The 115,343-nt window shown below is 66.9% G+C and carries 70 protein-coding genes, 1 tRNA gene and 3 pseudogenes (2 of these 74 cut by a window edge); 48 read left to right on the forward strand and 26 right to left on the reverse strand.

Going from position 1 to position 115,343, the window contains the following annotated elements; genetic code table 11:
* The 4 genes from OHQ90_RS09140 to OHQ90_RS09155 all read left to right on the forward strand — a co-directional run.
* Positions 1-26, forward strand: the end of a protein-coding gene (locus tag OHQ90_RS09140; RefSeq protein ID WP_328409077.1) for a hypothetical protein. Its footprint begins 154 nt before the window's first position; 26 of the gene's 180 nt are visible here — the last part of the coding sequence; the start codon falls outside the window, past its left edge; it ends in the stop codon at positions 24-26.
* A 613-nt stretch (positions 27-639) separates the two neighbouring features.
* Positions 640-1,830, forward strand: a complete 1,191-nt coding sequence (locus OHQ90_RS09145) for an NAD(P)/FAD-dependent oxidoreductase (protein ID WP_328409079.1) — start codon at positions 640-642, stop codon at positions 1,828-1,830.
* 10 nt (positions 1,831-1,840) lie between these two features.
* Positions 1,841-2,782, forward strand: coding sequence for a sigma-70 family RNA polymerase sigma factor (locus OHQ90_RS09150; RefSeq protein ID WP_328409081.1), 942 nt, complete (start codon positions 1,841-1,843; stop codon positions 2,780-2,782).
* 189 nt (positions 2,783-2,971) lie between these two features.
* A complete protein-coding gene (locus tag OHQ90_RS09155; RefSeq protein ID WP_328409082.1) occupies positions 2,972-3,121 on the forward strand; it encodes a hypothetical protein in 150 nt (49 codons plus the stop codon).
* Between the two features lie 37 nt (positions 3,122-3,158).
* Here the strand turns inward: OHQ90_RS09155 and OHQ90_RS09160 are convergent.
* The 4 genes from OHQ90_RS09160 to OHQ90_RS09175 form a co-directional block, all read right to left on the reverse strand.
* Positions 3,159-3,231: transfer RNA gene (locus tag OHQ90_RS09160), tRNA-Arg, on the reverse strand.
* 268 nt (positions 3,232-3,499) lie between these two features.
* Positions 3,500-4,321: a DUF1542 domain-containing protein gene (locus OHQ90_RS09165; RefSeq protein WP_328409084.1), complete on the reverse strand. Its 822-nt coding sequence runs from the start codon at positions 4,319-4,321 to the stop codon at positions 3,500-3,502.
* A gap of 105 nt (positions 4,322-4,426) precedes the next feature.
* Positions 4,427-5,908 (reverse strand): flavin-containing monooxygenase, encoded by a 1,482-nt coding sequence (locus OHQ90_RS09170; protein ID WP_328409086.1) that lies wholly within the window; start codon positions 5,906-5,908, stop codon positions 4,427-4,429.
* 82 nt (positions 5,909-5,990) lie between these two features.
* Entirely contained in the window at positions 5,991-7,133 is a 1,143-nt protein-coding gene (locus OHQ90_RS09175; protein ID WP_328409088.1) for an acyl-CoA dehydrogenase family protein, read from the reverse strand.
* Positions 7,134-7,326: 193 nt separating this feature from the next.
* Between OHQ90_RS09175 and OHQ90_RS09180 the strand changes: the two genes are divergently transcribed.
* On the forward strand, positions 7,327-8,199 hold the full coding sequence (locus tag OHQ90_RS09180) for a glycosyltransferase family 2 protein (RefSeq protein WP_328409090.1): 873 nt from the start codon (positions 7,327-7,329) through the stop codon (positions 8,197-8,199).
* Here OHQ90_RS09180 and OHQ90_RS09185 read toward each other — a convergent pair.
* Positions 8,196-8,453 (reverse strand): hypothetical protein, encoded by a 258-nt coding sequence (locus OHQ90_RS09185; protein WP_328409092.1) that lies wholly within the window; start codon positions 8,451-8,453, stop codon positions 8,196-8,198. The genes OHQ90_RS09180 and OHQ90_RS09185 overlap by 4 nt on opposite strands.
* Before the next feature lie 215 nt (positions 8,454-8,668).
* Here OHQ90_RS09185 and OHQ90_RS09190 point away from each other — a divergent pair, with 215 nt between their 5' ends.
* A complete protein-coding gene (locus OHQ90_RS09190) occupies positions 8,669-9,064 on the forward strand; it encodes an ArsR/SmtB family transcription factor (RefSeq protein ID WP_328409094.1) in 396 nt (131 codons plus the stop codon).
* Here OHQ90_RS09190 and OHQ90_RS09195 read toward each other — a convergent pair.
* Positions 9,004-9,393, reverse strand: coding sequence for a hypothetical protein (locus OHQ90_RS09195; protein ID WP_328409096.1), 390 nt, complete (start codon positions 9,391-9,393; stop codon positions 9,004-9,006). The two genes, OHQ90_RS09190 and OHQ90_RS09195, sit on opposite strands and share 61 nt — an antisense overlap.
* Here OHQ90_RS09195 and OHQ90_RS09200 point away from each other — a divergent pair, their 5' ends adjacent.
* Both OHQ90_RS09200 and OHQ90_RS09205 read left to right on the forward strand, forming a co-directional pair.
* Entirely contained in the window at positions 9,394-10,368 is a 975-nt protein-coding gene (locus OHQ90_RS09200) for a cation diffusion facilitator family transporter (RefSeq protein WP_328409098.1), read from the forward strand.
* Positions 10,369-10,521: 153 nt separating this feature from the next.
* Positions 10,522-12,159 carry a long-chain fatty acid--CoA ligase gene (locus OHQ90_RS09205; protein WP_328409100.1) on the forward strand — a complete coding sequence of 546 codons (1,638 nt, stop codon included), beginning with the start codon at positions 10,522-10,524 and terminating at the stop codon, positions 12,157-12,159.
* Between the two features lie 66 nt (positions 12,160-12,225).
* Here OHQ90_RS09205 and OHQ90_RS09210 read toward each other — a convergent pair whose 3' ends face one another.
* Positions 12,226-12,618, reverse strand: a complete 393-nt coding sequence (locus tag OHQ90_RS09210) for an SCO5389 family protein (RefSeq protein WP_328409101.1) — start codon at positions 12,616-12,618, stop codon at positions 12,226-12,228.
* A 69-nt stretch (positions 12,619-12,687) separates the two neighbouring features.
* Positions 12,688-13,734, reverse strand: coding sequence for a nitronate monooxygenase (locus OHQ90_RS09215; RefSeq protein WP_328409103.1), 1,047 nt, complete (start codon positions 13,732-13,734; stop codon positions 12,688-12,690).
* Between the two features lie 249 nt (positions 13,735-13,983).
* Between OHQ90_RS09215 and OHQ90_RS09220 the strand changes: the two genes are divergently transcribed.
* The 10 genes and pseudogenes from OHQ90_RS09220 to OHQ90_RS09265 all read left to right on the forward strand — a co-directional run bounded on the left by OHQ90_RS09220 (position 13,984) and on the right by OHQ90_RS09265 (position 62,623).
* The gene (locus OHQ90_RS09220) at positions 13,984-14,802 is read left to right on the forward strand and encodes a M23 family metallopeptidase (RefSeq protein ID WP_328409105.1); all 819 of its coding nucleotides are present in this window, start codon (positions 13,984-13,986) and stop codon (positions 14,800-14,802) included.
* A 74-nt stretch (positions 14,803-14,876) separates the two neighbouring features.
* Entirely contained in the window at positions 14,877-15,860 is a 984-nt protein-coding gene (locus OHQ90_RS09225; RefSeq protein ID WP_328409107.1) for a DNA-binding response regulator, read from the forward strand.
* 251 nt (positions 15,861-16,111) lie between these two features.
* On the forward strand, positions 16,112-23,464 hold the full coding sequence (locus OHQ90_RS09230; protein ID WP_442941355.1) for an amino acid adenylation domain-containing protein: 7,353 nt from the start codon (positions 16,112-16,114) through the stop codon (positions 23,462-23,464).
* Positions 23,465-23,667: 203 nt separating this feature from the next.
* Positions 23,668-29,424: pseudogene (locus OHQ90_RS09235) on the forward strand (amino acid adenylation domain-containing protein); the annotation flags it as partial.
* A gap of 27 nt (positions 29,425-29,451) precedes the next feature.
* A complete protein-coding gene (locus tag OHQ90_RS09240; protein WP_328409112.1) occupies positions 29,452-29,619 on the forward strand; it encodes an AMP-binding enzyme in 168 nt (55 codons plus the stop codon).
* A 504-nt stretch (positions 29,620-30,123) separates the two neighbouring features.
* A pseudogene (locus OHQ90_RS09245) lies at positions 30,124-41,346 on the forward strand (amino acid adenylation domain-containing protein); the annotation flags it as partial.
* Between the two features lie 371 nt (positions 41,347-41,717).
* Entirely contained in the window at positions 41,718-49,142 is a 7,425-nt protein-coding gene (locus tag OHQ90_RS09250) for a non-ribosomal peptide synthetase (protein WP_328409116.1), read from the forward strand.
* Between the two features lie 285 nt (positions 49,143-49,427).
* Positions 49,428-60,329: pseudogene (locus tag OHQ90_RS09255) on the forward strand (amino acid adenylation domain-containing protein); the annotation flags it as partial.
* 237 nt (positions 60,330-60,566) lie between these two features.
* The gene (locus OHQ90_RS09260; RefSeq protein ID WP_442941451.1) at positions 60,567-61,589 is read left to right on the forward strand and encodes an alpha/beta hydrolase; all 1,023 of its coding nucleotides are present in this window, start codon (positions 60,567-60,569) and stop codon (positions 61,587-61,589) included.
* Positions 61,590-62,467: 878 nt separating this feature from the next.
* On the forward strand, positions 62,468-62,623 hold the full coding sequence (locus OHQ90_RS09265) for a hypothetical protein (protein WP_328409121.1): 156 nt from the start codon (positions 62,468-62,470) through the stop codon (positions 62,621-62,623).
* An 86-nt stretch (positions 62,624-62,709) separates the two neighbouring features.
* On the opposite strand, the gene OHQ90_RS09270 is transcribed toward OHQ90_RS09265, so the two are convergent.
* From OHQ90_RS09270 to OHQ90_RS09290, 5 genes are read right to left on the reverse strand one after another with little or no spacing between them, the layout of a single operon-like run.
* Positions 62,710-63,081 (reverse strand): hypothetical protein, encoded by a 372-nt coding sequence (locus OHQ90_RS09270; protein ID WP_328409123.1) that lies wholly within the window; start codon positions 63,079-63,081, stop codon positions 62,710-62,712.
* 29 nt (positions 63,082-63,110) lie between these two features.
* Positions 63,111-63,560 carry a roadblock/LC7 domain-containing protein gene (locus tag OHQ90_RS09275; RefSeq protein WP_328409125.1) on the reverse strand — a complete coding sequence of 150 codons (450 nt, stop codon included), beginning with the start codon at positions 63,558-63,560 and terminating at the stop codon, positions 63,111-63,113.
* A complete protein-coding gene (locus tag OHQ90_RS09280) occupies positions 63,557-64,357 on the reverse strand; it encodes a hypothetical protein (RefSeq protein ID WP_328409127.1) in 801 nt (266 codons plus the stop codon). The genes OHQ90_RS09275 and OHQ90_RS09280 overlap by 4 nt, the downstream gene beginning before the upstream one ends.
* The gene (locus tag OHQ90_RS09285) at positions 64,347-64,739 is read right to left on the reverse strand and encodes a hypothetical protein (protein WP_328409129.1); all 393 of its coding nucleotides are present in this window, start codon (positions 64,737-64,739) and stop codon (positions 64,347-64,349) included. The genes OHQ90_RS09280 and OHQ90_RS09285 overlap by 11 nt, the downstream gene beginning before the upstream one ends.
* Before the next feature lie 7 nt (positions 64,740-64,746).
* Positions 64,747-65,025 (reverse strand): hypothetical protein, encoded by a 279-nt coding sequence (locus tag OHQ90_RS09290; RefSeq protein ID WP_328409130.1) that lies wholly within the window; start codon positions 65,023-65,025, stop codon positions 64,747-64,749.
* Positions 65,026-65,285: 260 nt separating this feature from the next.
* Here OHQ90_RS09290 and OHQ90_RS09295 point away from each other — a divergent pair, with 260 nt between their 5' ends.
* Positions 65,286-66,524, forward strand: coding sequence for an Nramp family divalent metal transporter (locus tag OHQ90_RS09295; RefSeq protein ID WP_328412733.1), 1,239 nt, complete (start codon positions 65,286-65,288; stop codon positions 66,522-66,524).
* 5 nt (positions 66,525-66,529) lie between these two features.
* On the opposite strand, the gene OHQ90_RS09300 is transcribed toward OHQ90_RS09295, so the two are convergent.
* Both OHQ90_RS09300 and OHQ90_RS09305 read right to left on the reverse strand, forming a co-directional pair.
* Positions 66,530-67,555 carry an SDR family oxidoreductase gene (locus OHQ90_RS09300; RefSeq protein ID WP_328409132.1) on the reverse strand — a complete coding sequence of 342 codons (1,026 nt, stop codon included), beginning with the start codon at positions 67,553-67,555 and terminating at the stop codon, positions 66,530-66,532.
* 729 nt (positions 67,556-68,284) lie between these two features.
* The gene (locus OHQ90_RS09305) at positions 68,285-69,088 is read right to left on the reverse strand and encodes an enoyl-CoA hydratase-related protein (protein ID WP_328409134.1); all 804 of its coding nucleotides are present in this window, start codon (positions 69,086-69,088) and stop codon (positions 68,285-68,287) included.
* 165 nt (positions 69,089-69,253) lie between these two features.
* Here OHQ90_RS09305 and OHQ90_RS09310 point away from each other — a divergent pair, with 165 nt between their 5' ends.
* Positions 69,254-70,474: a TetR/AcrR family transcriptional regulator gene (locus OHQ90_RS09310; protein WP_328409136.1), complete on the forward strand. Its 1,221-nt coding sequence runs from the start codon at positions 69,254-69,256 to the stop codon at positions 70,472-70,474.
* A gap of 1 nt (position 70,475) precedes the next feature.
* On the opposite strand, the gene OHQ90_RS09315 is transcribed toward OHQ90_RS09310, so the two are convergent.
* Positions 70,476-71,978: an aldehyde dehydrogenase family protein gene (locus OHQ90_RS09315; protein ID WP_328412735.1), complete on the reverse strand. Its 1,503-nt coding sequence runs from the start codon at positions 71,976-71,978 to the stop codon at positions 70,476-70,478.
* Between the two features lie 369 nt (positions 71,979-72,347).
* On the opposite strand from OHQ90_RS09315, the gene OHQ90_RS09320 reads away from it, so the two are divergent.
* Genes OHQ90_RS09320 through OHQ90_RS09330 form a run of 3 tightly spaced genes read left to right on the forward strand, consistent with a single transcriptional unit; the run spans position 72,348 to position 75,063 of the window.
* Positions 72,348-73,367, forward strand: a complete 1,020-nt coding sequence (locus OHQ90_RS09320) for an ATP-binding cassette domain-containing protein (RefSeq protein WP_328409138.1) — start codon at positions 72,348-72,350, stop codon at positions 73,365-73,367.
* 29 nt (positions 73,368-73,396) lie between these two features.
* On the forward strand, positions 73,397-74,194 hold the full coding sequence (locus tag OHQ90_RS09325) for an ABC transporter permease (protein ID WP_328412736.1): 798 nt from the start codon (positions 73,397-73,399) through the stop codon (positions 74,192-74,194).
* Positions 74,191-75,063 (forward strand): ABC transporter permease, encoded by an 873-nt coding sequence (locus OHQ90_RS09330; protein WP_328409140.1) that lies wholly within the window; start codon positions 74,191-74,193, stop codon positions 75,061-75,063. The genes OHQ90_RS09325 and OHQ90_RS09330 overlap by 4 nt, the downstream gene beginning before the upstream one ends.
* A gap of 36 nt (positions 75,064-75,099) precedes the next feature.
* On the opposite strand, the gene OHQ90_RS09335 is transcribed toward OHQ90_RS09330, so the two are convergent.
* Entirely contained in the window at positions 75,100-76,296 is a 1,197-nt protein-coding gene (locus OHQ90_RS09335) for a lycopene cyclase family protein (protein WP_328409142.1), read from the reverse strand.
* A 116-nt stretch (positions 76,297-76,412) separates the two neighbouring features.
* Positions 76,413-76,889 (reverse strand): hotdog fold domain-containing protein, encoded by a 477-nt coding sequence (locus tag OHQ90_RS09340; RefSeq protein ID WP_328409144.1) that lies wholly within the window; start codon positions 76,887-76,889, stop codon positions 76,413-76,415.
* Positions 76,890-77,411: 522 nt separating this feature from the next.
* On the opposite strand from OHQ90_RS09340, the gene rpsJ reads away from it, so the two are divergent.
* The 14 genes from rpsJ to OHQ90_RS09410 all read left to right on the forward strand — a co-directional run bounded on the left by rpsJ (position 77,412) and on the right by OHQ90_RS09410 (position 87,117).
* Positions 77,412-77,717, forward strand: a complete 306-nt coding sequence (gene rpsJ, locus OHQ90_RS09345) for a 30S ribosomal protein S10 (RefSeq protein ID WP_003938093.1) — start codon at positions 77,412-77,414, stop codon at positions 77,715-77,717.
* A gap of 14 nt (positions 77,718-77,731) precedes the next feature.
* Positions 77,732-78,397, forward strand: a complete 666-nt coding sequence (gene rplC / locus OHQ90_RS09350) for a 50S ribosomal protein L3 (protein WP_328409146.1) — start codon at positions 77,732-77,734, stop codon at positions 78,395-78,397.
* Complete coding sequence (gene rplD, locus OHQ90_RS09355; protein WP_328409148.1) at positions 78,394-79,068, forward strand: 50S ribosomal protein L4; 675 nt, start codon at positions 78,394-78,396, stop codon at positions 79,066-79,068. The genes rplC and rplD overlap by 4 nt, the downstream gene beginning before the upstream one ends.
* On the forward strand, positions 79,065-79,370 hold the full coding sequence (gene rplW / locus OHQ90_RS09360; protein WP_040686547.1) for a 50S ribosomal protein L23: 306 nt from the start codon (positions 79,065-79,067) through the stop codon (positions 79,368-79,370). Before rplD ends, rplW begins: the two co-directional genes overlap by 4 nt.
* Before the next feature lie 33 nt (positions 79,371-79,403).
* Complete coding sequence (gene rplB, locus OHQ90_RS09365) at positions 79,404-80,243, forward strand: 50S ribosomal protein L2 (RefSeq protein ID WP_328409150.1); 840 nt, start codon at positions 79,404-79,406, stop codon at positions 80,241-80,243.
* 18 nt (positions 80,244-80,261) lie between these two features.
* Positions 80,262-80,543 carry a 30S ribosomal protein S19 gene (rpsS, locus tag OHQ90_RS09370; protein ID WP_019045020.1) on the forward strand — a complete coding sequence of 94 codons (282 nt, stop codon included), beginning with the start codon at positions 80,262-80,264 and terminating at the stop codon, positions 80,541-80,543.
* Positions 80,540-80,941, forward strand: coding sequence for a 50S ribosomal protein L22 (gene rplV, locus OHQ90_RS09375; RefSeq protein WP_328409152.1), 402 nt, complete (start codon positions 80,540-80,542; stop codon positions 80,939-80,941). Before rpsS ends, rplV begins: the two co-directional genes overlap by 4 nt.
* Positions 80,942-81,751, forward strand: coding sequence for a 30S ribosomal protein S3 (rpsC, locus tag OHQ90_RS09380; RefSeq protein ID WP_328409153.1), 810 nt, complete (start codon positions 80,942-80,944; stop codon positions 81,749-81,751).
* 3 nt (positions 81,752-81,754) lie between these two features.
* Positions 81,755-82,171: a 50S ribosomal protein L16 gene (gene rplP / locus OHQ90_RS09385; RefSeq protein WP_067519522.1), complete on the forward strand. Its 417-nt coding sequence runs from the start codon at positions 81,755-81,757 to the stop codon at positions 82,169-82,171.
* Entirely contained in the window at positions 82,171-82,410 is a 240-nt protein-coding gene (gene rpmC, locus OHQ90_RS09390; protein ID WP_328409156.1) for a 50S ribosomal protein L29, read from the forward strand. The genes rplP and rpmC overlap by 1 nt, the downstream gene beginning before the upstream one ends.
* The gene (rpsQ, locus tag OHQ90_RS09395) at positions 82,407-82,676 is read left to right on the forward strand and encodes a 30S ribosomal protein S17 (protein WP_328409158.1); all 270 of its coding nucleotides are present in this window, start codon (positions 82,407-82,409) and stop codon (positions 82,674-82,676) included. The genes rpmC and rpsQ overlap by 4 nt, the downstream gene beginning before the upstream one ends.
* A gap of 179 nt (positions 82,677-82,855) precedes the next feature.
* The gene (locus OHQ90_RS09400) at positions 82,856-84,067 is read left to right on the forward strand and encodes an MFS transporter (protein ID WP_328409160.1); all 1,212 of its coding nucleotides are present in this window, start codon (positions 82,856-82,858) and stop codon (positions 84,065-84,067) included.
* Between the two features lie 309 nt (positions 84,068-84,376).
* A complete protein-coding gene (locus OHQ90_RS09405) occupies positions 84,377-84,871 on the forward strand; it encodes an EXLDI protein (RefSeq protein ID WP_328409161.1) in 495 nt (164 codons plus the stop codon).
* 23 nt (positions 84,872-84,894) lie between these two features.
* A complete protein-coding gene (locus OHQ90_RS09410) occupies positions 84,895-87,117 on the forward strand; it encodes an MMPL family transporter (protein WP_328409163.1) in 2,223 nt (740 codons plus the stop codon).
* Positions 87,118-87,422: 305 nt separating this feature from the next.
* Here OHQ90_RS09410 and OHQ90_RS09415 read toward each other — a convergent pair whose 3' ends face one another.
* The 8 genes from OHQ90_RS09415 to OHQ90_RS09455 all read right to left on the reverse strand — a co-directional run bounded on the left by OHQ90_RS09415 (position 87,423) and on the right by OHQ90_RS09455 (position 94,404).
* On the reverse strand, positions 87,423-89,138 hold the full coding sequence (locus OHQ90_RS09415) for a hypothetical protein (RefSeq protein WP_328409165.1): 1,716 nt from the start codon (positions 89,136-89,138) through the stop codon (positions 87,423-87,425).
* A gap of 172 nt (positions 89,139-89,310) precedes the next feature.
* A complete protein-coding gene (locus OHQ90_RS09420; protein WP_328409167.1) occupies positions 89,311-89,706 on the reverse strand; it encodes a VOC family protein in 396 nt (131 codons plus the stop codon).
* Positions 89,707-89,724: 18 nt separating this feature from the next.
* On the reverse strand, positions 89,725-90,468 hold the full coding sequence (locus OHQ90_RS09425; protein ID WP_328409169.1) for a CPBP family intramembrane glutamic endopeptidase: 744 nt from the start codon (positions 90,466-90,468) through the stop codon (positions 89,725-89,727).
* 65 nt (positions 90,469-90,533) lie between these two features.
* Entirely contained in the window at positions 90,534-91,463 is a 930-nt protein-coding gene (locus OHQ90_RS09430) for an RluA family pseudouridine synthase (RefSeq protein ID WP_328409171.1), read from the reverse strand.
* Between the two features lie 57 nt (positions 91,464-91,520).
* Entirely contained in the window at positions 91,521-91,970 is a 450-nt protein-coding gene (locus tag OHQ90_RS09435; RefSeq protein ID WP_328409173.1) for a TIGR03667 family PPOX class F420-dependent oxidoreductase, read from the reverse strand.
* A 49-nt stretch (positions 91,971-92,019) separates the two neighbouring features.
* The gene (locus OHQ90_RS09440; RefSeq protein ID WP_328409175.1) at positions 92,020-92,289 is read right to left on the reverse strand and encodes a hypothetical protein; all 270 of its coding nucleotides are present in this window, start codon (positions 92,287-92,289) and stop codon (positions 92,020-92,022) included.
* A gap of 805 nt (positions 92,290-93,094) precedes the next feature.
* On the reverse strand, positions 93,095-93,802 hold the full coding sequence (locus OHQ90_RS09450) for a siderophore-interacting protein (protein WP_328409177.1): 708 nt from the start codon (positions 93,800-93,802) through the stop codon (positions 93,095-93,097).
* Between the two features lie 131 nt (positions 93,803-93,933).
* Positions 93,934-94,404, reverse strand: coding sequence for a hypothetical protein (locus OHQ90_RS09455; RefSeq protein WP_328409179.1), 471 nt, complete (start codon positions 94,402-94,404; stop codon positions 93,934-93,936).
* Positions 94,405-94,566: 162 nt separating this feature from the next.
* On the opposite strand from OHQ90_RS09455, the gene OHQ90_RS09460 reads away from it, so the two are divergent.
* The 11 genes from OHQ90_RS09460 to OHQ90_RS09505 form a co-directional block, all read left to right on the forward strand.
* The gene (locus OHQ90_RS09460) at positions 94,567-95,865 is read left to right on the forward strand and encodes a SidA/IucD/PvdA family monooxygenase (protein WP_328409181.1); all 1,299 of its coding nucleotides are present in this window, start codon (positions 94,567-94,569) and stop codon (positions 95,863-95,865) included.
* 60 nt (positions 95,866-95,925) lie between these two features.
* On the forward strand, positions 95,926-96,861 hold the full coding sequence (locus OHQ90_RS09465) for a methionyl-tRNA formyltransferase (protein ID WP_328409183.1): 936 nt from the start codon (positions 95,926-95,928) through the stop codon (positions 96,859-96,861).
* A gap of 188 nt (positions 96,862-97,049) precedes the next feature.
* A complete protein-coding gene (locus OHQ90_RS09470) occupies positions 97,050-97,802 on the forward strand; it encodes a thioesterase II family protein (protein ID WP_328409185.1) in 753 nt (250 codons plus the stop codon).
* A 19-nt stretch (positions 97,803-97,821) separates the two neighbouring features.
* Positions 97,822-99,132 (forward strand): beta-ketoacyl [acyl carrier protein] synthase domain-containing protein, encoded by a 1,311-nt coding sequence (locus OHQ90_RS09475; RefSeq protein WP_328412738.1) that lies wholly within the window; start codon positions 97,822-97,824, stop codon positions 99,130-99,132.
* Positions 99,125-102,238 (forward strand): nocobactin polyketide synthase NbtC, encoded by a 3,114-nt coding sequence (nbtC, locus tag OHQ90_RS09480; RefSeq protein ID WP_328409186.1) that lies wholly within the window; start codon positions 99,125-99,127, stop codon positions 102,236-102,238. The genes OHQ90_RS09475 and nbtC overlap by 8 nt, the downstream gene beginning before the upstream one ends.
* 16 nt (positions 102,239-102,254) lie before the next feature.
* Positions 102,255-107,339, forward strand: coding sequence for a non-ribosomal peptide synthetase (locus OHQ90_RS09485; protein WP_328409188.1), 5,085 nt, complete (start codon positions 102,255-102,257; stop codon positions 107,337-107,339).
* Positions 107,336-111,868, forward strand: a complete 4,533-nt coding sequence (locus OHQ90_RS09490; RefSeq protein ID WP_328409190.1) for a non-ribosomal peptide synthetase — start codon at positions 107,336-107,338, stop codon at positions 111,866-111,868. Before OHQ90_RS09485 ends, OHQ90_RS09490 begins: the two co-directional genes overlap by 4 nt.
* A 120-nt stretch (positions 111,869-111,988) precedes the next feature.
* Positions 111,989-113,086, forward strand: a complete 1,098-nt coding sequence (locus tag OHQ90_RS09495; protein ID WP_328409192.1) for an MAB_1171c family putative transporter — start codon at positions 111,989-111,991, stop codon at positions 113,084-113,086.
* Complete coding sequence (locus tag OHQ90_RS09500) at positions 113,083-113,310, forward strand: hypothetical protein (protein ID WP_328409194.1); 228 nt, start codon at positions 113,083-113,085, stop codon at positions 113,308-113,310. The genes OHQ90_RS09495 and OHQ90_RS09500 overlap by 4 nt, the downstream gene beginning before the upstream one ends.
* Positions 113,274-113,576 carry a DUF6545 domain-containing protein gene (locus OHQ90_RS39350; RefSeq protein ID WP_442941357.1) on the forward strand — a complete coding sequence of 101 codons (303 nt, stop codon included), beginning with the start codon at positions 113,274-113,276 and terminating at the stop codon, positions 113,574-113,576. The genes OHQ90_RS09500 and OHQ90_RS39350 overlap by 37 nt, the downstream gene beginning before the upstream one ends.
* An 88-nt stretch (positions 113,577-113,664) precedes the next feature.
* On the forward strand, positions 113,665-115,343 hold the beginning of the coding sequence (locus OHQ90_RS09505; protein ID WP_328409196.1) for a non-ribosomal peptide synthetase. The gene runs 1,837 nt beyond the window's last position; only the first 1,679 of its 3,516 coding nucleotides appear in the window; the start codon lies at positions 113,665-113,667; its stop codon lies off the right edge, out of view.

The following is a 115,343-nucleotide window of genomic DNA, read 5'->3' on the forward strand; positions in this document are numbered from 1 at the left end:
CTGAGAGCGGGTCCGACCGCCGATAACGGCCTGGCTCAGTCGAGGTCGGTTACGAAGAAAACCGCATTCGGTCTGCGGAATTCGAACGGCAGGTCGGCGTCCGGCCAGTCCTGCTCGACGCCACCATCGAGATGTCCGATCCCGTCGCCCACGATCACACGCCATGTCTGCGGCTGAAGTTTTGCGATCACCCGACAGGGAAGGCTTCTGGGTACCCGGGTCGGGTGGACTGCGTACCGCACAGCTATCAGGTTACTCGCGGCTTGGCGTGGTCATGAGAGCCGTCCTTGCGCGGCGGCGATGTCCTGACTCGAAGTATCTGGCATTCGGCCTGTCGCTGACCTGCGAGATGCCAGATCTATCGAGTCCGCGTGATTGGTTTCGGCTCAATAGATCTGGCATTCGTGGATTCGCGTTGGGGTTTCCCGTGCTGCTAGGGGCGGTGTGCGGTCAAACCCCTTGCGCGGTTCGTGAGTGCAACTCGTCGATGAGGTCGAGAACCTGCTCGGGCCGGCGTGGTTCGGAATGGAGTTCGTCCGCCGATCGAGCCTCGAGGGTGATCCACGTCACTGGTTGATGCTGTCAGGAATTCGGGGGCTGTCTCGTTCAGGGAGCACGCGAACCAGACAGGAGCGAACCATGAAGCACCGCATCGTCGTCCTCGGGGCCGGATACGCCGGAGCCTTCTCCGCCGGATACCTGGCCCGCCAACTCCACTCCGACGACTTCGAGATCACCGTCGTCAACGCCGAACCCGATTTCGTCGAGCGGCTGCGCCTGCATCAGCTCGCCGCCGGGCAGGATCTCCGCCATCGGCCGCTGGCGGAGGTGTTCGCGGGCACCGGCATCCGGCTACGACTGGCGCGGGTAACCAACGTCGACGTCGAGCACCGGACTGTCACAGTCGCCGACGGCGAGGGCATCGACCGGCTCGAATACGACACCCTCCTCTACGCGCTCGGCAGCACCGCCGCCGACCACGGCGTTGCGGGCGTTGCCGAGCACGCCTTCCACGTGACAGCGCGGCCGGCCGCGCTGCGGCTGCGCGCACGCCTGGATGAGCTGGGCGAGGACGGGAATGTGCTGGTAGTCGGCGGCAATCTGACCGCGATCGAGGCTGCCACCGAGATCGCCGAATCCCGCCCAGGACTTCGGGTCAGCCTCGCCACCAGCGGCGAACTGGGCGGCTGGCTGGGCGCGAAGGCCCGCCGTCACCTGCTGCATGCCTTCGACCGGTTCGGTATCACTGTCCACGAGCACACCACCATCGAGCGCGTCGAGGCGGCGGCGGCGGTCGCCGCCGACGGCACCACTTTCGCCTCCGACGCGACCGTGTGGGCCGCCGGCTTCGCCGTCCACCCGATTGCCGCCGCCAGCGGCCTCGAGGTGGTAACCAACGGCCAGATCACGGTCGACCGTCAGATGCGGTCGGTCTCGCACCCGGATGTCTACGTTGCCGGCGACAGCGCCTTCGTCATCGGCGAGAACGGTCGGCCGTTGCCGATGTCCTGCGCTTCCGCGGGATGCACCAGCATGCAGGCGACGGCCGCGATCATCGGGGACCGGACCGGGCGCAAGATCTCGACGACCTCGCTGTCGTATGTCGGCAACCACATCAGCCTCGGCCGGAAGGACGGGATCTTCCAGCTGGTCGACGGTGACGCGCGATCGAAGTCGTGGGCGCTACGTGGCCGAACGGCCGCGCGCGTCAAGTCGAAAATCCTCGACACTGCCGCCTGGAGCCTGAGCCACCCGACCTTCGGAAAGCCGAGTCACAAGTACCGTTCGGCCACTACCCGAGAGCACTCGCCCGCCGTGGTCGCCGCATAGAGTCGTGCTCATGGACACTGCCACGGTGGCGCGTTTCGAGGCCAGCCGGAATCGGCTGGCCTCGCTCGCCTACCGTCTGCTCGGCTCGGCCGCCGACGCCGAGGACACGGTGCAGGACGCGTTCCTGCGGTGGCAGGATGCCGACCGGGAGTACGTCGAGGTGCCCGAGGCATGGCTGACCAAGATCGTCACCAACCTGGCGCTCGACCGGCTCCGTTCGGCGAAGGTGCGGCGCGAACGCGCGGTCGGCGCCTGGATGCCCGAACCGCTCCTCGACGGCGACCCGATGCTGGGCCCGGCCGACACCGTCGAGCAGCGCGAATCGGTGACCCTGGCGGTGCTGACGCTCATGGAGCGTCTGTCGCCGGTCGAGCGGGCCGTTTACGTGCTGCGCGAGGCCTTTGCGTACAGCCACGCCGAGATAGCCGAGATTCTGGGCATCACCGAGTCCGGCAGTCAGCAACACATCCACCGAGCCCGGCGTCGAATCGCCGCCGCTGGCAACGGCACTGACATCGACCATGCCTCCGCGCGCCGAATCGTCGAGGCGTTCGTCGATGCCGCCTCCTCGGGCCGGACCGAACGGCTGGTGGCGCTGCTGACCGACGACGCGACCGGTATCTCCGACGGCGCCGGGCTGGGGCTGGCCGAGAAGTTGACCCGGTACTCGACCCCGGAGCGGATCGCCGGCGCGGTGCGGGCCGGCTTCAAACCGTCCCCGGCCAAGCGGAGACTCGCCGGTGGCTCGCCCTCGATCCATGCCGTCGTGGTCAACGGCTGCCCGGCCATGCTCGCCACGCTCGACGACCGGGTCGTGGGCGTCGTGATCCTGGAGATCCGTGACGGCAAGATCGCCGGCGTGCGCGGCATCGCCGCCCCGGACCGACTCGGTCGCCTCACCGAGGAATGGCAGCGGCAGGAGCATGATGTCCCGCTGATCGAGTCCTGGTAACCGGCCGTCCGACATTCGATCTCACGTTCGTCCGTCAATTCCCGTCGAACCATTCGGCGACCGGCGGGATTGGTGGAACCGCGCGGTGCAGGAGTCCGGCGTGCCCTCCGGTCCGACTCCGCACGAACTCCGTCACACCGCAGCCCCATTGGCCAATCGCGCGGGAGCGTCCTCGAGTCCGTGCAACGGATGCTCAGGCGCTCCTCGGCATCGCTGACCTTGGACCGCTACGGGCACCTTTTCGAGGACGAACTCGATGGTGTGGCAGACCGTCTCGATGCGCACTACGTCGCCGAGTGTGGGCAAAATGTGGGCGAGACCCTCCGCGTGGCCCGCTGAGCCCGAAGTAATGGCGCTCTGACCAGCGCCGATGCTGTGCCCTCGGCAGGATTCGAACCTGCGACACCCGCTTTAGGAGAGCGGTGCTCTATCCCCTGAGCTACGAGGGCGTATCAGTGGACGTCGGGGAGTCTACCGGGTTGGGGGACGAGGTTCAGAATCGCTGGCGCGTCGGGGGCGCGGTGGGCCGGTCGTCGGTGGCAGTCGGGTGGCCCCGACCAATCCGGGCCAGCTGTCCGAACACTGCTGGCGGGGGATCGAAATCGCTGGTGCGTCGGGGTGTGACGGGCTGTCGTGGGGTGGAAGTCCGGCGGCGCGACCAGATGCCAGCTGTCCGAGCTCCGTTGTCAGGACTCACGGTTGTGTGATGCCAGGTTGTCAGAAGCCGTCGAACCCGCCGCCGTCGAACCCGCCATCCCCGCCCCAGCCCGCATCGTTTCCACCCGCGTCGTAGCCGCCTTGGTCTCCACCGCCGGTGTCGTAGCCGCTCACATCGTTGCCGGAGTCGTACCCGGCGGCATCGCTACCGCCTGCGTCGAGCCCGTCCTGATAGCCCTCGCCGTAACCACTTTCGAAGCCTTGCGCGCCGTAGCCGACCCCGGACATCCCGGAGAACAGCGACGAGAACAGCAGTGCCGAGCCGAGTCCCCAAGCGCCGCCGATCAATGCGGGCTTCCACCACGGCTCGGAATACCAGCCTGCGGGCACCGGACGTCCGGCGACTCGGCCGCCGGGATAGTAGTTCGGAGTATCCGAGGACGGGTTCGGCGATGCCGCGACCGCTCTGCCTTCGTATTCGACCGTTCGCTTTTCGGTGACCTGACCGGCCACATCCTGTCCATCGAGCGCAGGCACCGCCGGGCCGGGATCCATGCCCATGGCCGATCGGGCGGCGCGGATGTAGTACATACCCTCGAGCGCGGTCTGCTTCGCCAATCGCGCCTGCGCGGGTGTGCGCGCCTGGTCGATCTGCGAGCCTGCGGCGATCTGACGTTCGGACGCGTCCGCTAGCGCCTGCTTCGCCGCGTCGTTGCTGCCGGTCAGGATGTACACCTGGCCGCCGAGCCGTTCGATCAGCTGCCTGGCGTCGGCGGACGCGTCCGCGAGTTCGGTCGCCGCGCGCTGCTTGGTCTGCTGTGCACGTATGACGACAAATACGACGGTCAGCATGACGATCACGACGATCAGTAGCCACTCCACCGCTCGTGCCCCTTTCGCCCTCAGGGTCCAGTCAGGCCCAGTTTACTGGTGGCTTGCTGAGACCGAGCTGAGCTTTGCGGCGGGCGAGATGAGCGCGGATCAGGGTCAGTTCGACGCCGGCTCCAGGCCGGTGGCCTGGGCTTCGTCGTAATTCGCGAGGTCGAAACTCTTTGTCTTCCACCGATAGAGCGCGGTGGCGCCCGGCCAGTTGTTGGTGATGCGGCCCGCGGCGTTGCGATACCAGCTGGAGCAGAAGTTCCACGGGGTGTCCTTCAGCCGCCGTTGCAGCCATCCGTCCCAGTTCTGCTCGACGTTCGCTCGGGCCGCGAGATAGCGGCCGGGCCGGTCGCTGAGGTACTCGACGACCTGACGGATATAGCGGGCCTGGGATTCGAGCATGTAGATGATGGAACCCGAGCCGACGTTGGTGTTCGGGCCGTACATCATGAACATGTTCGGGAAGTGCGGGACCGAAAGGCCGAGGAAGGCGCGGGCGCCCTCGTCACCCCAGACGTCGGCGAGCTTGCGTCCGCCGATGCCGTAGATATTCATCGGTGCGAGGAACTCGGTTCCCTTGAATCCGGTGCCGTAGATGATCACGTCGATGGGGTGCTCCACGCCGTCCGCGGTGCGGATACCGGTCGGGGTGATCGCTTCGATCGCTGTCGTCTCCACGGCGACGTTCGACTGTGTCAGCGCGGGGAAGTACTCGTTGGAGAACAGGCCGCGCTTGCAGCCCGCCGCATAGTCGGGTGTCAGCTTCGCGCGCAGTTCGGCGTCCGATACCTGCTTGGCGCGGTGCCGGTCGGCAAGCGCGACCACGGGCGCCCTCATGGCCGGGATATCCGTCAGTGCCAGCGCGAGCACCTCGAAGATCGACCAGATGGCGAATCGTTCGGCCAGCCGGGTCGGCGGCAGATATTTGAACACGGCCTTGTGCGCCGCGCTGTACTCGACGTCGAATTTCGGCAGCACCCACGCCGCCGAGCGCTGGAACAGCGTGAGGTGGGAGACCTGCGGCTGGATGCGCGGAATGTATTGGATCGCACTGGCTCCGGTGCCGATGCAGGCCACGCGCTTGCCGGTGAGGTCGACGCTGTGGTCCCACTCGGCGGAGTGGAAGGCGGCTCCGGTGAAGGTATCGGCGCCGTGGATATTCGGCATGGCGGGACGCGAGAGCTGGCCGACAGCGGGGATGAGGATTTCCGCGGTGTGGCGTGCGCCGTCGGCGGTGCTGACGGTCCAGCTGCCGGTCTGCTCGTCGAACTCGGCATCGGTCACCTCGGTGCCGAATTCGATATGGCGCTGCAGGTCGTGCTTCCCGGCGACGCCGCGCATGTAGTCGTGGATATCGCGCTGCTCCGAAAACCGGCGCGGCCAATCGGATTTGGGCTCGAACGACCAGGAGTACAGCGGTGAAGGCACGTCGCAGGCGGCGCCGGGATAGGTGTTCTCCCGCCACACGCCGCCGAGATCGGCGGCGCGCTCCAGGATGATGAAGTCATCCACCCCGGCCCGGCGCAGCTCGAGTGCCATACCGAGCCCGGCGAACCCGGCTCCGATAATGATGATGGACGGCGTCTTCATGGCTAGAGCCTAAGTGGGCGATCAGCGGGTACGAAGGCATTCCGGGACGTCGAATCGACATTTTCGGCCACTTCGGCGGCGCTCAGCTGCCCGCGAGTTGGCGGGCGATGACGAGGCGCTGGATTTGATTGGTGCCCTCGAAGATCTGCATGACCTTGGCCTCGCGCATGTAGCGCTCCACCGGGAAGTCCTGGGTGTAGCCGTAGCCGCCGAAGACCTGGACGGCATCGGTGGTGACCTTCATGGCGGCGTCGGTGGCGATCAGCTTGGCGACGCTGGCCTGGCGTGAGTAGGGGAGTCCGGCGTCGCGGCGGCGGGCCGCGTCGAGGTAGGTGGCGCGGGCCGAATCGACCGCGGCGGCCATGTCGGCGAGCACGAAACCGAGGCCCTGGTGGTCGATGATGCGGCGGCCGAACGTAGCCCGCTCCTTGGCGTAGGCGACCGCATCGTCGAGTGCGCGCTGAGCCAGGCCGACGGCGACGGCGGAGATGCCGAGGCGGCCCGAGTCCAATGCGCTGAAGGCGATCGAAAGTCCCTGTCCCGCATCGCCGATCAGCCGGTCGGTGGGCAGCAGGGCGTCGTCGTAGGCGGCGGTGGTCGTCGGAATCCCGCGCAGCCCCATCTTCTCTTCGGGCTTGCCGAAGCTCAGCCCCTCGGTGTCGCGCGGAACCAGGAAGCAGGAGATGCCGCGCGAGCCCTCGCCGGTCCTGGCGAACAGCGAGTAGAAGTCGGCGCGGCCGCCATTGGTGATCCAGGCCTTTGTGCCGTTGATCCGGTATCCGCCGTCCACCGCGGTGGCCCGGCACCGCAACGCGGCCGCATCCGATCCGGCGTGCGCTTCGGAAAGGCTGTAAGCGCCGACGGTTTCGCCCGACAGCATCTCGGGCAGCCACCGTTGTTTCTGTGCGTCGGTACCGAAGACGAACAGCGGATGGCACGACAGGCTGTGCACGCTGACCGCGACCGCGACCGCGGCCCATCGACTCGCCAACTCCTCGAGCACCTGCAGGTACACCTCGTACGGCTGCCCACCACCGCCGAATTCCTCCGGATACGGCAGGCTCAGCAGCCCCGCCGCGCCGAGCGCGGGGAAGACCCCGTCGGGAAACGTTCCGGTCTTCTCACACTCGACCACCCGGGGCTCGAGCACCTTGTCGGCGATATCGCGAGTCAACTCGAGCAGATCCCGCGCCTCCGGCGTCGGCAGCATCCGTTCAACAGCCATGCCACCTGTTCTACCGTCCGCCCCATGGGCCTGCTCCGGGCAGCCCCGTTCCGCCGGCCCGGTCACGCGGCGGGCCGATGACGGCGGTTGCTGTCCGATTCGGGTTCGGCACGTCGCGTACGGGCGTTTGACCTGCTGATGCCCGACACGCTCGTAGGTGTGGCGATCCAGCCGAGGTGATAGGTTGCCCGGCATGTCTCGCCGCGATGAGAAGACCGTCGGCCTTGTCTTGGTTACCTACCAGAGCGCAGAGGATCTGCCGCCGTTCTTGGCGTCGCTGACGGCGGCAGTCGAGCCGCTGACGGTCGATGTCGTCGGTGTCGACAACACATCCACCGACGGGAGCGCCGGCCTTGTCGAGCAGTTCGGCGGGACAGTTATCCGCAATCGCGAGAACGTCGGCCTGTCCACCGCAATCAACCAGGGTGCAGCCGCGACGAATGCCGAATGGATCCTGGTCGCCAACCCCGATACACACCTCGCACCGGGCTCGATAGCCGCGCTTGTCGAAACCGCTCGCACTGACGACAAGATCGGCATGATCGGACCGCAGGTGACCCGGCTCGACGGGACGCACTACCCGACCGGGCGCCGGTTCCCGTCGCTCGCGGTGGGCGTCGCGCATGCGCTGCTGGGCGGTGTGTGGCCAGGCAATCCCGCCACTCGGCGGTACTTCGGTGAGCCGGTGACCGCGGTGCGCGATGTCGACTGGATCTCCGGGTGCTGCATGCTATTCCGGCGTGCGGCGTTCGACGCCGTCGGTGGGTTCGACACCCGCTATTTCCTCTACTTCGAGGAAACCAAGATGGCACTCGACATGCACCGCGCCGGGTGGCGGGTCGTGCTGGACCCCACCGTCGAGATTCGCCACCGCGAAGGCGGCAGTATGCGGTCGGCCCCGTTCCGGAAGATCCGCAGCCACCACCGCAGCGCCTTGCGGTTCTACTGCGACTACCACCAGGGCTCGCCGTGGCTGCTGTTTGCCCCGCTGGTCGCGGCGGGCCTGCTGGTGCGTGGTGCGGTGTCGGTCCTGCGGACCGCAATCACGCAACGCCTGCGTCGCTAGGTGAACGACTGCTCGGAGTGGTGAGCGGACGCCGGGTTACTGCCAGATTCCGGTTCGGCACGTAGCGTGTGGGTGTGAATTCCGTTGCGTTGCACGGGGTCTTGTTCGCGCATGGCAAGGCGTCGGCAGCACTGTTGGCGATACCGGCCTTGCTCGGGTGCGCGATGCTCGTCGGTGCGCCACACGCGCACGCGGCGGATGTGCTCGATCGCGGCTCCGCCGATGCGGCGGGCGGCCGTCGGTACTACCTGCACGTGCCGCCGCGGGATCCGGCGGGAAACCGCTGCTGGTCTATCTGCACGGGTGCTGCTGATGCAGTCCGACCATGGCCTCGATGTGCAGCGCGGCATGATGAATTTTCTGCTGGCCCACCGTCTCGGCGGCCCGGGCCGGGCGTGCGGCTGACCCGATCCGGGGTCGGGATACGCGGGGGGTATCGGAGCCCGCGTTCCTGGCTTATTATCTGCGTATGAATGCAGATAACGAGCCATTAGCTCCGCCCTTGGCGGAGGATCAGGTGGGGCTGGTTGTCGAGGTGTTCCGGATGCTGGCCGATGCGACCCGGGTGCAGGTGCTGTGGGCACTGGTCGATCGCGAGCTATCGGTCAACGACCTGGCCGGGCACATCGGGAAGCCCGCGCCGTCGGTGTCCCAGCACCTGTCCAAGCTGCGGATGGCGCGATTGGTCCGAACTCGACGGGCCGGGACGACGATCTTCTACAGCCTGGAGAACGAACACGTCCGGCAACTGGTCATGGACGCGGTCTATAACGCCGAGCACGCGGGTCCTGGTATCCCGCCGCATCACCGCAGCGTCACGGCGGTGCGCGAGTTGCCCGCAGGGGATCGGGCGGTGTCGGAATGAGCCACGAGCGCAATGGTTTCCGCTGGCGCGGACTCGACCTGCTGCACCGATACGGCCACGCCCAGAGCCCACTCGCCGGCCGAGACGGCAACGGGCACATGCACAGTGCTGCGGACGGCCACGATCACCCGCACGGCTCCGAACCTGCTCACGGCCACGCCCACGACCATGTAGAGGGCCGCGGGCACGACCACGATGTGCACGACCACGGCCATGCCCATGAGAACGGCCACGGTCACGGGCATGGCAAGGCCGTTGCGCATGACCATGACCAGGCCGGTGCGCGTGACCACGACCGTGCACAACACGGTGGCCATGGACACGAGCATGTGCACGACCATGGACACGAGCACGATCACCCGGACGGCTTACGGGGCATCCTGCGGGAGATCTTCGCCCCGCACAGCCATGACGCCGCCGACAGCGTCGATGATGCGTTGGAGGCCAGTGCGGTCGGCATTCGAGCGGTGAAGATCAGTCTCGGCGTGCTCGGGGCGACGGCGCTGGTGCAGGTGCTGATCGTTGCGATGTCCGGGTCGGTGGCGTTGGCGGCGGACACCGTTCACAACTTTTCCGACGCGTTGACCGCGGTGCCGCTGTGGATCGCGTTCGCGCTGGGGCGGCGGGCGGCCACCAGCCGCTATACCTATGGGTTCGGGCGCGCAGAGGATCTCGCGGGCCTGTTCGTGGTCGCCATGATCGCGTTGTCGGCGTTGATCGCCGGGTACGAGGCGGTGCGGCGACTGCTGGATCCGGTGCCGATCGAGCATCTCGGGTGGGTTGCCGCGGCCGGGGTGATCGGATTCCTCGGAAACGAGACGGTGGCGCTGTATCGGATCAGGGTGGGGCGGCGGATCGGTTCGGCCGCGCTTGTCGCCGACGGCCTGCATGCGCGAACCGATGGATTCACCTCGCTGGCAGTGCTTTTCGGGGTTGCCGGGATGGCGCTCGGGTTCCCGTTGGCCGATCCTGTCGTCGGACTGCTGATCACCGTCGCCATCCTCGCGGTGCTACGCACCGCCGCCCGGGATGTGTTCCGCCGCTTGATGGACGGCGTGGAACCGAATTTGGTGGCCACCGCGGAGCAGGCGCTTGTTGCCGAGCCGGGTGTGCTCGGTGTGCGCAGCCTTCGGATGCGCTGGATCGGTCATCGCCTGCACGCCGATGTGGAGTTGGACGTCGCTGCATCCACCTCTCTCGCCGATGCGCACCGGGTGGCGCACGGCGCCGAGCACACCCTCACCCACGCGGTCCCCAAGTTGGACACCGCCCTGGTCCACGCCTATCCCGCGCATTCGGGCTGACCTCGGGAAACTGATGGCAGTCGCCTATAGGTGGCGGCACAAAGTTTTCCAGCGCCACCTCGGGTGCGGCCTACCGTTGGGTAGCATCGCCGATGTGATGTGGCTCATGGTCGATATGCCGGTAGGCCAGCCACCGAAGGAAGAGGAGTTCCGATGTTGAGCACCATGCAGGACGAGCCGTTGTCGCTGGCGACGTTGCTGCGCTATGCATCGACGTTCATGGGTGATTCCACCGTGTCCACCTGGACCGGGTCCGATGTGCGCACCATGACCTATCGCGAGCTGGGGGCCGAGTCGGCCCGGCTGGCGAATGCGCTGCGCGGGTTCGGGATCGGCATCGGTGATCGTGTCGGCACGTTCATGTGGAACAACAACGAGCACATGGTCGCCTACATCGCGGTGCCCGCGATGGGGGCGGTACTGCACGCGCTCAATATCCGGCTCTTCCCCGAGCAGGTGGTCTACGTGGCCAATCACGCCGAGGACCAGGTGGTCATCGTCGATGGCACGCTGCTGCCGATGTTCGCCCAGTACCTGCCGAACCTGAAGACGGTTCGCCACGTGATCGTGGCCAACGGTGACGCCGCCGCGTTGGAGGCGCCCGCCGGGGTGCAGGTGCACTCTTACACCGAGTTGCTCGCCGCGCAGTCGGACTCCTACGACTTCCCGGTGATCGACGAACGATCCGCCGCCGCAATGTGTTACACCTCCGGCACCACCGGCGACCCGAAGGGCGTTGTGTATTCGCACCGCTCCAACTGGCTGCACGCCATGCAGGTGTGCTCGCCGAACAGCATGGGTTTCACCGAGGCCGACGATGTGCTCGCCATCGTCCCGCTGTTCCACGCCAACGCGTGGGGCCTGCCCTACGCGGCACTGATGTCCGGGGCGAATGTGCTGATGCCCGACCGTTTCCTGCAGCCGGGGCCGCTGCTGGAGCTGATGGCATCGCAAAAGCCCACCTTCGGCGCCGCCGTGCCGACCATCTGGGGTGGCGTGCTTGCCGGCCTGGCCGCGAAGCCGCAGGACATCTCGCATCTGCGAACGGTGGTGGTCGGTGGCTCGGCGGTGCCGCCGTCGATGATGCGGGCGTTCCAGGAAAAGCACGGCGTGAAGATTCTGCACGCCTGGGGCATGACCGAAACCTCGCCGCTCGGCAGCGTCGCGCATCCGCCCGCCGGCGCCACCGGTGAGCAGGAGTGGGCCTATCGCTTCACCCAGGGCCGATTCCCGGCGAACGTGCAGGCGCGGCTGGTCGCCGATGACGGCAGCGTGGTGCCCAATGATGGAGAAGCGTTGGGTGAGCTGGAGGTTCGCGGGCCCTGGATCACCGCGTCCTATTATTCGCCGGACGGGTCATCGGTCGATCCGGACAAGTTCGATGACGGTTGGCTGCGCACCGGCGATGTCGGCAAGATCAGCCCGAACGGCTACCTCACGCTGGTCGATCGGTCCAAGGACGTGATCAAGTCCGGCGGCGAGTGGATCTCCTCGGTGGACCTGGAGAACGCGGTCGTGGGTCATCCGGCCGTTGCCGAGGCCGTGGTCATCGGCGTCCCGGACGAGAAGTGGGACGAACGCCCGCTGGTCGCCATCGTGTTGCGGGAAGATGCCGAGGCCAAGCCGGAGGAGCTGCGCGAATTCCTGGCCGACAAGTTCGCCAAATGGCAACTGCCGGAACACTGGACCTTCATTGCGGAGGTGCCGAAGACCAGTGTCGGCAAGTTCGACAAGAAGCGCCTGCGTGCCCAGTACGCCGACGGCGAGCTGACGATCACCACCCTGTCCTGAGCTCACCGCAGCAGGCCCGGCGCGGGCGAAATATATTGCCGCGCCGGGCCTGTGTGATGCTGCCGATCAGCAGTTACGAAGTTCCGGGCTCTGATTGAGCAGTTGAGCGCGGGTGCCGATGAACGTGCTGTAGGTCTCGCCGCCGACCGCGGACAGCGGGAAGGCCGCGACTCGGTGACAGTTCTGGAAGGCGAGTTTCACGCCGAAGTGCCGTTCCAAGCCGCCGCGGATCGCGTCGGAGGCCATGGCACGCAGCAGTTGACCGCGCGCCACTTCGTCCGGCGGCGGAACCACGTTGTCGGCGTATTCCTCGGTGCCGGAGTGCAGTTCACCGGCCACCCGGCTGACTACCTCCCAGGCGTAGGGCAATGAATTGCGAACACATTCGACGAATTCCGCGTCGTCGACCTCGCCACGTTCGGCGCGTTCGAGTAGTGCGGTGGGAACATCGAGGGACATAGCGCTCTCCTCCGGGGATGAGGTGGATGGCGGATGCGATGCCCTAAGCATTCTAATCGAAAGTGGTTGTCAACAATCCAGGATTCGTCGTGAAAGTGCCCGTTTCAGAGCGGTTTTCGTATCGGAGGCCAGGGTGTGGACCAGTTCGCGGGCCGGTAGCTCAGAGGTGAGAGCGTGCGTCTGACCGGCCCACAGATTCACTTCCTCCGGATTGCCCGCTGCCCTCGCGGCGGCCCGCAGCGGCGCGGTGGCGAAGTGGATTTCCGGATAGGCAACCGGCGCCGTCGCGGTGTGTTCGTCCAGGAACCGGTTGCGCAGGCCGCGAGCCCGGCGACCGGTGAACGCGCGGGTCAGCATGGTCGCAGTGGTGGAGTCGACGGCGGCGCGGTGCATCGGGCTGGTGCCCGCTTCGGGGCAGCGCAGAAATGCGGTGCCGAGCTGGGCGGCGGCCGCGCCCGCGGCCAGTGTCGCCGCGATCCCCGCGCCGGTGCCGATGCCGCCGGCGGCGACCATCGGGAGTTCGACGCTGGTGGTGAGGATCTGAAGCAGCGCGAGTAGCCCCAGCGGGTCGACGTTGTCGTCGGCGACCCGGTCGACGAAGGTGGCGCGATGTCCGCCTGCCTCGGCGCCCTGAGCGATGAGCACGTCGGCCCCTGCCTCGGCCGCGATGTGCGCCTCGGCGGCGGAGGTGACCGTCACCCATGCTTCCGACCCGGCCGCGTGCAGTCGGGCGATCTCGGCGGCGGTCGGACAGCCGAAGGTGAAGGTGACCACCGCGACGGGAGCCGCGACGAGCAGTTCCAGCTTCGCGTCCCAGTCGTCGGTGTCGTACTTCGGCGTGCCGAGCTCGTGCGTCGCGCCGAGCTCGGCCAGATAGCCGGCGAAGGCGGTGGGCGGCGTCGGCGGTCCGGGAGTGAACAAGTTGACGCCGAACGGCGCGGTGGTCAGCTCGCGGGTCGCGGCGAGGCGCGCCGCGGTGTCGTCCGCGCTCAGGTAGCCGGCGGCCAGCAGGCCGAGTCCGCCCGCCGCGGATACGGCCGCGGTCAGCTCGGGAGTGGAGGGTCCGCCTGCCATCGGGGCCAGCACGATCGGGACGCGCATTTCGTCGATGATCACGGTCCCAGTGTCGCTCATCTGGACGGTTGACCCCGGCCTACCTGCGATTTCTCGAGAGAAGGTTGCGGAATGGTCACGACGGGGTAGAGTTCCCGTCACAACGGATGCCGAAACGTTACATAGTCCGGAGTTGCCAGATCGTTACAAACGGTGTGGTTCCGGCCCGGGATTCGTTGACCACCAATGTAGGTCGGAAGCTAGGACGCAGCTGTGTCGCACCATCGTGTAGGCCCCAGTTCCATAACCGTGATGAGCCTCATCGGCGACGGTGTTTCGGGTCGGCCGACGCGGCATCGCGCCGAGTCGACCACGACCGAGCGGGTGAAGGTCGCCGCAGGCGTTGCGGTCGCGGCGAGCGCGCTGCTCGGCACCGCGACCCAGGTTGCCCCGGCGATCGCAGCACCGCTGCTGCCCGGCTCCCATGACGCCGACGAAGCTTCCACTCCCATCAGTTTCAAGGGCACCGGCTCGCAACCGGTCTCGGAGGCCAGGGCCGCCGCGACTCTCGTCGCCGAGTCGCTCCCCGTGCCGCAGGTCGCGAAGCCGATTGCCGCGCCGGTCGCCGCCCCGTTCGGCATCGGCAACCTGCCGCCGGAGATCGCGGGCCCGCTGGCCCAGGTCGAGCAGATCCTGAAGGGCGCGCAGCAGCAGCTCGCGCCCGCCCCCGCGGTTCGCCCGGTCGCCGGTGCGATCAGCTCCGGATACGGCAGCCGGTGGGGCGAGTTCCACTACGGCCTCGACTTCGCCGATCAGCTCGGCGCTCCGATTCACTCGGTGAGCAACGGCACCGTCATCGAGGCCGGCCCGGCGTCGGGCTTCGGCCTGTGGGTCCGCGTGCAGCAGGACGACGGCACCGTCGCGGTCTACGGGCACGTGAACGAGATGCTGGTGCGCGAGGGGCAGCGGGTCAACGCGGGCGATGTCATCGCCACCGTCGGCAACCGCGGCAACTCGACCGGTCCGCACCTGCACCTGGAGATCTGGGACCAAGCGGGAAGCAAGATCGACCCGATGCCCTACCTGGCCTCCAAAGGTGTTCCCCTGCAGTGGGGCCCGTCGGCGCACTGATTATTGTTGCCCGGCTTGATGTTCGGCGGATCGCAAGCCTCACGCGAACACCAATCGGTCGTTAGGCTCTGGCGGTGACCGAGCTTGGCGACATCTTCGAGCCTGGATCACCGCACGGCCGCACCTACGCCGTGCTGGTGCATCATCCGCGATCGAGCCTGTCCGATATCGCCGGATATTTAGGTCTGCCAGTCGATGTGGCCGAGGCACTACTGAAAGTACTGCTCGACCTCGACGCCGCGGAATGCCTTGTCGGTCCCGACGGCCAGCTGCTGTGGGATGCGCACGCCCCGGAGTCGCTGTCGGAGGCCGAGGCTCGACGCAGGCAGCGGGACATCAACCACATGCACGCCGCCGCATCGCGACTCAGCGAGACCTTCCGATCGGTGCGCCGCTCGCCGCGCGCCAACGGCTCCGTAGTGCCGGTATTCGAGCGGCTCGAGATGCTGGCCGACTTCGAGGAGATGCAGACCGCGGCGCGCAGCAGCGTCAAGGTGATCGAGCGCGGCCCCTATCTCAGCGATATCGAACGCGAGCAGCGGCTCTTCCAGCTGAAGCGGGCCAGGATCGGTGCGGGCATCCGCTACCAAACCCTGTACCAGGACACCATTTATCAGGACCCGGAACGGCTGCGGCACGCGCTGTCCACCAATGCCAGTGGGGCACAGGCGCGCACGCTGCCCGAACCACCGTTCAAGCTGATCATCAGCGATGACGAGCGGGCCAGCCTGGTGCTGCATGCCGATGAACGGCGACCGGACCCGATGGGCCTGCGCATCAACGGTTCCGCGGCGTTGCGCCTGGCGATCAAGACCTTCGATGTGCTGTGGTCACTGGCCGCGCCGATCTCGGTGAATCCGTCGGCCGATGAACTCGACGAAAAGGACAAGGCGATCCTGACCCTGATGGGCCTCGGCGCCACCGACGACACCATTGCGCGAAGACTCGGAATGTCGCGGCGCACTGTGGTGCGCAGGACCGCCCGATTACTGGAGCGACTCGGTGCCAGCACGCGTTTTCAGGCCGGAGTGCAAGCGACGCGTCGCGGTTGGCTGTGAATTCGCTCACGGAGCTGTGAAGTCGCTCACGGATTGGGTATCGGTAGCAACACAGGACGAATTCCGGCCGATAGTCCAACGATCGGCGCGCATGATGCGCTGCCGGTCCGGTAGCTGCCCGAGCCGGGCTCGGTGATGTGCGTTGCTTATATGATTGTCGGGCCGCGCGCCAAGGACCTCGAGTCCTTGGTCTCTTGGTGGCCTGGTGCGGTCGTGCGGCTGTGCTCTATGTGAAGGGTGAAAGTACTCGAATGGATGGTCCTCGTCGTTCTGTGCGCGGAAACCGTCGACGACGGTCGGGCGCCCCATTATTCGGACAGTTGCTCACCGCGTCGGTCGAGTCCGCTGCCGAGGCGGTGGCGATCCGATTCAACCCGACCGGTGACCCGGCCGATCAGCGCGAACTCAGCTACCGCGAGTTGGACGAGACCTCGTCCCGGCTCGCACGTGAGCTGATCGACCGCGGTGTCGGCCCTGGAAACTTCGTTGCCGTCGGCATCACCCGCTCGGTCGATTCGATTGTGTCGATGTGGGCAATCGCGAAGACGGGCGCGGCATTCGTGCCGGTCGATTCTTCCTATCCGCCGGATCGCATCGAATACATCCTGTCGGACTCCGGCGCGAGCCTTGGTTTGACCACCACGGCGCACCAGGATGCGCTGGGGACGTCGATCGAATGGATCGCACTGGACGATGACGTGCAGGCCGACCGCATCGCGGGCCGACAAGCGCATCCCATCTCCTACGCCGACCGCATCGGCACACTCACCGAACAGCACCTCGCCTACATCATCTATACCTCTGGCTCCACCGGTCGGCCGAAGGGCGTCGCGGTCACCCACACCGGGCTGTCCGCCGTCGCGGGCGTCCGCGAGAAGCTCGAGGTCACCGCCGACGCCCGTGTGCTGCATGTGAGCTCGCCGAGCTTCGACTTCTCCATCATGGAGTTCTTCATGGCGTTCACCAGCGGAGCGACGCTGGTGGTCGCGCCACCGGGCGTGTTCGGTGGGGCCGAGCTCGCCGAGCTGTTGCGCCGCGAACGGGTCACGCACGTGATGATCACACCGGGCGCGTTGGATTCGGTCGATCCCACCGGGTTGGACGATCTGCGGTCCCTGGTGATCGGTGGCGAGCGCTTGCTGCCCGAGCTGATCGGGCGCTGGGTTCGCGACGGCCGCAAGGTGTACAACTTCTACGGCCCGACCGAGACCACCGTCATCATGACCGCCTCCGACCCACTGAGCGTCGGTGATCCGATCACGATCGGTAAGACCCTGGCCACCAGCATCGGCGCCTTCATTCTGGATGGGCGGATGCGTCCGGTCCCGGTCGGTGTGACCGGCGAATTGTATGTGGCAGGTCCTGGCCTCACCCAGGGCTATCTCGGGCGGCCCGGGTTGACCGCGGAGCGGTTCGTGGCCAGCCCGTTCGGTATCGAGGCGGGCGATCCGGGGGCGCGGTTGTATCGCACCGGCGATGTAGTGCGCCGCACCGAGTCCGGTGATATCGAGCATTTGGGCCGCTCCGACTTCCAGGTGAAGATCCGTGGTCTTCGCATCGAGCTCGGTGAGATCGACAGCGCGCTGAGCAATCACCCGGATGTCGACTTCGCGGCGACGTTGGGGCGCACGCTGCCGTCCGGTGTGACCGCGCTGGTGTCCTACGTGCTGCCGCGGGCGGATGCGAGCGGGAACCGGGTCGGGGTGGATACCGCGGCACTCGCCGCGCATGTCGGGGAAACGCTGCCCGCCTACATGGTTCCCCAGGCGATCATGGTGCTCGACTCGATTCCGCTGAACCCGGTCGGCAAACTCGATCGTGCGGCACTGCCGGAGCCGGTGTTCGCCGCGCGCGAGTTCCGAGCGCCGACCACCAGGACCGAACAGGTTGTCGCCGAGGTGTTCGCCGCGCTGCTGACACCCGACGCGCCGGACGCCCGGGTCGGTGCCGACGACAACTTCTTCGAGCTCGGCGGTAACTCGCTGCTGGCCACCCAGGCCGCGGCGCGCATCGGTAGCGCGCTCGACGTGCGGGTGCCGGTGCGGTTGATGTTCGAGGCGTCCACCGTCGAGGCGCTCGCCGCACGGGTGGAGGAAGAGGCCGGAGCAGGTACCGGACCAGCGTTGCAGGCCCGAGTGCGTCCGGAGCGGATTCCGCTGTCGTATGCGCAGCAACGGATGTGGTTCCTCAACCGGTTCGATACGGCCAGCGGTGTCAACAACATTCCGCTCGCGGTGCGGTTGTCGGGTGCGCTCGATATCGACGCACTGCGGGCCGCCGCGCGTGACCTGGTCGCCCGCCACGAGGTGCTGCGGACGGTGTATCCGGAGATCGATGGCGAGGGCACGCAGGTCGTGCTGCCGATCGACGATGCTCGCGCCGTGCCGGAACTCGACGTCGTGCCGACCACTACGGCGGAGCTGGCCGAACTCGTCATCGGTGTGGCGGTCTCCGGATTCGATGTTGCCCTCGCGCCGCCGATCCGGCTCCGGGTGTTCCGGCTGAGCGAATCCGAGCACGTGCTGGTCTGCATCGTGCACCACATCGCCGCCGACGGCTTCTCGATGGGACCGCTCACCCGCGACCTGATCGCCGCCTATTCCGATCATGCGCGCGGCGCGCAACCGCAGCTGCCGCAGCTCGCGGTGCAGTACGCGGACTTCGCGATCTGGCAGCGCGAGGTGCTCGGCGCCGAAGACGATCCGGAGTCACTGCTCGCCAAGCAGATCGCCTTCTGGCGCGATGAATTGGCCGGGCTGCCCGAGCAATTGGAACTGCCCGCCGATCGGCTCCGGCCCGCGGTGATGTCCAACCGGGGCGATTTCTTCGACTTCGACATCGATGCCGAAACCCATGCTGCGCTGAACCGGCTTGCTCAGAAACATAATTCGACGCTGTTCATGGTCGTGCACGCCGCCCTGGCCGTGCTGCTCGCACGACTTTCCGGTACCAGGGATATCGCGATCGGCACCCCCGTCGCTGGTCGCGGCGAGGCCGCGCTCGACGACCTGATCGGCATGTTCGTCAATACCGTTGTGTTGCGCAGCGATGTCGACCCGGAGCTGTCCCTCGACGAGCTGCTGCAGAAGTTCCGCCAGATCGATATCGCGGCATTCGGACACGTGGACGTGCCGTTCGAGCGGCTGGTGGAACTGCTCGACCCGGCGCGTTCGATGGCAAGGCATCCGCTGTTCCAGGTGATGCTGCTCTTCCAGAACATGACGCCGACCGCGCTGGAACTGCCCGGGCTCGCGGTGTCGGGTGTCGACCTCGGTGTCGCGATGGCCAAGGTCGATCTCGAACTGACCATCGTGCCGCGTGAAGACGGCGGTGCGCCGAGCGGTATGTCGGCCTCGTTCACCTACGCCGCCGACCTGTTCGACCAGGCCACGGTGGCCGGGTTCGCGCAGCGCTTGAGCAAGGTGCTCGCCGCGATGGTCGATAACCCGGGGCAGGGCGTCGGTGCGGTCGAGTTGCTCGAGCCTGCCGAGCGGCAGCGAATCCTGGTGGACTGGAACGACACTCGTCACCCGGTTGCCCAGGAGCTGCTGCTGGACGGGTATCGGCGCGCGGCTGCGACCCACCCCGATGCGGTGGCCGTGGTGTACGAGGGCGCGGAGCTCACGTATCGCGAGTTCGACGAGCGGGTCAACAAGCTGGCCAGGTTGCTGATCAGCGAGGGTGTCGGCGCGGAATCGCTGGTCGGTCTCGCGGTTCGGCGTTCGCTCGATCTGGTGGTCGGCATGTATGCGATCGTCGCCGCCGGTGGTGCGTATGTGCCGCTGGATCCGGATCATCCCGGCGAGCGGATCGCGCACATCCTCGATACCGCCGCGCCGGTCTGCGTGCTGACGACAACCGCCGATGCGGTCGACGCCGTCGCGCCCGTGCTGTATCTGGACACGATCGACCTGGAACGGTTCTCGGGTGCTCCGATCGCGCCGGGAGAGCTGCTGCGCCCGGTCTCGGGGCACAACCCGGCCTACGTGATCTTCACCTCGGGCTCTACCGGTCGACCGAAGGGCGTGGCGATCTCGCACACGGCCATCAACAACCAGATCGAATGGATGCTCGCGCAGTACCCGCTCGGTCCCGACGACGTCTACCTGCAGAAGACCGCAACCACCTTCGATGTATCGCTGTGGGGCTACTTCATGCCGCTGCGCGCGGGGGCCAGGCTGGTCGTCGCCACCCACGACGGTCATCGCGACCCTGCCTACATCGCGGAAACGATTGCCGCGCAACGTGTCACAGTCACCGACTTCGTGCCGTCGATGCTGACGGTGTTCGCGACGCACACCGCGCCCGGCGCCTGCCCGACGCTGCGTGAGGTGTTCGCCATCGGTGAGGCGCTGCCGCCGGAGACGGTGGGGGCGTTGGCCGCGGTTTCGGGCGCGACGGTGCACAACCTGTACGGGCCGACCGAGGCCGCGGTGTCGGTGACCTACTGGCCTGCTCGCGTCGGTGAGCTCGCCACCGTCCCGATCGGCCTGCCGCAGTGGAACACTCGGGTATTCGTGCTGGATTCGCGGTTGCGGCCGACGGCGGCGGGTGTGGTCGGCGAACTCTACCTGGCCGGTGACCAGCTGGCGCGCGGTTATGTGGCCCGGCCGGATCTGACAGCGGATCGGTTCGTTGCCAACCCGTTCGAGCAGGGCGCCAGGATGTATCGCACCGGCGACCTGGTCGTATGGCGGGAAAACCCGCTGCGGCTCGAATATCTGGGTCGTACCGACTTCCAGGTGAAGTTCCGTGGTCAGCGCATCGAGCTCGGTGAAATCGAGACGGCGCTGCTCGCTCAGCCCGCCGTGAGCCAGGCGGCGGCACTGGTGGTGCCGTCGGTGACCGGCGATCAGTTGGTCGGCTATGTGGTGCCGCGGCCGGGTCAGCAGATCGAGCAGCAACAGTTGCTCGCCGCGATCTCGGAAGTCCTTCCCGCCTATATGGTTCCGGCCGCACTCGTGGCGCTCGATGCCTTCCCGCTCAACACCAGCGGCAAGCTCGATCGCAAGGCGCTGCCCGCACCGACCTTCACCGCTCGCGAATTCCGGGCTCCGGTCACCCAGTCGGAGGAGATCGTCGCCGCCGTTTTCGCCGAGGTGCTCGGCGTCGAACGCGTCGGCGCCGATGACGACTACTTCGCCATGGGCGGTAACTCGCTGCTGGCCACCCGCGCAGTCGCCAGGATCAACGACGCGTTGGAAACCAATGTCACGGTGCGCGATCTGTTCGAAGCCTCGACCGTCGCCGCGCTCGCGGCCAGGATCGTGCCCGGCGTCGGACGTGATTCGGCGACCCGCCCCGCGCTGGCCAAGGCCGAACGGCCGGAGCTGATTCCACTGTCGCTCGCTCAGCAGCGGATGTGGGTGCTCAACCAGCTCGATACCGAATCCGCCTCCTACAACCTGCCTTTCGTGATTCGGCTGACCGGAGCACTCGATGTGACGGCGCTGCGTCTCGCTGTGGAGGATGTGCTGGTCCGGCACGAAGCATTGCGCACGCGGTTCCCGACGACGGGTGTCGGTGGCCAGGCCCGTCAGGAGATCTTGTCCGCGGCCGAAGTGTTGCCGGAGGGACTGCAGGTCGAGACCCCTTCGGATGTGCTCGCTCGTGTCACTGAGCTGGTGTCCGCCGGGTTCGACGTCACCGAGCAGGCACCCGTTCGGGTCTGCCTGCTGGCCAACGGCACCGCCGACGACCACCTGCTCGTCCTTGTGGTGCACCACATTTCGGCCGACGGCGCGTCCTTTGCGCCACTGGCCCGTGACATGATGGCCTCGTACATCGCTCGGATCGGCGGCGAAGCCCCCGGCTGGGCACCACTGCCGGTGCAGTACGCCGATTTCGCGCTCTGGCAACACGCTGTCATCGGCACCGACGACGACGAGAACTCGGTGGCGGCACGGCAATTGTCGTACTGGCGCGAGCAGCTGTCGGGATTGTCGGGGACGCTGGAATTGCCGCTGGATCGCCCGCGTCCGACGGTGCCGTCGAACCGCGGTGCGTCGGTGGGCTTCACCATTCCGGCCGAAGTGCACGAGGGTCTGATTCGCATCGCGCGTGAGCACCGGTCCTCGCTGTTCATGGTGGTGCACGCGGCGCTGGCCGTGCTGCTCGCCCGGCTCTCCGGCAGTTCGGATGTCACGATCGGCACGCCGATCGCCGGTCGCGGCGAGCGGGCGCTGGACGAGCTGGTCGGCATGTTCGTCAACACGCTGACGTTGCGCACCTCGGTCGAGCGGACCGCGAGCTTCGAGGAATTGCTCCTGCAGGCGCGCGAGGCGGATCTATCCGCCTTCGCCAACGCGGACATCCCCTTCGAGCGGGTGGTCGAGGCCGTTGTGCCCGGTCGCTCGGCCGCGCAGAACCCGCTGTTTCAGGTGATGCTGTCCTTCCAGAACCTGGAGCAGCCCACGCTGGAGCTGCCGGGCCTTACCGTCGGTGCGCTGGATTCCGGCGAGATCGCGGCCAAGTTCGATCTGCAGCTCGTCGTCGAGCCCCTCCTGCTCGCGGACGGGAAGCCCGGCGAGATCGCCGCGGTATTCAACTATGCCACCGACCTTTTCGAGGAGTCGACGGCGCAGGCATTCGGTCGCAGGCTGACGCGCATCATGGCGGCCGCGGCCGCCGATCAACAGGTGCTCATCGGCGACATCGATATCCTCGACGCCGAGGAGCGTGACCGGGTGCGTATCGGACCGGCCGCGGCCCCCGAACCGAGTGTCGTAGGACCGGCCTCCGGTGGGACCAGGCTGACCCAGGCACTGGCCGCGGCGGTGGACGACGATCCCGACGCACCTGCGCTGGTGTGGGGCGAGGACGAAATGTCCTACCAGCAGCTCGATGCCCAGTCCTCGCGCCTGGCCAGGGTACTGATCGGGCATGGTTGCGGTCCCGGTGTCGGGGTGGGGGTCCGGCTGGATCGCGGCACCGACTCGGTGGTCGCGGTGTGGGCGGTGCTCAAGGCGGGTGCCGCGCTGGTACTGCTGGCTACGGCCGATATGCCGTTGCCCGCCGCACCGGTCGTCAAGATCGGGCTGACCGCCGGAGGGCAGCCGGTCGATATGGGTGGTGTCGACTGGCTGCGACTGGACGATGCGGCGGTGATCGCCGAGATCGCCGAGCAATCGGCGCGCCCGGTGACCTACGCGGCTCGCAACGGCGTGCTGCGCGGCGAAGATCCGGCACTGGTGGTCGCGGCGAGCGGCGTGACGATGACCTACGACGAGTTGGCCGTAGCCACCGATCGGCTGCGCACCCGTACCGGCCTGACCGTCGAGTCCCGCACCTTCCAGTGCGGACGGCCGGATTCGCCTGCCGCCTTGCTGGAAGTGGTGGCCGCGGGAGCGACCGGTGCCGCCTTGGTCGTGGTTCCCGGCACCGAGCTTGCGGTGGCCGATCTGGCGACTTCGCTGGCCGATGAGTGGGTTACCCATCTGCTCGCCGATCGGTCGACCCTCGACGCCATCGATACCGCGTTGCTGGAAGACCTTCAGGCCGTCGTGCTCGATGACGGGTCTACGGTCGAATCGGTGTCGGTGTCGGTGTCGGGGTCGGCCGAGGTGGTCCTACTCGAGGAGCTGCTGATGGTCAGGTGCTGGTAACGAACCAAGGCTCGCGAGATCGGTATCTGCTTCTGTGGCGTACGCACAGTTACTTGTAAAACAAGCGACAGGAAGAGTTCTGCAATGCTCGGTGTGTTCGGGAATGGGCAAACGGCCCCGCGGTACTGCGGTCGAACGGTGACGGTGGCATGAGCTGCCCCACTCGCGCACGTCCCACCCGAACCCGCAAAGCCCGCGTCACAACGCTGCCGCAGCTGATGGCGACCGCCGTGGAGTCGAACCCCGGCGGTGTCGCGCTCGTCTTCGCCGATGCCACGACGACCCACGCGCAGCTGAGCTATGCCGAACTCGACGACCGGTCGACCCGACTGGCCCGACTGCTGATCGACCATGGGATCGGACCCGAAGATCTTGTCGCGGTGGGCATTCCGCGGTCGGTGGAGTCGGTGGTCGCGGTGTGGGCGATCGCCAAGAGCGGTGCGGGCTTCGTTCCCGTCGACCCGAACTATCCGGCCGATCGTGTCGCGCACATGGTCTCCGATTCCGGAGCTGTGCTCGGACTGACCGTGGCGTCGGTGCGCTCCGACCTGCCCGGCCAGGTCGAGTGGCTGGAAATCGATACCCCGGAGCTCGGGCGGCTGCTGCGGCAATTTCCGGCGGATCCGGTCACCAACGCGGATCGGGCGCGCCAGTTGCGCGCCGAGCATCCCGCCTATGCGATCTACACATCGGGATCGACGGGCCTTCCGAAGGGCGTGGTCGTCACCCAGGCCGGTCTGTCGAGTTTCTGTGACGAGCAGCGCGAGCGGTATCGGGTGACGTCCGCGTCGCGGACGCTGCATTTCGCATCGCCGTCGTTCGACGCGTCGGTGCTGGAGTTGCTGCTTGCACTCGGTGGCGCCGCGACGATGGTGGTGGTTTCGCCAACCGTCTATGGCGGTGACGAGCTGGCCGAGTTGCTGCGCAGGGAGCGGGTGACGCACGGGTTCATCACCCCGGCCGCGCTTGCCTCGCTCCCGCCCGAGGGGCTCGACGAGCTGCGTGTCGTGGTGGCGGGCGGTGAAGCGTGCCCGCCGGAATTGGTGCGGCGCTGGGTCTTACCGATTTCCGGTGGAACTCGCGAGTTCTTCAATGGTTACGGTCCCACTGAGACCACCATCATGACCAACATCTCCGCACCGATGACGCCCGGCGAGCCGGTGACGATCGGTGGGCCGATCCGCGCGATCACGGAGTTCGTGCTGGATGATCGGCTGGCTCCGGTCCCGGACCGGGTGCCGGGCGAGCTCTACATCTCCGGGGCACAGCTGGCTCGCGGATATCATGACCGGCCGGGGTTGACCGCTGTCCGGTTCGTCGCGGATCCCTTCGGCCCGCCCGGCTCTCGGCTCTACCGCACCGGTGACCTGGCCCGTTGGACCGTGGACCAGGAGTTGGAATACCTGGGGCGTAACGATTTCCAGGTAAAGATCCGTGGCTTCCGTATCGAACTCGGTGAGATCGACGCGATCTTGGCCGCCCATGAGACCACCGATTTCGCTGTCACCATCGGGCACGAACTCGACAGCGGCAGCACAATTCTCGTGTCGTATGTGCATGGCGCGAACGGCATGTCCGCGGATCCGGAGCAGTTGACGGCGTTGGCCGAGCAGAGCCTGCCCGCCCATATGGTGCCGACCGTCATCATGGTGCTCGACGAGATTCCGCTGACGCCGGTCGGCAAGTTGGATCGCCGGGCGCTGCCCGCACCACAGTTGCGCACCAAGGTTTTCCGTGCCCCTTCGGATCCGTTCGAGACCGTGGTGGCGAGTATGTTCGCCGAGGTACTCGGTACCGACGAGCAGGTCGGCGCCGACGATGACTTCTTCGCGCTCGGCGGAAACTCGCTGATCGCCACCCAGCTGATGGCCCGTTTGGGTGCGGCGCTGGATACCCGCGTTCAGGCGCGCTGGCTGTTCGAGACGCCGACTGTCGCAGGACTGGCCGCTGTGCTGGCGGAGCATTCGGGCTCCGGCGGACGTACCGCGCTGGTCGCCGGTCCACGGCCGGAGCGGATTCCCTTGTCGCTCGCGCAGCAGCGGATGTGGTTCCTGAACCGGTTCGATCCGGAGTCGACGGCCTACAACATTCCGATCGCGGTCCGCTTGCGTGGTGCGCTGGATACCCGAGCTCTCGCCGCGGCTGTCGCGGATCTCGTTGCCAGGCACGAGGTGTTGCGGACCATTTACCCGGAGACCGAGGACGGTCCGGTGCAGGCGATCCTGCCCGCGGAGCAGGCCGCGCCGCAGCTGGACGTCCAGGTGGTCGGCGCGCAGGAGATCGAGTCCGTGGTGGCGCAGTTCCTGTCGACGGTCTTCGATGTGACCGCCGAGGTGCCGTTGCGAGCCGGGTTGTTCCGGCTCGACGAGTCCGATAGCGAATACGTCCTTGCGCTGGTTGTGCACCATATCGCGGGCGACGGGTCCTCGATCGGTCCGTTGACACGTGATCTGATGACGGCGTACGCGGCGCGATCGGTGGACCTGGCGCCGGAGTGGGCGCCGCTCGCCGTGCAGTACGCGGACTTCAGCATCTGGCAGCGTGAACTGCTGGGTAGCGAGGACGACGCGGAGTCGTTGGCGGCCAAGCAGATCGCGTACTGGCGTGGTGCGCTCGCGGAGCTGCCGGATCAGTTGGATCTGCCGACGGATCGGCCGCGGCCCGCGGTGCAGTCGTTCGCCGGAGGCAAGGTCGAGGTGCGAATCGACGCCGAAACGCACCGGGGCTTGGTGCAATTGGCGCGGGGCGAAGGCGCAACGCTGTTCATGGTCGTGCACACCGCACTCGCGTTGCTGCTGGCCCGTTTGTCGGGAACCGACGATATCGCCATCGGCACACCGATGGCGGGTCGTGGTGAGCGTGAACTCGACGACCTGATCGGCATGTTCGTCAACACCCTGGTGTTCCGGACCCGGATCGACGCGGGCGAGTCGTTCATGGATTTGCTCGCGCGTCAACGGGAATCGGATATCCAGGCGATGGCGCATGCGGATGTGCCGTTCGAGCGACTTGTCGAGGTGCTCAACCCGGTGCGCTCGACCGCGCGCCATCCGCTGTTCCAGGTGGGTCTGTCGTTCCAGAACCTGGCCAAGTCCGAACTGGCGTTGGCGGACCTGACGGTATCGGGTGTGGATTTCGATGCCGCGGTGTCGCAGTTCGATTTGCACTGGATCGTGGGCGACAGCTACGACGCGGAGGGAAATCCGGCCGGGATAGGTGGAGCCCTCACCTACGCCATCGGCTTGTTCGACGAATCGACGGCGCGTGACTTCGTCGAGCGATTCCAGCGGTTGCTCAGTGCGATTATCGCCGCGCCGCGCGCCGCGGTCGGTGACATCGACATGCTCGATGCGGCCGAGCGGGTCGCGTTGGTGGTCGGCCGAAACGCCACCGAACATCCGGTGGATTCGGCGGCGACCTTGGTGTCGCTGCTGGACGCGACGACGACCGCCGCACCGGATGCGGTGGCATTGGTCGGTGCCGACGGCAACTCGATGACCTACCGTGAGTTGGACGCGCGAGTGAATCGCCTCGCCAGGTACCTGATTTCGCAGGGCGTCGGCCCGGATGCCAGGGTTGCTCTTGCCTTGCGCCGCTCGGTGGACCTTGTGGTCGCTATGTATGCGGTGGCACGGGCCGGTGGTGCTTATGTTCCGGTGGATCCGGATCAGCCTGCCGAGCGAACCGGCTACATCCTCGAAACTGCCCGGCCCGTGTGCGTGCTGACCAGCGCTGCTGAGGACTTCGCCGATACGGTGGCACCCGTGGTGCGGATGGAAGCGCTCGAGCAGGCAGGTATTTCGGACGCGCCGATCGCCGATGCGGAGCGCGTTGCGCCGGTGGATCCGAGGCACGCCGCGTATGTGATTTTCACGTCCGGTTCGACGGGGCGTCCCAAGGGCGTCGCGGTCTCACACGGTGCCATTGCCAACCAGTTGCTCTGGAAGGCAGCAGAATTCGGGCTCGGTCCGGGTGACGCTGTGCTGTTGAAGACGGCCGCGACGTTCGATCTTTCGGTGTGGGAGTTCTGGTCGGCGACCGTGTGTGGCGGCAGGCTGGTTATCGCCGCGCCGGACGGGCATCGCGACCCGGCCTACTTGAATGACCTGATGGCGCGCGAATCGGTCACGACACTGCATGTGGTGCCGTCGATGCTCGACGCGCTGTTGGAGGGCCGCCTGCCCTTCACGCTGCGCCGGGTGCTGGCCATCGGGGAGGCGCTGCCCCGCGCGCTTGCGCAACGCTTCCTGCGCACCTATCCGGTGAAGGACCTGTTCAACCTCTATGGTCCGACCGAGGCCGCGGTGTCCATCACCAGCCATCGGGTGACCGCCGCAGATACGGTGTCGGTGCCGATCGGTCTGCCCGAGTGGAACAGCCAGGTCTATGTGCTCGATGCGCGGCTGCGGCCCGTCCCGCCCGGCATCGCCGGGGAGTTGTACCTCGCGGGCGCGCAACTGGCCCGCGGCTACTTCGGCCGACCGGATCTGACCGTGGATCGGTTCGTGGCCAACCCCTTCGGGTCGGGCAGCCGCATGTATCGTACCGGCGACCTGGTGGTCTGGAATACCGCCGGCGTGTTGGAGTACCGGGGCCGCACCGACTTCCAGGTGAAGGTCCGTGGTTTCCGTATCGAGCTGGGTGAGATCGAGGCCGCGCTCGAGGTGCTGCCGTCACTCGCTCAGACCGCCGTGCTCGCGAAGTCCGACACCAAGACCGGTGATCGCCTGGTGGCCTATCTGGTGCCTGCCGATCTTGCCGCGGGTGTCGATGTGGCCGAGGTGAGGTCCGCGCTCAGTGCTGTCCTGCCCTCCTACATGGTCCCCGACGCTTTCGTGGTGCTGGATGCATTGCCGCTGAATATGAACGGCAAGCTGGATCGAAAGGCGTTGCCGGAGCCGGAGTCCACCGTGCGTGCCTATCGGGCACCGGTCACCGAGTGGGAGACACTCGCCTGTCATGCGTTCGCCGAGGTGCTCGGTGTCGAGCGAATCGGCTTGGATGACAACTTCTTCGAGCTCGGTGGCAATTCGCTGGTAGCCACCAAGTTGGCCGCACGGCTGGGTGCGGCACTGGCCCAACAGGTTCCGGTGATGCTGTTGTTCACCGGACCCACTCCGGCGGAACTGGTTGCCCAGTTGCAAGCACGCGGAGTCGGCCGGCTCGATATCGGCGCCGCGTTCGATGTGATGCTGCCGCTGCGTCGATCCGGCACGGCCGCGCCGCTGTTCTGTATCCATCCGATCGGTGGCATCGCCTGGTCGTTCGCGGGCTTGGCGGCTCATCTCGATCGGGACCGGCCGATCTACGGTTTACAGTCGCCGGTGCTCGGTTCGGATGAGGCGCTACCGGATTCGATCGACGACTGGGCGCGCCGCTACGTCAAGGAAGTCCGCGCGGTACAGCCCGAAGGGCCGTACCACCTGCTCGGCTGGTCACTGGGCGGTGTGCTCGCGCACGCCATGGCGGTGCAGTTGCAGAGCGAAGGCCAGCAGGTCGCGCTGCTCGCGATGATGGACAGCCATCTGGTTGCGACGCATGCGACGGCGGCCGTGCCGATTGCCGAACTGCTCGGCGGACTGCTCGGCGGCCAGGCAACCGATCTGAGCCTCGGCGCGGACGTGGACGTGACCGAGCTCGCGCGGCGACTCGCCGACCTGCCCGAGCCGTTCGCGTCGTTCGGCGCCGAGCGGATCGCCCGGGTGTTGGAGGCCGGTATTCGCTCGGCGACCTTCATCGGTGCGTACCGTGCGCGACCGTTCGTCGGTGATGTCGTGTACTTCACCGCCGCCCACGATGATGCGACCGGCAGCGCGGGTGCCGGGACGTGGGTCGACGCGGTATCGGGCGCTGTACACAACTATCCGGTGCAGTCCACGCATTGGCGCATGACGACCGATTCCGCGCTGACCGAGATCGGCACGGTCTTGGGTGCGGTCTTGCCGCGCTCGGCGGTCTAGACGAGCGCTTGGGCGAGAATCTGAACCGTGCGCACATGCGACGGAGGTGAAATCGAGACGGCGCTGCTCGCTCAGCCTGCCGTGAGCCAGGCGGCGGCACTGGTGGTGCCGTCGGTCAGCGGCGATCAGTTGGTCGGCTATGTGGTGCCGCGGCCGGGTCGGCAGATCGAGCAGCAGCAACCCGTATCGGCCTGACCGTCGAGTCCAGCACCTTCCAGTGCGGACGGCCGGACTCGCCTGTCGTGCTGCTCGAGGTGGTCGCGGCGGGAGCCTCGCTGGTCATTGTTCCCGACGCCGCCGATCCGGCGACGTCGCCGGCCGATGAATGGGTCACCCACCTGCTTGCCGATCGCACGACCCTCGACGCGATGGATATGACCTTGCTGAGACAGTCGTGCTCGATGCGGGGTCGACGGTCGCGGCGGTAGCTGTGCCGGGGTCGGTCGCGCCCGTCTTGCTCGACCAGCTACTCGACGTCGGGGAGCCAGTAACGAACCCACGTCCGCAATCGGTATCTGCTGTGGTGGGGCACGCCCCTGCCATGTGTTCTTGCGTTGACAAGCGGTTGGGATGTTCTGCGATGTTCGATGTGTTCGGGAATTGGCTGGTGTCCCAGCGTTGCTGTGATCGATTGGTAGCGCAAGCATGAGCCGCCCCACTCGCGTCCGTCCCACCCGAACCCGCGGAGCCCGAGTCACCACGTTGCCGCAGCTCATGGCGACTGCGGTGGAGTCGAACCCCGGTGGCGTCGCGCTCGTTCACGCCGACGCCACCACGACGCTCGCACAGCTGAGCTATGCGGAACTCGACGATCGATCCAACCGGCTGGCCAGACTCCTGATCGACCACGGCGTCGGGCCGGAGGACTTGGTCGCCGTGGGTATTCCGCGGTCGGTGGAGTCGGTGGTCGCGGTCTGGGCGATCGCCAAGTGTGGCGCCGGATTTGTTCCCGTCGACCCGAACTATCCTGCCGATCGTGTCGCGCATATGGTCTCGGATTCCGGTGCCGTCCTGGGTTTGACCGTTGCTTCGGTGAGTGCCGACCTACCCGACCGGATCGAGTGGCTGGAAATCGACACCGCCGAGCTGGTACAGCTGCTGGGGGAGTACCCGGCCGATCCGGTCACCAATGCCGACCGGGCACGGCCACTGCGTGCTGCGCACCCCGCCTACGTGATTTATACGTCCGGATCGACGGGCGCGCCGAAGGGCGTGGTCGTCACGCAGGCGGGGCTGTCGAGTTTCTGCGATGAGCAGCGTGAGCGCTATCGGGTGACTACCGCATCGCGGACCCTGCACTTCGCGTCGCCTTCCTTCGATGCGTCGGTGCTGGAATTGTTGCTGGCGCTCGGTGGGGCCGCGACGATGGTCGTGGTGTCGCCGACCGTCTACGGCGGTGACGAGCTGGCCGAGCTTTTGCGTCGGGAGCGAGTGACGCACGGGTTCATCACCCCGTCCGTCCTTGCTTCGCTGCCACCCGAGGGACTCGATGAGCTGCGGGTTGTGGTTGCCGGTGGTGAGGCCTGCCCACCAGAGCTGGTGCGGCGCTGGGTATTACCGATATCCGCGGGAACCCGCGAGTTCTGCAATGGTTACGGGCCCACCGAGACCACCATCATGGTCAATATCAGCGCCCCGATGACGCCGGGCGTGCCGGTGACGATCGGCGGCCCGATTCGTGCGATCACCGAATACGCGTTGGATGCGCAGCTGACGCCGGTACCGGACCGAGTGGTCGGCGAACTCTATGTCTCCGGGGCGCAGCTGGCCCGTGGATATCACGATCGGCCGGGGCTGACGGCAAGCCGGTTTGTGGCCGATCCGTTCGGCCCGCCCGGCTCTCGGCTCTATCGCACCGGTGACCTGGTCCGCTGGACCGCGGATCAGGAGCTGGAGTATCTCGGGCGCAACGATTTCCAGGTGAAGATCCGCGGCTTCCGGATCGAGCTCGGCGAGATCGACGCGGTCCTCGCCGAACACGAGACCGTCGATTTCGCCGTGACCGTCGGGCACCAACTGGAGAACGCCGGCACGATCCTCGTGTCGTATGTGCACGCCGCCAACGGTTTGCCGGTGGATCCGGCGGAGCTGACGGCGCTGGCCGAGCGCAGCCTGCCCGCGCATATGGTGCCGACCACCATCATGGTGCTCGACGAGATTCCGCTGACGCCCGTCGGCAAGCTGGATCGGGGGGCACTGCCGACACCGCAGTTGCGCACCAGGGCTTTCCGCGCCCCGTCGGGGGTGATCGAGACATTGGTTGCCGACACTTTCGCCGAACTCCTCGGTACCGATGCAGCGGTCGGCGCCGATGACGATTTCTTCGCACTCGGCGGTAACTCACTGATCGCCACGCAGCTGACGGCCCGCTTGGGCGCGGCCCTGGATACTCGCGTTCGAGCGCGCTGGCTGTTCGAGACGCCGACCGTCGCAGGGGTGGCCGCCACGCTGGCGGAGCATGCGGGTTCCGGCGGCCGCGTCGCACTGGTAGCCGGTCCGCGGCCGGAGCGAATTCCACTGTCGCTCGCGCAGCAGCGGATGTGGTTCCTGAACCAATTCGATACCGCGTCCGCGGCATACAACATCCCGGTTGCCGTGCGACTGTCCGGTGATCTGGACCTCGCCTCGCTGCAGCTGGCCGTCGCGGATGTCGTGGCCCGTCACGAGGTGCTGCGCACGGTCTACCCGGCACACGATGGCATCGCGTACCAATCGGTGCTGCCGCCCGGGCAGGCGGTGCCGGACGTCTCCCCGGAACTGGTCGATGCCGCCGCGTTGCGGGAACAGATCGGCGGTCTGGTGGCCGCGGGCTTCGATGTGACCACCGAGGTCCCGTTGCGCGCCAAGCTGTTTCGGGTCGATGGTGTCGACACCGCCGCCGAATATGTGCTGGTCCTCGTCGCGCATCACATCAGTGCCGACGGCTGGTCGATAGGACCGTTGACCCGTGACTTGATGCTGGCGTATGCGGCACGCAGTGGCGGCGATGCACCAGCATGGGCTCCCCTGCCGGTGCAGTACGCGGATTTCGCACTGTGGCAGCGGGCTGTGCTCGGTTCCGAATCCGATCCGGAATCACTTGCCGGACAGCAGTTGTCGTACTGGACGCAGGCGTTGGCCGGGTTGGCGGACGAACTGAACCTGCCGTCGGACCGGCCGCGTCCCGCGGTGCAGTCCTTTGCCGGTGGCCGCATCGATTTCGTGATCGATGCCGAGCGGCACGCGGCGTTGGTCCGGCTGGCGAAAGAACACAACGTCACCCTGTTCATGGTGGTGCACGCCGCGCTTGCGGTGCTGCTCGCGCGATTGTCGGGTGCGGACGATATCGCCATCGGTACTCCGGTGGCCGGTCGTGGTGAGGCCGAGCTCGACGACGTGATCGGCATGTTCGTCAACACCCTTGTGCTGCGCACCGAGGTGGCGGGGCAGCTGAGTTTCCTCGAGTTGCTTGCTCGGACGAGGGAAGCCGACCTACAGGCCTTCGCGCATGCCGATCTGCCGTTCGAGCGGCTGGTCGATGTGCTGAGCCCGGAGCGCTCCTCGGCGCGGCAGCCGCTGTTCCAGGTGATGCTGTCGTTCCAGAACCTGCCCGATGCCGATTTCGAGCTCCCCGGGTTGCGGATCGGTGCGGTGGACTTCGAGGTCGAGACCGCGAAATTCGATCTGTCGCTGACCATTCAGGCAACGACGGGCAGGGATGGCGGCATGGCGGCCTCGCTGTCGTTCGCCGAGGATCTGTTCGACGCCGCCACCGTCGCCGGTTTCGTCGAGCGATTCACCAGGGTGCTCGCGGCGGTCACCGGTAATCCCGACGCGCCGGTGGGCGATCTGCCGGTGCTGGCCCAAGACGAGTACGAGATGCTCACCCGGGTGCATCCGGTCGATGTCACGGGTGCGGACCTGTTGCCGGATATCTTGACCCGCGGTGTGCGATCGGGCGCCGACCGCATTGCGGTGCGGTATCGAGGACGGTCGATCAGTTACGGCGAATTGGACGAACACACTTCGCGATTGGCGCGGGTGCTGATCGATCGTGGTGTCGGTCCGGACCAGCTGGTTGTGCTGTGCTGCCCCCGCTCCTACGAGACAGTCGCGGCCATGATGGCGGTGGCGAAAGCCGGTGGCGCGTGGGTGCCGGTCGACCCGACGAACCCGCGGGATCGGGTGCGATACATGGTCACCGATTCCAAGGCGGTGCTCGGCGTCACCTTCGCCGAATATGTCGACGAACTGCCCGACGACGTGGAGTGGCTGGTTCTCGACGATCCGGAGGTCGAGCAGTTGTGCGCGGCGCAGTCCGCGGCTGCGGTCACCGATGCCGATCGGTTGGCGCCGTTGCACATTCGGCATCCCGCCTACGTGATCTACACGTCCGGCTCGACGGGGCGCCCCAAGGGTGTCGTGGTCACCCATACCGGCCTGAGCAGCTTGCTCGACTACGCGATCGAACTGCACCAGTTCGGGCCGCAGCATCGAATGTTGCACGTGCGCACCACCATTGCCGACCCTTCGGTGCTGGAATGGATGTGTGCCTTCGCCACCGGCGCGACCTTGGTGATCGTACCGTCGACCATTATCGGCGGACCCGACCTGAGTGAACTGATCCGTGTCGAGCGCGCGACACACACGATCATCACCCCGGCGGTGCTCGGCACCTTGGATCCGACCGGGATGGACGACCTGGTTGTCGTCGATGTCGGTGGAGATGTCACGACAACGGAGCTGGTCGACAAGTGGCAGCCGGGCCGCAGGTATCTCAACGCCTATGGTCCGACCGAATCCACCATCACCTGCTCCTATGGTGATCTGGTCGCCGGGCGGCCGGTGACCATCGGGCCGCCGGTGCCGGGGACCTCGGCGCTGGTGCTGGACGGCAGGCTCAATCCGGTCCCGCCGGGTGTGGTCGGCGAGTTGTATCTGGCCGGCGCCGGATTGGCCCGCGGCTACAACAATCGCGCGGAGCTGACTTCGGAGCGTTTCATCGCCAATCCGTGGGGCGAGCCGGGTGCCAGGATGTACCGGACCGGTGATCTGGTGCGCCGGGTGCCCGAGCCGAACGGTCCGGTCGGTTGGACACTGGAGTATCTGGGGCGCACCGACTTCCAGGTGAAGATCCGCGGTTTTCGCATCGAGCTCGGTGAGATCGATGCGGTGCTCGGCAGCCATGACGATGTCGAATACGTGGTCACAATCGGCCGCGAGACCGCAGCGGGCGCACAGATTTTGGTGTCGTATGTGCTGGCGGCGCCAGGTCACGTGGTCGATCCGGCACGCCTCACCGAGTTCGCCGCGCGCAGTCTCGCGCCGTACATGGTGCCCGCGGCGATCGTGGTGCTCGACGAAGTTCCGTTGACTCCGATCGGCAAGTTGGATCGTAAGGCGTTGCCGGAGCCGCAGTTCAAGGTGACGGTGTCGCGTGAACCCGTCGGTGTGGTGGAGTCGCAGCTTGCCGGGTTGTTCGCCCAGGTGCTGGGTGTGGATCGGGTCGGTGTCGACGATTCGTTCTTCGCGGTCGGTGGCGACAGCATTATGTCGATCCAATTGGTGTCGCGGGCCAAGGCGGCCGGGATCGTGTTCACCCCAAGGGATGTGTTCGAGCAGAAGACGGTGGCCCGGCTGGCCCGGGTCGCGGTGGACGTGGGGGATATCGCCCTGGTGGAGTTGGCCGAGCTGCCGGGTGGTGGTGTCGGTGAGGTCCCGTTGACGCCGGTGGTGGCCGCTTCGCTCGCTGCCGGTTCGTTCGGCCGGTTCGCCCAGGCCATGGTGCTCGGGCTGCCGGAGGATATCGACCACGCGGGTTTGGTCGCGACCGTCGGCGCGGTGCTCGATCATCACGACGTGCTGCGCTCGCGCGTATCGCAGGTCGATGGACGCTGGCGCTTCGAGGTGCAGGCCCACGGCGCTGTCGACGCGGCCGCGCTGGTGCGCGAGGTCGAGGTACCCGCCGGCGTCGACGACACGGAGCTGAACCGAATCGGCAGCGCCGCTATGGATTCCGTGCTCGATGCGCTGGATCCCGCCGCGGGCGTGATGCTGGCTTTGGGGTGGGTGCGCAGGCCGGACGCACGTGACGCGCTGATCGTCGCGGCTCATCACGATGTGATCGACGGTGTGTCGTGGCGCATTCTGATCCCGGATCTGGTGCTGGCCTGGATTCAGCGCGCGTCCGGGCAGGCTGTCGCGCTGCCCGCCACCGGCACGTCGTTCCGGCGCTGGGCGCACGGTCTGGTCGAGGAGGCCGCCGGTGCCGCTCGGATCGGTGAGCTCGACTACTGGCGCGGGTTGCTGGCGGCATCGGATCCGCTGCTCGGCATCCGTGCCCTCGATCCCGCGGTGGACACCCATGCGACGGTGCGCCAGTTCGCGGTCCAGGTGCCGGTCGAGGTCACCGATGCGGTGTTGACCAAGGTGCCCGCGCTGTATCGGGGTGGTGTCAATGACGGTTTGCTCGCGGCGCTCGCTCTCGCGGTGCGTTCGTGGCGGGCCAGGCGCGGCATCGACGCCCCGGTTACTCGGGTGCGGTTGGAAGGACACGGCCGCGAGGAGGATGCGGTCCCCGGTGCGGATCTGACGCGCACCATTGGCTGGTTCACCAGTCTCTATCCGGTGGCGGTCGACCTGTCCGGTGTCGACATCGATGCGGCCAACGCCGGCGGGGCGGCCACGGCGGCCATGCTGAAGTCGGTGAAGGAGCAGCTGCTCACGGTGCCGGACAAGGGCATCGGATTCGGCATGCTGCGCCACCTCAATCCTGATACCGCCGCTGCGCTGGCCGGCGATCTCGGGCAGATCGGGTTCAACTACCTGGGGCGGGTCTCCACGGGCGGGCTGCCCGAAGGGTTGGCCGACGCGGGCTGGCTGCCGACCGGCGATCTGGGTGATCTAGGCGTGGAACTGGATCCCGCCATGCCCGCCGCCGCGGTGGTGGACATCAACGCGATTGTGGCCGATACGGACGCGGGCCCGCTGATGAATGTCATGTTCCAGTACGCCGGTGAGATCATCGACGAGGCCGCGGTGCGCGAGCTGGCCGATGATTGGCTTGCCGCGCTGACCGCGGTGGCTCGGCATGTGGCGGATCCGGCGGCCGGTGGTCTGACGCCGTCGGATGTGCCGCTGGTGCGAGTTTCCCAGGCGGAGTTGGACATCTGGCAGCGGGAGCATCCCGGTCTGGTTGATGTGTTGCCGCTGTCACCGCTGCAGTCCGGGTTGCTTTTCCTGATGGATCTGCTGGCCGGATCGGTGGATGCCTACGTCACCCAGTTGGCGGTCGAGCTGTCCGGCGATCTCGATCTGGATCGGATACGTCGTGCGGCGCAGGCGATGCTGGACCGGCACGCGAACCTGCGGGCCGCCTTCGTACCCGCCGCGGACGGCACCCAGGTGCAACTGATCGCCGATGGCGTACAGGTGCCGTGGCGGATTGTCGACGCGGTGCCGGATGCTGATCTGGTGTCGCTGATGGCGGCCGATCGACGGCTCGGATTCGAGCCGACGACAGCACCGCTGTTGCGATTCACGGTGTACCGCACTGAAACCGGGCGTACCCACCTGGTGCTGACTTCGCATCACATTCTGCTGGATGGCTGGTCGACGCCGCTGCTGATGAAAGACCTCATGGTCTTCTACGCGACGCACGGTGATGCGTCGCTGCTGCCGCGGGTGCGGCCCTATCGTGATTACCTGGCCTGGCTGTCAGCGCAGGATCGGGAACTCACCGTGCGGGCCTGGGGCGCGGCGATGGACGGGGTGGAGCCGACCCTGCTGGCCCCGGCGCTGCCCGCGCCGCCGGCATCGGCAGCCGGCTTCGGTACCAATACCTTCGAGCTGTCCTCGGCAGAGCTGACCGCGTTCGCCGCCGCGGCCGAGGTTACCGCCAACACGGTGGTACAGGCCGCATGGGCGCTGGTGATCGCTGGTATCACCGACCGCGAGGATGTGGTGTTCGGCGCCGCGGTTTCCGGGCGCCCGCCGCAATTGGACGGTGTCGACGACATGGTCGGACTGTTCGTGAACACCATCCCGGTCCGGGTTCGCTTCGATCCGCAGATGACGGTGCACGAGCTGTTGGGCAGGCTGCAGGGTGAGCAGGTTGCGCTGCTGGATCATCACTACCTCGGATTGGCCGATGTCCAGCGCACCGTCGGTGTCGGCGAATTGTTCGACACACTGGTGGCTTTCCAGTCCTACCCTGTCGATGCCGACGGTTTGCAGCAGGCGGGCAGCAGTATCGACGGCCTCGCGGTCGCGGGGTTGCAGTCGGCCGAGTTCACGCACTACCCGTTCTCCGTGCAGGTCGAGATGGGCGCCCAGATTCATGTGAAGGTGATGCACCGGCGCGACACGGTGACCGACGCGGTGGCGCGCGACATCGTGGCACGATTGCGGATCCTGATCACCGAATTGATCACGGCACCGCAACGCAGCATCGCGGCGACGAACTCGGTGCTCGACGCCGCGCAAACCGACTTGATCACGCAGGCCAAGTACTGGCGCGCCGCGCTGGCCGAGCTGCCGGATGAGCTGAATCTGCCCGCGGATCGGCGCCGTCCCGCAGTCCGATCGGCCATGGTCGGGCAGGTGCTGTTCGCCGTCCAGGACTCGGTGTACCAGGGACTTCAGGCGATGGCCCGCGAGCGGAACACGACGATCTTCACCGTTGTGCACACCGCGCTCGCGGTGTTCCTTGCGCGGATGTCGAGCACCGACGATATCGCCGTCGGTGCGCCGGTCGCGAGTCGATACGTGACCGAATCAGATAGTGCCACAGGCGCATTCGTCAATTCGGTGGTGCTGCGCACCCTGGTGCGTGGCAAGATGACGTTCGCCGAACTGCTCGCGCAGGTGCACGCCACGGAACTGGATGCGTTCGCGCACGCCGACATTCCGTTCGATCAGCTGGTCGATCTGCTGACCCCGGAGCGCTCGGCGGCTCGGCACCCGCTGTTCCAAGTGGCGCTCTCGGTCGACACCGACACCGACACCGACACCGATGCCGGGGTCGATACCGAACAGCTCGATCTGGCACTGAACATCCGCCGGTCGGACGACGGCGTGCACGCGGCGTTCGCCTATGCGCGCGATTTGTTCGACGAGGACACGGTGCGGGTGTTCGCGGAGCGATTCGTCCGATTGCTGGACACGATGCTCGCCCGGCCGGATGCGCCGGTCGGTGATGTGTCCCTGCTCGCTGAATCCGAATACGAATACCTGACTCGGGTGCGGCCGAACCAGTCGATGGCCGGTGTGAGTCCGGTGGGGACCGAGCGAACACGGCCGGCCACCCTGCCGGAGCTGATGGCGGCTGCGGTGCAAGCGAACCCCCTCGGTACCGCCGTCGGCTTCGCCGATGCGACGACGACATCGGCGCAGCTGACCTACGCCGAACTCGACAAACGGTCGACCCGGCTCGCATGGTCGCTGATCGACCGCGGGATCGGTCCCGAAGATCTTGTGGTGGTAGGAATTCCGAGGTCGGTGGAGTCCGTGCTCGCGGTGTGGGCGGTGGCCAAGACGGGCGCGGGATTCGTGCCGGTCGACCCGAATTATCCGGCCGAGCGGATCGCGCACACGGTGTCGGACTGCGGTGCGGTGCTCGGGCTCAGCGTCGCTTCGGTCCGCGACGACCTGCCGGACCAGGTCGAATGGCTGGATATCGACGCGCAGGGATTCGGTGCTGCGGGGGCGGGGCATCCGGACGCACCGATTACCGATGACGACCGCGTGCGGCCGCTGCGCGCCGAGCATCCGGCCTACGTGATCTACACATCAGGGTCGACAGGCACGCCGAAGGGCGTAACGGTTACCCAGGCCGGGCTGGCAGGCTTCTGCGAGGAGCAGCGCGTTCGGTACCGGGTGACGAGTGCCGCGCGCACCCTGCATTTCGCGTCCCCCGCTTTCGATGCGTCGGTGCTGGAGCTGCTCCTCGCACTCGGCGCCGCGGCAACGATGGTGGTGGTCTCGCCCGCGGTCTACGGCGGTGGCGAACTAGCGGCGCTGTTGCGCCGCGAGCAGGTCACGCATGCGTTCATCACCCCGGCAGCCCTTGCATCGGTGGATCCGAGCGGCCTCGACAACCTGCGTGTCGTGGTTGCCGGGGGTGAAGCATGTCCGCCGGATCTGGTCCGGCGTTGGGTCTTGCCGATCGGGCAGCAGGGCACCCGCGAGTTCTTCAATGGCTACGGGCCGACCGAGACCACGATCATGACCAACATCAGCGCCCCGATGGTGCCGGGTGCGCTGGTGACGATCGGCGGCCCGATCCGCGAGATCGGCGAGTATGTCCTCGACGAGCGGCTACGGCCGGTGCCCGATGGCGTGATCGGCGAGCTCTACATTGCCGGGGCACAGTTGGCGCGCGGCTATCACGCCCGCCCTGGGCTGAGCGCGGGACGGTTCATTCCCAATCCGTTCGACACCAGTGGTTCTCGCATGTACCGCACCGGCGACCTGGTGCGGTGGACTGCGGACGGTGAGCTGGAATACATGGGGCGCAACGACTTCCAGGTGAAGATTCGCGGTTTCCGTATCGAGCTCGGCGAGATCGATGCGGTGCTCGGCGCGCACGAGAATGTCGACTTCGCGGCCACCATCGGCCACGAACTCGACAACGGCACAACTATTCTGGCCGCCTATGTGCATGTGGTCGGTGCGGCCGAAGTCGATGCCGAGGAGTTGACCGCATTCGCACAGCAGCGGCTGCCCGCGCACATGGTCCCGACCACCATTACCGTGCTCGACGATATTCCGCTGACGCCGGTCGGCAAGCTGGACCGTCGTGCGCTGCCGGAACCGGTATTCGCGGCGCGGCCGTTCCGTGCGCCGTCGACGCCGGTCGAGAAGATTGTCGCGCGGACGTTCGCCGAGGTGCTCGGTCTTACCGAGGGCACCGACGGTAGTGCGGCGGATCATCGAATCGGGTTGGACGACAACTTCTTCGAACGTGGCGGAAACTCTTTGGTCGCCACGAAACTGGTGCGCCTGCTGAGCACGGAGCTCGGCGAACGTATCCCGGTTATGTGGGTGTTCAACGCGCCTACTCCGGCGCAGCTGGCCACCGAGGTGGAACGGCGCCGCGGCGGCCAGGTCGCCGATGATTCCGCGTTCGACGTGTTGCTGCCGTTGCGGCAGTCGGGATCGCTGGAGCCGCTGTTCTGCATTCATCCGGTCGGCGGTCTGTCCTGGTCGTTCGCTGGTCTGGCCGCGCACGTCGATCGGGAGCGGCCGATCTACGGTTTGCAGTCACCCTCGCTCGGCTCCGACGAAGCACTGCCGAATTCGATCGAAGATTGGGCGCGGCGCTATATCAAGGAGATCCGTTCGGTGCAGCCGCAGGGGCCGTACCACTTGTTGGGCTGGTCGCTCGGTGGTGTCATCGCGCACGCCATCGCTGTGCAGTTGCAGGACGAGGGCGAGCAGGTCGGTCTGCTGGCGATGATGGACAGCTTCTTGGCCACCGCCATTGATGTCGAGGCCGTCGAAGCCGACACCACACCCGAGCCGATACCGATTGCCGAGTTGGTCGGTGGATTGTTCGGTGACGTCGACCTGGGCCTCGATGCGGACATCGACGTGGCAAGGCTGGCCGACCAGTTGGCAGGACTGCCGGAACCGTTCGCCTCGTTCGGCCCCGAGCGGATTACCCGAGTGGTCGATGCGGGTATTCGATCGGCAGCCCTCATGTACGAGTATCGCGCCCGCCCCTTCCATGGTGACCTCGTCTACTTCACCGCGGCCCACGATGCGCCCGCCGGTAGCGCAGGCGCCGCGACATGGGTCGAAGCGGTCGATGGCACCGTGCGCGACTTCGACGTGGCGCAAACGCATTGGCGGATGACGGCTGGCTCGGCGCTGGCCCGCATCGGCTCGGTACTGGCCCAGGTGTGGGCGGGTTCGCCCGATAGTGCTGCCGCTGTCGAATAACACCTGGTAGCAGGTAATATTCGACGCCGGCCGGGATCGAGTCGGGAGTGTCCGACGCGATCCCGACCGGCACCGCGCTCGACCGGATCGCCGAGGTGCTGACCGCGAGCTCGAGGTGCACGGCATTATGAACCATTGACCAGTCAGAACATTCGCCGAACGACTCGCGTCAGCCCGGCTCGCCGGGTAACTTACCGGGGCGTAACACCGTGGGCCCCCGATGCACCTGGCACTCGAGGCGGTCACCGGCGCACGCCTACACTTCTTTCGTTGCGCGGTCGCAGTCGCCCAGTACAACGACCTCGAAGTGGGGCTTTGGAGATAGTGTCGGCCGCGCGGCCCGGCTTGACGCGAGAGGTGAATGAACTCGAATGGATATTGCTCGACGTTCTGTTCGTGTCAACCGCCGTCGGCGGTCGGGGGCGCCGCTTCTCGGGCAGCTGCTGACCGCAGCGGTCGAGTCGGCGGCGGATTCGGCGGCGATCCGGTTCAACCCGACCGGTGATCCGGCCGATCAGCGTGAGCTCACCTACCGCGAGCTGGATGAGGCGTCCTCACGCCTTGCGCGTGAGCTGATCGATCGCGGTGCAGGCCCGGGGGACCTGGTGGCGATCGCGATCACCCGCTCGGTGGAATCGGTGCTCGCGGTCTGGGCCGTCGCGAAGACCGGGGCTGCCTATGTGCCGGTCGATCCGGCCTATCCCGCGGACCGGATCGCGCACATCCTGTCCGACTCGCAGGTCGTTTTCGGACTCACCACGCAGGCGCATCGCGCGGGCCTCGGGCGATCGGTGTACTGGATCGAACTCGACGATCCGGTGGTCGCCGAACGCTTCGCCGCCCGGCCCGAGCATCCGATCTCCTACACCGATCGGGTCCGGCCGCTCATCGACAAGCATCCGGCCTACGTCATCTACACGTCGGGATCGACCGGACAGCCCAAGGGCGTCGTCGTCACTCACACCGGGCTTTCCGGACTGGTCACCGCGCAATGCGAGCGCTATGCGGTCACCGACCGATCCCGGGTCACGCAGCTGAGCTCACCGAGCTTCGACTTCTCGCTGATGGAGATGCTGTTCACCTTCGCCTCGGGCGCCACACTCGTCATCGTGCCGCCGAAGGTGTTCGGCGGCGCCGACCTTGCCGATCTCCTCCGCCGCGAGCGGATCACCCATCTGCTGATCACACCGGGCGCACTGGAGTCGGTCGAGCCGACCGGCCTCGACGAGCTGCGCGTCGTCGTGGTGGGTGGCGATCGGGTCCATCCCGAACTCGTCGGCCGCTGGGCGACCGGCGACCGCACGATGTTCAACGCCTACGGTCCGACCGAGGCCACGGTCATGGTCACCACCACCGCGCCGATGCGGCCGCATGCGGAAGTCACCATCGGCGCAGCCATCCCGGGAGTCGGCGCGTTCGTGCTGGATTCGCGATTGCGCCCGGTGCCTGCGGGCGTGATCGGCGAGCTGTACCTCTCCGGGGCCGCACTCGCGCAGGGCTATCTCGGGCAGCCCGCGCCGACCGCGGACCGGTTCGTCGCCAGCCCTTTCGACGCCGAGACCGGCGCCGAGGACAGCAGGCTCTACCGCACCGGCGACCTGGTCCGGCGGCGCGAATCCGATGGCGCCTTCGAATATCTCGGCCGCTGCGACTTCCAGGTGAAGATCCGCGGCATCCGTGTCGAACTGGGTGAGATCGACAGTGTGCTGACCAGCTATCCCGGCATCGATTTCGCCGCGACCGTCGGCACCACGCTCCCGTCGGCGATGGCGCTTGTCGCCTACGTGCTCGCGCATCCCGGCGTCGTTGTCGATACCGCCGAGCTCGCGGCGTTCGCCGGAAAATCGTTGCCCGACTATATGGTTCCCAGCGCCATCGTGGTGCTCGACGAAATTCCGCTCACCCCGGCGGGGAAGCTGGACCGGGCCGCGCTGCCCGAACCGGTGTTCGCGACCGAACAATTCCGCGCACCGGTCACCCGGACCGAACAGATCGTCGCCGACGTCTTCGCGGCGCTGCTGGTCGCGGGCGCCACCGATACCGGTGGCCAGGTCGGCGTGGATGACGACTTCTTCGCGCTCGGCGGAAACTCGTTGCTCGCGGCGCAGGCAGTGGCGCGCATCGGCAACGCACTGGACGCGCGAGTGCCGATGCAGCTGCTCTTCGAGGCGTCTTCCGTTGCCGGGCTTGCCGAGCGGGTGGAGCGGCTGGCCGGTACTGCCGCCGGTCCGGCACTCGGTTCGCTGCCGCGGCCCGATCGGATTCCGCTGTCGTTCGCGCAGCAGCGGATGTGGTTCCTGAACCGCTTCGACCCGGCGAGCGCGGTCGACAACATTCCCGTTGCAGTGCGGTTGTCGGGTCGGCTCGATGTCGACGCGCTGCGCGCTGCGGTGCGCGATGTGGTCGAGCGGCACGAGTCGCTGCGCACGATCTATCCCGATATCGACGGCGAAGGCTTCCAGGTCGTGCTGCCGGTCGAGGATGTGCGGGCGGTTCCCGAGCTCGAGCCGCAGCAGGTCGCCGAGATCGATCTGCCCCGCTTCGTCACCGCGGCCACCATCGATGGCTTCGATGTGACGACCGAACCTCCGGTGCGGCTGCGGCTGTTGCAGACCAGCGATGCCGAACACGTGCTGGTGTGCGTTGTCCACCACATCGCGGGCGACGGTTTCTCGATGGCCCCGCTGACCAGGGACCTGATGGCCGCGTATGTGACCCGGACGCGGGCCGGCCGGCCGGACTGGCAGCCGCTGGCCGTGCAGTACCCCGACTACGCGATCTGGCAGCGGGCGATTCTGGGCAGCGAGGATGACGCGAATTCGCTTTCGGCCCGGCAGATCGCCTACTGGCAGCACGAATTGGCTGATCTTCCCGGCCAATTGGAATTGCCGGTGGACCGGCCGCGTCCCGTGGTCGCGACCAACAATGGCGCGGTCTTCGCCTTCGATATCGATGCCGAGGTGCATCAGCTGCTGCGCAACGTTGCGCAGCAGCACAATTCGACGCTGTTCATGGTGGTGCACGCTGCGCTCGCGGTGCTGCTCGCGCGGTTGTCGGGCACCAGGGACATCGCGATCGGAACGCCGGTCGCCGGTCGTGGCGCGGCGGCGCTCGACGATCTGATCGGCATGTTCGTCAATACCCTTGTGCTGCGCACCGATATCGACCCCGACAGCACCTTCGACCAGCTGCTGCGCGCGGTGCGACAGACCGATGTGCAAGCCTTCGGTCACGCCGACGTGCCGTTCGAGCGGCTGGTCGAATTGCTCGATCCGGTCCGTTCCACAGCGCGGCATCCGCTCTTCCAGGTGCTGCTGACCTTCCAGAACCTGGCGCAGCCGGAGCTGGAACTTCCCGGTCTGGCTGTGTCACCCGTGGAGATGGCGCTGCCGGTGGCAAAGTTCGACCTACAGCTGGAAGTCGTCGAGAACATCGATGCCGACGGTGCCGCACAAGGTATTTCGGCGCTGTTCAGCTATGCGACGGACCTGTTCGACGCGGCCACCGTGCACGACTTCGCCGACCGCTTCCGCAAGATCCTCGGCGCGGTGGCCGCCGATTCCGCCGCCGTCGTCGGCGATATAGACGTGTACGCACCCGGTGAGCGTGCACTGGTGCTGCACGAATGGAACACCCCCGGCGTGCGGGTGCCCGAGGTGACCCTGGTCGACCTCATCGCCGCCCAGGTGCGAGCGCGACCCGATGCCACCGCCGTGCGTTGCGGGGACACCACACTGACCTTCGGCGAGTTACAGCGTCGCGCCAACCGGGTGGCACGGGCCTTGATAGCTCGCGGCGCAGGACCGGAAACGCTCGTCGCCGTGGCAGTTTCACGGACCGAGGAGCTGCCGGTCGCCCTGCTCGCGGTGCTCACGACCGGGGCGGCGTACCTGCCCGTCGATACCGCCTACCCGGTGCAGCGGCTGGAATACATGCTCGCCGACGCCGCACCGGTGTGCGTGCTCAGCACCGCGAGCGAACGGGACGCCGTGCCCCCCGGCGATATTCCGGTCGTGCTGCTGGAGGAAGCGTCCGAATTCGCCGACGGCAGGATCATCGATGCCCACCGCATCGCGCCGCTGCGCCCGGACAATCTGGCCTATGTCATTTACACCTCCGGCTCGACGGGCGAGCCGAAGGGCGTCGGCGTCGCGCACCGCAATGTCCTGGAGTTGTTCGCCAACACCCAGCTGCTTCTCGAATTCGACGAAACCGATGTGTGGACGTTGTTCCACTCCTTCGCCTTCGACTTCTCGGTGTGGGAGTTGTGGTGTGCGCTGGCCAACGGCGGCAGCGTGGTGATGGTCGACCACTTCACCGCACGCACTCCGGAACAGTTGCGCGAGTTGCTGATTCGCGAGCGCGTCACGGTGCTGAATCAGACGCCCTCGGCGTTCTATCAGCTGGCCGAGGCCGACCGCGCGGCGCAGTCCGCCGCCGCGGGCGGGCTGGCGCTGCGCTACGTGATATTCGGCGGCGAGGCACTGGATCTGCGTCAGCTGCAGCCCTGGTACGAGCGGCACGCGATGAACGAGCCGTGGCTGGTGAACATGTACGGCATCACCGAAACCACGGTGCACGTGTCGTTCCTGTCGCTGGACGAGCGACTCGTCCACAACGCCGCGAGTGTGATCGGCCGTGCCCTTCCCGGCCTGGACGCCTTCGTGCTGGACACTCGGTTGCATCCCGCCCCGGTCGGGGTGGCCGGGGAGATCTATGTCGCGGGCGGTCAGCTGTCGCGGGGGTATCTCGGCAGGCCGGGACTGGCGGCGACGCGTTTCGTCGCAAATCCGTTCGGCGCGCCTGGATCTCGGATGTACCGCAGCGGCGACGTCGGCCGCTGGGTCGGTTTCGGCGGCGAGGCGAGCCTGGAGTACGCGGGGCGCAGCGATCAGCAGGTGCAGTTGCGCGGATTCCGCATCGAGCTCGGCGAGATCGAGTCCGCGCTGCTGCGCTGTCCCGGCGTGAGCCGGGCCGCGGTGCTCGTCCATTCGGACGAACACGCGGGCGATCGGCTCATCGGCTATGTCGTCCCCGCAGCCGCCGAGGACGGGCGGCTCTACCGGCTCGATCCGATCGAACTGCGTAGTCAGGTGGCCGAATTCCTGACCGGCTACATGGTGCCCGATGCGTTCGAGATCATCGAGACGCTGCCGCTCACGCCCAATGGCAAGCTCGATCGAAGGGCGCTGCCCGCGCCGGCATTCATCAGTGCCACCACCTTCCGTGCGCCGGGCTCACCGATCGAGCAGGCCGTCGCCGAGGTGTTCGCCGGGCTGCTCGGCGTCGCCGAGGTGGGGCTGGACGACGACTTCTTCCTGCTCGGCGGCAATTCGCTGCTGGCGACCAGAGCCGTCGCCAGGATCAACGAGGCGCTGCACGCGAACATCGTGGTGCGAGAGTTGTTCGAGGCGAGCACCGTCGGCACGCTCGCGGCCCGCATCGTGCCCGGCGCCGCGGCAGCCGCCGAAGCCAGGTCGCCGCTGGTGCGTATGGCTCGGCCGGATCGGATTCCGCTGTCGCTGGCCCAGCAGCGGATGTGGGTGCTGAACCGGGTCGATCCGAACTCGCTCGCCTACAACATCCCGATGGCGATCCGGCTGACCGGCGCACTGGATGTCGACGCGCTGCGCTATGCCATCGCCGATGTGCTCGAACGACACGAGTCGCTGCGCACCTGCTACCCGACCGACGGGCCGGGCGGGGCGGCGTACCAGGAGGTCCTGCCGGTCGACCAGGTGCTTCCCGGTGGTCTCGCGGTGGAGGTCACCACCGATCCGGTCGCCAGACTCACCGCGATGATGTCCACCGGATTCGATGTGACAGAACAGGTTCCGGTGCGGGCGCTGCTGCTGAACGTCACCGCGGCGGTGCGCCGCGCGGGGTCGGCGGAGGTGCATCTGCTGGTTCTCGTCGTGCACCACATCACCGCCGACGGCACGTCGATGGTGCCATTGGCGCGGGATCTGATGACCGCCTATCTCGCACGCATCCACGGCAATTCGCCCGATTGGCAGCCGCTCGAGGTGCAGTACGCGGACTTCGCGATCTGGCAGCGCGAGGTCATCGGGGCCGATGACGATGAGAACTCCGTTGCTGCACGGCAATTGGCGTACTGGCGCGAGCAGCTCGACGGATTGTCCGGCGCATTGGATCTTCCGGTGGACCGGCCGCGGCCCGCTACGCCGTCCATGCGTGGCGCATCGACCGCGATCCGGGTGCCCGCCGCCGTGCACGAAGGACTCGTGCGTATTGCGCGGGAACAGCATTCGACGCTGTTCATGGTCGTGCACGCGGCGCTGGCCGTGCTCCTGGCCCGGCTGTCGGGCAGCTCCGATATCGCGGTCGGCACCCCGTTCGCCGGGCGCGCCGAGCGCGCACTCGACGATCTGGTCGGCATGTTCGTCAATTCGCTGACGCTGCGCACCGCGGTGCCGTCCGGGATCGACTTCGCCGCTCTGGTCGATCAGGTCAGGGAGACCGATCTTTCGGCATTCGCCAACGCGGACATTCCGTTCGAGCGGGTGGTCGAGGAGACCGTGCTTGCGCGCCCGGCAGGGCGCCATCCGCTGTTCCAGGTGGCGCTGTCGTTCGAGGACACCGAGCCGCCGTCGCTGGAACTGCCGGGACTGACGGTGACGGGGCTGGACGCGGGCACAGTGACCGCGAAGTTCGATCTCCAGCTGATCGTCGAGCCACGCCATCGTGGCGACGGATCGCCCGACGAGATGCTCGCGGTATTCGCCTATGCGACGGATATTTTCGATCACGCCACGGTGCAGGCCTTCGGGCGGCGCTTCGAGCGGATACTTGCCGCCGTCGTCGCCGACCCGCAAGTGTGCGTCGGTGACATCGACATTCTCGATGCGCAGGAGCGCAGTCGAGTGCCGACCGCACCGGTCGCGGACGCGGACGCGGGTACCGAGAACTCCGCGTCCACCGCGCGGATCGCGCCGACCCAATTGCTGGCCGTCGCGGTGGAATCCGATCCGTTCGGGCCCGCGGTGGTGTCCGGCGAAGCCGAACTGTCCTACCAGGACCTCGACGCCGGATCTTCGCGACTGGCCCGGGTATTGATCGGTCACGGCTGTGGACCAGGCACCGGCGTCGCGGTGCGACTCGACCGCAGCCCCGACGTGGCGACCACCATCTGGGCCGTGCTGAAGGCGGGTGCCGCCCTGGTTCCGATGCGAGCGGCGGACTCGGCGCTGCCGAGCGAGCCCGCGCTGAAGGTCGGCATCAGCTCGGCGAGCGATATCACGCGTCGTGGGGTGGCGCCGACCGGCGGTATCGACTGGCTCATCCTCGACGATCCCGCGGTGATTGCCGAAATCGACCTCCAATCGTCCAAGCCCGTGACCTACGCGAATCGAGCAAGGACGCTGCGGGGTGACGATCCGGCGATCGTGCTCCCCGACACCGGCGCGACGTTGACCTACGACGAATTGGCGACTGCGGCGCAACGGCTGGTCGCCGGCGCCGGGCTCACTTTCGAATCCCGTACTTTCCGGCACGGTCGTCCTGAGACAATGGCCGCGCTGCTGGAAGTGATCGCTACGGGCGCGGTGGGCGCCTCGGTGGTCGCACCGGGAACAGCGGAGCTCCATTTGCCCGAAGTGCTTGCCGACGAATGGGTCACTCACCTTTTCACCGACGCCACCGGTCTGGCCGCCGTCGAGGTCGGTGAACCCGCGGATCTGCGGGTTGTGGTGCTCGACGACGGTGCTGCCCGACCGATGCTCATCGCGGGCGATAGCGTCGAGGTGCTCGCGCTGCCGGATCTGCTCCGGCAGTAGGGCACCAATCTTCGTCCTCGCCCCCATAATGTAGCGGTCCCCTACGACAGCGGTTACCGTGTCCGTCGCGAGCTCAGGCACGGTAGTTCCGATAACGATTGCCGTTGACCTCGGCGATGCTTTCGGTAGCGCTGTGGAGGGGAGCGTGTTCGTGTGAATAGGTAAGGTGAGCTGCTTCATGTTTCGCGTGGTCGGACAATATCGGCACGAGACATGGAAAGCGGTGCACGCATGACGCGCACGGCCCGGGTCCGGCCTACCCGGATCAGTAGAGCGCGCGCCACCACCTTGCCGCAGTTGATCGCGGCCGCCGTGGACGCGAACCCGGCAGGCACCGCCATCGTCTGCGCCGATGCGACCAGCAGATCCGTCGCGCTGAGCTACGCCGAGCTGGACGAGCGCTCGACCCGGCTTGCGCGGTTGCTCATCGAGCGGGGCATCGGCCCTGAAGACCTGGTCGCGGTGGCTATGCCGCGATCACTGCATTCGGTGCTCGCCGTGTGGGCGGTCGCCAAGACCGGCGCCGGGTTTGTTCCCGTTGACCCGAACTATCCGGCCGAATGGGTCGCGCACATGGTCGGCGATTCCGGGGCGCGCTTCGGGCTGACTGTCGCCGCAGTCCGTGACGATCTGCCCGACCTGGCCGAATGGCTGGTCATCGATACTCCGGATGCGGCACAGCTGCTGGAGGAGTATCCGGCGGATCTGATCACCTATCGGGATCGGGTGCGGCCGCTGTATGTCGAACATCCCGCGTACGTCATCTACACGTCGGGTTCCACCGGCAAGCCGAAAGGCGTGGTCGTCACGCACGCCGGGCTGGCCCGCTTCTGCGATGAGCAGCGGGCCGGCTATCGGGTCACGCGCACCGCGCGCACCCTGCATTTCGCGTCCCCGTCCTTCGATGCCTCGGTGCTCGAGCTGCTGCTCGCACTCGGCGGCGCCGCCACCATGGTGGTGGTCGCGCCGACGGTGTACGGCGGTGCGGAACTCGCCACCGTCCTGCGCAGGGAAGCGGTGACCCATGCGTTCGTCACGCCGGCGGTATTGGCCTCGGTGGATCCGGCCGGTCTCGACGAGCTGGCTGTGGTGATCGTCGGCGGCGACGTCTGCCCGCCGGAGTTGGTGCGGCGCTGGGCATTGCCGATCGGGTCGGCGCGCACGCGCGAGTTCTGCAATGGTTACGGGCCGACCGAGACCACCATCATGACCAATATCAGCGCGCCGCTGGTTCCTGGTGCGCCGGTGACCATTGGTGCGGAGATCCGTGGCGTCACCGCCCATGTGCTCAACGATCGGCTGCGCCCGGTGCCCGATCGGGTGATCGGCGAGCTATATCTCGCAGGAGCACCACTGGCTCGCGGCTACCACGGCCGGCCCGCGCTCACTGCCGCCCGCTTTGTGGCCGATCCATTCGATCCGGCCGGCGGCAGGCTCTACCGTACCGGCGATCTGGTGCGCCGTACTCCCAGCGGTGAGCTGGAATACCTGGGTCGCAACGACTCGCAGGTGAAGATCCGTGGGTTCCGCATCGAGCTCGGTGAGATCGATGCGGTGCTGGCATCGCATCCGCACGTCGACTTCGCCGTCACGGTCGGTCACCGGCTCGACAGCGGGGCCACGGTTCTCGCGTCGTATGTGCACGCCGTGCACGGGATGCCGATCGATACCGGGGTTTTGGCGGCACTGGCCGAGCAGGCCATGCCCGCCCACATGGTGCCCGCCGCGATCACGGTCCTCGACGCGGTTCCGCTGACGTCGAATGGCAAGCTGGATCGGACGGCGTTGCCCGCGCCGGTGTTCGAAGTGAAGGCGTTCCGCGCACCGTCGACACCGATCGAGGAGATCGTCGCGGGCACAGTCGGTGACGTGCTCGGGGTCGCGCGGGTCGGTCTGGACGACAACTTCTTCGATCTCGGCGGTAATTCCCTGCTGGCCACCCAGGTGACCGCGCGCCTGGATGCCGCGCTGAACACTCGGCTCGCGGTGCGCGACCTGTTCGACGCGTCGACGGTCGGTGCACTGGCGGTGCTCGTCGAACACAACGCAGGCTCGGGGCGGAGTAGGCCACGGCTGGTCGCTGGTGAGCGTCCGGAGCGGATGCCGCTGTCGCTGGCGCAGCAGCGGTATTGGTTCCTCAACCAGTTCGACACGGCCACCTCCGCAGTGGACAACATTCCGCTCGCGGTGCGGCTGTCCGGCGCGCTGGACGTGGTTGCGCTCGGCGCGGCGATCGGCGATGTGCTGATCCGCCACGAAGTGCTGCGGACCACCTATCCGAGTTCTGGCGACCGTCCGCATCAGGTGATCCATCCGGTGCCCGCGACGCCGTTCGCGTTGGTTCCTTTCGACACCGACGAAGCCGATCTGGTGCCCGCGCTCATCGAATTCGCGTTGACCACCTTCGATGTCACGGTCGAGGTACCGCTGGCGATGGCGCTGTTCCGGTTGTCCCCGGACGAACACGTGGTGGCGTTCGTGGTGCATCATGTGGCGGCAGACGGTGCGTCGATGGGGCCGCTCGCGCGTGATCTGATGCTGGCATACGCGGCGCGCGTGGCCGGGAATGCGCCGCAATGGCTTCCGCTGTCGGTGCAGTACGCCGACTATGCGCTGTGGGAGCGAGCGGTTCTCGGCTCCGAGGATGATCCGGAATCGCTTGCCGCGCAACAGATCGCGTACTGGCAGACGACGTTGGCCGGACTGGCGGACCAACTCGAGTTGCCCACCGATCGCCCGCGTCCGCCCGCGCAGTCGTTGCGCGGCAAGTCGGTTCGCTTCGAGATTTCGCCGGACCGGCACGCCCGGTTGCATGAGCTGGCGCGGGCACACCATGCTTCGCTGTTCATGGTGGCGCACGCTGCGTTGGCGGTGCTGCTCGCGCGGCTGTCGGGCAGCGCTGACATCGCGGTCGGCACGCCGATCGCGGGTCGCGGCGAACGCGAACTCGATGATCTGATCGGAATGTTCGTCAATACGCTGATTTTCCGTGCGAGTGTGGGTGCAGACGAACGGTTCTCGGACCTGCTCGTCGATGTGCGAGAGCGGGATCTGGAGGCGTTCGCCAACGCGGAGGTGCCGTACGAGCGCATTGTCGAAGCGCTGAACCCGGCGCGTTCGACGGCGCGCAATCCGCTGTTCCAGGTGGGTCTGTCGTTCCAGAACCTAGCCGAGACCGCCTTGGAACTGCCAGGGCTGTCGGTCGGTGGTGTGGAATTCGACCTGCAGCTCGCCAAGACCGACCTGCATATCTCCTTGCGCGACCGGTATGCCGCGGACGGTACGCCCGCTGAGATCGTTGCCGAATTCGGTTACGCGACAGACCTTTTCGATGAGTCGACGGTGCGTGGGTTCGCGGATCGGTTTGTCCGGGTCATCGATGCCGTGATCGCCGACCCCGAGGTCGTCGTCGGTGCGATCGATCTGCTGGCGCCGGAGGAGTCGACGCGGATTCTCGCGGGCTGGAACGACACCGCGCGTGCGGTCGATCCGGCCGCGACGTTGGTGTCGTTGTTGGATGCGACGGTGACCACGTCGCCGGGTGCGGTGGCGTTGGTTGCCGATGAGCCGGATGGCCGGCGTGAGCTGACTTATGCCGAGCTCGATGCTCGGGTGAATCGATTGGCGCGGTATCTGATCGGGCGTGGTGTTGGTCCGGAGGATCGGGTGGCGTTGGCGATTCGCCGGTCGGCGGATCTCGTGGTCGCGATGTATGCGGTGGCGAAGTCGGGTGCGGTGTATGTGCCGGTGGATCCGGATCAGCCTGCTGACCGCGTCGATTACATCCTCGATACGGCTGGGCCGGTATGTGTGCTGACGACGGCGAACGATGGGTTCGTCGCTGCGGCGGTGGATTCCATGGCGATCGACGAGGTCGATCTGTCGGCGTATGCCGATGCGCCCGTCTCGGCGGATGAGCGTCGTAGTGTCCTGACGGCCGCGAACACGGCGTATGTCATCTTTACCTCGGGTTCGACTGGTCGGCCCAAGGGTGTCGCTGTCTCGCACGGTGCGATCGTCAACCAGCTGCTGTGGAAGGCGGACGAATTCGGCCTCGGTGCCGAGGACGCTGTGCTGTTGAAGACGGCGGCGACGTTCGACTTGTCGGTGTGGGAATTCTGGTCGGCGGCGGTGTGCGGTGGACGGGTGGTGATCGCCGCACCCGATGGCCACCACGACCAGGCATACCTGAACGAGTTGATGACGCACGAGTCGGTGACAACGCTGCATGTGGTGCCGTCGATGCTGGATATGTTGCTGGTCGGGCGGCTGCCGGGGTCGTTGCGTCGGGTGCTGGCGATCGGTGAGGCGTTGCCCGCGGCGACCGCGCAGCGGTTCCGGCGTCGTAGTTCCGCTGAGTTGTTCAACTTGTATGGTCCGACCGAGGCTGCGGTGTCGATCACCAATCACCGTGTCACGGATACCGATTCGGTGTCGGTGTCGATCGGTGCGCCGGAGTGGAACAGTCGGGTCTTTGTGCTGGACGCGCGGTTGCGTCCGGTTCCGGTGGGTGTGTCCGGTGAGTTGTATCTTGCCGGTGCACAGTTGGCGCGCGGCTACTTCGGGCGCGCGGATTCGACTGCGGAGCGGTTCGTGGCGAATCCGTTCGGGTCCTCGGAGCGTATGTACCGGACCGGTGATCTGGTGGCGTGGAATGCTGCTGGTGAGTTGGAGTATCGGGGTCGTACCGATTTCCAGCTGAAGATCCGTGGTTTCCGTATCGAGCCGGGAGAGATCGAGGCAGCGCTGCTGGCCTTGCCGCAGATCGCGCAGGCCGCCGTCATCGCGCTATCCGATCCGAGAATCGGTGACCGATTGGTCGCGTACCTGGTCGCGGCGGATCCCGGCTCGGGTGCGGACGTCGTTGTGGTGCGGGCGGCGTTGTCGGCGGTCTTGCCGTCGTACCTGATGCCGAGTGCCTATGTGACACTCGACGCGCTACCGCTGACCGCCAACGGCAAGCTCGACCGCACGGCATTGCCAGAACCGGAATTCGAGACGCGGGTCTTCCGTGCCGCCTCGACTCCGATCGAGGAGATCGTGGCGGGCGTGTTCGCCGAGGTACTCGGCGTCGAGCGAGTCGGCGCCGACGACGACTTCTTCGCGCTGGGCGGCAACTCACTGCTTGCCACTCAGGCCGCGGCCCGGGTCGGCGCGGCACTGGATACCCGAGTGCTGGTGCGTCAGCTGTTCGAAGCGCCGACTGTTGCGGGGTTGGCTGCCAAGGTCGAGCAGCACGTCGGCACGGGCGGGCGACTCGCATTGGTCGCCGGAACGCGACCGGAGCGAATCCCGTTGTCGCTCGCCCAGCTTCGAATGTGGTTCCTCAACCAATTCGACACCGACTCGGCGGCCTACAACATCCCGGTGGCGCTGCGGCTGTCCGGCGAGCTGGACATCGCCGCGCTGCACCTGGCCGTGCGCGACATGGTCGCCAGACACGAAGTGCTGCGCACGCTCTACCCGCAGACCCCCGACGGCCCGATTCAGCAGGTGCTCGCACCGCACGAGGTGCCTGTCGATCTCGCGCCAGTGCACATCGCGGAAAGCGAGGTCGGCCGACAGGTGCAGCACCTCGCGGCCGCGGGCTTCGACGTCAGCGTCGAGGTCGCATTCCGCGCCACCCTGTTCCAGGTCGACGACGGCGAATACATACTGGTTTTCGTTGCCCACCACATCGGAGCCGACGGCTGGTCGATGGGGCCGCTGGTGCGCGACGTCATGCTCGCCTACTCCGCCCGCAGTGCTGGTGCGGCCCCGGCATGGATGCCGCTGCCTGTGCAGTACGCGGATTACAGCATCTGGCAGCGGGCACTGCTCGGCACGGAATCCGATGCGGACAGCGTGATTTCGGTGCAGGCCGGTTACTGGCGCACCGCGCTGGCCGGTTTGCCCGGCGAGCTGAACCTGCCCACCGACCGCACCCGTCCCGCGGTGCGGTCTTTTGCGGGCGGTACCGCGGATTTCGTGGTCGACGCGCCGGTGTACGCCGGCCTGCGCCGACTGGCTCGCGAGCACAACGCGACCATGTTCATGGTGGTGCACGCCGCGCTCGCGGTGTTCCTCGCTCGGCTGTCCGGCAGCGACGACATCGCCATCGGCACCGCGGTGGCCGGGCGCGGCGAGGCCGAACTCGACGACATGATCGGCATGTTCGTCAACACCCTGGTGCTGCGTACGCAGGTGCCGGGTGAGCTCACCTTCGGTGCGCTGCTCGCCCGGACCAAAGACGCCGACCTGCAGGCCTTCGCACACGCCGACCTGCCGTTCGAGCGTCTGGTCGAGCTGCTCAATCCGCCGCGCTCGACCGCGCGGCATCCGCTGTTCCAGGTGGCGCTGTCGTTCCTCGATCTCCCCGACAGCAGCTTCGAGCTACCCGGGCTCAGCATTCAGACCGTCGATTTCGATATCACCGTCGCGCCGTACGATCTGGTCCTTGCCATCCGAGCGGCAGGTGACTCCGGCGACGGCGTCGGCCTGTACGGCGAATTCACCTACGCGCGAGACCTTTTCGACGATGTCACCGTCCGAGTATTCGCCGATCGGTTCACCCGGCTGCTCGCGGCGATCGCCACCGGGCCGCAGATCCCCGTCGGTGACCTGCCGCTGCTCGACGCCGCCGAAAGCGCGCTGCTGACCGGCCCGCACCGGGATCGGCCGATGGCCACCGGGCTGTTGCCCGACCTGCTGACGCGTGCCGTCCACGCCGACCCCGAGGCCATCGCCGTGCGCCACCAGGGCCGCTCGGTGCGCTATCGCGAACTCGACAAATACTCCTCGCGGTTGGCGCGCGTACTGATCGACCGCGGCGTCGGCCCGGAGAGCCTGGTGGCCCTTGCCTTCCCGCGTTCCTACGACATGGTCGCCATGGTGTGGGCCGTAGCGAAGGCCGGTGGTGCATACCTGCCGATCGACCCGACCTATCCCGAGGAACTGATTCGGCATATGGTGACCGACTCCGGTGCGATCGTCGGGGTCACCGCCGCCGCGTACGCCGAGGAGTTGCCTGGTCGCGGGTGGCTGGTGCTCGATGATCCCGGCACCCAAGCGGTGGTAACGGCGTACGCGGCCGATCCGGTCACCGATCGCCACCGGCTGATGCCATTGCGGCCGCAGCATCCGGCGTATGTCATCTATACCTCCGGATCGACCGGAATCCCCAAGGGCGTCACTGTCACCCACGCCGGGCTCGGCGGCCTGATCGACTACGCGACAGAGGTGTTCGCGGTCGCGCCGCGGCACCGGTTCCTGCACCTGTGCTCGCCGAGCTTCGACCCGTCGGTCCTGGAATGGCTGTGCGCCTTCCACACCGGGGCGACCCTGGTAATCGCGCCGCCGACCGTGGTCGCGGGTCAGGAGCTGGCCGAATTACTGCGGACGGAACGGGTCACCCACGCGATCTGCACGCCCGCGGTGCTCGGCACGGTCGATCCGACGGGACTGCCGGAGCTCGAATTCCTCTGTGTCGGCGGTGATGTGACCACGCCGGAGCTGGTGGAGAAGTGGCAGCCGGGTCGCCGGTATGTCAACGGCTATGGGCCGACCGAGGCGACTGTCGCGGCCTCCTTCGGTGACCTGCACCCGGGGCGGCGCGTCACGATCGGCAAGCCCGTGCACGGAATGTCGTTGCTGGTGCTGGATTCGCGGTTGCGTCCGGTGCCACCCGGAGTTGCCGGTGAGCTCTATCTGGCGGGTGCGGCGCTGGCCCGCGGCTATCGCAACCGTGCCGGACTGACGGCGCAACGCTTCGTCGCCGATCCGTGGGGCGGTCCCGGTGCGCGGATGTATCGCACCGGGGATGTGGTGCGCTGGTACGCCGAACCAGGGGAGCGGGCGGGCAATGTCGCTGTGCCCTCGGTGGATTGGGAGCTCGACTGGGTCGGACGCTCGGACTTCCAGGTGAAGATTCGTGGTTTCCGCATCGAGCTCGGCGAGATCGACGTGGTGTTGGCGAGTCACGACGATGTGGAATTCGCGGTCACCCTCGGCCGTGATACCCGCAGCGGTGAGAAGATGCTCGTCGCCTATACGCTTGCCGCGCCGGGCCGGACCATCGATACGGCCGAGCTCGCCGAATATGCCGCGAGCATTCTGCCCGCGCACATGGTGCCCGCGGCGGTCGTCGTGCTCGACGAGCTTCCGCTGACCCCGGTCGGCAAACTCGACCGCGCTGCGCTGCCCGAGCCCGACCGCGCGCCGCGGCAGTACCTGGCGCCGTCGACCCCGCTGGAGCGGGTCGTTGCGGAGGTGTTCGCCGAGGTGCTCGGCGTCGAGCGCATCGGTGCGGACGACGATTTCTTCGCACTGGGCGGCAGTTCGCTGGTGGCGACGCGCGCGGCGAGCCGACTGCGCGCCGAGACCGGTGCCGAGGTGCGGGTGCAGTGGTTCTTCACCGACGCCACCGTCGCGGCGCTGGCTCGCCGGATCGGAGTCTCGGACACCTCCGCCGAGGGTGATGCCGCGTCGAATGTGAACGCCGCGCTGGAAGTGTTGCTGCCGATTCGCGCGGCAGGCGCGGCCGCGCCACTGTTCTGCATTCATCCGATGGCCGGATTGGCTTGGTGCTATGCAGGTCTCGGGTCGCACGTGCCGAGGGATCGGCCGATCTTCGGGCTGCAGTCGCCCGCCCTGTCCGAGCCGGGTTACCTGCCGGATGCACTGGACTCGATGGTGCGCCGCTACGTGACGGAGATCCGCGCGGTGCAACCGGAGGGGCCCTATCACCTGCTCGGCTGGTCCCTCGGCGGCACGCTTGCACATGCCGTTGCGGTCGAACTACAGGCCGAAGGCGCGCAGGTGGCGCTGCTCGCACTACTCGACGGCCGCACCGGCGGCAATATCGCCGACTTCCGCGCCGAGATCCGGGCCGCCTTCGCCGAACTCGGCATCGACGCCTTCCCCGGCACCGATGACCTGCAGGCGCTCGACGACGCCGCACTGGCCGCCCTGCACGCCGCCATCTCGCCCGAGCTGGCCGTCCTCACCACAGAACGGCTCGGCCGGATCTACCGAGCCGCGGTGCGCTCTGTCGAGCTCGCCGTCGACCACCGGCACCGGGTCTTCCGCGGCCGAATGGACTACTTCACCGCCGCAGGTCACGAGACCGAGCACGCGGCCTGGCAGCCCTACGTCGCCGGCGCCATTGTCGCGCATCCGGTTCCCGCCCGCCACGAGCAGCTGACCTCCCCGGAGGCACTCGACATCATCGGTCCACAGCTCGCCGCCCTGCTCGACCGGCAAACTGTCCCGAGCATCGCGATGCCGGAAGTTGGTGTCGCGCCGGTGTTTACGACGGCGACCGGCATCGAACGGGCCGCCGAGGCCACCGCCGCCCCGGCGGCCGAGGTACCGGACGTTGCCTTCGTGCCGGTAGCTGCGGCAGCGCCGGGTGCCGACGAAACACCGGTAGCTCCCACACCCGAGGTCGACGTGCCTCGAGTTGTCGTCGCGCCGAGGGGTACGACAGCGTCGAGTGTCGAAGGTATGCGGGAGGCGGCTGCCGCAGCCGAGGCCGGGGTGCCGGGCGTTGCGGTTGGGCCGATGGTTTCGACAGCGTCGAGTATCGAAGGAAAGCAGCAGGCGGCTGCCGCGCCCGAGGTCGGGGTGCGGGGCGTTGCGGTTGGGCCGATGGTTTCGACAGCGTCGAGTATCGAAGGAAAGCAGCAGGCGGCTGCCGCGCCCGAGGTCGGGGTGCGGGGCGTTGCGGTTGGGCCGATGGCTTCGACAGCGTCGAGTATTGAAGGTATGCGGGAGGCGGCTGCCGCAGCCGAGGCCGGGGTCTCCGCTTTCACTGTGGTGCCGAGGGTTACCGCAATGCCGAACGTCGAACCACTCGCCGACGCCACGCCCCACGGTGTGGCTCCGGAAGCCGTGCGGCAGTCACCACGACTGGGGGAACCCCATGACGATGCAGCGGGTCCGCTGCCGTTGACGCCGAATGCTGTGCGTTTGCTGGAGGCCGGTGTCGAGGTGCGGGCGATCGTGATCGAGGTGCCGTCGAATTGTTCGGCCGAAGCTGTGCAGTCGGCTGTCGATACCGTGCTCGAACAGCATCCGATGCTGTGGGTCCGGTTGCGTCGTGACGAGCGCTCCGGTGCACCGGTGTTCGAGATCCCGGCCGCGGACCGGCGGCTCGACGAGGCCTTCCTGCAATTGGATGCGACGAGCACGGAGACCGCGCCACCGCTGGATGATGTGGTGCGCGAGGTGGCCACCGAACTGGATCCCGCGCACGGCCGCAATATCCGCTTCGTCCTGATTCGTGGGCAGCACGACGCGACACTGGTGGTGGTGGCCAACGGTTTGGTGGTCGACGACGCCTCGTGGCGCACGATCATCGACAAGCTCTCCACCGCATGGTGGCGTGGCAGACACGCCACCCCCGCAGTGCCGGAATCGGGTCTGCGCGAGCTGCTGCGGGAGTTGTCGCGGCGGTCGGAAGGCCCGGACGTCATCGATGAAATGTCTTGGTGGCAGGACACTTTGGGGGCGGTGCCCGCGACCCTCAATCCCGTGGGCGACTCACATCCACGATCACGCCGCCGGGTGTCGCTGACCATCACTGCCGAGGGCACCGCGGCCGTCGCCGTCGCGGCCGCGGCGTATCAGGCCGAGGTCGAGGAGGTCCTGCTGACCGCGGTGGCCCTCGCGCTGGTCACCGCCGCTGGTGAGACCGTCACCCGCACCATCGGCCCGGTGATCCGACTGGCCGCCGACGCCCGCTCGGTGACTGAGACCGACACCATTGTCGGCGGGTTCACCACGGACTACCCGCTCCCGCTGTGGCTGGACGGTGTGGATGTGGCGGACGCGCTCATCGGTGGCCCCGCGGCAGGCGTCGCGATCGGCCAGGTCAGGGAGCTGCGCCGGTCGGCGCCGGGACGTGGCGTCGGTTATGGCGTGTTGCGTTATCTCAACTCCGATACCGGCGCGCGGCTGCGGGCGCTGCCGCGGGGGCGCTTCGCGCTCAGGTATCGTGATCTGCGTCCGGCCCGGGTGCACAGCGAGGCGCCGAGCGGTGACCTGTTGCTCGACCTCACCGCCGATGCAACCGCCGAGGGCATGCTGATCCGCTTCGACTACGCCGCCGACGTGTTCGGCGGTGACGAGGTGAAGACCTTCGCCGAGCATTGGATCCGGGCATTGGGCGGGCTGGCCGAGCACGGCCAGCAGCTGATGGGCAGGTGACGCCCGTCTCGGTCGGCGAGGCAGAGGTGGTCGTGATTGGCCAGGTCAGGCATGATGGGGCAACATCGCAGTAACGATGGCCCCTGTTATCACGACGACATAGGCCGTATGGTCGGCGTGGTGCCGAGTGCGGATGCCCAGCGGCCAGGGGAAAGCCCAACCATAATCTCGATACGAAGTGAAGGTGTGAAATTGATCCGTCGACAGACTCGGCGCCGTGGCACGCGTGCCGCCGCGATGATCGCGGCCACCGCAGTTCTCGCGGGCGTCATGTCCGGATTCGGCACATCCACCGCGACGGCTGACCCGATCATCGAGCAGAAGGCTCTGCTCGCCAACCCGATCGCGGCCGACGGCTCGAAGATCGCGAAGGCCGAGTACAAGGACGCGCGCAGCATCCGCCTGACCGTGTTCTCGGCGGCGATGGACAAGAACGTCACCATCGACGTGCAGCGCCCTGCCGATGCGTCGGTGCCGCGGCCGACCCTGTACCTGCTCAATGGCGCGGGCGGCGGTGAGGACGACGCATCGTGGGTGGCCAAGACCGACGCGCTGAACTTCCTCGCCGACAAGAACGTCAATGTCGTGCAGCCCATCGGTGGCAAGTGGAGCTACTACACCGACTGGATCAAGGACGACCCGACGCTGGGCCGCAACAAGTGGAAGACCTTCTTCACCGAGGAGCTGCCGCCGCTGATCGACGGCGCGCTGGGCACCAACGGTGTGAATGCCATCGCCGGCCTGTCGACTTCGGGCACCACCGTGCTCGCCCTGCCGATCGCGAAGCCGGGTCTGTACAAGGCCGTCGCCGCCTACAGTGGCTGCGCCCAGACCAGTGACCCGGTCGGCTCGGAGTTCGTGAAGCTGACCGTGGAGACCTGGGGCGGCGGCAGCACCGACAACATGTGGGGCCCGGAGGGTTCGCCCGATTGGAAGGCCAACGACCCGTATGTGAATGCAGAGGGTCTGCGTGGTCTCGACCTCTACATCTCGACCGGCAACGGCCTGCCCGGCCAGTACGACCAGCTGAACAACCCCTACGCGCTGCCCGGCTCCTTCGGTCTGGCCAACCAGATCCTCATCGGCGGCGTGATCGAGGCGGGCACCAACTTCTGCACCCACAACCTCCAGGGCAAGCTGAACCAGCTGGGCATCCCGGCGACCTTCAACTTCCGCAACGGTGGCACCCACTCGTGGGGCTACTGGAATGACGAACTGCACGCCTCCTGGCCGGTCCTGGCCAAGGGCCTCGGCATCTGATTCCACCGCGCCGGCGGACCTGATCGAACCCGACCGCCTTGATTGTGTGAACCAACACAATCAAGGCGGTCGTTCCATATTCCACAGGTTGCGCAATGGCTGATTTCGCAGGTACCTGGGTAACTCCATGTACTCACATCGAATCAGCGTGCGATGGGTGTCGTTGTCAAGAGTTGGCAGCGTTGGGTGTTGCTGGTTCAGAGAGCCTCTGAGCTGCGGATACATTGAAATTCTGCCCAGTTCTGGCTGTGATATCGATTACTGGCGTTGGCGTGCGCGGGTGTCGTTGGTTGACGTCGGCCATTAAATGGCGGGTTTGATGACGAACCTCGACGGCCGGCCATCAGCCGTACCGGCACGAGCGATCGGACACATGCGACCGCCAGCCATGGATGGCGGTTCCCAGTTACTGTTGGCGGCTTGCCTTCGGCCGAGACTGCGTCGATCGTCTGATCTCTGGTGCGTGGTGGAGGCTCGTCCGGCCCGGTTGCCGCAGGGTGCACTACATGGACTGGTGGAGGACTTCCTGGCCGGGCATCCCGGAGAATCGTTCGACCCCAGCGCAATTGGGAAAGGTTTGAACCGTTCCAGCGGTGCTGTGGCGAATGCGTTTGTGCGGTCGACCGAGCGTGGGGTGGCGGTGCAGACCTGCGATGCCCCGCGCCGATACCGGGCAGTCGAGCAGGACTGACAGCATCTGCGGTGCCGGGGCGTAGATGCTCCGGCACCGTTGCTGTGTCGGCGTCGTGGTCATGTTCACTGCGGGCGCATCGGGTGACCGCTTCGGCCATCGGACCATGCTCGCAACGGGGCCCGGTTCCCGGACGCGGTCGGTGGCCTTCGCCATTTCCGCGGGCCCAGCTTCGGGGAGATGATGGATGCCCCTGATCGCCGGTGAACGGAACCCGAAAGTACTGGCGCAGATGGCGCGGTCGCGGATGCGCACCGAGATCGGCCAACTCGAGGAGGCGTTCAACGGGCAAGACAAGAGCCATGGTGGCCGTTCCATCGGGTGGGCTGCGCTACTACCGTGAGCGCGGAATCCGTGGCGAGGCTGCTGACCGTCGGGACACGCCGGGCGGCGAGTCGCCCGACAGTCAGCGCTCCGCGAGCGAGCGGATCACACCTCCAGGTCCCCCTCGATGCCCCTGAGGCGGTGCCGGGCCAGCGCGAGGTTCGCCCGGCCCCGGTCCAGGGCGAGGTAGAGGAACAGGCCTTGGGACTTACGGCCGGTCATCGGTCGGATGATGTGGTATTGGCCCGACAACGTGATGAGGATGTCCTCGATGGCCTCGTTGAGCCCCAGCTGCTCCATGGTGCGCAGCTTGGCGCGCACCACCTCGGTGTTGCCCGCGGCGGCGACCTGAAGGTCCAGGTCCTTGGAGCTGCCGAGCATCCCGAGCGCCATGCCGCTGTCGTAGTCGACGACGGCGGCTCCGATCGCGCCGTCGATCACCATCATCTCTTTCAGCGCCAGATCCATATCGGACATATCTGTACCTTTCGATCGGTGTTCGTTGCCTAGTCTTTTCCAGGGGCCGTCAGCTGGTCGGCGATCCTGCGCGCCACCGGGCGCGACTCCAGATGGAGCCGGCCGACGTTCACCTCAGGGCCCGCGAGCACGGTCAGCGAGGCCCAGCTCGCCGCGTAGACCACCACGTACCCGCCGGTGCCGCGCACCACGACGTCATAGAACCCGCCATCGTGCGCGGTGGCGGCCAGCCGGTGCGACAGCGCCAGCTGCGAAGCGGCCAGCGCGGCCATCCCGGAGGGCTCGATGTGCGAGGGCAAATCGTGGGCGATGAGCAGCCCGTCACTGGACGCCACCAGCGTGCCGATCAGCTGCGGGATGCGATCGTGCAGTGTCTTCAGCTCCGCCAGTACCACCGCGTTCGGTTCGGGTCCGGACATCGCCACCTTGGTCAACCTTCCCATCAGTGCGTGACCGAGCAGTTTCCTCCGCGCGGTCACGCGAGCTCCTCCAAAGCTGCCCGCAGACGGAAGAGCAGGGCCTTGTCAACTGGCTCCCATGCCGGTTCGGCAGCCGGCTCGGCCCGCCGCGTCCGGCGTCGGGGTAGCGGCTCGGACTCGGCGACTTCGCGAGCGGCCGCCACCGGCTCGGCTGTCTCGACCGGAGCGGGTGCCGCGACGGCCGGCTCGATCAGCCCCGCCACGGTCAGGTCCCGCACCGCTTTCAGGCAGCCATAAGTGGTGCGGCCGAGGTCGCGTGCGATCCCGGTGACGCTGCGCCGGGTGTCAGCGGCGGACAGCACCTCAGCCTGGCCACCGGTGAGCACCACGCGCTGTCGCCGCACGCGGCGGACAGGCACGACGGGGGCGCGGTCGACCAACGTCGCAGGCCACGGCCCAGACTCCGGATCGCCACGCCGCGCGCACTCGTGAACGAGCGCGCGCGGCGTGATCTGGCAGACCGGGGCGAGCCAGTGGGGCGGCGCGGGCTGGAATTCAGGGACGGCGGGCGAGGCCAGCAGAAAGTAGGCGGCATCGAACACCGACAGCAACACCAGAGTTTCCAGCCGTGGCCGTCCCAGCACATGGCCGGGATCCCCGTCTGCGGCCCGCCGCCAGTCCTCCGTGGTTGCCACACCGGCCTCCACGACAAGCCGGTCCAGCCCAGTCGTACGGCGGCAGTCGACGGATGCGATCGTGCCCTCGGCCAGATGAAACGCGCCGTCGCCCGCGCGCAACATGCCGGTACGCCTTTCCTTTTCGAGCCGTTGCAGTTCGACCGCGAGCTCAACGCTCATGACCGTCCTCGGTCAATTCGCGCAGAATTCCCCGGAGCTGGAACCGCGCCATCGCAAGATTCCCGGTGTCGTCGTCGAGCACGACGTGCATGAAAAGCCGGCCGTCGAAGTCGCCGTTCACCAGATTCAACAGGTGATACGCGCGGGTTCCGCAGACGATGATCTCGGTGACGTCGTCACCGTCGCGGTCGGTCGCCAACGCTGTGCAGCCGAGCACCGCGCGGACCACGTCGGTGGTGGTGGCGGCGGCCTCATGCTCGTCCACCAGATCGTGCCGACCTGCCGCGGCGATCGCCAGACCACTCGCTCCGTCCACCAACGTCACGCTGCGCGCACCGGGAATGTCCATGACACGTTGCAGACAGCCGTCGATACCGGTCACCGTGCTTCTAGCCTGCCTGTCGTGTGAAAATTTCAGCAAACCAGACGCTACATACTGTGCCGACTGATGTACAGAAAAAACCGGAAAACCATACTAAAAAATATATCTCCCCTGGGAACAGGCGGCGACTGGCGCCGGAGCCGCCGGACAAGAACTGCTGGACGTTGTCGGAACACGCCTGTGATACGACGCCGGGTGCGATGCGGCGGCTGATGGCGCGGGCATGGGCAGCGCCTTCACGCAGATCACCCCGTTGCTCTGCGAGCGAATCCAGCAACTCGTCCACACGCGCCAGACCAACGCACCGCGTCATTCAGCATCGCCCTACGCACATGTCAGTCGAATTCTTGACGAGTGGATAGCAATTGGCCACAGAACGCACGGTCCTGTCGGCGCCATGACCAGCGGCTATACGTTTAGAGAGCACACTGGTAACTCATCGGGCACGGGCCGACCCGACCGGTAGCCGCCGACGACATCGGATGGGCGGACCAGACTAACCAAAAAGTTTGGTAACCCGTAAAATTCTCTTCTGTGAGTACAACCCTGGCCGAGTCGGCGCGCACCGCGTCGCAGCGGGCGAGATCCGTCAGTGTCTTGCTCGGTCCGGCATTCGTAGCTGCCATCGCTTATGTCGATCCAGGAAATGTGGCGTCGAATATCAGCGCGGGCGCGCAGTTCGGATACCTGCTCGTGTGGGTCATCGTGATGGCCAACGTGATGGCCGGGCTGGTGCAGTTCCTATCCGCGAAGCTGGGGTTGGTCACCGGCATGTCGCTGCCGGAGGCGGTGCGGGACAAGGCGAGTCGCCCGGTCCGGCTCGCGTATTGGGGTCAGGCGGAGACCGTCGCGATGGCGACCGATCTCGCCGAAGTGGTCGGCGGCGCGATCGCGCTGAAGCTGCTGTTCGGGCTGCCGCTCGTGGTCGGTGGCGTGATCACCGGTGTGGTCTCGATGGGACTGCTGGTGGTGCAGGACCGGCGCGGACAGCGGCCGTTCGAGCGGGTCATCACCGGCTTGCTCGCCATCATCGCCATCGGCTTCCTCGCCAGCGTGGTGATCTCGCCGCCCTCGGCGTCCGGCACGATCGGTGGCCTGCTGCCACAATTCCAGGGCGCCGAGAGTGTGCTGCTCGCGGCGGCCATGATCGGTGCGACCGTGATGCCGCACGCGGTGTACCTGCACTCCGGGCTGGCCAGGGACCGGCACGGCCACCCAGAGCCCGGCCCGCTGCGGGTCCGGCTGCTGCGGGTCACCAAATACGATGTCGGACTCGCCATGGTGCTGGCGGGGACGGTCAATCTGGCGATGCTGCTGATGGCCGCGAACACCCTGCGCGGCCGCGAGAATGTCGACACCCTCGAGGGTGCCCACGCCGCGGTCGGCGAGGTCCTCGGTCCCGTCGCCGCGCTGCTGCTGGCGATCGGCCTGCTGGCCTCGGGCCTGGCCTCCACGTCGGTCGGTGCCTATGCCGGCGCGATGATCATGGAAGGCCTACTGCGCCGCAAGATTCCACTGCTCATGCGTCGCCTGGTGACCCTGATCCCCGCGATCACCATCCTCGCTATAGGCATCGACCCCACTCGCGCCCTGATCATCTCGCAGGTCGTGCTGTCCTTCGGTATTCCGTTCGCGCTGATCCCGCTCGTCCGCTTCACCAGCGACCGCGTCCTGATGGGCGCCGACGTCAACCATCGCGTGACGACAGCGCTCGCCTGGCTGGTCGCGATCGTCATCAGCCTGCTCAATGTGGCGCTGATCTACCTGACGGTCACCGGCAACTGAGCCGCTCAGGCCCAGTTCTCGATCCAGTATTTCCAGATCAGCGGGGCATAGGCGGCCAGCGGCGGCACCTTGATATCGGTGCCGCTGAGCGCGGCGGTGGTGTGGCGGCAGTCGAACCAGCAGGTGAATTCGCTGTGCTCCAACACATCCAGTGGGACGCCGACGCGGGGGAGCAGCCATCTGGTGCCCGGCACCCGCAGCATCATGTTCAGGGTGCGTTTGGGCATCACCTCCACCAGGTGCGGCGCCCCGGCCTCGTCGGCGAACAGGTTCAGCGCCTCGACCGCACTCTGCCTGCGCGGATCGACGAGGTGGTAGGTCATCGGCGTCGAACCCGGCTGGTGGGCAAGGTGATCCAGGGCGCGGGCGACGAAGTCGACCGGCACCATATTGGTTTCGCCGAGCTTCGGCACCAGCACCGGCAGGATTCTCGGCAGCTGCGCCGCCATCCGCAGTAGCCGGAAGAAGTAGTAGGGCCCGTCGATCCGGTCGATCTCGCCGGTGCGGGAGTGGCCGACCACGATCGGCGGCCGATAGATACGCCAGTTCAGCGCGGACTCGCGCACGATCCGCTCGGCCTCGAACTTGGCCCGCTGCATCGGCGTTGTCAGCACCTGACCCTCGTCGAACATGTCCTCGGTGAAAAGGCCCGCGCACGAGCCTGCCACCTCCACTGTCGAGACATGATGCAGCAGACCGGCTTTCAGGTCCTCCGCGACATCGACCACGTGCCTGGTGCCGCCGCCGCGCGCGGTCAGGTCGTAGCTGGATGCCAGATGGAAGACCTGATCGATCGATCCGCGGTGCTCGGCGAGCCACGTCGGATCGATGCCGAGTCCGTCGGCGCCGAGGTCGCCGCGGACCGGCCGCACCCGGTCGCCGCCGTCCCACTGGCGGGCGCAGCAGGCATACCGCGCGGCCGAGTCGGCGCCGGGCCGGACAAGCACATGGATATCACCCTCGCGTTCGAGCAGCGCGGGGATGAGGAACCGACCGATGAACCCAGTTGCTCCGGTAACCAGGTAAGTCATAGCCGATGAACATAGTCGCCCCGCTTGTTCGGTTCACCGCCGGGACGGTCACACGGCATCCAAATAAATCGCACGCTCAGCTACCGACGCCGCATTCGGCACGATGACACCGTCTTAGCGCAGCGAGACCCAGCCCCAGAGCGTACGGCCCGTCTCGTACCGGCAGCGCCCGAGGCGCGTCCACCAAACTCGCAAGATCCCCACAGACGCGCCTACTCGGCACGATGACGCTTTTCGAGCGCAGTGAGACCCAGCACTTAGAGTTCGCGGCCAGGCCCACCTCCGCAGCCGCCGAAGTGCGTCCACCAAGGTCGCAAGATCCCACAGACGTGCTCATTCGGCGCGATGACGCATTTCGAGGGCAGCGAGACCCAGCCCCAGACCTAGCAGCCGTTCCCCACCCTCACAACAGCCGAAGCGCAACCACCAAAGTCGCAAGCTCAACCCCCACTCGGCACGATGACACCTTCCGAGCGAAGCGAGACCGAGCACCAGAGTTCGGGGCGTATCCCACCTCTGCAGCCGCCTAATCGCCTAAACCAAAGCTCAGCTACCGACGCCCCCACTCGGCACGATGATGTCTTCCGAGCGAAGCGAGACCGAGCACTAGAGTTCGCGGCCCGTCTCGCTTCCGAGCCGTCGAAGCGCATGCGACGAAGTCGCGAGTCTCGACGGCTCGGAAGCGAGACCAAGGGGGCCGCGAACACGCAGCGCCGCAGGCGCTGCAAATTAGATACCGAAGACCGGCTTGCGCTTGGTGAGCATCGCGGTCGCACCTTCGAAGAAGTCGGGGGACTGCAGGAGCTCGGTCTGGCCGGCCTTCTCGGCCGCGAGCGACGCGTCGAGTCGGGTCAGGGTCGCCGCGTTGAGCGCCTTCTTGGTGAGCTCGAGGGCGCGCCTCGGGCCCGCAGCGATCTTCGCCGCGGCAGCCTCCACTGTCGCGTCCAGTTCGTCGGCAGCGAGCACCGCGGTGAACAGGCCGGCTGCTTTGGCCTGTGGTGCGGGCAGCCGCTCGCCGAGCAGCGCCATCTCGGCCGCGAGCGGGCGTCCCGCGGCCGCGGCGACCAGCGCGGCGGCGCCGCCGTCGGGCATCAGGCCGATATTGATGAAGGCGAGCAGCAGGTAGGACTCCTCGCTGGCGTAGACGAGGTCGGCGGCAAGTGCGATGCCGACACCGACGCCCGCTGCCGCGCCCTTGACTCGCGCGATAACCGGAATAGGTGCATCCACAATGGCTTTCACGAGTCGGTTGGCCGCATCCATCACCTGGTCGGAGGTGATGCCACGCTGCGCCTCCGACGCGGTCGCCGCCAGATCGGCGCCGGTGCAGAAGTCGGCGCCCGCACCGGTCAGTACGATTACCCGGACCGAGGCGTCCTCGGCGGCGGCAAGGAAGGTATCCCCGAGCGCGACCATCGTGTCGTAGTCGATGGCGTTCTTTCGCTTGGGCTTGGTGATGGTCACTCGGAGCACCTTGCCGTCGTGGACGGCCGAGAAACCTGCAGGAGTAGTTGCGGAATCGGCGTTGCTCATGTGGTGCTCCTGGTCTGGAATTCGGTGGACCGGTTCTTGCGAGCCATCTGCAAGCAATCGCTTCGGATAGCCATGAATACTGGTTAACTTTGCGAATTGTGGTTAACTTAGGTTGATTTGTCCGGCGCTGTCAACCAGCGGCGCCGTCGGAGAACGGAGAGGTACATGGTCGCGGATCGCAGCGAGGTACATCTCGCTTCCGTGCGGCCTGATGCCGGCCAGTCGGTGCGGCGGCGTCCGAAGGATCGCAAGGTGCAGATCATCAGGGCGGCCGCGCGCGCGTTCAGCGAACGCGGGTACTACCCGGTCGGCGTCGACGAGATCGCGGCCGAGGTCGGGATCTCCGGGCCCGCGCTGTATCGACACTTCCGCAATAAGTACGCGCTGCTCGTCGCGGCCGCGGAGGAGGGCGCCCGGCATCTGCTGAAGGTCGCCGAGGCCGCGGACGATCCGCAACAGGAGCCTGCCCGGCGGCTGGACGCCCTGATCAGGGCGATGAGCGAACACACCATCGACATTCGGCGCGAGGCGGGGCTGTACCGCTGGGAGCGGCGCTACCTCGAGCAGGCCGACCGGATTCGGATCCGGAAGATCTACGACGATCTCAACGCGACGGTGGCGGCGCCGATCGCGCTACTGCGGCCGACCGCACCACCCGAGGATGTGGCGATGCTCGCTGCCGCGGTGCTCAGCGCGATCGCCAGCGTCTCCGCGCACCGCACCGCGTTGTCCACCACCCGGCTGCTGCCGTTGCTGCACGACATGTGCTGGTCGATTCTGCGTGCCGAACTGCCGCCCGCACCGCAGCAGCGCAATCCCGGCCCCGCCACCCGTGGCCTTCCAGTCACTTCGAAACGCGAACAGTTGCTCACCGAGGCGATCCGGATCTTCGGCAGGCAGGGCTATCACGAAGCCAGTATCGAGGAGATCGGCGCGGCTGTCGGCATCAACGCCTCCAGTGTGTACCGGTACTTCACCAGCAAGTCCGACCTGCTCGCCGCGGCTTTCCACCGCACCGGAGACCGGGTCGCCATTGCGATCACCGAGGCGCTGGCCGAGGCGACAAGCCGTCCGGACGCGGTCCGGCGCATCGCCTTCGGCTACGCCAGGCTCACCTTCTCGATGCCCGAGATCATGCCGGTCTACTACGCCGAGTTCAGCAATCTGCCGCAGGCCGAGCAGCACAAACTGCGCGCTATTCAGCGTCAGAACGTCCTGGAATGGGCCAACCTGCTGGACGGAGACCCCGTCGAGGCGCGCTTCCGGGTGCACGCCGCGATCGGCCAAGTGATCGATGTCGGCAGGCTGACCAAGTTCGACTCGCGCCCCGAACAACTGGCCCGCGTCTGTGCGCTGATGGAAGCGGTGCTCCTCAGCGCGAGCTGAGTCAGCCCATGCGCCGGTGACGGACCCGGAAGATGGCCTTGGCCACGCGGAGATCGCGGCGATGGCGGTCGAAGGTCGAAAGATTAACCGGCGCCTGGTAGCGCTTGCGCGCGATGGCCAGCGTCCGGCTGAACTCGCGCAGACCCTGGTCGCCGTGGTGGTGGCCCTGGCCGTATTCCCCGACCCCGCCGATCGGCAGCGCCGGAATCCCGGCGTAGGCGGTCGAGGAATTGACAGTCACAACGCCGACTCTGAGCTGCTCGGCGAACGCTTCGGCGCCGTGCACGTCGCGAGTGAATACCGAGACCGCGACACCGTTGCCGACTGCGTTGATGCGTTGCACTGCCTCGTCCACATTCGCCACTTTGTTGACGATCAGCACCGGCCCGATGCCCTCGCCGGTGATCGCGACGCTCTCCTCCGGCACGTCGGCGAGCACGATGGGCTCGATGTAGGGCTCGCGGATCGACTCCAGCCCGCCGACCACCGCCCTGCCGCCGCGGGCCAGCGCGTCGCGGACCTGTTTGCGCACCACATCGACCTGCGACTCCAGAATCATCGGGCCGTAGGACGCCCGCTTATCCGCGCCGGGTCGCAGCCGCCGTGCCTGATCGGCCACCAGTTCGAGGAAATGTTCGTAGACCGAGCTCGCAACGTAGGCGCGCTGGATGCCGTTGGCATTCTGGCCCGCATTGGCCATGGCGCCGAACACCGCGGCCTCCGCGGCGTCGTCGAGCTTCGCGTCGACATGGACGATCATGGCGCCCTTGCCGTTGCGCTCGACGACGACCGGCGTCATCGTCTGCCCGCACAGCGAGATCACCTCACGCGCACCCGCGTCGGAGCCCGCGTACGCGATCTTGTCCACCTTGGTCCGACACAGGGCGGCGTCGGTTCCGTGGTCGCCGGTAACCACCTGCAGCACAGGTTGATTCGGGGCGAGTCGGCTCCAGCTCTCGGCCAGCCACACGCCGACGCCGGTGGTGAGCTCGTTCGGTTTGAACACCACCGTATTGCCCGCTGCCATCGCATAGGCGATCGAACCCATCGGGGTGAACACCGGGTTGTTCCACGGCCCGAGCACCCCGACAACGCCGAGCGGCAGATAGCCAACGGAGGCCCGCTGATTGCGGGTCAGCCAGGTGGACCCCAGGCGGCGCCGGTCCAGTACGCGGGCGGCATTACGTGCCGCCCAGTCCAGGTTCTCGACGGCGAGCATCACCTCGATTGCCGCGTCCGCCTCCGGTTTTCCGGTCTCCTCGCACAGGATTTCCACCAATTCGCCTGCCCGCCTGGCAATGCTGCGTTTCCAGTCGAGCAGCCAGCGTTTGCGTCCGCTGAATCCCAGTTCGGCCCACCACTTTTCGGCCGATCGGGCCGCACGCACCGTGCGGTTCAACTCGCCGGTGCCCATGACGGCGTAATTCCCGACGACTTCGCCGGTGCGCGGGTCGAAGGACGTCAGCACGTTCGATCGGCCCGATCGCTGCGCGGTCTCGGCCATGGTCACCTCCCGCAGAGTCGATCCGGCACAGACGCTTCGGGGAGAAGCAGCGCCGCCGCCGACGAATGAGTGCGTGTGTCCCCCGAGTAGCAGACTATGGTCGCCGCGGCGGCCCGACAAGGCGCTGTCGCCACCCCTGTGCTGTCCCGGACGGCCGAGACCTGCATCAACCCAGCGCCGAGCCGATCGTCCACCGTTAATGTGAGCAAGCACACAGTTGGATGCGCGGTCCTGTGGGTATCGCGCCGGCGACCGATCGCGGATCGACGTGCCGGTAACATCGCGCCAGGCGCTACGGATCACCAACCCGGACGTACTTGTGCGTGCGTGCCGACGACCTGGCCGCCCCCGGCCGATAGTGGAGAGTTGATGCCGAGCTTGAACAAAGCAGATTCACACCCCGACGATGCCGTGTCTGTCACCAGCGAGGTCCGGGATACCGAGTATGCGGTCGTCGTGGACGATGTCCGGAAATCGTTCGGTGACGTGCACGCGCTGCAAGGTGTCAGCTTCCGCGCCGAGCGGGGGAGCGTGCTCGGCATTCTCGGTCCGAACGGCGCGGGCAAGACCACCGCGGTGAAGATCCTGTCCACGCTGCTGCGCCCGGACTCGGGTACCGCGACCATCGCCGGGCACGACATCCGTAAGGACCCGGCCGCGGTGCGCCGATCGATCATGATGACCGGTCAGTACGCCGCGCTCGACGAACACCTGTCCGGCCGCGAGAACCTGGAACTGTTCGGCCGCCTGATGGGGCTGGGCAAATCCGCCGCCCGCAAGCGTGCCGATGTACTGCTGGAGGAATTCGACCTCGTCGGTGCGGGCCGCAGGCCGGTGCACGGCTACTCCGGTGGCATGCGCCGCCGCGTCGACATCGCCTGCGGTCTGGTGGTGCGGCCCGAGGTCGTGTTCCTCGACGAGCCCACCACCGGCCTCGACCCACGTAGTCGCCAGGGTGTCTGGGATCTGGTGACCGCGTTGCAGAACCAGGGCATCACGGTGCTGCTGACCACGCAGTACCTCGAAGAAGCCGATGTGCTCAGCGACAACATCATCGTCATCGACAAGGGCCTGGTGATCGCCGAGGGCACGGCCGACGAGCTCAAGGCCAAGACCGGCGGCAGCTATTGCGAGGTCGTTCCGCTGGATCCGAAGAAACTGAACAACGCCGCGGCCGCGCTCGGTGATCTGGTACCCGCCGCGGTGCTCGCCGAAATCAATGGCGGCGACCGGATCTCCATACCGGCCCCCGAAGGCGCCGCCACGCTCACCGAAGCGCTGCGCAGGCTCGACGCCGCGGGTATCGACCTGGCCGATATCGCACTACGGCGGCCCTCCCTCGATGATGTCTTCCTGTCCATCACCGGTCATTCGGGTGGCACGGCGTGACGGCTTCCACCGCGGAACGAGATGTCGACATCGAGGCGTCGGCGCTGTTCGCCGAGCTACCCACCGGCAGGCTGTCGTCTTTCGCGCAGTGGCGTGCCCTGACCGGCCGCATCGTCAGGACGATGGTGATGAAAGGCGAGCTGGCCGTCGCCATCGTCACCCCGCTGGTGTTCACCGTCGGTTTCTATCTGCCGCTGCGCTATGTGATGAAGGTGTTCCAGGGCATCGATTACGCACAGTTCGTGATGCCGATCATCGTGTTGCAGACCATGGCCTTCACCATGATGTCGAACGCGCAGCTGGCCGCACTCGAGTCGATGACCGGGTTCACCACTCGACTGCAGACCATGCCGATCGGCAAGTTTGTTCCGTTGACGGCGCGGATCAGCGCCGGCATGGTCCGTTCGGTCACCTCGTTGACCGCGGCGCTGGTCTTCGGTCACATGATCGGCTTCCGTTTCGTCGCAGGACTCGGTCAGGCCGTGCTCTTCTGCGTGTTCTCGTTTGCGATCGGGACCGTGCTCGCGATCGGCGCCGACACGCTCGGCAGCTTCAGCAAGAACCCGGAATCGCTGAGCCAGGCACTGACACTGCCCACCCTGATCTTCGGCATGCTCTCCTGCGGGTTCGTTCCGGAAAAGAGCTTCCCCGAATGGATCCAGCCGTTCGTGCGCAATCAGCCGATCTCGCAGTTCTCCTTCGCGTTGGCCGACATGGCCCACGGCGGGGTGACGTGGCAGGTGCTGTGGGTTCCATTGGTGTGGCTGAGCGGGCTCGCGATCGCGTTCGTCCCGTTGGCGGTCTGGGCAAGCGTGAGGCGGGCATGAGTTCAGCAGAGGCAACCATGACCCATCCGGTCATCGACGATATCGAGTCGGCAAGCAATTCCCCGCTTCCCGTGGTGACTGCCAGATCCGAACGCGCGCTGAGCACCTGGGCGGTGCACAGTCTGATCCAGTGCAAGCGATTGCTGCTGACCTGGGCGCGTGACCCGTCGACCACCATCCAGACCCTGATCTATCCGGCGCTCTCGCTGCTGATGTTCCGAATTGTGCTCGGTAAACCGATCACCACGGCCACCGGTATCCCGAGCATCTACGGCCAGGTCGCGATGATGACACTCATCGCGGCGATGACCGGCGCCGTGGTCAGCGCAATCGGATTCAAGACCGAAAAGGCCACCGGTCTGCTCGGCCGTTTCTGGACGATGCCGGTGCACCGGGCCGCGGGCCTGACCGGGCGGATACTTGCCGAGGCCGTTCGCGTCTTCCTCACCACCCTGTTCGTCGTCGCAGTCGGTGTGGTCATCGGCTTCCGCTTCGGGCAGGGGCCGCTGGCCGGCATCGCATTGATCGGAATTCCGGTGCTGTTCGGAATCGGCTTCGCTGTACTGATCACCACGCTGGCGACAATCACCGAAGGCGTCCTGCTCATCGGCCTCATCGGCACCGTGAATACCCTGCTGATGTTCTTCAACTCGGGCTTCGTCCCGGTCTTCGCCTACCCGGTCTGGCTGCAGAGCACGGTCGAGAATCAACCCATGAGCTGTGCCGTCGATGCTATGCGCGGCCTGTCGTATGGCGGGCCGGTGGCCGAACCCCTCATGAAGAGCCTCGCCTGGAGCATCGGCCTGATCGTGGTCTTCGCCTATCCCGCGATTCGCGGATACCGCCGCGCGGCCGAAACCGGTCGCTGACCACTGTCATCGAAGGGCGCGTCCGGTGGCTCGCAGCTACCGGACGCGCCCTTCTGTGCGTTCCGACGACTCGGTGAACGGGTAGTCGACCCAGCGATTCCGATTGGTCCAGCCGACGAGGTCATAGCGCCAACGGAAGGGCCAGGTATGCGCGACGGTGTTGAACAGGATCGCGCCGAGCGCGGTGTAGTCGGCGTGGGCCGAGAGCAGGGCGCGTTGGCCGCGCAGTGACGCGGTGAAGAAGGCGTCGAACATCGAGATGGACTGTTCGGTGGTCAGGCGGCCGAGGCTGAATAGGCCGCGCATACGCATCCAATAGGTCAGCCGGGCCTGCCACGGCCATAGTTCGGCGATGGGGTCGCGGCCCTGCTGGAGTGCGCTGACCGCGGTGTCGACGAGGGCAAGGGAATCGGCGACGCTGTATCCGGTGCACGGGTGCATCATGCCGCCGCGCGATCCGAACGGAATCGCTTGCGCCGTCCCCTTTTTCGGTGGCGGCTGGTCGAGCGGATAGTGCGCGGCCTCGCTCGGCTCCGCGCCGGTGAGGGTGATCCCGTGTAGGGCCAGCCTGTTCAGGGTGCGCTTGCGCAATTCGTGCTGTGGCATGCCGCCGCGCAGGCCGAGGCTGGTTTCCTCGAAGATCACGGTGTCGTTGCCGAGCGGGACGGCATAGAGGAACGAGGGCGGCTCGTCCGGTCCCGCGCCGTTTTCCGGCCGCCAATCCAGCAGCAGTCCTTCGCCGTCGGCGACCATCGGTGCCGCGGTCTCGGCGTCGACGAAGATGCCGTGCGCGCTCGCGGCGCGGCGCCGTCCGAGCGCGGGCAGCCCGCGAGTATCGAAAACCATTGCAGCCCTGAGGATTGTGCCGTCGGCGAGCTCGGCCTCGTTGGCATCGACCCTGGTGGCCCGGCCTGCGATCACGGTGGCGTCGTCGAGTGGCAGCGCAGCGCGCAGGCCGGTCTTCGACAGCACGCAATAGGGGCGTTCGATGCGATGCTCGGTGCTGGTCCAGACGGTCGGTGCGGCGATCCTCGTGGCAATCGCGCTGGGCGGCAACCACTCCGGCAACTCGTCGATCCAGCAGGAGAAGGTGGGCGGCCACAGCCGGTCGGGTCGCGGGTCGACCGCGGTGACCCGCAGCCCGGCCCGCATCGCGCGGTGTGCCAGCGCCCGGCCGGTCGGGCCGAGCCCGACCACACAGAGATCGACATCCCGGCCGGCGCTGACACTCATACCGGCATTCAAACCGCGCGGCCACGCCGATGCAACTGTCTGCGACACCGATCACCGTGTTTCCCGAGGCGGCCGTCGCCATCCTCGGGAAACGCGGTGCCGAATGCGATCGCCTGCTACTTCGGGGTGACCCAGGTGGTGATGTCGGCGTGCACGACCTCGAGCCCGTTCTTGTCGTAGATCGAGACGGGCACGATCAGATCCTGGCCCTCGGTGATCCGAGTGAAGTCCGGAATCTCCGGCAGCTTCGCGACTGCACGCAGCCCGGTCTCCGCCTTGGCCAGGTACTGGACGTTCATGGCCTTCGGGATCCAGCGGTGCGTGCCCGGCACCGTCGCCTCGCTGAGCATTCCCATCGCCACCTCGGCCAGGTTGCACGCCGCGATGGCGTGATAGGTGCCCAGATGGTTGTGGATGCCGAACCACTTCGGCGAGGTCACCTCGCACAGTCCGGGCTCCAGCCGCACCACGCTCGGCAGCACCGTGCCGAAGTACGGCACCCGCGCGACCATGCCGAGGGAGAACAGCGCGTGCCCGAGCCGGTTGTCCGGCAGCTTCTTCCAGCCGCGGTAGGTGGCGGTCTCTTTTGTCATGCCCGTATCTTACTCATAAGTAAGTTCTCGGACGGTAGGGTCCGGACACCTGGATTTCGCGGCACGATCGACTCGGGGGCGCGCCCGGGATTCGCGGTCTGACCTGCGCTGTGGGCGGCCGGTGGTGTTGTGCGGGGGGTGGATTTGAAGTCATCGGCGGCGTCGGGCATACTGTTCGGGTTGCCTTGCACCGGGCCATGCCTGTTCCTCGGGTTGTGGTGGGTGGCGAGGCGAGCAGTACCCAATCGTGTACCTCGCTGGATTCCAGCGTGGGTACGTCCGGGACAGTGTTCCGAAGCCTGAGGTGAATTTCGATTCCGGGGCAGAGGAATGAGCGGATGGGCGACACGCCCGACCGCGTGGACCGGAGAACCATGACAGATGAACAGCGGCGAGGATCGGGCGTGCCCGGTCGCGATCTCTTAGCGAGACGTCTTCGTGTGTTCGGGCTGTGCAAATTGAGGGTGGTACGGAAGCCAGCTTCCGGATCACGAAGGAAAAGCGGAGAAAAGGACACTTAGCGTGGCGGGACAGAAGATCCGCATCAGGCTCAAGGCCTACGACCACGAAGCGATCGACGCCTCAGCGCGCAAGATCGTGGAGACGGTGACCCGCACCGGGGCCCGTGTCGTCGGGCCGGTGCCGTTGCCGACCGAGAAGAACGTGTACTGCGTCATCCGTTCGCCGCACAAGTACAAGGACTCGCGCGAGCACTTCGAGATGCGTACGCACAAGCGGCTGATCGACATCCTCGACCCGACGCCGAAGACGGTTGACGCGCTCATGCGCATCGACCTGCCGGCCAGCGTCGACGTCAACATTCAGTGACGGGGACTCGAGACATGACTGATAACAAGAACAGGCCAGCGGCCGGCATCCTGGGCACCAAGCTCGGCATGACCCAGGTGTTCGACGACAAGAACCGCGTCGTTCCCGTGACCGTCATCAAGGCCGGACCGAACGTCGTTACCCAGATTCGCACCGTGGAGCGCGACGGCTACAGCGCCGTCCAGGTCGCTTTCGGCGCCATCGACCCGCGCAAGGTGAACAAGCCGGTCTCCGGTCAGTTCGCCAAGGCCGGTGTCACCCCGCGTCGCCACGTCGCCGAAATCCGCGTTGCGGATGCTTCCACCTTCGAGGTCGGCCAGGAGCTGACTGCCGAGGTGTTCGAAGAGGGCGCGTACGTGGACGTGACCGGCACCAGCAAGGGCAAGGGCTTCGCAGGCACCATGAAGCGCCACGGCTTCGCCGGTCAGGGCGCCTCGCACGGTGCGCAGGCCGTGCACCGCCGCCCGGGTTCCATCGGTGGTTGCGCCACCCCCGGCCGCGTGTTCAAGGGCATGCGGATGTCGGGCCGGATGGGCAACGATCGCGTCACCACGCAGAACCTGTCGGTTCACAAGGTGGACGTCGAGAACGGCTTGCTGCTGATCAAGGGAGCGATCCCGGGTCGTCGCGGCAACGTCGTCGTCGTCAAGAGCGCCGTGAAGGGTGGTGCACACGCATGACAAGCCTGGAGAAGAAGACCAATCTGACGCTTCCGGTCAAGGAACTGGGCGGCAAGACCAATGGCACCGTCGAACTCCCCGCGGAGATCTTCGACGCGACCGCCAACATCTCGCTGATGCATCAGGTTGTCGTCGCGCAGCTTGCCGCGGCCCGTCAGGGTACGCACGCCACCAAGACCCGCGGTGAAGTCCGCGGTGGTGGCAAGAAGCCGTACCGGCAGAAGGGCACCGGCCGCGCCCGTCAGGGCTCGACCCGCGCGCCGCAGTTCGTCGGTGGTGGCACGGTCCACGGCCCGCAGCCGCGTGACTACAGCCAGCGCACCCCCAAGAAGATGATCCGCGCTGCACTGCGTGGAGCACTTTCGGACCGTGCGCGCAACGAGCGCATCCACGTGATCACCGAACTGGTTGCCGGGCAGGACCCGTCGACCAAGACGGCCAAGAGCTTCCTCGCGGAGCTTTCGGACCGCAAGAAGTTCCTCGTCGTCCTCGGACGCGAAGATCTGGCGGCCTGGAAGAGCGTGCAGAACCTCGAGTTCGTGCACCCGATCGCGCCGGATCAGCTCAACACCTACGACGTGCTGGAAAGCGACGAAGTGGTGTTCAGCGTCGAGGCCTTGAACGCCTTTGTGCACGGCCCCGCCGAAGCTGCACAGGAGGAGAGCAAGTGACCACCATCGCCGACCCCCGCGACATCCTGCTGGCGCCGGTCATCTCGGAGAAGTCCTACGGACTGATCGAGGAAGGCACCTACACCTTCATCGTGCACCCGGACTCCAACAAGACGCAGATCAAGATCGCCGTCGAGAAGGTTTTCGGCGTGAAGGTGACCAGCGTCAACACCGCCAACCGTCAGGGCAAGCGCAAGCGGACCCGCTTCGGTTACGGCAAGCGCAAGGACACCAAGCGCGCGCTCGTGACCATCTCGGCCGACAGCAAGCCCATCGAGATCTTCGGAGGCCCGGTCGCGTAAGCGCCTGGGAATCCAGAAAGTAGAGAAGAACTCATGGCAATCCGTAAGTACAAGCCGACAACCCCCGGTCGCCGTGGCTCGTCCGTCTCGGACTTCGCCGAGATCACTCGGTCGACCCCCGAGAAGTCGCTGATTCGCCCGCTGCACAGCAAGGGTGGTCGTAATGCGCATGGTCGCATCACCACTCGGCACCGCGGTGGCGGCCACAAGCGTGCCTACCGTCTGATCGACTTCCGTCGACTGGACAAGGACGGCATCCCGGCCAAGGTCGCTCACATCGAGTACGACCCGAACCGGACCGCCAACATCGCGCTGCTGCACTACGTGGACGGCGAGAAGCGATACATCATCGCGCCCAAGGGCATCCAGCAGGGCACCCCGATCGAGTCCGGCCCCACGGCCGACATCAAGCCGGGTAACAACCTGCCGCTGCGCAACATCCCGACCGGTACCACGATTCACAACGTGGAGCTGCGTCCGGGCGGTGGCGCGAAGATGGCCCGCTCCGCAGGCTCCAGCATCCAGCTGCTCGGTAAGGAAGGCCCGTACGCCACGCTGCGTATGCCCTCCGGTGAAATCCGTCGCGTCGACGTGCGCTGCCGCGCCACCGTCGGCGAGGTCGGCAACGCCGAGCAGTCGAACATCAACTGGGGCAAGGCCGGCCGTATGCGCTGGAAGGGTCGCCGCCCAACCGTCCGTGGTGTCGTCATGAACCCGGTCGACCACCCGCATGGTGGTGGTGAGGGCAAGACCTCCGGTGGTCGTCACCCGGTCAGCCCGTGGGGTCAGCCGGAAGGCCGCACCCGCAAGCCCAACCGCCCGAGCGACAAGCTCATCGTTCGCCGCCGCCGCACCGGCAAGAACAAGCGATAACAAGGAGGGAGTTAGAGAATGCCACGCAGTCTTAAGAAAGGCCCGTTCGTCGACGACCACCTCCTTGCGAAGGTGGACGTGCAGAACGAGAAGGGCACGAAGCAGGTCATCAAGACCTGGTCGCGTCGTTCCACGATCATCCCCGACTTCATCGGTCACACCTTCGCCGTCCATGACGGTCGCAAGCACGTGCCGGTGTTCGTCTCGGACAACATGGTCGGGCACAAGCTCGGCGAGTTCGCGCCGACCAGGACGTTCAAGAGCCACGTCAAGGACGACCGGAAGAGCAAGCGGCGATGACGACTGAAACTCAGAACCCGACGGCTCGCGCGACGGCCAAGCACGTTCGCGTGACCCCGATGAAGGCTCGCCGTGTCGTGGACCTGGTCCGCGGCAAGCGAGTCGAGGACGCACTGGCGATCCTGAAGTTCGCGCCGCAGGCCGCGAGCGAGCCGGTTGCCAAGGTCGTGGCGAGCGCCGCGGCGAACGCCGAGAACAACCTCGGCCTCAACCCGGCCACGCTCGTTATCTCGACGGCTTTCGTCGACGAGGGCGCGACCATGAAGCGGTTCCAGCCGCGTGCACAGGGTCGGGCGTTCCGGATCCGGAAGCGCACCAGCCACATCACCATCGAGGTCGAGAGCGTGCCCACCGCCGGTGGATCCACTCGTAACCGCCGGAAGGGAGGGGCAAAGTAAATGGGACAGAAAATCAACCCCCATGGCTTCCGCCTCGGTATCACCACCGACTGGAAGTCGCGTTGGTACGCGGACAAGCAGTACGCGGAATACGTGAAGGAAGACGTCCAGATCCGCAAGCTCCTCGCCACCGGCATGGAGCGGGCAGGAATCTCGAAGGTCGAGATCGAGCGCACCCGTGACCGGGTTCGCGTCGACATCCACACCGCGCGTCCCGGCATCGTCATCGGTCGCCGTGGCGCCGAGGCCGACCGCATCCGTGCGGAGCTGGAGAAGCTCACCAAGAAGCAGGTGCAGCTGAACATCCTCGAGGTGAAGAACGCCGAGTCGGATGCGCAGCTCGTTGCCCAGGGTGTGGCCGAGCAGCTGTCCAACCGTGTGGCGTTCCGTCGTGCGATGCGTAAGGCCATCCAGTCGGCCATGCGTTCGCCGAACGTCAAGGGCATCCGCGTGCAGTGCTCGGGCCGCCTCGGTGGCGCCGAAATGTCGCGCTCGGAGTTCTACCGTGAGGGTCGGGTTCCGCTGCACACGCTGCGTGCGGACATCGACTACGGCCTGTACGAGGCCAAGACCACCTTCGGTCGTATCGGTGTGAAGGTCTGGATCTACAAGGGCGACATCGTCGGTGGCAAGCGTGAGGTCACGGCTTCGGCCGCGCCCGCGGCCGGCGACCGCCGCGAGCGTCGTGAGCGGCCGAGCCGCCCGCGTCGGTCCGGTTCAGCCGGTACCACCGCGACCAGCACTGAGGCCGGGCGTGCAGCCACCGCCACTGCGGTTGCCGACGCTCCGGCAGAAAAGCAGGAGGGCTGACGCATGTTGATGCCACGGAAGGTCAAGCACCGGAAGCAGCATCACCCGGGTCGTTCCGGAATGGCAAAGGGCGGCACGTCGGTCGCGTTCGGTGAATACGGCATCCAGGCTCTCGAGCCCGCCTACGTCACCAACCGGCAGATCGAGTCGGCTCGTATCGCGATGACCCGCCACATCAAGCGTGGCGGCAAGATCTGGATCAACATCTACCCGGATCGCCCGCTCACCAAGAAGCCTGCCGAGACCCGCATGGGTTCCGGTAAGGGTTCGCCGGAGTGGTGGATCGCGAACGTCAAGCCCGGTCGCGTGATGTTCGAAATGAGTTACCCCAATGAGGAGACCGCTCGCGAGGCCCTGCGCCGCGCGATGCACAAGCTCCCGATGAAGTGCAGGATCGTGACAAGGGAGGAGCAGTTCTGATGGCTACCGGAACACCGGCCGCAGAGCTCCGCGAGCTCACCGAAGAGGAGCTCGTCGCCCGCCTGCGTGAGTCGAAGGAAGAGCTGTTCAACCTGCGCTTCCAAATGGCGACGGGTCAGCTGGACAACAACCGTCGGCTGCGCGTCGTTCGTCACGAGATCGCGCGGATCTACACGGTCATGCGTGAGCGCGAGCTCGGTCTGGCCACGGCACCCGCTGGCAAGGGAGATGCGGCATGAGCGAGAAGCAGGAAGAGCGCAACAGCCGCAAGGTACGTGTCGGCTACGTTGTCTCGGACAAGATGAACAAGACGATTGTCGTCGAGCTGGAAGACCGTAACCGGCACAAGCTCTACGGCAAGATCATTCGCACCACCTCCAAGGTGAAGGCGCATGACGAGAACGAGATCGCCGGTGTCGGTGACCGCGTTCAGCTGATGGAGACCCGTCCGCTGTCGGCCACCAAGCGCTGGCGTCTGGTCGAGGTCCTCGAGAAGGCCAAGTAAGCCCTATCTCGAGAAACTGAGTTCCACCGGTCGAAGGCCCGCTTCCCGTTCGGGAGGCGGGCCTTCGTCGTTGTTACGGCAGTCGCTCGGGCGCGTTGCCGCACAATCTTTTCCGGAAACCCGATGGTGATGGAAAAATTGCTGGCGCGCTGACCGGCGGGCGTGCAAGGCTCGATGGGGTGCGGTCCTATCGGGAGGTCCTTTCCAGCTCCGCGGTGCGCAATGTGCTACTGCTGGGTGCGCTGGTTCGAATCCCGTTCTTCGCCGGGTCCGTGCTGCTCGCGTTGCATGTCGTGCAGACGCTGCACGGCTCCTACGTTCAGGCGGGCCTGCTGAGTGCGATCGTCACCGTCTGCGTCGCGGTGAGTGGACCCTGGCGCGGCAGGTTTCTCGATCGGCTGGGGCTGCGGCGCACGATCCTGCCTTCGATCCTGGTCGGTGCCGTGTGCTGGTCCTTCGCGCCGTTCGTCGACTACGTTCCGCTGCTGGTGCTCGCCGCGGTCGCGGGACTGTTCGACATTCCGGTCTTCACGGTGGTGCGCCAGGCCGTCATCGCGGCCACGACCGAGCAGAACCGGCAGCCCGCGCTCGCATTGGAATCGGTGTCGGTGGAGGCCGCGTTCATGGTCGGGCCGGTGCTCGGTGTCGGCGCCACTGCGGTCTGGTCCACCACCGTCGTGTTGTTCTGTGTGCAGATGTGCCTGGTGCTCGCGGGCTTTCTGGTGTGGCTGCTGAATCCGCCGTTGCGGTCTGCCGACGAGGATTGCTCGGACGCGAGTCCGGTTGCGCGACGCGCCTGGTTCCGTATCGAATTCGTGGCGCTGTGTGTCGGCGCGTGCGCCGCCGTAGCAGTGCTCGCGGGCTCCGAGCTGACTTTCGTCTCCGCCATCCGAGAGTTCGGTGCGCAGCGCTGGCTCGGCGTGATCCTGGCGATCTGGGGCTTCGGCTCATTGGTCGGCGGCCTCGTCTACGGGCTACTGCGCCGGCGTATTTCGACGTTTCTGCTACTCGCGGGCCTCGGCGCGACAACCATCCCGATGGCTTTCGCCGGTGGCCCGGTGTTCCTCGGTGCGGCGGGCTTGTTCGCCGGCCTGCTGTGCGCACCGACCCTCACCGCATCCGTCGACCAGTTGAGCCGGATCGTGCCCGAATCCGGTCGCGGTGAGGCCATCGGCTGGCACGGCGCGGCAATGACTCTCGGCAACGGCGTCGGTAGTTCGGTCGCGGGCATCGCTATCGACGCGGGCGGCTACGCCGCAGGCTTCGGCGCGTCCGCGGCCCTCGGGCTCATCCCCGGGGTGGGACTGGCGCTGCTGGTCCGTGTCGCGTTGCGGCACAGCGCAATACGGCAGCAGGAGTCTGCGCGCCGAGCCTTCGAGAAGACCACCTGAACCCCAGCGCTCCTGCGTCCCGGTTCCGAACCAGCAGCGTGAGTGGCACATGGCTGCGGCAAAAACCGTGAGAGCCCACCATGGTGTGCCACTCGTGGGTCGAGGACGCGTGGCTCGGGGCGGCTGGTTGCGTGGCAGGGTTGCTTTATACGTATACATCTACTTATAGTAGGTCCAGGCGGAATGCTGGGTGATTCGAAGGTTGGCCTTCCGGAAAACAGCAGATCAATGAGCCGCGACGGGGTCGATGGGTGCCGCCGTTGGTACTTCGATGCACATTTGCGCATTGATTCATGAAATGAGGGGAATATGTCCACTGATACGCAGAAGCTGTCCAGTGCCGCATCCGAGGAGCAGTCGGTGGCCGAGGGGATCGACCTGCACAAGGGTGCTGCGGAGGAGTTCGTCGAGGTGGTGCTGAAGGTCGGGCCCGGTGGTGCCAGGCGGCAGCGCTTCTTCGGTCGGCTCGTCGGGGAATCGCGGCAGTACAGCAAGTCCGGGATCGAGACGGTTCGGGTCTATCTGAGCCGTAAGGGCAAGTATGTGGTGCATGTTCAGCGGTCGGAATGGTCGGACCTCGCCGAGTCGACCGACTGGTTCAAAGACTGGAAGAACTGGAAGAACTGGCGCGGGATGCTCGGCGCCGACGGGTCGGGTCGTGGTGACTTCACCGTCGAGGTGGTGGACTCGCTCGCACAGTTGCGCGACCGGGTGCCGGAGAAGATCTACCGCATGCTCGCCGACGTGACCGAGCACCCGTATTCCCAAGATCTCGCGTCTGAACTGCCAGGGTCTGACCGTTAAAGTCTCGAAAGGACTTCTCCGACATGTTCGCTCGACTGGGACGCGTGGTCGTCCACAACCCGTGGAAGGTGATCGGCGCGTGGCTGCTCATCGTGATCGCGGTGGTGGCCTCGGCGCCGAAACTCACCTCGACCACCGACCAATCCGAATTCCTGCCCTCGCATTACGAGTCGATTCAAGCGATGCAGTTGCAGCAGCAGGCCTTTCCGCAGAGTGCGGCGCCTGCGGCGATCATCGTGTTCAAGCGGGCCGACAATGCACCGCTGAACGATGAGAACGCGGCGCAGGTCGCGGCGATCGCGACAAAGCTCGGTGACGAAAAGATCAAGGACGTCACCGGAATTCAGCCCGCGCCGCCTGCCGACAATCGGCTCGTGCAGATTGCCGCGGTGCAGATGACGAAGGTCACCACCGCAGGTGACACGACGCAGAGCGATGCGGTCGAATCACTGCGTGACGCACTCCAGGCGCAGCTGAAGGATACGGATCTGAAGGCGGGCCTCACCGGTCAGGCGGCACAGACGCTGGATCAGACGGAATCCAGCGCGAAGGGCATGGCCATCATCGGGATCGCCACCATCGTGCTGATCCTGGTGCTGTTGCTGATCATCTTCCGCAGTCCGGTGATCGCACTGTTGCCGATCATCGTGATCGGCGGGGTTTCCAGCACCGTCGGCGGCCTGATTGCCATGGTGAGCAAGGCTTTCGACCTCAAGGTGGACAGTTCGGTCAACGCCATCCTGCTGGTCGTGCTGTTCGGCGTCGGCACCGACTACATCCTGTTCCTGATGTTCCGCTACCGCGAACGGCTGCGGGCCGGCGAGGATCCGAAGACCGCCATGGTCAGTGCCGTCACCCGGGTCGGTGAGGCGATCACCTCGGCAGCGGGTGCGGTGATCATCGCGTTCATGGCGCTGACGCTGTCCACCCTCGGCATGTTCCGTGCGCTCGGTCCGGCACTGGCGATCGCGGTCGCGGTGGCGCTGCTGGCTGGACTCACCCTCGTTCCCGCGATTGTTTCGTTGCTCGGCACCAAGGTGTTCTGGCCGTCGAAGGCGTGGCAGGTGGAGCCGAAGGGAGCGCGTTTCGCCGCGGTCGGCGCGGCGCTCGGGCGTCGTCCCGGTGCGTTCGCCGTGGTATCCGGTGGCCTGCTCCTCGCACTCGGCGTGTTTGTCTTCGGTTTCAACCCCACCTTCGACCTCAGCTCGGGTTCGACCTCGGACACCTCCGAATCCGCCGTCTACAGCAAGGAATTGCTCAAGGGCATGCCGGCGGGAGCCACTCAGCCCTCGGATGTGCTGCTGCGCTCGGAGGGCGGTGCACTGACCGCCGCTCAGCTCACGAATTACCGTGCCGCGCTGGCCGGTGTGTCGGGCGTCGGCCAGGTATCGGAGCCGCATCCGTCGAGTGACGGAGCGGTCGCCGAATTCCAGGTGACGCTGAGCTCCGCGCCGGAATCGGATGCCGCGCTGGACACGGTTCGTGGTCCGCTGCGCGACACTGCACACGCCGCGGCGCCCGCAGGCACGACCGCCGTCGTGGGTGGCATCACCTCGGTCTTCGTCGATTTCCAGGATGCGATGAACCATGACTACACCGTCGTGTTCCCGGTGGCGGCCATTCTGATCATGATCGTGCTCGCGCTGCTGCTGCGCAGCATGGTCGCACCGTGGTACCTGATGGCTTCGGTATTCCTCGGATTCGTCGCGACGCTGGGCGCCGCGGTGCTGGTTTTCCAGCATTTCCAAGGCAATTCGGGCCTGATCTTCACCCTTCCGGTGATCATGTATCTGTTCGTGGTCGCACTCGGCACCGACTACAACATCCTGATGGTCGCCCGGTTGCGGGAAGAGGCCCGCGAGGGCCGCGACCCGCGCCAGGCCGCCGCGCTCGGCGTGCACCACACCGGCCCGACCATCGCCGCGGCGGGCGTCATCCTGGCGGGGACCTTCGCCTCGATGATGTTGGCGGGCAACAATGTGTTGTCTCAGATGGGCTTCGCCATCTCGGTCGGCATTGCCATCGCCGCCTTCGTCATGGCGATGTTCTTCACCCCGGCGGTCACCGCGCTGCTCGGCCACCGGGCCTGGTGGCCGGGTCACGGTGATCGGGGTGCGAAGCAGAGTAGCGCGAGCTCGCCATCCGACGACTATTACGCCCCGCGCCGAGACGATGCCCAGCAGGTTCCCGCTGGTAGCGGCGGATCGAACCGGGGTTGGTCGAACACCGGGGAGTGGCGCAGGTAATCACGAACGAAAAGGGCCGTCCGCTCGGAACATCCGAGCCGGGCGGCCCTTCCTTCGTCTGTGCGTTCGGCTGACGGTGCAATCGGCTGGTGGCGCAGGGGCGTTGGACCTTGCGGGCGCAGTCGAGGACTCAGCGACCGTGACGGGAAGGATGTCGACAGCGTCGTCGATGTGCCACAGGCTCTGGTCGGCAGCGAGGGGCGAACTCGAGGTTGGTCGACCACCGGGAGCGGCGCGGATAGCCACCGCGAAAGGGTTGTTTGTTCGGATGTTCCGAATGGGCGGCCTTTTTGGCGTCTCAGCGATCAGCTGACTGCGTAGGGGCGGCGGACCTTGCGGGCGGAGTCGAGGACTCGGGAGACAACGGCGCGGGGGAGGCCGACCTCGTTGCCGATGCCCACCGGCGTCCAGGATTGGTCGGCGAGGGTCAGGATCTCGGCGAGTTGTTCCACCGGGAGGGTGGATAGGCCGCGGTCGGCGATTTCCCGTGCTACTGCCCATACTTCGACGTCATCGAGTTCGGCGACGATCTCGTCTGTTTCGGATACGAGGGAGTCGGCGGAGAGCGCTTGGACGGTTTCGTTGATCACGTCCACAGAATTACGGCGCAAGAGGTCGCCCGTGATGGACGGTGCAGCGTCTGTGGTGCTCTCGGCGCGGAGTTGCGGGCTGCTGCGATCGGCCTCGGCGGTGCCCGCGTCGTCGGCGGGGCGCTCCGTGCTGGTGTTGCGCTCGGAGTGGTTGTTGCGCTGTGGTTTGCGCTCGGATCGAGTCGGCGGCTTCTGGTCGGCAGTAGGTTCGATGCGCTCTGTGTGGTTGCGGGACTGCGCTTTCCGGCTGTCGGCTGCTACTGGACTATCGGCAGTGGCAGGTTGTTCAGTATGTCCGTGACGCTCGACCCCATTGCGGGACGGTGGTTTACGGAGTTCAGCCGAATCGGTCGCAGCCTTGTCGATAGCGGCGGAGCCCTGCGCCGCGGCCTGATGGCCATTGCGTCGGGGGCGCGGGACCGCGTGCAGCGGGTAGCCGATGGTCGGATCGAGCTCGGCCGGTGCCGAACCATTGTTGCTGCCGGATTCCGTGGTCTCGGCGTGGGGTTCGATCGTCGGCTCGATCAGCGCTTCGAGATCGCGTGCCGCGAGTAATTCCAGCAGGTCGGCCGGCTCGTCCCGGGGGATCGCCGCGACCGGGACGGCGGTGTCGGCGGTGACACGGTGACTCGGCTGCACTCCGGGCAGGTCGTTCGACTCGACCACCGGTGCGCTGTCGATCAGCACCGCATAGCGCCCGGACACCCACGCGTGCAGCCAGATCACGACGCCGACCATGACCGGCGCGATCGCGTACTCGGCGGCGCGACCGAGCGCGCCCGCGGCCAGATGCGGGCCGGCGTTCAAGGCGATGGTGGTGCCGAGCAATGCGCTCTCGAAGAAGATGACTTTGCCGCGGGCGAGTTCACGACCCCATCGCGCGGCCGTCGTCGCGGCGACCATGATGGTGATGATCGGGATCGAGATCATCGCCTCGATGCCGTAGCTCAACCAGTACAACGGGTCGGTCATATCGCCGCTGGGGACCAGGTTGTGCTGCACGTTGACCCCGGCCCACACCATGCCGAGCACCACGACCGCGATCAGCGCCCGCGACGACCATTCCGCGCGCCGGTACAGCTGGGCAAGCCGCGCATCCTGATTCGACACCCGTCGACGCGCCGCGAGCGCCCGCCGATGCCATCGCGCGTCGGCATCGTCGGACTTCCTGATGGCGGCCGCGGTGCGTCGGTCGCGCTCCTCGGCCGCGAGCTCGTCCTCGACTGCCCGCCGCCGCTGCCCACGCCGCTGGGCCCGAACCCATTCCGCGAGTTCGCGTTCCGCCGCGATCTCCGCATCGGACAACACCGCCAACAGCGCCGCATCGTGTTGCAACGGCAACTTGCCACGTGCGGCGGCAACGCGTTGCGCCAATGCGTCGATCTCGGAACTGACGATCTCGGAATTATTGGTCGACGGTCCGTCGCGCATCGCGAGCCTTCCCGGGAGCAGGTGTCATACCGTGAGACCTACTTGCTCGAACATATGTGTGATCGCAGTGAGACTAAACCGACATCTCCCCGAGGTCAATGCCGACGCTCGAACACCTGCTCGAATCGAGAGCGACCACCCATTCGAATCATGCGAGCGATCGGCGCCCCCATCACGCGTTCTTGTGGCAGACCGCCTCGAGCATGATGCCGTCGGGGTCGGTCCAGAATGTGGCGTAGTAGGGCGGCGGATACTGCGGGAATTCTTGTGGAGTATGGACGACTTCATCGCCGCGGGCGGCGGCCCATGTGTGCACGCGGTCGACAGCCGCGCGGGTCGGGACCATGAAGGCGAGGTGCTGGAGTCCGGGGTGTGCCCGCGAATAACCGGACGATTCGGCGGGATAGAAGAAGAGGAAGGTGCCTACCTTGCCATTGCTCGGCCGGTAGGCGAATTGTGTGTCATCGTGCACCAGCGGCTCGTAGTCGAGCAGCGGCATGAGTTCGTCGTAATAAGTATGGGCGGCAACGAGATCGCCGACGTTGATGCCGAGGTGTCCTAGGGGCATCTTCGCAATGTAGCTCGATCAGCTGAGTGTGGTGTGCCAGACGATGGCGGCCGCGAGCGCGCCCGCACCGTTGACCGACCAGTGCAAGGCGATCGGGGCGAGCAGGCTGCCGCTGCGCCTGCGAAGCCAGGTGAACACCACGCCCGCGGCGGCGGTCGCCACGACGGCGAGCATGATGCCGATGACCTGGCCGGCGACGCCGCCGCCGATTAATCCGCTCAGTCCCCGATTGCCCGAGGTCAGGCCGAACGACGAGGCGACATGCCACAGGCCGAACAGCAGTGAGCCCGCGGCGAACACGCCACGGGCGCCGTAGACCCGATCGAGGGTGCCGTGCAGCACGCCGCGGAATGCGAGTTCCTCGGGGATCACCGTTTGCAGTGGGATCACGATCATCGATGCGATCAGCGCGCCGGAGATGGTGGCGTAGCGGTCGGCGAGGAAGAACGGACGGGTCATCGGCAGCATCGCGCCGACCGCGACGACGGCGAGCACCAGGCCGACAGCGGCCAGCGCGTATATCGAGCCGCGGCGCCAGTGTCGTGGCGAGAGTCCCAGCTCGGACCAGCCGAGTCCGCGACGCCGAACCAGCGCCAGCAGCACGAGGGCGGCGACCGGGACGGTCACGATGCTGGCCCACGCCGTGGTGAAGTGGGCGATCAGATTGGTGCCTGCCAGGACGGCCACAACGACGGCCACGTCGATGTACGCGTGCAGTGTGTGGCCGGGCGGGGCCGCTTCCTCGGAGTCCTGTTGAAGCATCCGGCTCAGTCTACTTATCCGCGTCGGCCTGGGAAGATCTGTGATCGATCTGACTGAAACGTGTTTCAGTCAGCCCATGCTTTCGGGTCGGCCCAGGCCTGTAGCGTGCGCGTAGTTTCGAAGCGGCGCCGCGCGCCGGTAATCGGGTCGGTGAACTCGAGCGACGAGGCGAGCAATTGCAGTGGCTTGGTGAAATCGTCCACCGGCTTGTCGGTGAGCACCGGATAGAAATCGTCGCCGAGGATCTGGATGCCGAGACCGTTCATATGCAGCCGCAGCTGGTGGGTGCGACCGGTGAGCGGGCGCAGCCGATAGCGGCCGAGCCCGTCGCGGTGCTCCAGCAGTTCGATCCGCGTTTCGGCGTTGGGCTCACCGGCCACTTCCTGCGCGACGAGCACGTGCTTTTCCTTGATGATGCGGCTGCGCACCGTGCGCGGCAGCTCGAGCGCGGGATCGTAGGGCGCGATCGCCTCGTACTCCTTGCGGACGGTCCGCTTGTGGAACATCGTCTGATACGCGCCGCGTCGCGCCGGATTGGCGATGAACAGAATCAGGCCCGCGGTGACGCGATCCAGCCGATGGGCCGGGATCAGATCGGGCAGCTCGAGCTCGCGGCGCAGCCGAACCAGCGCGGTTTGCAGAATGTGCTGACCGCGCGGAATGGTGGCAAGAAAGTGCGGCTTGTCCACCACGAGCAGGTCGTCGTCGCGGTGCACGACGGTGATATCGAAGGGAACGGTGGTCTCGTCGGGCAGGTCGCGATGGAACCACACCGCACCACCGGGGACATAGGGTGCGTCGGGCGCGAGCGGCCCGGCAAGATCGACGATGCCGCCTTCGCGCAGCAATTGGTCGATTCGCGCCGCGGGGACCCGGGGCAGCCGCTCGACCAGATGGTCGCGAACCGTCGCCCAGTCACCCTCCTCCGGCAGGCGGAGGCGGGCTGGATCCAGGCCGTACCGCTTGGGTAACGGCGGCTGCTGCCTCCTTCTCATCGGGACCAACAGTAGTCGGGTCGATCTCAGGACCTGGACGCGCTGTCCGGAGCCGCCTCAGAATCCGCGCAGTCGGTCGGGCAGGATGCGAACGGCGACGGAATACTCGGCGAAAAATTCCTCGGCGGTCATCGAGATATCGACAAGGCCATCGGCGTATTTCTCGGCAAAGACGGCCTTCTCCTCGGCGGTGGCGCCCGTTTCGTCGATGCGCGCGGCGCCGGTGAGGACGACGACGTCGCCGCCGGTTTCGGTGGCGTTGAGGTTCAGCGAAACCCGAGGATTACCGACGATATTGCGCAGCTTGGGCTTGTCTGCCTGGCTGAACAAGAGAAATTCCGTGCCGTCCCAGCGGAACCAGACCGGATTCGGTTGCGGGGTTCCGCTGGCCCCGACGGTAGTCAGCCAGATGGGTTGTTCGCTGTTCAGGCGTGCGGCGACCTTGGCGCCGAACTGGGTGCCGGTGTCGACGACAGGTGTGGAGCGATCGGATTCCGTGGTGGTCATGACGGTAGGTAACGCAGCGCCGGTGCTGTCGATTCCACCGACGCTCCGGCTAGGTTTCCGCGCGTTCGTCGAGCACCATCAGTCGGGCTTCCACCAGGGTTCGGCGCGCCCGGCGGCGCACCTTGCACACGTCGACGCCACAGGAAAGGTGCACCTGCATGGCGCGATGGGCCTGGTCAGCGGTGAGCTCGCCAGGATCGGTACGACAATCGGAAATAGTCGAAATAATTTGCGTAACGCACATTTTCGCAACTCCATCCATTGAATCGTGCCCCTTATTCGTGCATCGATCGGCGTTGATCGAATCCCGTTGGGTCACATTGCCTAGGGTGGAAAAGATAGCGAGATCTGGTGGCTTCCATCGTGTGATGGTCCGCCGTTCACGCAAGCTTCCGCCTTGCGTCGAATATCGGAAATCGTGAAGTCCGTAGCAGTTTTCGTGCATCGACGAAACGAGTACCTCGGTGCAACAGCTCATTTCCGTATCCGACTCGCTTCCCTTCGATCGGTGCGTGTCCATGCGGTCATGCGTCGGTACGTAGGGCATGGCGGTTGTTGGCAGCGCGCCGTGGGTGCTGGGTTCGGTGGCCGCGATACTCGATCGCGTCGATGCCGCGCTCTACCAGCGCGCTCTACCAGCGCGCTCGATCCGCACAGCGAGGCAGTCGTTGTGCGCGGAGTGCACGAACTCACCAGGGACAAGACGGTGATCGTTGTCGCGCATCGGCTGACCACCATCGCGCACGCCGACCGATCCTGTTCGTCGACGGCGGTCGCATCGTGGAACGCGGTACGCACGCCGAGCTGCTCGCGGCCGACGGCCGATATGCCGAGTTCTGGAACGAGCGCTCGCGGGCCACCGGCTGGCGGCTGGAACCGACTCCGGCATAGCGACTATCGGCGGACCGGGTCGTGGATGCCCGAGTTCGCTCGGCGGCCGCAGACGAGACGTCCGCGGCCGGCCCACCACGCGGTTGGACAAGGAACGCCACCAGAATCTCGTCGGCCGCATGGTGCGTCGGTAGCGGTCTGCGACTGTCGACGATGTCGGGGATGGGATCGAGATGCGCGAAACGCCGCACCCGCTGGGCGAAGCGGATGCGGCGTCGGACAACCGTGCGGAACTACTTCCAGTAGGCCTGGTATTTGATGGCCGTCTTCGGCAGGTTGTGGGTGGTCTTGAGGGTCTTCACGATCGAGCGCGTGCTGGCACCATCACAGGCGACCCACGCGAATGCGTCACCGGGGCAGGCGATTTCCTGTGCCTTTTCGCGCAGCAGGCGCCCGTCGTCGATGCGCTGCATCCAGGTCACCTGGTGGTGCGGCTTGTTGCGCAGCGGCAGGGTCTGGTCGGATTCGTACTGCCATTCCAGCCATACGCGGGCCGGGGTGTCGCCGATGGCCTCCAGCAGCGAGTTGATCGCGGGCAGTGACGCAGTGTCGCCGAAGACGATGTACTCGCTCGGAGTGGCCTCCGGCAGTGTGAAATTGGACCCGAGTACCGTGACGTCGAGCTTGTCGCCGACAGCGGCCCGCTGCGCCCACTTGGTCGCCGGTCCGTCGTGCAGCACGAACTCGATGAAGAAACTGTCGCCCGCGGGATCGGGATCGACGAGGGTGTAGCCGCGGTGGTGCAGCTTGTCGCTGGTCTCGTCCGGGATCCACAATCTGACCCACTGGGTGGGGTGCACCGGGTGGTCGGCGAGCAGTCCACCCGCGGTGAAGCCGATCCGGATGAATGTGTCGGTCAGGTACTCGGTCGAGGTGACCGTGAGCTGGTAATCATCGCCGCCCCAGGCCTTCACCAGTACTCCGTTGAATCCCTTGCCCATGTGACTAAGGTTAGCCTAACGACACTTGATTGTCGCGTGCTACCTGTCACCGGCCGAGCGACCGAAAGCGGCCACCGAGCGTTCGGTGGCCGCTTTACCTTGCGGCGCCGGGTATTACGAGGCGTCGGTCATCACAGGCTGCAGGGCAGGAACGCGACACTGGCCACCGTGCACTCGGATTCGCGGGTCAGCTTCCAGGTGCCGTCGAGCTGGCGCCAGGTGAGGTTGAACTGGAACGGGTCGAAGCCGTCGACGGCGGTCTGCAGCTTCGCGCTGAGGGTGTCGCCGTTGACGCTGACCGGGCCGAGGATGGTCCACCGGAAGCTGGGCGGCGCGGCGGCCATGGCCCCGCCGACCTGGTCGAGCAGCGGCAGTCCGGCCGCGCCCGCCTCGAGTTCGGCGGCGCGGGCAGCGCGGGACGCGCCGGTGTTGATCGCGAGCGCCAGCTTGGCTTTCAGCTCGCCGGTGCCGGGAGCCTCGGCCCGCAGCGGCGCGGTGAGCGGCGCCGCGATGGCCGGCGTCGACACGGTTGCGGTGGCGAAAGCGCCGATCAGCGCGGTGGCTGCGAGCGTGACGGCCTTCTTGCGTGCGGTGCTGAGCATGGGTGTTCGTCCAATCTTTCGGGGCTGGGTGCTTCGGTGATCCCGAGCACCCGTTCAGCAATATAAGGTAAGCCTATGCAAATATGGGGGGCCGAGTTTGCGGCTGTGTTCGCGAACACAACACGGACGGGCGCGGCGCTCGCGAGAGAGTGGGAGAGCGGAGTGGAGACCCTTCTGGTAGTCGGTGCGGGACCCAAAGCCCTAGCGGTGGCGGCGAAGTCGCATGTACTGCGGAAACTCGGATTACCCGCGCCGCGCGTGATCGTGGTCGAGGCGCACGCGGTGGGTGGCAACTGGCTGCCCAGCGGCGGCTGGACCGACGGTCGGCACCGGCTGGGCACGAGCCCGGAGAAGGACATCGGCTTCCCGTACCACTCCACTTGGGCGCGTGGCCACAACGGCGCGATCAACGAGGCGATGATGGCTTACAGCTGGACCGCCTTCCTGGTCGAGCACGGCACCTATGCCGAATGGATCGATCGCGGCAGACCTAGTCCGCAGCACCATGTTTGGGCCAAATACCTGCAGTGGGTGGCGCGTGAGATCGATCTGGAATTGGTGCTCGGCACTGTCGGTTCGATCAGGCGGCGACCGGATGCGGCGGTCGAGGGTTGGCTGGTATCGGTCGCCGACGCCGATGGCGGCATGACCGAAATCGACGCGGACGCATTGATGATCACGGGTCCAGGGCGCAGCACCAAGGCGCTCGCCGAACATCCGCGCGTGCTCAGCATCGCCGAATTCTGGGATCTGGCCGGTAGGCGTCGGCTTCCGGTCTGTTCGCGTGCGGCGGTCATCGGCGGAGGTGAGACGGCGGGATCGGCGTTGGACGAACTGGTCCGGCACGAGATGCTGACCATCTCGGTGATCTCGCCGATGGCGACCCTGTACACCCGCGGCGAAAGCTTCTTCGAGAATGCGCTGTACAGCGATCCGAACAAGTGGAGCGCGCTGAGTATGCAGGAGCGGCGCGATGTCATCCGGCGCACCGACCGCGGCGTGTTCTCCGTTCGGGTCCAGGAAAGTCTGTTGGGCGACAGCCGTGTTCATCATCTGCAGGGGCGCGTGACCCGCATCGTCGAGCAGGGTGAGGGCGTGGCGTTGACGCTGCGCAACGAGTTGCGCGCCGACCAGGTGCACAACTTCGACCTGGTGGTCGACGCGACCGGCGGGCAGCCGCTGTGGTTCCTCGACCTGATCGACGCCGATGCCAAGGATCTGCTGGAGCTCGCCATCGGCGGCCCGCTCACCCAGTCCAGGATCGAGTCCGCTATCGGCTACGACCTCGCTGTCGCCGGCCTCGGCGCCAAGCTCTACCTGCCGAGCATGGCCGCGGTGGCGCAGGGGCCCGGTTTCCCGAATCTCAGTTGCCTCGGCGAGCTTTCCGATCGCGTGCTGCGCACCGCTCCCGTGCGTTCCTCGGCTCGTGCGCGTGTGAACGTGAGCGCGCTGGCCAGTTGAGCAACCCGACGGCAACGTAGGGTAGGCTGCCCTTACTATTGTCGAGATGAGGTTCGGTTCATGCGTGTCGTGTCGTTCGGCTTCCAGACCTGGGGGCGCAAAACTCTGCAAGCCCTGATTGATTCGGACCATGAGGTGGTGCTCGCGGTCACCCATCCGGCCAGTGCGCAGTCCTACAAGGCGATTTGGTCGGATTCGGTCGAGGAGCTTGCGCGCGAACACGGAATTCCGGTGCACCTCACCGAGCGGGCCGATGCGCAGACCATCGATCTGGTGAAGCGGGCCGAGCCCGACGTGATCGTGGTCAACAGCTGGTACACCTGGATGCCCGCGGAGCTCTACAACCTCCCGCCGCACGGCACCCTGAACCTGCATGATTCGCTGCTGCCGAAGTTCACCGGATTCTCCCCGGTACTCTGGGCGCTGATCAGTGGCGAATCCGAATTCGGTCTGACGGTTCACCGCATGGACGAGGGCCTCGACACTGGAGACATTCTGGTGCGGCGTTCGTTGCCCATCGGTCCCGTCGACACCGGCACCGAACTCGTGCTGCGTGGGATGGAGATGATTCCTGGTGCGGTGCACGAGGCGCTGGCCGCGCTGGAATCCGGCACCGCGATCTGGCGACCGCAGAACACGTCGGAGCGCACGTACTTTCACAAGCGCTCGGAGCGCGACAGCCTGATCGACTGGAGTTGGTCGGCGGTCGATCTGGAGCGTTTTGTCCGCGCGCTGTCCGAACCGTACCCGCGGGCCTACACGTTCTATCGAGGCGAACGGATCGAGGTACTCGAAGCGGAGGTCTCACAGGCGCGCTACGGCGGCACCCCGGGCCGGGTGATCGTGCAGGAGGGTGGCGGCGCGGTGGTCGCCGGTCCCGACGCGCATCGCGGCGCGAATCGGGGCCTGGTGATCGCCAAGATTCGAACGGCCGCGGGCGTGGAGCACTCCGGGGTCGAATTCTTCGCGCGCGGAGGCTATCTCACCGACCAGTGAGACGGTGACGCACGCGACAATCGTAGACTAATTAGGTTAGCCTACGCTAATATCGAACGACCGATTTTCAGACCACCTATCAGTTAGTGCAGCGGGTGGGGGGTGTTGTACGCCGCCGATAGCAGTGGCGATTGGTGGCGCGAGTTTTCCGCGCTCACGATCGTCCGGCGGGAGCGCAGGAGTGAGAAATGCCAGCAAGTCTCGGATGGATCCGACAGTTCCACAAACCCCGTTCGGCCGATTGCCCACCACTGCTGATCTGCCCGCACGCCGGTGCGGGTGCCTCCGCGTATCGTGCGTTCTCCAAGGCGCTGAGTGCGCACTTCGACGTGCAGTTGCTGCAATACCCCGGTCGCCAGGATCGTGCGGCCGAACCTGCCGCCGCGACCCTGCCCGAGATGGCCGCCGGTGCGCTCGAGGGATATCTCTCGGCACCGCAGCGGGACGCTCCGCTCACCCTTTTCGGCCACAGCATGGGCGCTATCGTCGCCTTCGAATTCGTCCGTCTCGCAGAGGCTTCGGGAGTGGATATCCGACTGCTCGCGGCATCGTCCGCGGCCGCGCCCGGTCGGGTCGCCGACCTGCCGGGGCATCCCACCACGGACGAGGAACTCCTCGACCACATGGCCGCGCTCAACGGCACCGGCGCAGATGTCATGGCCAGCCGTGATGTCATGCGGATGGCGTTGCCGGTGCTGAAGGCCGACTACCGGGCCTTCGACGCGTACTCGTGCGCCGCCGACGTTCGAGTCGACGCCCCGCTGCAGGTGTTCGGTGGTGACGAGGATCCGTTCGTCGCGCCGCGCGATCTGTACGCGTGGTCGGTCCACACCAGCGCGGATCTCCAGGTGACGCTCTTCGCCGGGGGCCACTTCTACATCGACGACCATATCGACGGCATCGCGGAACTGCTTGTGCCGCAGACCAGCACAGTCGCGTAGCGATCACACAGAGGACATGATGAGCACATCCACTACCGACGATCCGATCGTCGTCGTCGGAATGGCCGTCGAGGCGCCTGGGGGGATCGACACGCTGCCCGCCTTCTGGTCGATGCTCTCGGAGTCCCGAGAGATGATCGGCCCGTTCCCGCGCGATCGGGAATGGCCGGTCGAGGAGTTGCTTTCGCTGGGCCGGATCGACGGCTGGTCGCCGGTGCGCGACGCCGGTGGGTTCCTCGATGGTGCCACGGAATTCGATCCGATGTTCTTCGGGATCACCCCGCGCGAGGCGGTCGCAATGGATCCGCAGCAGCGGGTGGGCATGCGGGTCGCCTGGCGGGCGTTGGAGCATGCCGGACTCAATCCGGGTGCGCTGGAGAGCATGCAGGCCGGTGTGTGGATGGGTGTCTCCGCCACCGAGTACGGGCCCGGCGTCGCAAGCGTGAACGAGTACAGCGGGTACCGGGCGACCGGTACCGCCCTCGGCGCGGTCGCGGGCCGGATCTCGCACGGACTCGGTCTGATCGGGCCGTCGGTCAGTGTGGACACGGCCTGCGCCTCGTCATTGACCGCGGTTCATCAGGCCGCCGCCGCGATTCGTGCGGGGGAGTGCGACTGGGCGTTGGCCGGTGGGGTTTGTGTCATGGGCTCACCCGGCGCCTTCTACGAGTTCTCGAAGAACAATGCGCTGGCTACGGATGGCCACTGCCGTCCCTACGCGGCAGACGCAACCGGCACTCTCTGGGGTGAGGGCGCCGGAGTTGTGGTGCTGGAGCATGAATCCCGGGCTCGCGAACTGGGGCACCGGATCTACGGCCGCCTGCTCGGTTCGCGGATCAACCACAACGGCAAGGGCGCACCGCTGGCCGTTCCGAGTGCCGCCGCCCAGGAACGTCTGGTTCGCGACACGCTGGCCGTTGCCGACATTGCGCCGGAGCTGGTCGGTCTGATCGAAGGCCACGGCACCGGGACACCGGTCGGAGACCCGCTCGAGCTGACCGCGCTGAGCAGGACATACGGGTCCGGTCGCGCGCTGCTCGGCTCGGTCAAATCCAATGTCGGTCACGCCCAGGCCGCCTCGGGGATGCTCGGCCTGATCAAGGTGCTGTTGTGCGGAGCCAACGGCCAGATCGCGCCGACGCTGTGGGGTGACAACCCGACGACCGAAATCGATTGGGATAAAACCGGTTTGCAGCTGGCCCTCGAGTTCGATGCGTGGGAACCGGTTGACGGCATGCGTTACGGCGCCGTGTCCTCGTTCGGCGTCGCGGGTACGAATGCGCACGCGATCATCGGCATGCCGGTGCTGGAGGAGGATTCCGATGTCTAGCTACCAGATGCCGGACGGCACCATCCCGGTGTTGCTGTCCTCCGATACGGCCGAGGGGTTGCGTGCCGAGGCCGCCGCGATCCTCGGCTACCTCGAGAACCACCATCGGGTGTCGCCGAATCAGTTGGCGGACATGCTGTTTCGCACTCGCGTTCCGCGCCGCCAGCGGGTGCTCGCCTTGGTGCGCACCCGCGAGGAACTGCTCGAGGCGCTACGCGCGGTCCTCGAGGAAACCGCGCATCCTGCCGTGATCGCCGGGGACGGTGCGGCGACCGCCCGCCGGGTCGGGTTCGTATTTCCCGGCCAGGGCAGTCAGCGGCCCGGCATGGGGGCACTGTATTACGAGATCTCGCAGGAATATCGGGCCACGATCGACGAGTGTGCCACGATCCACCTGGAACGGTTCGGTGACGACAAGCCCATGCACTACCTGCTCGGGAACGCAGGCCGGTTCGACGACACAGTGTGGGAAGTTCAGCCTGCGTTGATGTTCCATATGGTCGGCCTGGCCGCCATGTGGCGGGCGGCCGGTGTCACGCCGGGCGCCACCATCGGGCACAGCCAGGGTGAGCTGGCGGCCGGTGCGGTCTCGGGCATCATGACGTTGCGCGACGCGGTGCTGGCCGTGACCCACCGCGCCAAGCTGGTCGGCCGGATGTCGCCGGGTGGTTTCTCGATGGCCGTACTCGGCATGGATCGCGATGCCTGTGAGGCCTTGCTGGCCAGGCATTCCGGCTGGGCCGAGCTGTCGGTGATCAACTCCCCGCACATTCTGGCCATCTCCGGTGACCGCGCCACCATCGTCGAGATGGTGGCGCTCGCGAACTCGCGCGGTCAGTTCGCCAAGGAAATCCGGGTCGCGTATCCCGCGCACACCTCGATTGTCAGCGAGTACCGGACCGATCTGGAGGCCGTGCTCAACGACGAGATGAGCAGCAGCCATTTTGCCGTCACCGAAATTCCCAGCTACGGAGCGACGCTCGGCGCTCCCATCACGCCCGACCTGACACATCGGCACTACTGGTACTGGAACCTGCGCAACCGAGTGCGATTCGATCGCGCGGTGGTCGCGGCGGCCGGCGACGGGGTGGACACCCTGATCGAGATCGCCGAGCATCCGATGCTGCAGCTGGCCTTGCAGGAGAACCTGACCCTGGTGCCCAAGTCGATGCCCGCCAAGGACTTCCGGGTCATCGGCACTTCACTGCGCACCGCCGAAGGGCTGCGGGAGTTCACCAGGAACGTGGCCACCGTGGCGGTGCACGACCTGAACTACCGATGGGATGCGCTGCGCACCGAATCCGGTTCGAGCACAGTGGAATTACCATTGCGCGATTTCCCGAACACGGTGATGAACCGCCAGCAGCTGTGGGCCTCGAACCAATCGGCGACCGTGTCGAGCGGGTCAACCGAAGCCGACCACGGTCAGCGCCCGACCCGGTTTGCCGAGAACTGGGTACGGCTCGAGCGTCGGTCCCTGGTGTCGCCGCGCAGCCTGTTGGTCGTTGACCACACCGGGCGTTGCGGCGAACTGGCCGCGGCAGTGTGCGCCGCGGCGTACAACCATGGCGCGAGCGCGACGGTCTATGACTCGGACAAGCCTGCGGCCATCGCGGACTACGACTCGGTGGTCGTCCTGCTGCCCGAACTCCCGGACCAGGACGCACCCGCCGCGGTCCACGAGATCTCCGATTTCTACGCCTCTCGGTGGCTGCCCGCCATCGACCCGACCGTCGTTGACTGCTGGCTGGTGACCATCGGCGGCGAGTCGGTGGTAGCCGAAGATCCCGCGCCGCATTTGTTCCACGGCGCGGTGTCCGCCGGATTCCGCTGCATCGGTCTAGAGAACATCGGTACCGCGTTCCGTCATCTCGATCTGGGAGCGGGCGATTCGGATGCCGCGCGAGCCGCGACCATCGTGCTCGCCTTGCACACCAAGGACGAGGCGCAACTCGCGCTGCGCGGCGGCGGGCTCTACGCCAAGCGGCTCGAAGTGGATTCCGCGCGCCCGACAGAGACGCCGGACCCCCGAGACCTCGAGCACGTCGTAATCGTCGGCGGCACCGGGACTTTAGGCCTGAAGTTCGCCGAATACCTCGCCCGTCGCGGTGCCGAGCGCATCACTCTGCTGAGCCGCTCGGGCGAAACCGAGGCGGTCGCGGGTCGATTGCGGGCCATCCGGGAAATCGGTGCCGAAGTGATCGTCGCCGCCTGCGATGTCAGCGATGAATCCAGCGTGCGACGGCTCGCCGCCGCCCACATGGCCACGCCTGCCACCATGCTCGTACACGCCGCGGTGAACTATGTGGGCGCCGAACTCGCAGACATCACCACCGAGAAGGTGCTCGAGATGGCGAGCTCGAAAATCATCGGCACCGATCATCTCCTCCGGCTGCTTCCGCTTGCCGACGATTGCCGAATCATCATCTGTTCTTCCGCGGCGGCCATCTTCGGCGGCCGGGGACAGATTCTGTACTCCACCGTCAATCGGATGCTCGACGTGCTGGCGACCCGGTTGCGGTTCTCGGGCGCGAATGCTGTTGCGGTGCAGTGGGGAATCTGGGATCTCGAAGGACCGCTGCATGCGGTCGGCCTCGACCGGATCACCGCCGCGGGTGGCGTCTCCATGGACCCGCGCGATGCCCTCGCCGTCGGTTTCACCGCGCATGCCGAAATCGGCCGGCCCGGAAACCGTCTCGTGATGGCCGCCGATTGGGCGCAGCTGTCCGACATCATCTCAGCGGTCGGCTGGGGTCCGCTGCTGACCGACATACTGGCGCGGGTGGAGCTGCTCACGCCGGCGCTGACGGTGGCAGACACCGTCGCGGCGCAGCCCGTTGCCGAGCAGTCGAGTGCGGCGGCCGCAGTCGATGTCTCGCTGTCCGACCAGGTCCTGCGGCAGCTGGGCAAGGTGATGGGCACCGACGGTACCGAATCCATCGACGGCTCTGTCCCGTTGGTGGCGCTCGGCCTGGATTCGCTGCAGGCGTTGGATTTCCGCAAGCGGATCAAGGCGGAGCTGGACCGCGACCTGCCGGTCGCAGCGATTCTGGGCGGCGCATCGCTAAACGATGTCGTGCTGCTGATGGCAGAGAACACCAACTAGGGCTAGGGGCAGATTCATGTCGCACACCGATGGCACGAACCTCTCCGTGCTCGACCGCCGCAAGCTGCTCATGCAGCAGCGCCTGCGCGAAAGCGGGCTGGCCGCAGCGGATTCCGCCGCGAGCCCGATCCCGCGGGTCCGCGCAGGCGAGCGCTACCCGCTCTCCGCGGGCCAGCGCCGGATGTGGTTCCTGCAGACCAGGGACGCCGCGGACACCACCCTCAATATCTGCGTGTCCTACCGGCTGACCGGGGCGCTGGACGAGGCACGGCTGCGCGCCGCCGTCAACGGCGTGGTCGCCAGGCACGACATCCTGCGCACCACCTACGGTGTCGACGCCGAGGGCGAGCCGTACCAGGTGTTCCAGGAGACCTCGGAGATCGACTGGCAGTCACACGATCTGATGGATCTGCCCGAATCGGGCCGCGAGCGGCGGATCGAGGTGCTGGCCCGGCGCGAGTTCGGCAGGCCCTTCGACCTGGCTGCCGAATTGCCACTTCGGGTCACGCTGGCACATACCGGTACGGAGGAATTCGTGCTCGTGCTGGTCGTGCACCACATCTGCTGGGACGACGACTCCTGGGCGGTGTTCTTCACTGAGCTGAACGCGGCCTACAACGGGCGTGAGAGCGTGAGCGACACCGGTCGATTCGTCGCCGTCGAGGTGCTCGACGGTCCGGCCGAACCCGCCGAGGCCGATATCGACTACTGGTGTTCCACGCTGCGCCCGCTGCCCCAGCCGCTGGAGCTACCCGGCTCGGCTGCCGCCGCGCCGTCCAAGCAGGCCGAGCGCCGCACCCGCGCGCTGCCCGCCGAACTCGTCGCCCGGGTGGACGCATTCGCCCGCGAGTGGTCCGCGACCCCGTTCATGGTGCTGCTGGCCGCGTTCGACGTATTGATCCACCGATATACCGCCGCGCCGGATTTCCTGGTCTCCATCCCGGTCACCGCGCGCCGCGCCGCAGCCGAGCGCCTCATCGGCTACTTCGGCAACACCCTGCTGGTGCGTGCCACCGTACGTCCCACCGACACCTTCGCTACCTTCGTCGACGCGGTGCGCGAAACCTGCCTCGGTGGCTTCGCACACCAGGATGTCGGCATCGATCGCGTTGTCCGCGAGGCGAATCCGGAGCGGATTGCGGGCCGGGACGGCATGGATCAGCTGGTCCGCCTCGGGTTCAGCGTGCGTAAGAGCGCCGACGGATTCGCCCTGGACGGCGTTACCGCGCGGGCGCTGGAGCTCGGCGCGCCGACCGCGCAGGTGCCGCTGGCGCTGGCCGTGGTGCTCGATCCGACGGGCGCCCTGCTCGAAATCGAATACCAGATCGACGTGCTCGCCGAACCGCTCGTCGATCAACTACTCGCGCACTACGTTCAGCTGCTGGACAGCGCGCTGGCCGAACCTGGCCGGAGGCTGGGCGATCTCGATATGCTCGGCGCGGCCGATCGTGCCACCATCCTGGAGCAGTCGCGCGGAGAGCTGGTGGCCGCGCCTGCGACCACCATGGTCGCGCTGCTGGAATCCGCCGCGGAGCATCGGCCGGACACCCTCGCACTGGTCTCAGACACCGCCGAGCTGACCTACGCGCAGCTGCACCGGCGCGCGAACCGCTTGGCGCACTGGCTGATCGACCAGGGCATCGGCACCGAGGACATCGTCGGGCTGCGCATGAGCACCTCGATCGAATTCATCGTCGCGCTGCTCGGTGTCATGAAGGCGGGTGCGGCCTACCTTCCGATCGACCCCGCCTACCCGGACGACCGCATCGACTATCTGGTCGAGGACGCCCGGCCCCGACTGGTGCTCGGCCGGGTGGAGTTGGATGCCGCCGAGTCGGCCGCGGCCGACCTGCCGGACGCCGCACCCACCGATGCCGACCGGCTGCGGCCGCTGTTGCCAGGGCATCTCGCCTACGTCATCTACACCTCCGGCTCCACCGGTAAGCCCAAGGGTGTCCCGGTGCCGCACCACGCGATTGCCGAGCACATCGAAGGCTTCATCGCCGAATGGGGGATGACCGAGCAGGATCGGCTGCTGCAGTCGTCCTCGGTGAGTTTCGATGCCTCGCTGCTGGACATTTTCGTCACGCTGGGGCTGGGCGCGCGGCTGATCGTGCCGAAGCCGGACGCATTCCGCGACATTCGCTACGTCGCCGACCTGATCACGCGCCGCGGCGTCACCGTGCTGCACATGGTGCCGTCCATGCTGAGCACCTTCCTGCTGCTGCCGGAGGTGAGCGAATGGCGTGCGCTGCGCCATGTTCCGGTGGGTGGCGAGGCGCTGCCCGGCGAGGTGGCGGACAAGTTCGCCGGGGTCTTCGACGCGGAGTTGCGCAACCACTACGGCCCGACCGAGGCGGTGGTCTGCTCGACCCACATGTCGGTCGAGGGACCGCAGGGTACCGGCGTGGTGCCGATCGGCATCCCGAACCGCAATGTCTGCACCTACGTGCTGGACGACGCGCTGCAACTCGTGCCGGCCGGGGTGGTCGGTGAGCTGTACCTGGGCGGCGCCCAGCTGGCCCGCGGCTACCTCGGGCGTCCGGCGCTGAGCGCCCAGCGTTTCGTCGGTGATCCGTTCAACCCGGGGGAGCGGCTGTATCGCTCCGGAGATCTGGTGCGCCGCAATGTCTTCGGTGAGCTGGAGTTCGTCGGACGCGCCGACGAGCAGGTCAAGGTGCGCGGCTTCCGGATCGAGCTCGGCGAGGTCGATGCCGCAATCGCGACCCATCCCTCGGTCGGGCACTGCGTCGTGATCGTCGCCGAGGACCCCGCCGTCGGACCCGTGCTGGCCGCCTACGTGGTGCCCGCGACCGGTGAAAGCGGTTCCGCCGAAGTCGATCTGGAGCAGGTCCGGGAGCACGCGGTGGCGGTGCTGCCGGAGTACATGGTGCCCAGTGCTTTCGCGGTCATCCCGGAGATCCCGCTGACCGTCAACGGCAAGCTCGATAAGCGGGCGCTGCCCGCGCCGACCCCCGCCGTGGCGCGCAGCTACCGCGAGCCCGCGACGGCGACCGAGCGCCGAATGTGCGCGATCTACGCCCAGTTGTTTACGCTGGAGCGGGTCGGCGCCGACGACTCGTTCTTCGAACTCGGCGGTCACTCGCTGCTCGCGGCCCGGCTGGTCGCGAAGATCCGGGCCGAATTCGGCGTCGAGCTGGACGTGCGCGTCATCTTCGACACCCCGGCACCGGCCAAGCTCGCGGCCCGGCTGGTCGCCCAGTTCCGCGACGAGTTCGGCATCGACCTCGACGCGATGGACTCCGACGAACTCGCCGAGACCGAACCGGCGCCCGCCGCAGGGCCGGTGTCGCAGCGCCCGCCGCTCACCGAAGCCTTACGTCCCGAACGGATTCCGCTGTCCTACTCGCAGCTGGCCATGTGGTTCCAGTATCGGATGGAGGGCGCGAGCGAGGTCGGCAACATGCCGTTCGTGATGCGGTTCGACGGCCCGCTGGACGCGCCCGCGCTGGCTGCCGCGATCAACGACGTGGTGGCCCGGCACGAGGCACTGCGCACCAATTTCCCGGAGCAGGACGGTGTTCCGTACCAGCTCGTGCATCCGGTGCTGGAGGTGCCGCTGCGGATCGTAGAGACCACGCCGGACGGCCTTGACGCCGAGCTGGCGCGGCTGCGCGGCTACCCGTTCGTGCTCGAGTCCGAGCCGCTGATCCGCCCGACTCTGCTGGTGCTCGACCCGCGGACACATGTGCTGTCGCTGCTGGTGCACCACATCGTTTCCGACCACGCCTCCCTCGGCATCTTCCTGGACGATCTGATCGCGGCCTACCGGGCACGGTCCGAGGGGCAGGCGCCGCAGCGGGCGCCGCTGCCGATACAGTTCGCGGATTACGCACTGTGGCAACGGGATGCGTTCGACCCGGGCCAGACCGGCGCGCCGAGTCCGTTCGGCCGGGCCGAGCTGGAGCACTGGCGCGGTGTGCTCGCCGGGCTGCCCGACGAGATCTCGGTGGCGCCGGATCGGCCGCGCCCACGGGTGCTCGGCAAGCGTGGCGAGGTGGCGGCCTTCACCCTCCCCGCGGCCCGCCGCGACGGCCTCGAGGCGCTCGCCGAACAGCGCGGCGTCAGCGAATTCATGGTCTACCAGGCCGTGGTCGCGACCCTGCTGCACAAGCTCGGCGGCGGCACCGACATCGCGCTGGGCACCCCGGTCGCGTCCCGGGTCGAACCGGCCACCGGCGCCATGTTCGGGCTGTTCGCCAACATGCTCGTGCTGCGCAATGATCTGTCCGGGGATCCGACCCTCGGCGACACGATCGCACGCAGCCGCGATGTGGTGCTGGACGCCCACGGACACCAGGAGCTGCCCATCGAGCGACTGGTGGAAGCGCTCAACCCGGCGCGCTCGCGGTCCCGGAATCCGCTGTTCCAGAGCATGATCCACTTCCGAGGTGCGGACTGGGCGCCGCGTCCGCGCGAGCTCACCGTGGCGGGCGCGACGACGGTGTCGGTGCTGCCGGTCGACTTCGACATCTCGTTCCTCGACCTGAACCTGAGTCTGAATGTGACCGCCGACGGCGGCGTAGACGTGCGGGTCGTGGTCAACGCCGATCTCTACGATCCGGCGACCGCCCGGCTCATCGCCGACGCGCTGGCGGCGACCCTGGACGCGTACGCCACCGCACCGGATCGCACCGTAACCGAGCTCGAGGTGCTGCCGGTCGCCGACCTGGAACGGCTGCTGGCGCCACCGGTCGCGGCGGCCGAGGATCCTCCGCGCAGTGCCACCGGCGGCTCGGCGGAGACCGAGCACACGCTGATCGCACTGCTGGAGGAGCTCCTCGACATCTCCGATGTGGATCCCGACGACAATTTCTTCGCGCTCGGCGGCGACAGTGTGATCTCCATCCAGTGGTCGGCCCGCGCCGCCGCGTTGGGCCTGGCGCTTACCCCGCAGTTGGTCTTCGAATACATGACGGTGGCCGAGCTGGCCGCCGCGGTCGATGCGGCCGCGGATCAGCCTGCGGCCGCATCGAATTCGGAAGCCGCGGCACAGCAGGAGCACGCGCCGATGAGCGCGTCCGGCCTGGATGCCGACGCCCTGGCCGCGCTCACCGCCTCCTGGCAGGCGCAGTCGTGACCGCCGCTCCGCCGCAAATCGAGGACATTCTGGCGCTCAGCCCGCTGCAGGAGGGATTGTTCTCACTGTCCCGGATGAGCGGGAACGGCATCGATCTCTACACCATGCAGTTCGTGGTGGACATCGACGGCCCGCTGAACGTCGAGCTGCTGCGCCGAAGCGCGCAGGCCATGCTGGACCGGCATCCAAACCTGCGCGCCGCGTTCTGGGATCGCGACGTGCCTGAGCCGGTGCAGATCGTGCCCGCGCACGCCGCGATGCCGTGGTCCGAAAGGACCGCGCGGCCCACCGAATTCGACGCGATCGCGGAGTCGGAGCGCCGCCGCCCCTTCGACCTGAGCCGGGGCCCGGCCCTGCGCGTCGTACTGCTCGCGGTGCCGGGCGAGTCGATGCGCCGGATGATTCTCACCGTGCATCACATCCTGATGGACGGCTGGGCGGTCGCGGTGTTCTACACCGAACTGCTCGCGGTCTACCAGGCGGGTGGTTCGCGGGACGGCCTGCCGAACCCGCGTCCGTACCGCGACTACATCGGCTGGCTCGGCGCGCAGGACACCGCGGCCACCACCGCCGAGTGGGCCCGGTACCTGGGCGGGCTCAGTGGTCCGCTGATGATCGCCGACGGCGCTACCGCCGCCCGGGGCACCGTGCCCGAGAAGACCGCAGTGCGCCTGGACGCGGCGGAGACCACACGCCTGCAGCAGTGGGCGCGCGGGCACGGGCTGACCTTGAACACCGTGGTTCAGTTCGCCTGGACCTTGCTGCTCGGCAGGCTCACCGACCGTCGCGACATCGTCTTCGGCACCATCATTTCCGGTCGGCCCGAGCAGCTTGCCGGGGTGGAGGGCATGGTCGGGCTATTCATCAACACGGTGCCGGTGGTCCACCATCTGGATCGCACGGCCACCGTGCTGGAGCAGTGCGCGCGGCTGCAGCGGGAATCGGCCGCCATGCGCGATATCGGCTATCTGAGCCTTTCGGCAGTGCAGCGTGCGGCCGGGTACGGAGCGCTGTTCGACACGCTCTTCGTCTTCGAGAACGCGCCCATCGACGATGCCATCCGCGAGGTCACCGCGCCCGATGGCGCACGCTTCCGGCCGATCGAGATGGAAAGCCTCGCGCACTATCCGCTGACGGTGGTGTCGCATTTGAGCGACGGCGATCTGCTTGTGCTGATCGAGGCCATTCCCGAAGCGCTGCCGCATTTCTCGGCCGCGGAAATCGGCGAGTGGATGTGCGCGGTGCTGCGGCAACTGCCCGAGATCGGCGATGCTACCCCGGACGGCCTGGATATCCTGACTGCGGCGGAGCACATCGAATTCCGAACGGCCGCAACGGCAGAAGCTCCGAACACGGCCACAGTGTGGGAGTTGTTCGAGCGGCAGGTCCTGGCCACGCCGGATGCACCGGCGCTGACCACCACCGCGGGGGAGCGCTACACCTACGCCGGTCTGCACGCCGAGGCCTGCAGATTGGCCGCGGAGCTGACCGGACACGGCGTCGGTCCGGAAACCGTAGTGGCTCTGGTGCTGCCGCGTTCTGCACAGTCGATCATCGCGATCCTCGCCGTGTCGGGTGCGGGCGGCGCCTACGTCCCGGTGGATATCTCGTTGCCCGCCGCTCGGATCGAATCCATTCTGCGCCAAGCGCGGCCGGTGCTTGCCCTCACCGTGGGCAGCTGCCGCGGGCAGATCATTCCCGCGCTGTCCGCACTGGTACTCGACGATCCCGCCGTAGCCGAACGCATTTCGCGACGCGAACCGGTCGCACCCACGGTGGCTCGACACCCGGAGCACTGCGCCTACCTGATCTTCACCTCTGGATCGACCGGTGAACCGAAGGGCGTAGCGGGCACGAACGCAGCGGTGACCAGCTATTTCGCCGATCACCGCGACCGTTTCTATCGTCCGGCCGTGGCCCGGCTCGGCCGCCCGCTGCGCATCGCGCACGCCTGGTCGCTGAGCTTCGACGCCTCCTGGCAGCCGATGGTGGGTTTCCTGGGAGGCCAGGCGCTGCACCTGTTCGACGCGGAGGAGATGCGTGATGCGCACCGCCTGGTCGAAGGCATCGCCGAGCGTGCCGTCGACATGATCGACACCACGCCCTCGATGCTCGCGCAGCTCACCGCGGCCGGGCTGCTCGAGCGCGAGTTGCCGGTGCTGGCGCTGGGTGGCGAGGCGATCGATACCGCGCTATGGGCGCGGCTGCGGGCGCTGTCGGGCACCGCTGTCTACAACTGTTACGGGCCGACGGAGACCACTGTCGAGGCCGTGGTCGCCCCGGTCGGAGATTTCGCGACGCCGACGATCGGCATCCCGAACGCCGGAATGTCCGGCTATGTCTTCGATTCCATGCTGCGGCCGGTACCGCACGGCGTGGTCGGTGAGTTGTACCTGTCCGGCCCGCAATTGGCGCGCGGCTACATCGGCAAACCCGCCGTCACCGCCGACCGTTTCGTGGCCGACCCGTTCCGGCCGGGACAGCGCATGTATCGCACCGGTGACATGGTGCGACGGCTCACGCACGGCGGTTTCGCCTACCTCGGACGCGCCGACGCTCAGGTGAAGATCCGCGGCTACCGCATAGAGATCGGCGAGATCGAGACCGCACTCCGTAAGCTGCCCGGCGTCGACACCGCCGCGGTCACCGTGGTGCGCCGCGCAGGTGGCGCGAGTCTCGTCGGATTCGTTGGCTGCCGGGCAGATCGCGACGGTGAAACCGGCAGATTGCGTGCCGCCCTCTCGGAACGCTTGCCCGCGTACATGGTTCCGGCCCGGATCGTAGTGCTCGCCGACCTGCCGGTGAACGCGAACGGCAAACTCGACGGCCACGCACTGGATCGATTGGCCGAGCAGGCGTTGTCCGGTGGTGCGACCACGAGCGCCATGGCCGCGACCACCGATACCGAGCGCACCCTGTGCGAGGTCTTCGCCGAGCTGTTCGACGGCCAGGTCTCGGGCATCGACGACGATTTCTTCGCGCTCGGCGTGGACAGCATTGTCGCCATCTCACTGGTGAACAAGGCCCGCAGGCGTGGCATCGTGCTGCGCCCGCGCATGGTGCTGGCCATCCCGACCATCCGCGAACTCGCTGCCGCGGTCGACACCGCGGCGGTCGTCGCCGGACCCGTCGAGGGCGGCGACTACGGCGAGGTGTTGCCGCTGCCCATCGTCTCCTGGATGTACGAGCACGGCAACTTCCGCCGCTTCACCCAGACCGCGCTGCTCCAGGTGCCCGCCGGAATAGACCATGCGGTAACCGAATCCGTGCTCCAGGCATTGCTCGACGGGCATGACACGCTGCGGTCCAGGCTGGTGGACACCCCGGACGGGCCGCGCCTGGTCACTCGCGAACCCGGCACCGTCCGCGCCGCCGATCTACTGACCAGGGTCGATCTGGCGGGTGCTACGGATGCCGAGATCGATACGGCCATAGCGGATGCTGCGCGCCGGGTGACCGACGAGATAGACCCGCGCACGGGCGACATGGTCCGGGCGGTCTGGTTCACCGGCGTAGAGCAGGGCGACATCCTATTGCTGGCGGTGCATCACCTGGCGGTCGATGTCGTTTCCTGGCACATCATGCTCGGCGGTGCTGCCGAGGCGTGGCAGGCGGTCGAATCCGGTGCCGCTCCGAAGACGTTGCCGGAGTTCACCTCTTACCGCCGCTGGTCGCGGCTGATGTGGCAGCGCGCCACGGAGCCGGAAGTGCTTGCCCAGCGTGACTATTGGGGCGGGCAGGTCCGAGAGCCGGATCCGGCGCTCGGCACCCGGCATCCGGCCCCGGCCATCGATACGTGGTCCTCACTGCGGGTTACCTCCGCGGTCACGCCGGTCGAGATCACCGTGCGCGTGCTCGCCAACCTGACCAAGGAGGAGGGCGTCCGCGAATTCCTGCTCGCCGCACTGGCCATGACACTGGCCGCGTGGCGGCGAGAACGCGAGCAGGATCCGGCCTCCGGAGCGCTCATCGCATTGGAGGGCCACGGTCGCGCCGACGCCGTCCTCGGCACCGACACCGCGAACACCCTCGGCTGGTTCACCAGCGTGTTCCCGGTCCGGCTCGGTGTGGGCGCGGCGGCGATCGATGTGGCCCGCGCCGAGGCGGATCCGAACGCCGCACGGGCGCTGTTGGATTCGGTGACCGCGCACCTCAGCGCGATTCCGCAGCAGGGCCTGGACTACGGCCTGCTCCGCTACTTCAACCGCACGCCGGAACTGTTGACGGCGGCCGAACCTCAGGTCGAGTTCAACTACCTGGGCCGGGTCGACCTCAGCGGCAGCACTGGCCAACCATGGTCGCTGCTTACCGGCCCGCGCAACGCGGCGCTCCCGCTCGACCCGGAGCCGGACCTGCCGCTGCGCTACGCCCTCGACGTCATCGCGGCCATCGGAACCACGCCGGACGGTCCGCAACTCAGCACCAACTGGCGCTGGAGCGATGCCCTGTTCACGGCCGCGGAGGCCGACCGCCTGACCCACCTCTGGCAGCGCGGCATCGCCGCACTGGCTGCCGCCCTCGAACACTGATCCCCGGGTGTTCGACCGGCCCTTCGGCATGCGCCGGGCCGGAGGGGCGCCGGCGGTTTCCTCGATGACATAGGATCGGACCACACCGATCAGTCCGAGCAATCTGTGTGGGGGCGCCCGATGTCCAGGCCGGCGCCGACGTGGCTCGTGATCCTCGGGGTCGCAGCAGTCTGCGGAGTCGCCGTGGCGCGCTGGATACTCCTGCACGACACGGTGGCAAACCGACTGATCAACCGCGCGCTGGCCTGGCTGAGCATCGCCATGTTCATCGCCCAGGCCGGATTTGCGTGCGGCGCACACGCCGTGGCTCACCTGATCTTTCTGGCTGTCTGTCCGTTGACGCTGGCGAATCTGTACGGTCTCGCTCGACTGTTCGGCGGCGCCGACCCGACAATCGCCGAGCACCGGCAGTGGCGCTACGACCTCACCGCCGCGCTCGCGGGCTGCGTGGTCGTGTTGATCGGTCTGCCGGAGGACCACCCCTGGCCGGGCTTCTGGTTACCTGCGATCGTCTACTGGACAATCTTCAATCTGCCCACGGTCGCGGCAGGCATACACCTGACGCGAGCGTGCTTGCGGGAGTTACGCATCCAGCGCGGCGTGCGCGAGGTGTTCGCCTATGGCGGTCTGCTGACGCTCGGGATCGGCTGGTTCTATGCTGCGGCGCTGAGCCTGCTGCAACTCGGCGACCGGGTGGCACCTGTCGGTCCTGCGGCGCAATGGGGTGTGCTGTCCTGCGGATTCGGTCTCCTGGTTGCGACCGTGACGGCGGTACCGCTGTTGAATCTGGGCCTGGTACGGCTCGGCTTGGATCGCACCGGCCGGGACTTGCGTGCGCTGCACCCCCTGTGGCGCGACCTCACCGACACCGTGCCGGAGATAGCGCTGCGGTCCGCCGACACCGGACAGCTCGAGCCGAGCACTCGGCTGTACCGAATGATCGTCGAGATCCGAGACGCCCTGCTGCACCTGCGACAGTACGCACCGCCGGAAATCAGACACGAGAATGCGAGCATCTCGGACTATGCCCGGCTGCTCGCCCATGCAGCAAACGAGAAGGCCGGCGGTGCGGTGCCGAGCGGGTCCGCTCCCGCATTCGGTGTTTTCCACGTCGTCGGTGGCGATCTGTCCACCGACATCGGCCACCTTCTTGCCCTGTCGCGCGAGTGGCGGCGTGCGAGTGTGGCGGTCCGCGATCACCGGGTCCCGAGTCAGTGAACTCGCTTGCGCCACTGTGGCTGACCGTACCGGTCAAAGCCTTCGTCGGCATCGTCACCGGCGCAAGGTCGTTGCTCGTCGACGAGACCTTCCCGGACCGCCTGGTCAACTGGGCCCTGACCTGGTCGGCGGTCGGCGCGGCTTTCGAGGAATCCGGCGCAGGCACCGAGTACGCCGAGCTCATCGGATGCTCGTCGAAATCCAGGACGCACTCCAGCACCTGAGGCAATACGTCCCGGCGGGTGAGCCATTAGAACGGCACATCGGAGCGTATGCCACGCAGATGGCCCGCGCTGCGTTCGTCAAATCCTCGAGAGGCAGGGCGTCTGTGGGTTCGGTTGGCGCGAAACGTAATTTGCCGGACAGCCGGGATGTCGCTGCCGAGTTCGATCACCTGGTGGTGCTGGCACGGGAATGGCCCCGGGTCAGGTCACGGGCGATGGTGCGCTGTGCGGCGAGCGCGCGCGTCGAGAATAGGGTTACCTTATGAAGGTTAGGCAACCCTATTTTGTACGCTAAGCTACCCCTCAGCAGTCTCGATCCGCCGGATGCGGCGGCAGGCAAGGAGTGTTAGCGGAATGGAGTCGGCACAGCAGCGGGGGAACGGCGCCGGGGGAATCGGCACGGCGGGGATCGACAAGGAGGAGATCCGGGCCGCGGTGGCGAGTCAGATCGGGCTCGGCGCAGGGGATATCGCTGATCACGACGACCTCATCCAGTTGGGTCTGGACTCGATCCGCACCATGAAGCTGGCCGGTGGCTGGCGCAAGCGTGGGGTCGATATCAATTTCGCCCAGCTCGCGGCGAGTCCGACGGTGGCGTCCTGGCATGGTTTGCTCGGCGCGGGCGAAGTGGCCGATCCTGCGCCCGAGTCGATTGCCGAGGTCGCCGCGTCCACGGTCGGCGAGCAGGATCCCTTCCCGCTGGCGGGCATGCAGCACGCGTACTGGATCGGCCGTTCCGACGAGCAGGAGCTCGGCGGTGTCGCGGCCCACCTCTATGTCGAATTCGACGGCGGTCGAATCGATCCAGAGCGGCTGGAGCGGGCTGTGGCCGAATTGCTTACGGCGCACCCGATGTTGCGCACCCGATTCCTGCCGGACGGCACCCAGCAGGCCATGCCCGCGCCGGGTAGGCCCGTGTTTTCGGTCGTAGACCTGCGTGAACACGAGCCCGAGGCGGCCGAGGCTGTGCTGGCCGAACTGCGCGATCAGAAGACCCATCAGCGCCTCGCCATCGAGGACGGCCAGGTCGTCGACATCACGCTCACCCTGCGCGATGCCAACCGCACCCGGCTGCACCTGGATGTCGACATGCTGGCGGGCGACGCAATGAGCTACCGCCTGCTGATCTCCGACCTGGCCGAGTTGTATCACGGTGCGACGCCGCAGATTCCGGGCTACAGCTTCCGGCGCTACCGCACCGAACGCCAGGAAGACACCACAGCACGCGAGCGCGACCGGCAGTGGTGGCAGCGGCGGCTGTCCGAGCTGCCGGGCGCACCCGAGCTGCCGACCGTTCCGGTCGGCGAGCGCATCGCCCCACACCGCACCGTTCGCTACGACCACTGGCTGGCGCCGGAGGCCAAGCAGCGCCTGCTCGCCGCCGCACACGAGCGTGGCATCACCCCGGCCATGGCGCTGGCCGCGGTCTTCGCCGAAACCATCGGCGGTTGGTCGGCGCAGAGCCGGTTCCTGCTGAATGTGCCACTGTTCCACCGCGAACCGGTGCATCCCGATATCGACCGCGTGATCGGCGACTTCACCTCCTCGATCATGCTCGAGGTCGATGTCACCGAGAACATGTCGGTAGCCGACCGGGCCCGTGCGCTGCAGCGGAGCATGCACGAAAGTGGTGCGCACACTGCGTATTCCGGGCTCGAGGTGCTACGTGATCTGGGCAGGCACCAGGGTGAGCCGGTGCTGGCCCCGATTGTCTACACCAGCGCGCTGAACCTCGGCGAACTGTTCGCAGACAAGGTCACCGAGACCTTCGGCGAACCGGTGTGGATCATCTCGCAGGGGCCGCAGGTGCTGCTGGACGCCCAGGTGACCGAGGTCCGCGGCGGCCTGCTGCTCAACTGGGACGTCCGCGAATCGGCGTTTCCGGAAGGCGTGATCGACGCCATGTTCGGCCGGTACACCCAGGCGATCGCCCGGCTGGCCGACGGAGAAGCGGGCTGGAACGCGGAGGCCGCGGTGCGGCTGCCGGTCGCCCAGGCCGCGGTGCGTGCCGCGATCAACGCGACGGACGGACC

This window comes from Nocardia sp. NBC_00403 (genome assembly GCF_036046055.1).
Lineage (GTDB): Bacteria > Actinomycetota > Actinomycetes > Mycobacteriales > Mycobacteriaceae > Nocardia.

Coding starts and splice junctions, on each gene's coding strand:
- OHQ90_RS09145 (WP_328409079.1), top strand. CDS start 640: ATGAAGCACCGCATCGTCGTCCTCGGGGCCGGATACGCCGGAGCCTTC.
- OHQ90_RS09150 (WP_328409081.1), top strand. CDS start 1,841: ATGGACACTGCCACGGTGGCGCGTTTCGAGGCCAGCCGGAATCGGCTG.
- OHQ90_RS09155 (WP_328409082.1), top strand. CDS start 2,972: ATGCTCAGGCGCTCCTCGGCATCGCTGACCTTGGACCGCTACGGGCAC.
- OHQ90_RS09170 (WP_328409086.1), bottom strand. CDS start 5,908: ATGAAGACGCCGTCCATCATCATTATCGGAGCCGGGTTCGCCGGGCTC.
- OHQ90_RS09175 (WP_328409088.1), bottom strand. CDS start 7,133: ATGGCTGTTGAACGGATGCTGCCGACGCCGGAGGCGCGGGATCTGCTC.
- OHQ90_RS09180 (WP_328409090.1), top strand. CDS start 7,327: ATGTCTCGCCGCGATGAGAAGACCGTCGGCCTTGTCTTGGTTACCTAC.
- OHQ90_RS09190 (WP_328409094.1), top strand. CDS start 8,669: ATGAATGCAGATAACGAGCCATTAGCTCCGCCCTTGGCGGAGGATCAG.
- OHQ90_RS09195 (WP_328409096.1), bottom strand. CDS start 9,393: ATGCTCGTGTCCATGGCCACCGTGTTGTGCACGGTCGTGGTCACGCGC.
- OHQ90_RS09205 (WP_328409100.1), top strand. CDS start 10,522: ATGTTGAGCACCATGCAGGACGAGCCGTTGTCGCTGGCGACGTTGCTG.
- OHQ90_RS09210 (WP_328409101.1), bottom strand. CDS start 12,618: ATGTCCCTCGATGTTCCCACCGCACTACTCGAACGCGCCGAACGTGGC.
- OHQ90_RS09220 (WP_328409105.1), top strand. CDS start 13,984: ATGAGCCTCATCGGCGACGGTGTTTCGGGTCGGCCGACGCGGCATCGC.
- OHQ90_RS09230 (WP_442941355.1), top strand. CDS start 16,112: ATGGATGGTCCTCGTCGTTCTGTGCGCGGAAACCGTCGACGACGGTCG.
- OHQ90_RS09250 (WP_328409116.1), top strand. CDS start 41,718: ATGGATATTGCTCGACGTTCTGTTCGTGTCAACCGCCGTCGGCGGTCG.
- OHQ90_RS09260 (WP_442941451.1), top strand. CDS start 60,567: ATGATCGCGGCCACCGCAGTTCTCGCGGGCGTCATGTCCGGATTCGGC.
- OHQ90_RS09265 (WP_328409121.1), top strand. CDS start 62,468: ATGCCCCTGATCGCCGGTGAACGGAACCCGAAAGTACTGGCGCAGATG.
- OHQ90_RS09270 (WP_328409123.1), bottom strand. CDS start 63,081: ATGTCCGATATGGATCTGGCGCTGAAAGAGATGATGGTGATCGACGGC.
- OHQ90_RS09280 (WP_328409127.1), bottom strand. CDS start 64,357: ATGAGCGTTGAGCTCGCGGTCGAACTGCAACGGCTCGAAAAGGAAAGG.
- OHQ90_RS09300 (WP_328409132.1), bottom strand. CDS start 67,555: ATGACTTACCTGGTTACCGGAGCAACTGGGTTCATCGGTCGGTTCCTC.
- OHQ90_RS09305 (WP_328409134.1), bottom strand. CDS start 69,088: ATGAGCAACGCCGATTCCGCAACTACTCCTGCAGGTTTCTCGGCCGTC.
- OHQ90_RS09310 (WP_328409136.1), top strand. CDS start 69,254: ATGGTCGCGGATCGCAGCGAGGTACATCTCGCTTCCGTGCGGCCTGAT.
- OHQ90_RS09315 (WP_328412735.1), bottom strand. CDS start 71,978: ATGGCCGAGACCGCGCAGCGATCGGGCCGATCGAACGTGCTGACGTCC.
- OHQ90_RS09320 (WP_328409138.1), top strand. CDS start 72,348: ATGCCGAGCTTGAACAAAGCAGATTCACACCCCGACGATGCCGTGTCT.
- OHQ90_RS09330 (WP_328409140.1), top strand. CDS start 74,191: ATGAGTTCAGCAGAGGCAACCATGACCCATCCGGTCATCGACGATATC.
- OHQ90_RS09335 (WP_328409142.1), bottom strand. CDS start 76,296: ATGAGTGTCAGCGCCGGCCGGGATGTCGATCTCTGTGTGGTCGGGCTC.
- OHQ90_RS09340 (WP_328409144.1), bottom strand. CDS start 76,889: ATGACAAAAGAGACCGCCACCTACCGCGGCTGGAAGAAGCTGCCGGAC.
- rplC (WP_328409146.1), top strand. CDS start 77,732: ATGACTGATAACAAGAACAGGCCAGCGGCCGGCATCCTGGGCACCAAG.
- rplD (WP_328409148.1), top strand. CDS start 78,394: ATGACAAGCCTGGAGAAGAAGACCAATCTGACGCTTCCGGTCAAGGAA.
- rplB (WP_328409150.1), top strand. CDS start 79,404: ATGGCAATCCGTAAGTACAAGCCGACAACCCCCGGTCGCCGTGGCTCG.
- rpsS (WP_019045020.1), top strand. CDS start 80,262: ATGCCACGCAGTCTTAAGAAAGGCCCGTTCGTCGACGACCACCTCCTT.
- rplV (WP_328409152.1), top strand. CDS start 80,540: ATGACGACTGAAACTCAGAACCCGACGGCTCGCGCGACGGCCAAGCAC.
- rpsC (WP_328409153.1), top strand. CDS start 80,942: ATGGGACAGAAAATCAACCCCCATGGCTTCCGCCTCGGTATCACCACC.
- rplP (WP_067519522.1), top strand. CDS start 81,755: ATGTTGATGCCACGGAAGGTCAAGCACCGGAAGCAGCATCACCCGGGT.
- rpmC (WP_328409156.1), top strand. CDS start 82,171: ATGGCTACCGGAACACCGGCCGCAGAGCTCCGCGAGCTCACCGAAGAG.
- rpsQ (WP_328409158.1), top strand. CDS start 82,407: ATGAGCGAGAAGCAGGAAGAGCGCAACAGCCGCAAGGTACGTGTCGGC.
- OHQ90_RS09405 (WP_328409161.1), top strand. CDS start 84,377: ATGTCCACTGATACGCAGAAGCTGTCCAGTGCCGCATCCGAGGAGCAG.
- OHQ90_RS09410 (WP_328409163.1), top strand. CDS start 84,895: ATGTTCGCTCGACTGGGACGCGTGGTCGTCCACAACCCGTGGAAGGTG.
- OHQ90_RS09415 (WP_328409165.1), bottom strand. CDS start 89,138: ATGCGCGACGGACCGTCGACCAATAATTCCGAGATCGTCAGTTCCGAG.
- OHQ90_RS09420 (WP_328409167.1), bottom strand. CDS start 89,706: ATGCCCCTAGGACACCTCGGCATCAACGTCGGCGATCTCGTTGCCGCC.
- OHQ90_RS09425 (WP_328409169.1), bottom strand. CDS start 90,468: ATGCTTCAACAGGACTCCGAGGAAGCGGCCCCGCCCGGCCACACACTG.
- OHQ90_RS09430 (WP_328409171.1), bottom strand. CDS start 91,463: ATGAGAAGGAGGCAGCAGCCGCCGTTACCCAAGCGGTACGGCCTGGAT.
- OHQ90_RS09435 (WP_328409173.1), bottom strand. CDS start 91,970: ATGACCACCACGGAATCCGATCGCTCCACACCTGTCGTCGACACCGGC.
- OHQ90_RS09450 (WP_328409177.1), bottom strand. CDS start 93,802: ATGGGCAAGGGATTCAACGGAGTACTGGTGAAGGCCTGGGGCGGCGAT.
- OHQ90_RS09455 (WP_328409179.1), bottom strand. CDS start 94,404: ATGCTCAGCACCGCACGCAAGAAGGCCGTCACGCTCGCAGCCACCGCG.
- OHQ90_RS09465 (WP_328409183.1), top strand. CDS start 95,926: ATGCGTGTCGTGTCGTTCGGCTTCCAGACCTGGGGGCGCAAAACTCTG.
- OHQ90_RS09470 (WP_328409185.1), top strand. CDS start 97,050: ATGCCAGCAAGTCTCGGATGGATCCGACAGTTCCACAAACCCCGTTCG.
- OHQ90_RS09475 (WP_328412738.1), top strand. CDS start 97,822: ATGAGCACATCCACTACCGACGATCCGATCGTCGTCGTCGGAATGGCC.
- nbtC (WP_328409186.1), top strand. CDS start 99,125: ATGTCTAGCTACCAGATGCCGGACGGCACCATCCCGGTGTTGCTGTCC.
- OHQ90_RS09485 (WP_328409188.1), top strand. CDS start 102,255: ATGTCGCACACCGATGGCACGAACCTCTCCGTGCTCGACCGCCGCAAG.
- OHQ90_RS09495 (WP_328409192.1), top strand. CDS start 111,989: ATGTCCAGGCCGGCGCCGACGTGGCTCGTGATCCTCGGGGTCGCAGCA.
- OHQ90_RS39350 (WP_442941357.1), top strand. CDS start 113,274: ATGCTCGTCGAAATCCAGGACGCACTCCAGCACCTGAGGCAATACGTC.